The 115,343-nt window shown below is 38.7% G+C and carries 121 protein-coding genes, 7 pseudogenes and 1 other annotated feature (1 of these 129 running past the window's edge); of the genes and pseudogenes, 95 read left to right on the top strand and 33 right to left on the bottom strand.

The genetic code is table 11. The features are described 5' to 3' along the window. Positions 1–568: 568 nt before the first annotated feature. The 4 genes from ytxJ to J2Y03_RS08975 all read left to right on the top strand — a co-directional run bounded on the left by ytxJ (position 569) and on the right by J2Y03_RS08975 (position 5,239). A complete protein-coding gene (ytxJ, locus tag J2Y03_RS08960; protein ID WP_132097468.1) occupies positions 569–898 on the top strand; it encodes a bacillithiol system redox-active protein YtxJ in 330 nt (109 codons plus the stop codon). Continuing rightward, a complete protein-coding gene (locus J2Y03_RS08965; protein ID WP_090760910.1) occupies positions 895–1,134 on the top strand; it encodes a glutaredoxin family protein in 240 nt (79 codons plus the stop codon). Before ytxJ ends, J2Y03_RS08965 begins: the two co-directional genes overlap by 4 nt. Positions 1,135–2,066: 932 nt before the next feature. Then, a complete protein-coding gene (gene ltrA, locus J2Y03_RS08970) occupies positions 2,067–3,866 on the top strand; it encodes a group II intron reverse transcriptase/maturase (RefSeq protein WP_310193053.1) in 1,800 nt (599 codons plus the stop codon). A 983-nt stretch (positions 3,867–4,849) separates the two neighbouring features. Then, the gene (locus tag J2Y03_RS08975) at positions 4,850–5,239 is read left to right on the top strand and encodes a hypothetical protein (RefSeq protein WP_310193056.1); all 390 of its coding nucleotides are present in this window, start codon (positions 4,850–4,852) and stop codon (positions 5,237–5,239) included. Between the two features lie 370 nt (positions 5,240–5,609). On the opposite strand, the gene J2Y03_RS08980 is transcribed toward J2Y03_RS08975, so the two are convergent. From J2Y03_RS08980 to J2Y03_RS08995, 4 genes are all read right to left on the bottom strand, one after another. Then, positions 5,610–5,972, bottom strand: a complete 363-nt coding sequence (locus J2Y03_RS08980) for a hypothetical protein (RefSeq protein WP_310193058.1) — start codon at positions 5,970–5,972, stop codon at positions 5,610–5,612. A 57-nt stretch (positions 5,973–6,029) separates the two neighbouring features. Then, positions 6,030–6,314, bottom strand: coding sequence for a hypothetical protein (locus J2Y03_RS08985; RefSeq protein ID WP_310193061.1), 285 nt, complete (start codon positions 6,312–6,314; stop codon positions 6,030–6,032). A 64-nt stretch (positions 6,315–6,378) separates the two neighbouring features. Further along, positions 6,379–6,681 carry a hypothetical protein gene (locus J2Y03_RS08990; RefSeq protein ID WP_310193063.1) on the bottom strand — a complete coding sequence of 101 codons (303 nt, stop codon included), beginning with the start codon at positions 6,679–6,681 and terminating at the stop codon, positions 6,379–6,381. 72 nt (positions 6,682–6,753) lie between these two features. After that, entirely contained in the window at positions 6,754–7,092 is a 339-nt protein-coding gene (locus J2Y03_RS08995) for a hypothetical protein (protein ID WP_310193066.1), read from the bottom strand. Between the two features lie 725 nt (positions 7,093–7,817). On the opposite strand from J2Y03_RS08995, the gene J2Y03_RS09000 reads away from it, so the two are divergent. From J2Y03_RS09000 to J2Y03_RS09055, 12 genes and pseudogenes are all read left to right on the top strand, one after another. Next, positions 7,818–7,952, top strand: coding sequence for a BA3454 family stress response protein (locus tag J2Y03_RS09000; RefSeq protein WP_310193068.1), 135 nt, complete (start codon positions 7,818–7,820; stop codon positions 7,950–7,952). Between the two features lie 41 nt (positions 7,953–7,993). After that, positions 7,994–8,662, top strand: a complete 669-nt coding sequence (rpiA, locus tag J2Y03_RS09005) for a ribose-5-phosphate isomerase RpiA (protein WP_310193071.1) — start codon at positions 7,994–7,996, stop codon at positions 8,660–8,662. Positions 8,663–8,702: 40 nt separating this feature from the next. Beyond that, a complete protein-coding gene (gene zwf / locus J2Y03_RS09010; protein ID WP_310193073.1) occupies positions 8,703–10,205 on the top strand; it encodes a glucose-6-phosphate dehydrogenase in 1,503 nt (500 codons plus the stop codon). Between the two features lie 22 nt (positions 10,206–10,227). After that, positions 10,228–12,228 carry a transketolase gene (gene tkt, locus J2Y03_RS09015; RefSeq protein WP_310193075.1) on the top strand — a complete coding sequence of 667 codons (2,001 nt, stop codon included), beginning with the start codon at positions 10,228–10,230 and terminating at the stop codon, positions 12,226–12,228. Positions 12,229–12,271: 43 nt separating this feature from the next. Next, a complete protein-coding gene (gene gnd, locus J2Y03_RS09020; RefSeq protein WP_132096162.1) occupies positions 12,272–13,165 on the top strand; it encodes a phosphogluconate dehydrogenase (NAD(+)-dependent, decarboxylating) in 894 nt (297 codons plus the stop codon). Positions 13,166–13,188: 23 nt separating this feature from the next. Continuing rightward, positions 13,189–13,848, top strand: coding sequence for a fructose-6-phosphate aldolase (fsa, locus tag J2Y03_RS09025; protein ID WP_132096164.1), 660 nt, complete (start codon positions 13,189–13,191; stop codon positions 13,846–13,848). An 80-nt stretch (positions 13,849–13,928) separates the two neighbouring features. After that, entirely contained in the window at positions 13,929–15,269 is a 1,341-nt protein-coding gene (locus J2Y03_RS09030; protein ID WP_310193081.1) for a glucose-6-phosphate isomerase, read from the top strand. 369 nt (positions 15,270–15,638) lie between these two features. Then, the gene (locus J2Y03_RS09035) at positions 15,639–16,319 is read left to right on the top strand and encodes a class I SAM-dependent methyltransferase (RefSeq protein WP_310193083.1); all 681 of its coding nucleotides are present in this window, start codon (positions 15,639–15,641) and stop codon (positions 16,317–16,319) included. A 414-nt stretch (positions 16,320–16,733) separates the two neighbouring features. Further along, complete coding sequence (locus J2Y03_RS09040) at positions 16,734–17,033, top strand: hypothetical protein (RefSeq protein WP_310193086.1); 300 nt, start codon at positions 16,734–16,736, stop codon at positions 17,031–17,033. A gap of 262 nt (positions 17,034–17,295) precedes the next feature. Then, positions 17,296–17,742: pseudogene (locus tag J2Y03_RS09045) on the top strand (alpha/beta fold hydrolase); the annotation flags it as partial. A 33-nt stretch (positions 17,743–17,775) separates the two neighbouring features. After that, complete coding sequence (locus J2Y03_RS09050; RefSeq protein WP_310193088.1) at positions 17,776–17,946, top strand: aspartyl-phosphate phosphatase Spo0E family protein; 171 nt, start codon at positions 17,776–17,778, stop codon at positions 17,944–17,946. Between the two features lie 232 nt (positions 17,947–18,178). Next, positions 18,179–18,508, top strand: a pseudogene (locus tag J2Y03_RS09055) (DDE-type integrase/transposase/recombinase); the annotation flags it as partial. On the opposite strand, the gene J2Y03_RS28915 reads toward J2Y03_RS09055, so the two are convergent. Continuing rightward, entirely contained in the window at positions 18,479–18,574 is a 96-nt protein-coding gene (locus J2Y03_RS28915) for a Spo0E family sporulation regulatory protein-aspartic acid phosphatase (protein ID WP_396954193.1), read from the bottom strand. The pseudogene J2Y03_RS09055 and the gene J2Y03_RS28915 sit on opposite strands and share 30 nt — an antisense overlap. Before the next feature lie 176 nt (positions 18,575–18,750). Between J2Y03_RS28915 and J2Y03_RS09060 the strand changes: the two are divergent. Then, positions 18,751–18,945: pseudogene (locus J2Y03_RS09060) on the top strand (IS4 family transposase); the annotation flags it as partial. A gap of 34 nt (positions 18,946–18,979) precedes the next feature. Here the strand turns inward: J2Y03_RS09060 and J2Y03_RS09065 are convergent. The 4 genes from J2Y03_RS09065 to J2Y03_RS09080 form a co-directional block, all read right to left on the bottom strand. Beyond that, positions 18,980–19,117, bottom strand: a complete 138-nt coding sequence (locus J2Y03_RS09065) for a LysR family transcriptional regulator (RefSeq protein WP_310193090.1) — start codon at positions 19,115–19,117, stop codon at positions 18,980–18,982. 171 nt (positions 19,118–19,288) lie between these two features. Further along, a complete protein-coding gene (locus tag J2Y03_RS09070; protein ID WP_310193093.1) occupies positions 19,289–20,191 on the bottom strand; it encodes a selenium metabolism-associated LysR family transcriptional regulator in 903 nt (300 codons plus the stop codon). 83 nt (positions 20,192–20,274) lie between these two features. Next, on the bottom strand, positions 20,275–21,318 hold the full coding sequence (locus tag J2Y03_RS09075; protein WP_310193096.1) for a YeiH family protein: 1,044 nt from the start codon (positions 21,316–21,318) through the stop codon (positions 20,275–20,277). Positions 21,319–22,260: 942 nt separating this feature from the next. After that, entirely contained in the window at positions 22,261–22,944 is a 684-nt protein-coding gene (locus J2Y03_RS09080; RefSeq protein ID WP_310193099.1) for a LuxR C-terminal-related transcriptional regulator, read from the bottom strand. Between the two features lie 450 nt (positions 22,945–23,394). Here J2Y03_RS09080 and J2Y03_RS09085 point away from each other — a divergent pair, with 450 nt between their 5' ends. The 13 genes from J2Y03_RS09085 (at position 23,395) to pyc (ending at position 36,664) form a co-directional block, all read left to right on the top strand. Then, a complete protein-coding gene (locus J2Y03_RS09085; RefSeq protein WP_310193102.1) occupies positions 23,395–24,246 on the top strand; it encodes a 3-hydroxyacyl-CoA dehydrogenase family protein in 852 nt (283 codons plus the stop codon). Between the two features lie 20 nt (positions 24,247–24,266). Beyond that, positions 24,267–25,415 carry an acyl-CoA dehydrogenase family protein gene (locus J2Y03_RS09090; RefSeq protein ID WP_310193982.1) on the top strand — a complete coding sequence of 383 codons (1,149 nt, stop codon included), beginning with the start codon at positions 24,267–24,269 and terminating at the stop codon, positions 25,413–25,415. Positions 25,416–25,598: 183 nt separating this feature from the next. Further along, entirely contained in the window at positions 25,599–26,354 is a 756-nt protein-coding gene (locus J2Y03_RS09095) for an SDR family NAD(P)-dependent oxidoreductase (protein WP_310193106.1), read from the top strand. A gap of 19 nt (positions 26,355–26,373) precedes the next feature. Beyond that, entirely contained in the window at positions 26,374–27,609 is a 1,236-nt protein-coding gene (locus tag J2Y03_RS09100; protein WP_310193108.1) for an acyl-CoA dehydrogenase family protein, read from the top strand. After that, entirely contained in the window at positions 27,610–28,701 is a 1,092-nt protein-coding gene (locus J2Y03_RS09105; protein WP_310193112.1) for a phosphotransferase family protein, read from the top strand. A gap of 24 nt (positions 28,702–28,725) precedes the next feature. Further along, the gene (locus J2Y03_RS09110; RefSeq protein ID WP_310193115.1) at positions 28,726–29,451 is read left to right on the top strand and encodes a 2-phosphosulfolactate phosphatase; all 726 of its coding nucleotides are present in this window, start codon (positions 28,726–28,728) and stop codon (positions 29,449–29,451) included. 260 nt (positions 29,452–29,711) lie between these two features. Next, positions 29,712–30,893 carry a thiolase family protein gene (locus J2Y03_RS09115; RefSeq protein ID WP_310193118.1) on the top strand — a complete coding sequence of 394 codons (1,182 nt, stop codon included), beginning with the start codon at positions 29,712–29,714 and terminating at the stop codon, positions 30,891–30,893. Further along, complete coding sequence (locus J2Y03_RS28920) at positions 30,890–30,982, top strand: acyl-CoA dehydrogenase family protein (protein ID WP_396954194.1); 93 nt, start codon at positions 30,890–30,892, stop codon at positions 30,980–30,982. Before J2Y03_RS09115 ends, J2Y03_RS28920 begins: the two co-directional genes overlap by 4 nt. 90 nt (positions 30,983–31,072) lie before the next feature. Next, on the top strand, positions 31,073–31,939 hold the full coding sequence (locus tag J2Y03_RS09120) for a 3-hydroxyacyl-CoA dehydrogenase family protein (RefSeq protein WP_310193121.1): 867 nt from the start codon (positions 31,073–31,075) through the stop codon (positions 31,937–31,939). A 66-nt stretch (positions 31,940–32,005) separates the two neighbouring features. Next, positions 32,006–32,782, top strand: a complete 777-nt coding sequence (locus J2Y03_RS09125; RefSeq protein WP_310193124.1) for an enoyl-CoA hydratase/isomerase family protein — start codon at positions 32,006–32,008, stop codon at positions 32,780–32,782. 14 nt (positions 32,783–32,796) lie between these two features. After that, complete coding sequence (locus J2Y03_RS09130; RefSeq protein ID WP_310194029.1) at positions 32,797–32,982, top strand: hypothetical protein; 186 nt, start codon at positions 32,797–32,799, stop codon at positions 32,980–32,982. A gap of 45 nt (positions 32,983–33,027) precedes the next feature. Beyond that, positions 33,028–33,207, top strand: a complete 180-nt coding sequence (locus J2Y03_RS09135) for a hypothetical protein (RefSeq protein ID WP_310193127.1) — start codon at positions 33,028–33,030, stop codon at positions 33,205–33,207. Position 33,208: 1 nt separating this feature from the next. Beyond that, complete coding sequence (gene pyc / locus J2Y03_RS09140) at positions 33,209–36,664, top strand: pyruvate carboxylase (protein ID WP_310193130.1); 3,456 nt, start codon at positions 33,209–33,211, stop codon at positions 36,662–36,664. A 284-nt stretch (positions 36,665–36,948) separates the two neighbouring features. Here the strand turns inward: pyc and J2Y03_RS09145 are convergent. After that, positions 36,949–37,477 (bottom strand): annotated as a pseudogene (locus J2Y03_RS09145) (IS110 family transposase); the annotation flags it as partial. Positions 37,478–37,631: 154 nt separating this feature from the next. On the opposite strand from J2Y03_RS09145, the gene J2Y03_RS09150 reads away from it, so the two are divergent. The 11 genes from J2Y03_RS09150 (at position 37,632) to J2Y03_RS09200 (ending at position 50,951) form a co-directional block, all read left to right on the top strand. Continuing rightward, entirely contained in the window at positions 37,632–37,853 is a 222-nt protein-coding gene (locus J2Y03_RS09150) for a biotin/lipoyl-binding carrier protein (RefSeq protein WP_310193132.1), read from the top strand. A 28-nt stretch (positions 37,854–37,881) separates the two neighbouring features. Further along, a complete protein-coding gene (locus J2Y03_RS09155) occupies positions 37,882–39,171 on the top strand; it encodes a CaiB/BaiF CoA transferase family protein (RefSeq protein ID WP_310193135.1) in 1,290 nt (429 codons plus the stop codon). 72 nt (positions 39,172–39,243) lie between these two features. Next, positions 39,244–40,845: an acyl-CoA carboxylase subunit beta gene (locus J2Y03_RS09160; protein WP_310193136.1), complete on the top strand. Its 1,602-nt coding sequence runs from the start codon at positions 39,244–39,246 to the stop codon at positions 40,843–40,845. A gap of 695 nt (positions 40,846–41,540) precedes the next feature. After that, entirely contained in the window at positions 41,541–42,797 is a 1,257-nt protein-coding gene (locus J2Y03_RS09165; RefSeq protein WP_310193139.1) for an LLM class flavin-dependent oxidoreductase, read from the top strand. Positions 42,798–42,829: 32 nt separating this feature from the next. After that, on the top strand, positions 42,830–43,639 hold the full coding sequence (locus tag J2Y03_RS09170; RefSeq protein WP_310193141.1) for an alpha/beta fold hydrolase: 810 nt from the start codon (positions 42,830–42,832) through the stop codon (positions 43,637–43,639). 889 nt (positions 43,640–44,528) lie between these two features. Further along, positions 44,529–45,791 carry an MFS transporter gene (locus tag J2Y03_RS09175; RefSeq protein WP_310193143.1) on the top strand — a complete coding sequence of 421 codons (1,263 nt, stop codon included), beginning with the start codon at positions 44,529–44,531 and terminating at the stop codon, positions 45,789–45,791. A 402-nt stretch (positions 45,792–46,193) separates the two neighbouring features. Beyond that, positions 46,194–47,462 carry a cytochrome P450 gene (locus J2Y03_RS09180; RefSeq protein ID WP_310193145.1) on the top strand — a complete coding sequence of 423 codons (1,269 nt, stop codon included), beginning with the start codon at positions 46,194–46,196 and terminating at the stop codon, positions 47,460–47,462. 136 nt (positions 47,463–47,598) lie between these two features. Next, positions 47,599–48,336: an SDR family NAD(P)-dependent oxidoreductase gene (locus tag J2Y03_RS09185; protein WP_310193147.1), complete on the top strand. Its 738-nt coding sequence runs from the start codon at positions 47,599–47,601 to the stop codon at positions 48,334–48,336. 12 nt (positions 48,337–48,348) lie between these two features. Then, positions 48,349–49,110 carry an SDR family NAD(P)-dependent oxidoreductase gene (locus J2Y03_RS09190; protein WP_310193149.1) on the top strand — a complete coding sequence of 254 codons (762 nt, stop codon included), beginning with the start codon at positions 48,349–48,351 and terminating at the stop codon, positions 49,108–49,110. A gap of 30 nt (positions 49,111–49,140) precedes the next feature. Beyond that, positions 49,141–49,917, top strand: coding sequence for a 3-oxoadipate enol-lactonase (pcaD, locus tag J2Y03_RS09195; RefSeq protein ID WP_310193152.1), 777 nt, complete (start codon positions 49,141–49,143; stop codon positions 49,915–49,917). Positions 49,918–50,144: 227 nt separating this feature from the next. Beyond that, on the top strand, positions 50,145–50,951 hold the full coding sequence (locus tag J2Y03_RS09200) for an alpha/beta fold hydrolase (RefSeq protein WP_310193155.1): 807 nt from the start codon (positions 50,145–50,147) through the stop codon (positions 50,949–50,951). 97 nt (positions 50,952–51,048) lie between these two features. Here J2Y03_RS09200 and J2Y03_RS09205 read toward each other — a convergent pair whose 3' ends face one another. Beyond that, the gene (locus J2Y03_RS09205; protein WP_310193157.1) at positions 51,049–51,969 is read right to left on the bottom strand and encodes a LysR family transcriptional regulator; all 921 of its coding nucleotides are present in this window, start codon (positions 51,967–51,969) and stop codon (positions 51,049–51,051) included. A gap of 150 nt (positions 51,970–52,119) precedes the next feature. Between J2Y03_RS09205 and J2Y03_RS09210 the strand changes: the two genes are divergently transcribed. Both J2Y03_RS09210 and J2Y03_RS09215 read left to right on the top strand, forming a co-directional pair. After that, positions 52,120–53,520, top strand: a complete 1,401-nt coding sequence (locus J2Y03_RS09210; RefSeq protein WP_310193159.1) for an acetyl-CoA carboxylase biotin carboxylase subunit — start codon at positions 52,120–52,122, stop codon at positions 53,518–53,520. Between the two features lie 116 nt (positions 53,521–53,636). Then, positions 53,637–54,617: an NADPH:quinone oxidoreductase family protein gene (locus J2Y03_RS09215; protein WP_310193161.1), complete on the top strand. Its 981-nt coding sequence runs from the start codon at positions 53,637–53,639 to the stop codon at positions 54,615–54,617. Between the two features lie 177 nt (positions 54,618–54,794). Here J2Y03_RS09215 and J2Y03_RS09220 read toward each other — a convergent pair whose 3' ends face one another. Continuing rightward, positions 54,795–54,920 carry a hypothetical protein gene (locus tag J2Y03_RS09220; RefSeq protein ID WP_310193164.1) on the bottom strand — a complete coding sequence of 42 codons (126 nt, stop codon included), beginning with the start codon at positions 54,918–54,920 and terminating at the stop codon, positions 54,795–54,797. A 680-nt stretch (positions 54,921–55,600) separates the two neighbouring features. Between J2Y03_RS09220 and J2Y03_RS09225 the strand changes: the two genes are divergently transcribed. The 3 genes from J2Y03_RS09225 to J2Y03_RS09235 all read left to right on the top strand — a co-directional run bounded on the left by J2Y03_RS09225 (position 55,601) and on the right by J2Y03_RS09235 (position 58,524). Then, positions 55,601–56,308 (top strand): riboflavin kinase, encoded by a 708-nt coding sequence (locus J2Y03_RS09225; protein ID WP_310193167.1) that lies wholly within the window; start codon positions 55,601–55,603, stop codon positions 56,306–56,308. A 347-nt stretch (positions 56,309–56,655) separates the two neighbouring features. After that, positions 56,656–57,189, top strand: coding sequence for an NADPH-dependent FMN reductase (locus J2Y03_RS09230; RefSeq protein WP_310193170.1), 534 nt, complete (start codon positions 56,656–56,658; stop codon positions 57,187–57,189). Between the two features lie 216 nt (positions 57,190–57,405). Beyond that, positions 57,406–58,524: an NADH:flavin oxidoreductase gene (locus J2Y03_RS09235; RefSeq protein ID WP_310193172.1), complete on the top strand. Its 1,119-nt coding sequence runs from the start codon at positions 57,406–57,408 to the stop codon at positions 58,522–58,524. Positions 58,525–58,880: 356 nt separating this feature from the next. Here the strand turns inward: J2Y03_RS09235 and J2Y03_RS09240 are convergent. After that, positions 58,881–59,087, bottom strand: a pseudogene (locus tag J2Y03_RS09240) (IS66 family transposase); the annotation flags it as partial. Between the two features lie 149 nt (positions 59,088–59,236). On the opposite strand from J2Y03_RS09240, the gene J2Y03_RS09245 reads away from it, so the two are divergent. Further along, the gene (locus tag J2Y03_RS09245) at positions 59,237–59,728 is read left to right on the top strand and encodes a flavin reductase family protein (protein ID WP_310193174.1); all 492 of its coding nucleotides are present in this window, start codon (positions 59,237–59,239) and stop codon (positions 59,726–59,728) included. Positions 59,729–59,864: 136 nt separating this feature from the next. Here J2Y03_RS09245 and J2Y03_RS09250 read toward each other — a convergent pair. Both J2Y03_RS09250 and J2Y03_RS29130 read right to left on the bottom strand, forming a co-directional pair. Then, positions 59,865–60,311 (bottom strand): annotated as a pseudogene (locus tag J2Y03_RS09250) (IS3 family transposase); the annotation flags it as partial. Between the two features lie 133 nt (positions 60,312–60,444). Beyond that, on the bottom strand, positions 60,445–60,606 hold the full coding sequence (locus tag J2Y03_RS29130; RefSeq protein WP_463675877.1) for an HNH endonuclease: 162 nt from the start codon (positions 60,604–60,606) through the stop codon (positions 60,445–60,447). A gap of 79 nt (positions 60,607–60,685) precedes the next feature. On the opposite strand from J2Y03_RS29130, the gene J2Y03_RS28925 reads away from it, so the two are divergent. From J2Y03_RS28925 to J2Y03_RS09270, 4 genes are all read left to right on the top strand, one after another. Beyond that, entirely contained in the window at positions 60,686–60,838 is a 153-nt protein-coding gene (locus J2Y03_RS28925; RefSeq protein ID WP_396954188.1) for a hypothetical protein, read from the top strand. Positions 60,839–60,910: 72 nt separating this feature from the next. After that, on the top strand, positions 60,911–61,141 hold the full coding sequence (locus J2Y03_RS09260; protein WP_310193181.1) for a DUF3951 domain-containing protein: 231 nt from the start codon (positions 60,911–60,913) through the stop codon (positions 61,139–61,141). Between the two features lie 507 nt (positions 61,142–61,648). Beyond that, positions 61,649–62,215, top strand: a complete 567-nt coding sequence (locus J2Y03_RS09265; protein WP_310193183.1) for an RNA polymerase sigma factor — start codon at positions 61,649–61,651, stop codon at positions 62,213–62,215. After that, complete coding sequence (locus J2Y03_RS09270; RefSeq protein WP_310193184.1) at positions 62,193–63,803, top strand: DUF4179 domain-containing protein; 1,611 nt, start codon at positions 62,193–62,195, stop codon at positions 63,801–63,803. Before J2Y03_RS09265 ends, J2Y03_RS09270 begins: the two co-directional genes overlap by 23 nt. Positions 63,804–64,091: 288 nt before the next feature. Here the strand turns inward: J2Y03_RS09270 and J2Y03_RS09275 are convergent, their stop codons facing one another. Beyond that, entirely contained in the window at positions 64,092–64,262 is a 171-nt protein-coding gene (locus J2Y03_RS09275; protein WP_310193186.1) for an EAL domain-containing protein, read from the bottom strand. Positions 64,263–64,364: 102 nt separating this feature from the next. On the opposite strand from J2Y03_RS09275, the gene J2Y03_RS09280 reads away from it, so the two are divergent. From J2Y03_RS09280 to J2Y03_RS09295, 4 genes are all read left to right on the top strand, one after another. Then, the gene (locus J2Y03_RS09280) at positions 64,365–64,508 is read left to right on the top strand and encodes a hypothetical protein (RefSeq protein ID WP_310193984.1); all 144 of its coding nucleotides are present in this window, start codon (positions 64,365–64,367) and stop codon (positions 64,506–64,508) included. Between the two features lie 531 nt (positions 64,509–65,039). Continuing rightward, positions 65,040–66,008 (top strand): ring-cleaving dioxygenase, encoded by a 969-nt coding sequence (locus J2Y03_RS09285; protein WP_310193189.1) that lies wholly within the window; start codon positions 65,040–65,042, stop codon positions 66,006–66,008. A gap of 19 nt (positions 66,009–66,027) precedes the next feature. Then, positions 66,028–67,005: a ring-cleaving dioxygenase gene (locus J2Y03_RS09290; RefSeq protein WP_310193191.1), complete on the top strand. Its 978-nt coding sequence runs from the start codon at positions 66,028–66,030 to the stop codon at positions 67,003–67,005. Positions 67,006–67,031: 26 nt separating this feature from the next. Further along, complete coding sequence (locus J2Y03_RS09295) at positions 67,032–68,045, top strand: pirin family protein (RefSeq protein WP_310193193.1); 1,014 nt, start codon at positions 67,032–67,034, stop codon at positions 68,043–68,045. Between the two features lie 157 nt (positions 68,046–68,202). Here the strand turns inward: J2Y03_RS09295 and J2Y03_RS09300 are convergent, their stop codons facing one another. Next, positions 68,203–68,697 (bottom strand): hypothetical protein, encoded by a 495-nt coding sequence (locus tag J2Y03_RS09300; RefSeq protein ID WP_310193195.1) that lies wholly within the window; start codon positions 68,695–68,697, stop codon positions 68,203–68,205. Positions 68,698–68,933: 236 nt separating this feature from the next. Between J2Y03_RS09300 and cdaS the strand changes: the two genes are divergently transcribed. The 9 genes from cdaS to J2Y03_RS09345 all read left to right on the top strand — a co-directional run bounded on the left by cdaS (position 68,934) and on the right by J2Y03_RS09345 (position 75,372). Further along, a complete protein-coding gene (cdaS, locus tag J2Y03_RS09305; RefSeq protein WP_132096181.1) occupies positions 68,934–69,563 on the top strand; it encodes a sporulation-specific diadenylate cyclase CdaS in 630 nt (209 codons plus the stop codon). 165 nt (positions 69,564–69,728) lie between these two features. Beyond that, the gene (locus J2Y03_RS09310) at positions 69,729–70,922 is read left to right on the top strand and encodes a glycoside hydrolase family 18 protein (protein WP_310193197.1); all 1,194 of its coding nucleotides are present in this window, start codon (positions 69,729–69,731) and stop codon (positions 70,920–70,922) included. Between the two features lie 180 nt (positions 70,923–71,102). Further along, complete coding sequence (gene spxA / locus J2Y03_RS09315; protein WP_310193199.1) at positions 71,103–71,507, top strand: transcriptional regulator SpxA; 405 nt, start codon at positions 71,103–71,105, stop codon at positions 71,505–71,507. A 190-nt stretch (positions 71,508–71,697) separates the two neighbouring features. Beyond that, positions 71,698–72,096, top strand: coding sequence for a DoxX family protein (locus tag J2Y03_RS09320; RefSeq protein WP_310193201.1), 399 nt, complete (start codon positions 71,698–71,700; stop codon positions 72,094–72,096). 91 nt (positions 72,097–72,187) lie between these two features. Further along, positions 72,188–73,126: a ring-cleaving dioxygenase gene (locus J2Y03_RS09325; RefSeq protein WP_310193202.1), complete on the top strand. Its 939-nt coding sequence runs from the start codon at positions 72,188–72,190 to the stop codon at positions 73,124–73,126. Between the two features lie 23 nt (positions 73,127–73,149). Then, positions 73,150–73,758 (top strand): flavin reductase family protein, encoded by a 609-nt coding sequence (locus tag J2Y03_RS09330; protein ID WP_310193203.1) that lies wholly within the window; start codon positions 73,150–73,152, stop codon positions 73,756–73,758. A gap of 54 nt (positions 73,759–73,812) precedes the next feature. After that, entirely contained in the window at positions 73,813–74,427 is a 615-nt protein-coding gene (locus tag J2Y03_RS09335; RefSeq protein ID WP_310193206.1) for an alpha/beta hydrolase, read from the top strand. Positions 74,428–74,453: 26 nt separating this feature from the next. Next, the gene (locus J2Y03_RS09340; protein ID WP_310193207.1) at positions 74,454–74,876 is read left to right on the top strand and encodes a DoxX family protein; all 423 of its coding nucleotides are present in this window, start codon (positions 74,454–74,456) and stop codon (positions 74,874–74,876) included. Positions 74,877–75,102: 226 nt separating this feature from the next. Next, a complete protein-coding gene (locus J2Y03_RS09345) occupies positions 75,103–75,372 on the top strand; it encodes an NADPH-dependent FMN reductase (protein WP_310193209.1) in 270 nt (89 codons plus the stop codon). Between the two features lie 390 nt (positions 75,373–75,762). Here the strand turns inward: J2Y03_RS09345 and J2Y03_RS09350 are convergent, their stop codons facing one another. After that, a complete protein-coding gene (locus J2Y03_RS09350) occupies positions 75,763–77,955 on the bottom strand; it encodes a glycoside hydrolase family 3 protein (protein WP_310193212.1) in 2,193 nt (730 codons plus the stop codon). Positions 77,956–78,607: 652 nt separating this feature from the next. Here J2Y03_RS09350 and J2Y03_RS09355 point away from each other — a divergent pair. The 4 genes from J2Y03_RS09355 to J2Y03_RS09370 all read left to right on the top strand — a co-directional run bounded on the left by J2Y03_RS09355 (position 78,608) and on the right by J2Y03_RS09370 (position 81,712). After that, complete coding sequence (locus tag J2Y03_RS09355) at positions 78,608–79,243, top strand: FMN-dependent NADH-azoreductase (RefSeq protein WP_310193215.1); 636 nt, start codon at positions 78,608–78,610, stop codon at positions 79,241–79,243. 185 nt (positions 79,244–79,428) lie between these two features. Then, entirely contained in the window at positions 79,429–80,493 is a 1,065-nt protein-coding gene (locus J2Y03_RS09360; RefSeq protein ID WP_310193218.1) for a Gfo/Idh/MocA family protein, read from the top strand. Positions 80,494–80,687: 194 nt separating this feature from the next. Then, positions 80,688–81,011, top strand: coding sequence for a 2Fe-2S iron-sulfur cluster-binding protein (locus tag J2Y03_RS09365; protein ID WP_310193220.1), 324 nt, complete (start codon positions 80,688–80,690; stop codon positions 81,009–81,011). Positions 81,012–81,058: 47 nt separating this feature from the next. After that, the gene (locus J2Y03_RS09370; protein ID WP_310193223.1) at positions 81,059–81,712 is read left to right on the top strand and encodes a carboxymuconolactone decarboxylase family protein; all 654 of its coding nucleotides are present in this window, start codon (positions 81,059–81,061) and stop codon (positions 81,710–81,712) included. A 58-nt stretch (positions 81,713–81,770) separates the two neighbouring features. Here the strand turns inward: J2Y03_RS09370 and J2Y03_RS09375 are convergent, their stop codons facing one another. After that, positions 81,771–82,082 carry a winged helix-turn-helix transcriptional regulator gene (locus J2Y03_RS09375; protein WP_310193226.1) on the bottom strand — a complete coding sequence of 104 codons (312 nt, stop codon included), beginning with the start codon at positions 82,080–82,082 and terminating at the stop codon, positions 81,771–81,773. 397 nt (positions 82,083–82,479) lie between these two features. On the opposite strand from J2Y03_RS09375, the pseudogene glpX reads away from it, so the two are divergent. From glpX to J2Y03_RS09400, 5 genes and pseudogenes are all read left to right on the top strand, one after another. Continuing rightward, a pseudogene (gene glpX, locus J2Y03_RS09380) lies at positions 82,480–83,427 on the top strand (class II fructose-bisphosphatase). A 36-nt stretch (positions 83,428–83,463) separates the two neighbouring features. Then, complete coding sequence (locus tag J2Y03_RS09385) at positions 83,464–84,879, top strand: MFS transporter (RefSeq protein ID WP_310193229.1); 1,416 nt, start codon at positions 83,464–83,466, stop codon at positions 84,877–84,879. Between the two features lie 136 nt (positions 84,880–85,015). Next, positions 85,016–85,516 carry a YbaK/EbsC family protein gene (locus tag J2Y03_RS09390; RefSeq protein ID WP_132096212.1) on the top strand — a complete coding sequence of 167 codons (501 nt, stop codon included), beginning with the start codon at positions 85,016–85,018 and terminating at the stop codon, positions 85,514–85,516. Next, positions 85,516–85,638, top strand: a complete 123-nt coding sequence (locus J2Y03_RS09395; RefSeq protein ID WP_310193232.1) for a hypothetical protein — start codon at positions 85,516–85,518, stop codon at positions 85,636–85,638. Before J2Y03_RS09390 ends, J2Y03_RS09395 begins: the two co-directional genes overlap by 1 nt. A 15-nt stretch (positions 85,639–85,653) precedes the next feature. Next, positions 85,654–86,463, top strand: coding sequence for an inositol monophosphatase family protein (locus tag J2Y03_RS09400; RefSeq protein WP_310193235.1), 810 nt, complete (start codon positions 85,654–85,656; stop codon positions 86,461–86,463). A 225-nt stretch (positions 86,464–86,688) separates the two neighbouring features. On the opposite strand, the gene J2Y03_RS09405 is transcribed toward J2Y03_RS09400, so the two are convergent. Then, the gene (locus tag J2Y03_RS09405) at positions 86,689–88,134 is read right to left on the bottom strand and encodes a GMC family oxidoreductase (protein WP_310193238.1); all 1,446 of its coding nucleotides are present in this window, start codon (positions 88,132–88,134) and stop codon (positions 86,689–86,691) included. A 414-nt stretch (positions 88,135–88,548) separates the two neighbouring features. Here J2Y03_RS09405 and J2Y03_RS09410 point away from each other — a divergent pair, with 414 nt between their 5' ends. After that, a complete protein-coding gene (locus tag J2Y03_RS09410) occupies positions 88,549–89,964 on the top strand; it encodes a tetratricopeptide repeat protein (RefSeq protein ID WP_310193241.1) in 1,416 nt (471 codons plus the stop codon). A 43-nt stretch (positions 89,965–90,007) separates the two neighbouring features. Here J2Y03_RS09410 and J2Y03_RS09415 read toward each other — a convergent pair whose 3' ends face one another. Further along, positions 90,008–90,487: a GyrI-like domain-containing protein gene (locus tag J2Y03_RS09415; protein ID WP_132096218.1), complete on the bottom strand. Its 480-nt coding sequence runs from the start codon at positions 90,485–90,487 to the stop codon at positions 90,008–90,010. Positions 90,488–90,615: 128 nt separating this feature from the next. Then, positions 90,616–91,599: a GMP reductase gene (gene guaC / locus J2Y03_RS09420; RefSeq protein ID WP_310193244.1), complete on the bottom strand. Its 984-nt coding sequence runs from the start codon at positions 91,597–91,599 to the stop codon at positions 90,616–90,618. Between the two features lie 443 nt (positions 91,600–92,042). Between guaC and J2Y03_RS09425 the strand changes: the two genes are divergently transcribed. From J2Y03_RS09425 to J2Y03_RS09455, 7 genes are all read left to right on the top strand, one after another. Then, positions 92,043–92,768, top strand: coding sequence for a CAP domain-containing protein (locus J2Y03_RS09425; protein ID WP_396954195.1), 726 nt, complete (start codon positions 92,043–92,045; stop codon positions 92,766–92,768). A 127-nt stretch (positions 92,769–92,895) separates the two neighbouring features. Beyond that, the gene (locus J2Y03_RS09430; RefSeq protein WP_310193249.1) at positions 92,896–93,510 is read left to right on the top strand and encodes an FMN-binding negative transcriptional regulator; all 615 of its coding nucleotides are present in this window, start codon (positions 92,896–92,898) and stop codon (positions 93,508–93,510) included. Between the two features lie 212 nt (positions 93,511–93,722). Beyond that, the gene (locus J2Y03_RS09435; protein WP_132096224.1) at positions 93,723–93,926 is read left to right on the top strand and encodes a hypothetical protein; all 204 of its coding nucleotides are present in this window, start codon (positions 93,723–93,725) and stop codon (positions 93,924–93,926) included. Positions 93,927–94,216: 290 nt separating this feature from the next. Beyond that, positions 94,217–95,284 carry a dual-specificity RNA methyltransferase RlmN gene (gene rlmN, locus J2Y03_RS09440; RefSeq protein WP_310193252.1) on the top strand — a complete coding sequence of 356 codons (1,068 nt, stop codon included), beginning with the start codon at positions 94,217–94,219 and terminating at the stop codon, positions 95,282–95,284. Between the two features lie 328 nt (positions 95,285–95,612). Continuing rightward, positions 95,613–96,140, top strand: coding sequence for a DUF3231 family protein (locus J2Y03_RS09445; RefSeq protein WP_310193255.1), 528 nt, complete (start codon positions 95,613–95,615; stop codon positions 96,138–96,140). 163 nt (positions 96,141–96,303) lie between these two features. After that, complete coding sequence (locus J2Y03_RS09450; RefSeq protein WP_310193257.1) at positions 96,304–96,819, top strand: TetR/AcrR family transcriptional regulator; 516 nt, start codon at positions 96,304–96,306, stop codon at positions 96,817–96,819. A gap of 122 nt (positions 96,820–96,941) precedes the next feature. Next, positions 96,942–97,832: a hypothetical protein gene (locus tag J2Y03_RS09455; RefSeq protein ID WP_310193260.1), complete on the top strand. Its 891-nt coding sequence runs from the start codon at positions 96,942–96,944 to the stop codon at positions 97,830–97,832. A gap of 13 nt (positions 97,833–97,845) precedes the next feature. Here J2Y03_RS09455 and J2Y03_RS09460 read toward each other — a convergent pair whose 3' ends face one another. From J2Y03_RS09460 to J2Y03_RS09470, 3 genes are all read right to left on the bottom strand, one after another. After that, positions 97,846–98,388, bottom strand: a complete 543-nt coding sequence (locus J2Y03_RS09460; RefSeq protein WP_310193261.1) for a chromate transporter — start codon at positions 98,386–98,388, stop codon at positions 97,846–97,848. Between the two features lie 21 nt (positions 98,389–98,409). After that, on the bottom strand, positions 98,410–99,033 hold the full coding sequence (locus J2Y03_RS09465) for a chromate transporter (RefSeq protein ID WP_132096234.1): 624 nt from the start codon (positions 99,031–99,033) through the stop codon (positions 98,410–98,412). 239 nt (positions 99,034–99,272) lie between these two features. Beyond that, complete coding sequence (locus J2Y03_RS09470; protein ID WP_310193264.1) at positions 99,273–99,896, bottom strand: chromate transporter; 624 nt, start codon at positions 99,894–99,896, stop codon at positions 99,273–99,275. 203 nt (positions 99,897–100,099) lie between these two features. Between J2Y03_RS09470 and J2Y03_RS09475 the strand changes: the two genes are divergently transcribed. Then, a complete protein-coding gene (locus J2Y03_RS09475) occupies positions 100,100–100,978 on the top strand; it encodes a LysR family transcriptional regulator (protein ID WP_310193266.1) in 879 nt (292 codons plus the stop codon). 204 nt (positions 100,979–101,182) lie between these two features. Here the strand turns inward: J2Y03_RS09475 and J2Y03_RS09480 are convergent, their stop codons facing one another. Then, positions 101,183–101,332: a hypothetical protein gene (locus J2Y03_RS09480; RefSeq protein WP_310193267.1), complete on the bottom strand. Its 150-nt coding sequence runs from the start codon at positions 101,330–101,332 to the stop codon at positions 101,183–101,185. A 100-nt stretch (positions 101,333–101,432) separates the two neighbouring features. Here J2Y03_RS09480 and J2Y03_RS09485 point away from each other — a divergent pair, with 100 nt between their 5' ends. After that, a complete protein-coding gene (locus J2Y03_RS09485; protein WP_310193270.1) occupies positions 101,433–101,840 on the top strand; it encodes an NUDIX hydrolase in 408 nt (135 codons plus the stop codon). 63 nt (positions 101,841–101,903) lie between these two features. On the opposite strand, the gene J2Y03_RS09490 is transcribed toward J2Y03_RS09485, so the two are convergent. Beyond that, entirely contained in the window at positions 101,904–102,173 is a 270-nt protein-coding gene (locus J2Y03_RS09490) for a DUF3949 domain-containing protein (protein WP_132096242.1), read from the bottom strand. Between the two features lie 33 nt (positions 102,174–102,206). Next, on the bottom strand, positions 102,207–102,413 hold the full coding sequence (locus J2Y03_RS09495) for a zinc ribbon domain-containing protein (protein WP_132096244.1): 207 nt from the start codon (positions 102,411–102,413) through the stop codon (positions 102,207–102,209). A gap of 138 nt (positions 102,414–102,551) precedes the next feature. On the opposite strand from J2Y03_RS09495, the gene J2Y03_RS09500 reads away from it, so the two are divergent. Together J2Y03_RS09500 and J2Y03_RS09505 are read left to right on the top strand one after the other, a co-directional pair. Then, positions 102,552–102,740 carry a hypothetical protein gene (locus J2Y03_RS09500; protein WP_310193276.1) on the top strand — a complete coding sequence of 63 codons (189 nt, stop codon included), beginning with the start codon at positions 102,552–102,554 and terminating at the stop codon, positions 102,738–102,740. 149 nt (positions 102,741–102,889) lie between these two features. Continuing rightward, complete coding sequence (locus J2Y03_RS09505) at positions 102,890–103,705, top strand: HAD family hydrolase (RefSeq protein ID WP_310193278.1); 816 nt, start codon at positions 102,890–102,892, stop codon at positions 103,703–103,705. A gap of 45 nt (positions 103,706–103,750) precedes the next feature. Here the strand turns inward: J2Y03_RS09505 and J2Y03_RS09510 are convergent, their stop codons facing one another. From J2Y03_RS09510 to J2Y03_RS09520, 3 genes are read right to left on the bottom strand one after another with little or no spacing between them, the layout of a single operon-like run. Beyond that, positions 103,751–105,622 (bottom strand): PTS fructose transporter subunit IIABC, encoded by a 1,872-nt coding sequence (locus J2Y03_RS09510; protein ID WP_310193281.1) that lies wholly within the window; start codon positions 105,620–105,622, stop codon positions 103,751–103,753. 2 nt (positions 105,623–105,624) lie between these two features. Continuing rightward, positions 105,625–106,551 (bottom strand): 1-phosphofructokinase, encoded by a 927-nt coding sequence (gene pfkB / locus J2Y03_RS09515; protein ID WP_310193283.1) that lies wholly within the window; start codon positions 106,549–106,551, stop codon positions 105,625–105,627. After that, positions 106,548–107,297, bottom strand: coding sequence for a DeoR/GlpR family DNA-binding transcription regulator (locus J2Y03_RS09520; protein WP_310193286.1), 750 nt, complete (start codon positions 107,295–107,297; stop codon positions 106,548–106,550). The genes pfkB and J2Y03_RS09520 overlap by 4 nt, the downstream gene beginning before the upstream one ends. 370 nt (positions 107,298–107,667) lie before the next feature. On the opposite strand from J2Y03_RS09520, the gene J2Y03_RS09525 reads away from it, so the two are divergent. The 9 genes from J2Y03_RS09525 to J2Y03_RS09565 all read left to right on the top strand — a co-directional run bounded on the left by J2Y03_RS09525 (position 107,668) and on the right by J2Y03_RS09565 (position 114,028). After that, complete coding sequence (locus J2Y03_RS09525; RefSeq protein WP_310193289.1) at positions 107,668–107,952, top strand: YggT family protein; 285 nt, start codon at positions 107,668–107,670, stop codon at positions 107,950–107,952. A 153-nt stretch (positions 107,953–108,105) separates the two neighbouring features. After that, positions 108,106–108,543: a GNAT family N-acetyltransferase gene (locus J2Y03_RS09530; RefSeq protein ID WP_310193291.1), complete on the top strand. Its 438-nt coding sequence runs from the start codon at positions 108,106–108,108 to the stop codon at positions 108,541–108,543. A 49-nt stretch (positions 108,544–108,592) separates the two neighbouring features. Beyond that, positions 108,593–108,733 carry a hypothetical protein gene (locus J2Y03_RS09535; RefSeq protein WP_165903243.1) on the top strand — a complete coding sequence of 47 codons (141 nt, stop codon included), beginning with the start codon at positions 108,593–108,595 and terminating at the stop codon, positions 108,731–108,733. 83 nt (positions 108,734–108,816) lie between these two features. Then, positions 108,817–109,088 (top strand) — a binding site (T-box leader). Positions 109,089–109,147: 59 nt separating this feature from the next. Beyond that, positions 109,148–110,782 (top strand): methionine--tRNA ligase, encoded by a 1,635-nt coding sequence (metG, locus tag J2Y03_RS09540; RefSeq protein ID WP_310193293.1) that lies wholly within the window; start codon positions 109,148–109,150, stop codon positions 110,780–110,782. Positions 110,783–111,020: 238 nt separating this feature from the next. Continuing rightward, a complete protein-coding gene (locus J2Y03_RS09545) occupies positions 111,021–111,527 on the top strand; it encodes a GNAT family N-acetyltransferase (protein ID WP_132096260.1) in 507 nt (168 codons plus the stop codon). Next, positions 111,524–111,973, top strand: a complete 450-nt coding sequence (locus tag J2Y03_RS09550; protein WP_310193294.1) for a GNAT family N-acetyltransferase — start codon at positions 111,524–111,526, stop codon at positions 111,971–111,973. Before J2Y03_RS09545 ends, J2Y03_RS09550 begins: the two co-directional genes overlap by 4 nt. Positions 111,974–111,991: 18 nt before the next feature. Further along, on the top strand, positions 111,992–113,005 hold the full coding sequence (locus J2Y03_RS09555) for a glutathione S-transferase family protein (protein ID WP_310193297.1): 1,014 nt from the start codon (positions 111,992–111,994) through the stop codon (positions 113,003–113,005). Beyond that, positions 113,002–113,508 (top strand): GNAT family N-acetyltransferase, encoded by a 507-nt coding sequence (locus J2Y03_RS09560; RefSeq protein ID WP_310193299.1) that lies wholly within the window; start codon positions 113,002–113,004, stop codon positions 113,506–113,508. The genes J2Y03_RS09555 and J2Y03_RS09560 overlap by 4 nt, the downstream gene beginning before the upstream one ends. Positions 113,509–113,518: 10 nt before the next feature. After that, complete coding sequence (locus J2Y03_RS09565) at positions 113,519–114,028, top strand: GNAT family N-acetyltransferase (protein WP_310193301.1); 510 nt, start codon at positions 113,519–113,521, stop codon at positions 114,026–114,028. Between the two features lie 43 nt (positions 114,029–114,071). Here J2Y03_RS09565 and J2Y03_RS09570 read toward each other — a convergent pair whose 3' ends face one another. Further along, positions 114,072–114,464 (bottom strand): YbaN family protein, encoded by a 393-nt coding sequence (locus J2Y03_RS09570; protein ID WP_132096268.1) that lies wholly within the window; start codon positions 114,462–114,464, stop codon positions 114,072–114,074. 143 nt (positions 114,465–114,607) lie between these two features. Between J2Y03_RS09570 and J2Y03_RS09575 the strand changes: the two genes are divergently transcribed. Then, entirely contained in the window at positions 114,608–115,063 is a 456-nt protein-coding gene (locus tag J2Y03_RS09575; RefSeq protein WP_132096308.1) for a DUF2269 family protein, read from the top strand. 108 nt (positions 115,064–115,171) lie between these two features. Here the strand turns inward: J2Y03_RS09575 and J2Y03_RS09580 are convergent, their stop codons facing one another. Next, positions 115,172–115,343, bottom strand: partial view of a hypothetical protein gene (locus J2Y03_RS09580; RefSeq protein WP_165903244.1) — the 3' portion only. It continues 2 nt past the right edge of the window; only the last 172 of its 174 coding nucleotides appear in the window; its start codon straddles the right edge of the window (only 1 of its three bases is visible, at position 115,343); the stop codon is at positions 115,172–115,174.

Genomic DNA, 115,343 nt, shown 5'->3' on the forward strand with positions numbered 1-115,343 from the left:
TTAGTTGGAACGCCGTATGCGGTGAAAGTCGCACGTACGGTGTGAACAGGGGGAAAAGGAGGCGATAACTTCAAACCCTTACCTATCTGTATTAATAAAGCTAATCACTTTACTAAAAAGAATCGAGTGCATTCTTTAATAAAATTTAACAAAGTCTATATAAAAACAACACTATTTTTTCCCTTAGTTAGTTAAACCAAATTTTTATCTAGAGAAAGCAAAGGGATGACGTTGCAAGTGTGTAGCCTAATGATGATAAAGTCTCACCTGTCCCGCTGCTCTAAGCAGGGGTCTCGCAATCCGTTCCAATCAACCTTCAACAGTTTTCGTTTTCAAATCAACAATCTCTTAGAAAAACCATAAAGAAAGAATTTAAATGGAAGTTTTTCGTAATTGTAATTTTGTCATCAACTCATAATCCTTTTAATAGCAGTGTTTTACAATAGACATACGTTTTTGTTAATAGGGTTGTTCCTATGTGGACGAGTCACATCATTAGTAAAGTGTCTTCCATTATGATAAATTTATGAACGAAAATATTATATTGAAAAGCAGGATGGTGTGGATGATGTCAATAAAACAACTTAAAAGTATTGAAGAATTAAATGAATTTGTTCAGCAACCTGGGAAACATTTGCTATTAAAACATAGTACAACTTGCCCAATCAGTGCCAAAGCGAATGAAGAATTTCAATCATTTGTTAATGAAAATGAACCGACTTCTGCTGCAATGGTCTTGGTAATAGAAGATCGACCTGTATCAAATCATATTGCTGAAGAATTTGAAATTAAACATGAATCTCCACAAATATTGCTATTTGATGATGGAAACGTTTCTTGGAATACTTCTCATTGGAAAATTACAAGAGATTCAATCAAGGAGGCTCTGAACGCATGAGCAAACAAGTCATCGTTTATTCCACGCCTGGTTGTGTAGAATGCAACTATGTTAAACAAATGCTAGAAGAGGAAAAAATTCCATTTGAAGTCAGAGATGTAATGTCAAGTGTGGAATATCAACAGGAAGTCGAAAAATTTGGCTTTATGGGTGTACCTGTTACCGTAGTTGGAGATAAAGCAATTAAAGGCTTTAATCCCGAATTAAAAGAACTTCTAGAAACAATTGAAAAGTAAAGTTAGCTAAAGTCATGATGTAAAATCATGGCTTTTTTAGTGTGCCAAAAGTATCCTATCCCTTCTGGATTGACCAGGAGACGGGAGATGGTATATAAAAAAAGTTAAGTTTGTGGCTAAAATCGGGCTCTCCATCCCTGCTTGTTCAGCAATCGGGCCGGATTGTTGAATAACACCATTAATGAAAACTAGGTTTAAGTTTATATATAGATGAGATTGTGAAGGATTGTACTGTGCGAAACGTTTCCTTATAAGTGAAAAACACGAAATAGGAGGATTGCCAAGAGGCAATTACAACTGATTAATTGAAACTCGGAATGAAAGCCGTCATGTTGAGCTGAAACGAGTTATCTGATACTCCTACATGCACGGAATGGTAGTAGCCCGAACGTGTATGAAGCTAGGTGAAGTCGGCTGAAATGTACCTAAGTTCTAAACTGAATATGGTTCGTGATAGGTCGGGATGCTACAAAATATCTAAGGTGAGAATGTCCAGACGGACTGACGAACTTGCGAATGTACGGGTCTAGAAATTAATACGCTCGAAAGACGTATGCTGTAAATGCAGTGTCAAACACCGAAAAGTACGATTAGTACATAGGAACCTCGGAATATCTAACTAATGAGGATATAGAATTGACGGGCTTAAAGTAAGCACCTACGGATATATGTAAAGCTAGGTTAATCGGAACGTTGTAAGTAAGAAACATCCACTATAAAAACGACTACTATTGGGATGGTGTCTATAAGATAAATAAACATCGAAGTGACTTTATTCTTGCGAAAGAAGGGATATAGTACCAATGAAACGTGTAACGAGCGTGGAGGGATGGTCCCAAGTCTTATTCTTTGAAGGCAAATCAATTTAATGAAACTCACAGGGTCGAGTAAGATGATGGGATTTTCCGCAAGGAAGGAGAAACAATCCATCGGTGAGTACAGCTTTGCGACATGCAGAATATTACGGTATGCAGGACATATTTGATGACCTATACGAGCGAAGTAAAAACAACGCCACAAAGGGTTTAAGGCTATATGAACATATCATATCGAAAGACAATATCTTATTAGCCTTTCGGAACATCAAAGCGAATACAGGTTCAAAGACAGCTGGAACTGATGGTATCACAATTGACCAATACAAGATTGAAAACGTTGACGAATTTATCGAAGGAATTCGAACATCATTAACAAATTATAAACCCCAAACAGTACGAAGGGTTGAAATACCCAAGCCTAATGGGAAGAAAAGACCGTTAGGTATTCCAACTATGAGAGATAGATTAATACAACAGATGTTCAAACAAGTATTAGAGCCAATTTGTGAAGCTAAATTTTATCACCATTCATACGGATTTAGACCAAACAGGTCAACTCATCATGTAATGGCTAGATGTCAGTTCTTAGTCAATAATGTGAAGTTGTATCATGTAGTAGACATAGATATACAAGGTTTCTTTGACAATGTAAGTCATTCAATATTAATAAAACAAATGTACAGTATAGGTATACAGGACAAAAGAGTATTAACTATTGTCTCGAAAATGCTAAAGGCACCAATAAAGGGCATAGGTGTTCCAACCAAAGGGACTCCGCAAGGAGGAATCCTATCCCCTCTTTTATCAAACATTGTTTTAAATGATTTAGATTGGTGGATAGCTAACCAATGGGAATGCTTAAAAACAAAACATAAATTTACATTTAATAATAAGATAAGAGCCATAAAGAATACGAATCTTAAACAAATGTATATCGTCAGATATGCAGACGACTTTAAGGTTTTCACAAATTCTCATCAATCAGCTATTAGAATATTTCACGCCACCAAAGGATACTTGAAAAATCAATTAAACCTTGATATATCTACCGAGAAATCAGCGATTACTAATCTAAGAAAGAGAAAATCCGATTTTCTGGGTTTTTCCCTCAAAGCAGTAACCAAGCGTAATAAATACGTAGCCAATATTCACATTATGGATAAAAAAATGAAAAATATATCCGAAAAACTCAGATATTTTATTCGTGAAATCCAAAATAAGCCAACACCAAAAACTGTTTTGAATTATAACGCTTATATTCTAGGAATTAAAAATTACTTTATGGTTGCGACACATATTAATAAAGACTTTGGGAAAATAGCCTATCATCTAATGAAAACCATGTATAATCGTCTAAAACCAATTGGAAAATATGGAAGACCTATTAAGCCATCGGAAACATACAAGAGACTTCATAAGAATAATTTCAAAACATATAAAATTGCTGGTTTGTATTTATTTCCCTTAGGAGATATTCAAACAAGGAATGCTATGAACTTCAGTCAGGATATATGTAATTATACAAAAGAAGGAAGGCTTAAACTTTATCAAAACCTCAGAGCCGACATTGCCATAGAAATAAACAAGATGTTACAAATACCTTACGGTAAAAACAGATTGGAATTTGCAGATAACAGAATTTCAAGGTACTCTATGCAACTAGGAAAATGTGCAGTAACAGGGGAATTTTTGACATCCGATAAGCTGCATTGTCACCATAAGCTACCCCGACATATAGGTGGTACAGATGAATTTAGCAATCTTGTAATCGTGCATGAAGATGTACATAAATTAATCCATGCTACCAGTGAAAAGACGATAGAACGATATAGGAACATTCTTCAATTAGATAGAAAGCAATTGAGGAAGCTAAACCAATTTCGTAAAGTTTGTAATTTAATTGCTTTAGTCTAAAAGAATAAGATGGAACGCCTAATGCGGTGAAAATCGCACGTTGGGTGTGGAGCAGGGGAAAAGATGGAGATTACATCAAAGTCTTACCTATTGCTATTAAACTAAAGGAGCAGTTTAGGTCAACAAAGAGAATGAAATAAATGATTAAATTTTCGTATTAAAAAATTGATGGGTATTGTACAATACTCTTGTTTATAACAAAGAAAAAGTTAGCTTTGATAAATATTCAAAACAAAACTGGAGTAACTTTATGACCACAAAAAAAGTCGCAATTTCTTTATTTATTTCTGTAATTCTTACTGTTGTTATTCGTACTATACTTCGTGCCAATGGCATTCACAATTTTTTTAGCGACAATTCAACAGGTGGATACTTATTATTTTTGGTCTTTTTTTCTTTGTGTTACTTATTCTTTAAAAGGCAGTCTGATAAATAAGTTATATTTGATAAAATCAATTAACTGGTAGCTTTACCTTGACAACAAATGGACTGTTTCGGCAGTCCTTTATTATTACCGTTTTTCAACTAAAGGGCAGGACTGTGGACCGTTTCACTTAAACTAATAGGTAGCAATACTAAAAAAGTATTCTTAAAAACGGAAAAGGCGATGTGGTTTGAAATGGGGATTAAAGGTACGGTGTTTCTTTCTATTATATTAGTATCAGTGATGTTCATTATTATTGATTCAACTGTACCAGAAGGTAATCTTCATTCTATTTTAAGTGGATTATCAGTAGGTATTACAGTATTAGTTGTAAATCGTATTGCTAAAAAGAGACGGTAACATTAGATTTTGTTGTGCTAACGGGTGCATTCCTAAAAAATCACATCAGACCGTGTGCTAACGAGCAGCTTAGTTTAAGGCTGTTTCGAGGGTGAATCGGAAGTGATTGTTTCAACGGTTACAGTCGCTTTTTTACTAAAGCAGCAGGTTAACGTAAGAATATATGTCTAATCAAAATTATTTATATGGGAGTCAATATTTGGAAAAATTATTTGTACTAATCATATTTTTTGTATCCCTATTATCTGCGTGCCAAACGAATAAGAATGACTTAGCGTTTGTTGGCGAAAGTGAAAATTGGTTAGCTGAAGTAACCGTTCATCAAACTAATGGAGAAGAAACCTATCAAATTCAGCTTAATAACAAAGGAAATAACATAGAGGAAATTGACACTTTTCGTTTTTATGTGGAATCAAAAAATATCGGAGTAGTAGATTTTGGTGCGAATGACGCTACATTAAATCGAGAAGGCGTATATCACAATAAATCATTAAGTGTTAATAGCCCATCTACGAATGCAGAAGATGAGTTAGTGATAAAAGTAGAATGGGATGATACTAGTGAAAGCTTTGATTTAAGATACAAGTGATGTTGTGTGAATAGTTATACTTAAAGTAAAGGGTGCGTTGAACCAGGGAGGATTAACGCTTTTTTTGTGGCAGTTATTAAGCTAACGGACAGGTTAATGGAATAAGGAATATTCTGGTGTAAAGAGCATAACTCTTAGTATATGGCTGTTTTCCGAAATGTCGCTGCTATTTAAAAAATCATCATATTGATTTTTCGTCAGTTAAGGGGTTTTCGTTCGGCGGACATAGAAAAACCCGATTAAGGGGCACTTTTTATTTAGTGTCCATTAATCGGGTTATAGTTCATCTATATGGGATTGGCTTTTTTTAAATCGACTACACAAACGGTATCATAACTAAAAAAAAGTGGAACAAATTATCCACTCTTTTCTAATTTCTTCTGAATAATTTTACATCTGAAACATTATTTGGTATAAGAGAAGTCACATTAAATTCCCTATCTTGGGTAAAATTTTCAAGCCGCCTTATTGCTTCATTATACTGTTCAACCGTCAATTGGTTAGTTGCAAGCAGGGAAGTAAGGATGGCAAATGCAATTGGAGTCGTATCAACAAATACGTCTACTTTCACATCTACATCAGAATTGCCACTTTGTCCTATCGTGTTAATGTTTTCACTTTTAATCCTTACATCATTATTTTCGGAAGCCAGAGATTCAGAGGTGTTAGTATTCATCCTTGAGTTTTGCCAACCAGGAGGGATTTGCCTTTTCCTACCTCTGTATTTTTCCATTATATCCACCTATCCTCATTAAGGGTGGAATATTCTTATCCCACCCTCAATTGTTAATTAAAAATCAACATCCACATTTGTATTTTGGTCTTGATCGTTGTCTTGGTCTTGATCAGATCTTACTCGTGCATTACTTCTGCTATTAAGTGCAATATCTACGCGTGAATTTCCTGAGTTATTGATTGTCGCTCTCGCAACATTTGTATTTTTGTCAGTATTCCGTACTTCCGCATCTGCATCTGATTTTGATTGGTTGCGAACATCGTTTTCAAAATCAGTATTTACATCAACATTAACGTTTGTGTCATTACGACGGTTTCTTCCTGAATTTCTTCTTGTCATTTTTGTTATCCCCCAATAATTTTATAATTTATTAATAGAGTTTAAGGAATAGATATAAAATATCTTAAAAATCAACATCCACATTGGTATTCTGTTCTTGTTCATTGTCCTGCTCTTGATCAGACCTTACTCGTGCATTACTTCTGCTATTTAGTCTAATATCTACGTTAGAATTTCCTGAGTCATTGATAGTTGCTCTTGCAACATTGGTATTTTTGTCAGTATTCCGTACTTCCGCATCTGCATCTGATTCTGAACGGTTTCGAATATCGTTTTCAAAATCATTATCAATATCAACATTAACATTTGTGTTTGTGTTATTGCGGCGGTTTCTTCCTGAACCAGCTATATTTTCTCTTCTTGCCATTTTGTAATCCCCCAAAATTTAAAGATTTTTATAGAGAGTTTAAGAAATATCTAAATGAATATCTTTTAAAAATCAATCAACATCCACATCAGTATTTTGGTCTTGATCATTGTCCTGCTCTTGATCGGTTCTAACACGAGCATTGCTGCGGCTGTTTAATACAACATTGACACGAGCATTACCTGAGTCATTAACAGTTGCTCTAGCAACATTCGTATTTTTGTCAGTATTACGAACTACTGCATCTGCATCTGATTCTGAAACATTCCGAATATCGTTTTCAAAATCACTATCTACATCAATATCTATGTTATTGTTATTGTTATTATTGTTATTATTGTTATTGTTATTGCGATTGGAATTTCTAAACCCACATTGATTTCCTTGATTATTAAATTGTCTTTGAATCAATTTTATCCACCCCGCTTCCATTTACTTCTTAAACAGTTTATTCTTAAATTGCTTTGAGGCATGGACAAATTACCAAGGGGCAAACACCTTTTTTATTGGATGAATCAAATTATTACATCATTTTTTACCGCTAACGAAAGCTTACGGGTATAGTCCTATAACAAAACAACTTGTAATTAAAAGGTAAAGGTTCTTCAACAAAGGGTGCATTACTGGAACAGCGGTAATGCTTTTTTCTTCAAGTAAAGAAGCAGGATACTCTATTGGGTATCTTGGGTTTTTGTGGTAAATCATTAAATGATGGGGTAGTAAATCCTATCCATTATTTAATTTTTCATAAAATAATGGTAAAGTACATAATCAACTTAGAAATTAATTTTTATCCATATAGGAATCAATGGTATTTTTAAGATAAAATTCCTTAAGGTTAAAAATTTAACCTGGCTATCATTAATGGTCATTGGTGACCAAGACCGGCATTACCTGGATGATTGTATACAAGATATAAAGAATTCACGCCATCCAATTTGGATGGCGTGAATTCTTTATATACTAAGGAAATATAAGCTGCTGATAAATAAATGTCCTTAATTCGAGATATTTTACTTGACGATATTCGGCATTAAGATATATTATGGTTACATAAAGTAACTGAGGTTAACAAAAATAACCGAAGTAAAAGTATTTCATAGATGAATTTTAAAAAAGAAAAGGGAGTGAACACTATGATCGAAGTAACTGTAAAACTTAATTTTAAGGGGAAAAATTACCAAACCAATGTCATTGCAAGAAAGGACACTCCTGAAACACAAATCTTGCAGATGGCATGGGAACAAGTTGCGAAACAATGGACAAATTAATAATGGAGAAATCCCAGCTTTAATTGAAGGGAGACAAAGCCTTGAATGAAAAGAAAGAAGTTGGAGAAAAAGCTGTTGAATATGTGAAAGACGGCATGGTGGTTGGACTCGGTACAGGTTCCACTGTATTTTATACCATCACGAAGCTCGGTCAGTTAGTCCAGCAGGGACTTACCATTAAAGGGGTTCCTACTTCAGAACAAACGAAACAATTAGCGATAGAACTTGGCATTCCACTTGTGGCTTTTGATGAGATTGAGCAAATTGATGTCGCAATTGATGGAGCAGATGAGGTAGGTCCTGAGTTAAATCTTATTAAAGGCGGTGGCGGTGCCCTCTTAAGAGAGAAAATCATCGCTGCAGCAGCTAAAACATTTATTGTCGTTGCCGACTCTCAAAAAAATGTCGATACATTAGGAACTTTTCCACTGCCGATTGAAGTGGTCCCATTTGGATACGAAATGACAGTTAAACATATTAGAAAACTTGGAGGCAGTCCGAAGCTGCGGCAAAAGGATGGGATCCCTTATCTAACAGATAACGGTAACTATATTATCGATAGCAGTTTTCAAGAAATTACGCACCCAAGAGAGTTAGAGAAAAACCTAAACCTCATACCGGGTGTAGTGGATAACGGATTATTTGTAGGAATGGCAGACATTGTTATTACCATGAAAGATAAAAAGCTTGCAACAATAGTCCGAAGATAGAAAATGGGAGAAATCAGAATACGAACATGGGGGAAGTAAGATGGAATCAATGACCTTTGTCTTATTTGGAGCAACAGGGGATTTAGCAAAGAGAAAGATTTTCCCAGCTCTTTACAACTTGTATGTTGATCAAAAATTACCGCAGTCTATATCTATTATTGGACTCGGAAGAGGGGAACTTTCTCATTCAGAATTTCAAGAAAAAGTGAAAGACTCAATTTTAGACTTTTCACGCCGTCTTGAACATGATGCAGCAAATATGGGAGAGTTCTTAGACTATTTTCGCTACAGTAGTTTGGATGTCAACAGTGAGGAAGATTTTCAACAACTTCTTCAACTAGTAAAGAAGAGGGAAGATGAACTTGATTTAACACAAAATCGTATGTTTTACCTTTCAGTGGCACCTGAATTTTTTGATACAATTGCCTTAAACATAAAAAATAGCGGTCTTGGTCAGACCAACGGCTGGAAACGATTAATCATAGAAAAGCCTTTTGGTCATGACCTCAAATCTGCACGGGAACTAAATAAAAAACTAAGCCGTGCCTTTCTTGAAGAGGAAATTTATCGAATCGACCATTACTTAGGCAAACCAATGGTTCAGAACCTGGAAGCCTTGGCCTTTGCCAACCCGATTCTACAGTCGGTTTGGAATAAAGACCATATTGCAAATGTCCAAATAACTGCAGGTGAAACAGTTGGGGTTGAGAAGAGAGCGGGTTATTACGACCAAGCGGGAGCAATCCGTGATATGGTTCAAAACCATATGCTGCAAATTTTGATGATGACAGCCATGGATAAGCCTGAAAAAATTAACGCAGCGGGAATTAGACATGAGAAGCGGAAGGTAATAGAGTCTCTTCGTCCTTTAAAAGAAGAAGATGTCCCGTACAATATTGTACGCGGCCAATACATTTCAGGAGAGTTAAATGGACAAAAAGTTCCTGGCTATTTAAAAGAGCCTGGAGTAAATCCTTCTTCCACGACTGATACATTTGTGGCTGCCCGTTTGTGGATTGATCATCCATCATGGACTGGGGTTCCCTTTTACATTCGTACTGGAAAAAGAATGAAGGAAAAATCAACTAGGATTGTGATCGAATTTAAAAATAAGGAAAACGAGCAATATAAAAATAATCAAATCGATCCTAACTTATTAATTATTGAAATCAATCCGAATGAAAATATTTCCTTACAATTAAACAGCAAAAACCCATTGAATAATGGAAAGGTTACTCCAATCAGAATTAATTTTTCTAATGAACAAATAGGATTAGGAGTACCTGAAGCGTATGAAAGACTAATCTATGATGCTGTTAACGGGGATTCTACCTTCTTTGCTCATTGGAAAGAAGTTGAATTGTCATGGGAATGGGTACAGCCAATTCTTAATGCATTTGAGGGAAATTTTGTACCGCTCCATGAATATCAGTCAGGTTCATATGGTCCCGCAGCTTCTGATTCCTTGCTATTGGAAAATGGATTTAAATGGTGGCTTGATGAAAAGCTTCAAGAAAGCAAGGATACTGTACTACACATCTAAGATAAACTGGAGGAAATAAACCATGTCACAAAACATTGATAATTTATCAGTAACTACGATTCGAACACTATCTATTGATGCGATTAATGCAGCAAATTCTGGTCATCCAGGTCTCCCGATGGGGGCAGCACCAATGACATATGCATTATGGGCAAAACATCTTAATCACAACCCGGAAAACCCGAAATGGTTTAACCGCGACCGATTTGTTTTATCTGCAGGACATGGATCCAGTTTGCTGTATAGCATGCTTCATTTAGCTGGCTATGGTGTCACGATTGATGATTTGAAAAACTTTCGAAAGTTAAATAGCAGAACGCCGGGGCATCCTGAATTCGGTCACACAGCTGGCGTAGAGGCAACCACAGGTCCATTAGGGCAAGGAATTGGGAATGCGGTTGGGATGGCGATGGCAGAAGCACATTTAGCAGCGAAGTTTAATAAAGAAGGGCATCCTGTAATTGACCATTACACCTATGCATTAGTTGGTGATGGCGACTTAATGGAAGGTATTTCCTATGAAGCCATGTCAATGGCAGGCCATATGAAACTTGGGAAGCTAGTTGTTCTATATGATTCAAATGATATCTCACTGGATGGGGAATTAAATGCTTCATTCTCAGAAAATATTGAGAAAAGAGCAGAATCAGCGAACTGGCACTATTTGAGAGTGGAGGATGGAAATGACCTTGAAGCCATTTCTAATGCCATCGAAGCAGCCAAACAAAAAACAGACCAGCCAAGTTTGATTGAAATCAGAACCATTATTGGATATGGCAGTCCGAAGGTTGCGGGAACCAATAAAGCACATGGTGCACCACTTGGAGCCGAAGAAGGTAAAGCAACAAAACAAGCTTATAACTGGCTTTATGAAGAGGATTTCTTTGTACCAGAAGAAGTAAAAGAAAATTTTGCGCAAATAAAGCGTAAGGGAAACGATACGGAACAAAAATGGAATAGCTTATTCCAATCTTATAAGCAAGCATATCCAGAGTTAGCTGATCAGTTAACAGATGCCATAAATGGAAAAGTTCTTATCGATACAAAAGATTTATTAACGTTTGAAACTGGGAAAAGTATATCAACACGAGTTGCAAGCGGAGATGCAATCAACCATTATGTGAAATCTGTGCCAGCAATCTTTGGCGGAAGCGCAGATCTTTCCCATTCTAACATGACAGAAATTAAAGGTGAACAAATCTACGCGGTTGAATCATACAGTGCACGTAATGTTTACTTTGGTGTCCGTGAACACGCTATGGGAGCAGCTGCTAATGGTATGGCCTATCACGGAGGTGTGAAACCTTTTGTAAGTACATTCTTTGTTTTTAATGATTATCTGCGTCCATCAATACGTTTAGCGGCACTATCGAAGCTTCCAGTCACTTACGTATTTACACATGATTCGATTGCCGTAGGTGAGGATGGTCCTACCCATGAACCGGTGGAGCATCTGGCAGCACTTCGTTCCATACCTGGTCTAACAGTGATAAGACCAACAGATGCAAATGAAACTTCTAATGCTTGGGCTTTTGCTCTTCAGCAGACAGAAGGTCCTGTTGCATTGATCCTTAGCCGCCAGAACTTACCTGTTTTTAATGCTACAAAGGCTAATGTAGACAACCTTTCAAGGGGAGCATATATATTAGAAGAAACAAATTCAACACCAGATGTAATCTTAATTGCTACAGGTTCCGAAGTATCACTGGCAGTAAATGCAAAGACCGAGCTTGAAAAAGAAAATATATCGGTCCGTATCGTTTCGATGCCAAGCTGGGAATTGTATAGCAAACAATCAAATGAATATAAAGAAGCTGTACTCCCTTCTTCAAATTCAAAAAGAGTTGCTATAGAAATGGGAATTTCGCTTGGATGGGAGCGCTATGTTGGATTTGAAGGAAAAATCCTATCCATTGAAACATTTGGTGCTTCAGGTGATGGAGCTGCAGTCATGAGGGAGTTTGGTTTTACAACTGATAATGTAGTAAGTATGGCGAAAAGTGTCTTAAATATTTCTAAATAGAAAAAAATAAAACAAATTAATAACACATTCGGAGGAGAACATAATGAAGGTAGGACTTATTGGTTTAGGAAAAATGGGATTAAACTTAGGGCAAAATTTAATGGATCACCAGCACGAAGTGGTAGCATTTGATGTTAATCCAAGTGCAGTAGAAAATATGAAGCAATATGGAGCAACTGGTGTATCAAGTTATAAAGAACTCATTCAGTCGTTAGAACATCCAAGAATTATTTGGATCATGGTCCCTCATGCAGTGGTTGATTCTGTAATCGGTGAGATTTTACCGTTTTTGGAAAAAGGTGATATTGTCGTTGAAGCAGGTAATTCTCACTATAAGGAATCAATTCAACGCTACAATGAATTAAAGGAAATAGGCGTAAGATTTATGGATGCGGGTACTTCAGGCGGTATGGAAGGTGCTCGAAATGGAGCTTGTTATATGATCGGCGGTGATCCTGAAGCATGGGAAGTTGTACAACCTCTTTTCAAAGATACAGCTGTTGAAAATGGCTTCTTATACGCTGGTAAAGCAGGCAGCGGGCATTTCTTAAAGATGGTTCATAACGGAATCGAATATGCGATGATGGCTGCTATTGGTGAAGGTTTTGAAGTTCTTGAGAAAAGCGAATTTGATTTTGATTACGAAAAGGTCGCACGTGTTTGGAATAATGGATCCGTTATTCGTTCATGGCTGATGGAATTAACAGAAAATGCATTCTCAAAATATCCAAATTTGGATGAAATTAAGGGGATTATGCATTCCTCAGGTGAGGGAAAATGGACTGTAGAAGCTGCTTTAGACCTTAAAACAGCAACACCAGTAATTGCCATGTCATTATTAATGCGTTATCGCTCCCTAGAAGATGATACCTTCACAGGTAAGGTTGTGGCAGCACTCAGAAATGAATTTGGCGGACACACTGTCGAAAAAAACTAATATAAAAATTGGAGGAATACATCATGAAATTCTTTATCGATACTGCAAACCTAGAGGAAATCAAAAAGGCTTATAAAATTGGTGTCTTATCAGGTGTTACAACCAACCCTTCCTTAGTGGCTAAAGAAGGCGTAAAATTCGAAGATCGTATTGCAGAAATCTTAAATGCAGTTCCAGAAGTGGAGTCCGTTTCAGCCGAGGTAACACCAAACGCTTTAACAGCTGAGCAAATGATTGCGGAAGCAGACGAGCTCATTAAAATCAACGGCGGCGATAAGAATATTACCATCAAAGTCCCAATGACACTTGATGGACTAGAGACTTGCCGATATTTAACTAAAAAAGGTGTTAAAACCAATGTTACCTTAATTTTTAGTGTGAACCAGGCATTGTTGGCGGCACGAGCAGGAGCTACGTATGTTTCACCATTCTTAGGACGTTTAGATGATATTAACGAAGATGGTGTAGAACTTGTCGCAAAAATTGCTGAGATGTTCCGTGTTCAAAAGCTAGATTCACAAATCATTGCAGCATCTGTTCGTCATCCTGATCATGTTACCCGTGTGGCGTTGGCAGGAGCACATATAGCTACCATTCCATTTAAGGTCATTGAGCAATTATCTAAACATCCGTTAACAGACCAAGGACTTGAAAAATTTGCGGCTGACTGGAAAACTGTCTAAAGATTACTGAAAACTAAAGGGCGTTATCTCAAATAACGCCCTTACATATTACTTATATGAAAGAAAGAGGAGAAACAATAATGGCTATTACATTTGATTATTCTAATGCATTATCTTTCATGCAACAGCATGAAGTAGATTATTTAAGTGAATTTGTGAAAACAGCACATGATATGCTTCACGAGAAAAGGGGACCAGGATCTGATTATCTTGGATGGGTCGATTTACCGCATAACTACGATAAAGAAGAATTTGCGAGAATCAAAGCTGCTTCTGAAAGAATCCGCAGTAATTCGGATGCATTAATCGTAATTGGTATCGGGGGCTCTTATCTTGGTGCAAGAGCTGCCATTGAAGCACTTTCCCATACGTTTCATAACCAAATGGACGGCAAAACCGAGATTTATTTTGCTGGACAAAATATCAGTGCTACCTATCTAACCCATTTATTTGATGTGATTAAGGACAAAGATATATCGGTCAATGTCATCTCAAAATCAGGTACAACAACAGAGCCTGCGATTGCGTTCAGAATTTTCCGGGATTATTTGGAGAAAAAGTATGGTAAAGAAGAAGCGAAAAAACGTATTTATGCAACAACTGATCGTGCTAAAGGGGCTTTAAAAACACTTGCAGATGAGGAAGGTTATGAAACCTTTGTTATTCCGGATGATGTCGGCGGCAGATACTCTGTGTTAACCGCAGTAGGGTTATTACCAATCGCAACTGCAGGACTAGATATTGATAAAATGATGGCAGGTGCAGCAGCAGCTGCGGATAAGTATAATAATCCCAACTTGGCAGAAAATCAAAGTTATCAGTACGCTGCAGTCAGAAATGCCCTTTACAGAAAAGGAAAATCAATTGAACTTTTGGTGAACTTCGAACCTGCCCTTCATTATGTATCTGAATGGTGGAAACAGCTATTCGGTGAGAGTGAAGGAAAGGACCAAAAAGGACTTTATCCTGCTTCTGTTGATTTCTCCACTGATCTTCACTCCATGGGACAATATGTACAAGAAGGACGCCGGGACCTTATTGAAACCGTGGTATCTGTAAAAGAGCCTAAAGTAGACATTACTCTAGGGCTGGAAGAGGCAGATCTTGATGGATTAAATTATTTAGCTGGCAAGACAATGGACTTTGTGAATAAGAATGCTGCACAGGGTACGGTTCTAGCTCATGTTGATGGAGAAGTTCCTAACTTATCTGTCGAGCTGGATCAATTAAATGAATATACCTTCGGTGAAATGGTTTATTTCTTCGAAAAAGCATGCGGAATCAGCGGCTTGCTAATGGGAGTTAATCCTTTTGATCAACCAGGTGTAGAAGCTTATAAGAAAAACATGTTTGCACTCCTTGGTAAGCCAGGATATGAAGCACAAAGAGAAGAATTACAAAAACGTATTTCTAAAAAATAGTAAATGAAAGCACCTTGTCTTAGATTAACGGGTTCTGTTATCTAGTACAAAACATTAAAAAACACAAAAAAAGCAGTCCGATTCGCATACGAATTGGACTGCTTTTCATTTTTTATAGTAGGCATAGCTCAAATTGCTAACTTTCAATCCTAACTCCGGATAAATATACATAACAATCTGATATTTTTATTAGATTTTAGTTCCTTTTAGACACATTGTGTTCTGAAACTTCATATACAGTTGTAAAAAGTTCAACTATTGGAGGAGTAAAATGCAACGTTATATGTGTAAAGGGAAAATCCATAGAGCTACTGTAACAGAGACAGATAGTAGGTGGTTAGCATTGAGACCTCAATCTATTTAGATTTCTTGTCTAAGTTTGGTGTTGGTGGTGCACATCCAGGTGGTATCCAACTGACAAAGGAAATATTCAAATCTGAAAGAATCACCCCTACTACTCACATTTTAGATGTTGGTTGTGGTACTGGCCAAACAGCAGCCTATTTGGCTACCCAATACGGAGCAATCGTAACTGGAATAGACATCAATCCTGTCATGGTCGAAAAAGCTAAAACTAGAATGGCAACATATCAGTTACCAGTCAAAATTATCCAAGGATCTATCGAGAATTTCCCATTAAAGGACGAAACCTTTGATTTTATTATTTCCGAATCTGTTCTTTCTTTTGTAAAAAAACCAAGATCACTAACAGAAATTTTTCGGTTATTAAAAGGTGGTGGCCGTTTTATCGCAAATGAACTTACCATTAATCAACGCATTGATCCAAGTAATAAGAAGGAAATTACTCAATTTTATGGATTAGATTCCCTGTTAATGGAAAGAGATTGGATTACATTATTACAACGGACTGGATTTAAAGAGATAAACATTCATAAGCAGGAACCCATCACCCAACAGAATCTAACACCGGAATTCTATTATTCAGATTATATTGAGCCTGAACTGTACACCATCATGAATCAGCATGTTTATATAATGGCAAAATATCAAGGAATTTTGGACTATCGGGTATTATTATGTACGAAATAGTTCCTTAGAAACCTTTTTATATGGCTTTTGATTTTTTTATAACCAGTTAAAGGGCTTCAAAAATTGAAGCTCTTGATTCTTCTATCGGTCATGTCAATCCCCTCCCGGTTACTATTTAGAGAGAGAACTAACCGAAGAAGACGGAATTCCAATGCCTTATAATCGGAAAAGTGATTTTTTTTGAACATGTAACGGGCGGGGTAAAGCACTCGAGGAAGTAAGCGTGTCGAAAAATATTTTTTTGGCACCCACCAACGGGTCAAACTGTTGATAAATCAACATTTATAGAGTTAGGAGAGATAACTTTTCATGGAGAGTACCCCTTAATTTTAGGGAATGTATTAATCAGAAAAGTTGAACTATTATTAGTATTGCAAGCGATTACATTTAGAGAAATAGCCACGAAGTGTAGGAATGATAGAAGTCATTTCTATTCGAATGAACCTTAATTTCAGAAAGCAGGTGATGGAAATGAATAATTCTTTTTCTGAATTTCATTTAAGAACATCCATATCTATCGGAGCGGGGGCAAGAAGTTTACTCCCGCAAATGATTCAGGGATTAGGCGGAAAGCGGGTCATCCTGTTTACGGATAAGGGATTAGTCCAGGCAGGCATTGCTGCCCAAATCATTAGCAGTTTCCCCAGCTCGTATGCCGGTGGCTACATAAGGGAGAACAAGGCTAAATTTCGTTGTCGTATGGGATCAAACTGACGCCTACTTAAACTGGAATCAATTTGTCTTCTTAACTCTTTAATGCAATCTTGAATTTCCTCTAAAGTAGCTATTTCAGGTAGTTCCTGACGGGCATCTAGATTAGTATAAGACAAATGTGAGCTAGGATTGTCCATTCGGTACTCCTGTTGTTAGTAGTAGGTAAAAAAGTACGAATCTGACTACAAGCGCTTCTATAATCATCCTTTGAGCAAGACTTCATAGCGGCGAATATGGAGCCAGCGCTTAGAATAGCTGGGAATATAACATCGAAGCGTTGAGCAAACACTTTCACGTGTATGCTATTGATATGGTAGGATTCGGTTTTACTGATAAACTATTTAGTTTTGACAATCCACAGCTTCTAAGGGTAAACCATATATGGGATTTTATGCAGCTTATGTGTATAGATGAGGCATCTTTTATAGGAAATTCTTTTGGTGGCGGCTTTATTCTATCAATTGCATCAGAGAATAACCCTGTTTTGAAAATAAAGAAAATTATTACAGTTAGTGGGGGAGGTCCACTTGATCCTTCTGCCTTCGAGATTCTGAATAATTATGACTGTACAGAGGAATACATGAAGAAAATTCTTGATCTCCTCTATATGCATCATTCCAAGGAGATTAAACCGAATGGCCGAATGAAAATCGGAAAGAATGGATTGTCCGCTATGTTTGATGAATTCTTGAATTATATACGTATATAAAAAATATTGAGAGTAGTGTTGTAAATCATGATGTTGGCAAAATTACTACAATTAACAAGTAAAATAGATAAATTAAAAGCAGAAATGATTAATATTGCTTCGAGTAAAGGTCTAGAGGATAAGCAAGTATTAAAAATTAGCCAAAATTTGGATAGAGAAATACTTGTTTTACAAAGAATATTGCTAAATAAAGAAAAAGGTTGATATGAAGCATTTGTCTCACTTTAAGTTGGTAGGGGTGAGAACGATGAATAAGAGGAGAAATTTATAATAAGAGAAGCTATTATGATTATCATATACAAAAAAAGTAAATATTTCATTTGGTAAAGCGGATGAATTGATAAAAGTAAACGGAGAGATTGATACTACATCAAGAAAATAGACACAGATTTTCTACCGCGCTTTCGCTTGGTGGCCTTGCATAAAAAAGGACATGATTAGTATGGAAAAGCAAATGCCTGAAGGCATCCAACTAAGGCAAGTTAAATATCTAAATAATATCGTGGAGCAGGATTAGCGCTTTATTAAAAAACGAATTCGCCCAATGCTTGGATTAAAATCCTTACGGACTGCCAAACGAATTATTGCGGGGATAGAGGCTATGTACATGATCAAAAAAGGGCAGACTCTCCAAAGGGAGAAGTCTGTCCAAAATCAAAAAGAATTCATCCATCAACTGTTTGGACTAGTTGCTAGCCAGGGGTCACTAGAAATCTTCCGCTTTTTTATATTTTCTTCAAGTATTTGCACCAGAACCCATTTTTAGTTTTTGATAGGTCGAAATGAGCTCGTCTAATCTCTGGCTGTACCTAAGAGTTTCTTCGTTATTAATCCAGTTTCACCGACAATTTTGATTAAACTCGTTCTCATCTGATTAATCGTGTCCTCTAATTCTTGGACCTCACTCAATATTAACTTTTAGTATCCCCGTCTCTTTTATCGTTTAATATATTTATTTGCACACCAGATATATTATGCAAAAAGTTTTTTATGATTGGAACAAAAATGCTCGGCGATTGTCTTTTCGATGATCAACTACAAAAAGGCGTTGATCTTGATTCTATCAGTATTTCTTAGCTCCCACGCCGTTTAAATGGCATGAATCCAGATATATTCCAAAGACTTTTCCTTGATCTAGCCTCACAAATTCATGCTAAAACACACTATACAAAACTTATCATGCCATTAAAAATCATTGATTCAAGAATTCAACAGATTTTGAAGTTCGATGGATTATCTATTCAGAAAATGTACCTTCTAAATTTCGAATTTGTGAACTTACAATTGGTGGATAAAAATTTAATTGTTCCCCAGCATGTGAAAAACTTCGTAATTTCGCAACCGTAGTAAAAACTCTTAATGCTTCGATATTCATTAACATTCTCCTCAATTTCTTTATGAGCTTAAGAATTTTTATATGATGCAGTAAAATACCTGACTTTTCTCCGAAAAGCAGATTGTTTGGAACACCTTTATGTTATTAGAAAATTCAGAATTTATCATGCTAAATTACTATATCTTTAAAAAAGCGACATTAATTTAATTCTTAAGTTTTTTTATCCGTAAAAATGTTATTTACCAGTTCAATCAGTTTTTTACTGGGTAGCTGCAATGCTTCCTCATTATAAACCATGTAAAAGCTCCGGAGAAAACGGAATTCTTTTATTACTATGTGTTTTAAGGTCTGTAACTCAAGCTCTTTCTTTACTGCGTGCCTCGATAGGATTGAAACTCCCAAACCTGCTTCCACTACTGATTTGATGGCTTCTGTTTGCTCTAGCTCAATCACGATGTTGAGTTTCGTAGGATCCACATGATTTCTACGAAGGGTATCTTCGGTAACTTGTCTCGTACCTGACCCTTTTTCACGCATAATAAGCGGAAGGGTTAATAACTCTTCAATGGATATACATTCTTTCTCAGATAACCAATGGTTCGGTGGAGCGATGATAATCAGTTCGTCCTCTGCAAAAGGGACTTGTTTTAACGTTGGATATGATAGCATTGATTCAATAAAGCCTAGGTTAATTTCACGATTATTTAACTTTTCAATAATGTATCTTGAGTTGAATACTTTAAAGCGAATATCTACCTTAGGATACAATTTATTAAACTCAGCTAAAACGAAGGGAAGGATGTGCTCCCCAATCGTAAGGCTGGCACCGACTTGTAAATCACCGTGAACGACACCTTTTAGTTCCTGTAATTCATTTGTGGTTTCATTCATAATCGAAAATAGTTTTTGAACCTGTTTAAATACGATCTCCCCAGCTGGGGTTAATGACATCTTTTTTGTTGTCCGTTCAAATAATTGGCAATCCCATTGCTCCTCTAACTGTTTGATTTGTATGCTTACAGAGGATTGGGAGAGATGAAGATCTTTGGCTGTTTGTGAGAAGCTCTTGTTATGTGCTGCCACATAAAATACTTTTAAATAATCAAGATTCATTACTTTCCTCCTGCAGTTGCAACATCCATCTAACACTATATTAATAGATATGATGAAAAATCACCTCATTAATCGAGCTATTATTAAAAAAGACGATAGATAAATATTAGAAGTGGAGAAATCGAGAGAAGTGCCAAGAATCCTAGTACGGCCACTCCAACTGGTTTCATTCCGACTTTTTTAAAATCTGCCCATCTAATATTTAATCCTAGGCCCGCCATTCCCATTGCTAATAAATAGGTACTTAATAAAAGAAAAAATTGGGAGCCACCCTCTGGAATCCACTGTAAAGTATTGATCAAACTCATTAAGAGGAATCCAAAGATAAACCACGGAATCGGCAAGTCCTTAATATTTTCGGCCTGTTTTGTGTTCTTTCTATTAATAAAATAACTAATTAACAGAGCAACTGGGATTAGAAGTAATACTCTTCCTAATTTGACAAGGATCGCGGAATCACTTCCTATAACGCCACTCGGTACCCCAGCAGCAACTACATGTGCTAGTTCATGTAAGGTAGCTCCTACCAGCACTCCATATTCGGTGTCAGTGATAGGTAAGTAGGGAAAAAGAAAGATGTATAGTAGGGCACCGACCGTTCCAAGGACCGCAATACATGAGACGGCAATGGCCGTTTGCTCTTGTTTACCTTTAACGATAGGAGATATCGCTACGATTGCGGCTGCTCCACAAATTGCTGTGCCTGCAGCCACTAAAGTGGTTAATTGTTTGTCCGTTTTAAAAAGTTTGCCAAGGAAGAGAATAAATAACATGGTAAATGTAATTACAATTACGTCAATTAGTAGAATAGGCAAGCCTGCATTTAGGATGTCAGTCAAATTAAGTCTAAATCCGAGAAGAATGATTCCAACGCGCAATAATCTTTTACTACTGAAAGTGATTCCTAGATTGGTATTTACAGTAGGGTGATGGGAAACTGTATTGCCCCAGATGGCACCAAGTATAATAGAAATAATCATTATTCCCATAATCGAAAAAAACGGTAACTTCGCTACTTGCCCTGCAATGAAAGCTAATCCAAATGTAAGTAAGAGACCCAACCCGTACCCTTCATAATCAAATTTATTTTGCTCCGTGACCTCCACTAGAACTTTCTGCGCTTGCATTATAACTCCTCCAGTTCCCGTTAAATATTATAGTAATCTTTAGTTAACGCGTTTAATCAACTAGTAACTTTAATTTAGCATAGATTTCCATAAACACTTTTCTGATTATGGAATAGTATCTATTGAATAATTAAATAAGTGGGGGAGTATGGATTAAAGTAGTGTCTTTAGAGGGAGATTTCCGTAAGAATACTATTACTTCGAAGAACTCTATGGTCGGCTTAAAAAATTAGAACTGTTAGAAGAGAAGCAAAAATCTTGGGAATATGCCCTAGATTTAAACCAAATTGACGGAGCCTATAAACCAAGTCCTTTATTATCCGATATGATGGAAAAAGAAATTCGTGGTGATCTTTCTTCTGACGACATCGTTGAAAAATTAAAACAAGAATATAAGCAGACTGATTAACATGAAAGATCCCTATGTGAGACTAATGTTTTAGTCAACACCTTAAATATTAAAGATTATGATCGCTTAGAATTTGTCGAGAAAGAAATCACTACTGTACGGTTAAAAGATATCGCAAGTGGGGTCCTAACGAAGGGCTCTACGATGTAGAGCATTACAAGCAATTTCATCGCTATATTTTTTGGGGATATTTATCCTATCGGGTAGATGGTCCTAAATTAAAGAAGTACTTCATTTTACCAGCTAGATTCCTTTGCTCCAGATAATCTAGCTGGTATTTATGTCTTATAATCATTCCGAGTTTCTTCTATTAGGAATACCTTGGACCTTAATTATCACAGTTGTTGTAAACGGTTTCAACACAAAATAAATGGAAAATAAGAGACTAAATGGAGACCAACCAAACCCTCGAATAAAGTTGATATATTAAAAAAAAGGGGATTAAATAGAAATGTTGCCTGTACCCCTTATACAGAGTGAATACAGCCAGTTGCTAGTAAAATAAGGGCAACTGATTGCAAGATAAGGTGTTTTTATTGGATGATTCCTCTGCGCAAGGCTTCGGCTACTCCTTGCACTCGATTGAACACTTCGAGTTTTCGAATTGCGGATCGTACATAATCTTGAACGGTAAATTCGCTAATACCAAGGGATACAGCCATTACCTTAGTGCTTTCACCCCAAGACATTTTCTGCAATACTTCAATTTCCCTCCTGCTAAGTCTTTTGGAGTTTTCAGGGTAGTCGTCTTCCCCAAATATTTGCCCTAATTGTTGCCCATATACACCTAAAGAGTGAAGAAGGCTATCTCTAACGGTAAAGGAATCTGTACTCCCCATACAGGCATAGCCAACTACATGTGAGCTATAGCTAATGGGAACTACTAGAATTTCAGTAGTCATGCCATTGGTATATTTTATAGGTAGTTGGTGAATCGATTGCGAATCGACATGTTTGGGCTTCCTTTCTTGAATGGCCGAATAGATGGGTGGCATGTTTCGAACATCTTCTCTCCACTCCTGCAAGGAGGATACTCCTTGTTTATCGATTCGTAATATGCCTTCACCGATTTTGCTTAACGTCGAATAGAAATAGAGACCTACACGGGAAAATTGAAAAAGATCCATAAATCCACGAACGGCAAGGATTTGCTTTTCGTGATGAGAAGAAACTGATGAAATGGATTGAATTTGCTTCTTTATGGCTGTATCTAGCATGAATGTCCCCTCCATATGCTAAGTTTAGATATTCCTAATTATACAAAAAAGTATTCTGATTACAAATGTCGTGAACGATCGAATAAAACTCTAGGGCTGATTGATGTTGCTTTTGTTTTAACCACTGGTGTTTTGATTAAGATCAATCATAACTCATGCTTATATTGATATTGTAAATTTGTATTTTACATCAAAATTACTTATATGTTTATATAATATACAATAAGAAAAATTTTAACTGTTTTAAATATTAAGTCAATGGGAAAGGTGATGATCACAAGGAAAAACTCTATTTTCCTCTCTTCCCCTATACCCCTATGAACCTATATTTATACAGATTTTGAAAGTTCATGTGATTTACTCAATATGTCGTAAATGAAATACTGAGAAAACGGGAGTAAACAAGAGGAAACAAGAGAGAACATTAATTTATAGTGGGAGGTTTTTGAGATGGTTAATCATATTGCTGTGATCGGCAGCGGCACGATGGGACGAGGGGTTGCCTATACCGCGGCACTAGCAGGATTTTCGGTAACGTTGCAGGATATCCGTCTAGAAGCTATCGAACAGGCGAAAAGCTATATTGATCGCCAATTAGATAAAAGTGTAAAAAAGGGTTATATTCGGGCTGAACAACGGGACGCTGCAAGGAATCATCTTTCTTATACTACGCAGATGCACGAAGCTGTGGCAAAGACGGACTTGGTTATAGAAGCGGTTTTGGAAATGATGGAACTCAAAATCAACATTTTTCAGCAGTTGGATGAATGGGCTCCTTCCCATGCGATCCTTGCCACAAATACCTCCACCATGAGCCCTACAGAAATTGCGGCATCGACGAAAAGGCCTGGTCAATGTGTAGCGATGCACTTCTTTAATCCCGCCCACCGGATGAAATTGATCGAGATCATCCGAGGCTTAGATACATCCGATGAGACGGTCGAGGTTGTCAAACAAGTAGCGGAAAAGATGGGGAAAGAAACCGTCGAAGTGAATGAGTTTCCTGGTTTTGTAACGAGTCGCATGAATTGTCTGATTGGAAACGAGGCCATGAATATGCTGATGGAAGGGGTGGCTTCAGCCGAGGACATCGACAAAGCCCTCAAACTTGGATTAAACCATCCGATGGGCCCGCTGGAACTAGCTGATCTGGTCGGATTAGACAGCCGATTACGCAATATGGAGTATTTATATCACCATTTAGGAGAAAAATATCGCCCCTCCCCCCTGCTGGTGAAATATGTGAAAGCCCGGCGTTTAGGAAAGAAATCAGGTCAAGGATTTTACAGTTATACAATTTAATGGAAAGGATTGTGAACATCATGGATTTCCGTTTATCTGAGGATATTACATTTTTAAAACAGAGTATTAGAGAGTTTATTGATAGCGAGGTAGACCCACTTGCGATGGAAATCGAAGAAAAGGATGAGATTCCAGAGCGAATCATGCGGATGTCTAAGGAAATGGGACTATTCGGTTTAAGTATCCCCGAGGAATACGAGGGGATAGGGATCGGGATGGTCGGAAAATGCGCCATCTATGAGGAAATAGGAAGAACGCATAATGGCTATACCTCCGTCATTGGAGCCCATACCGGAATCGGTTCTGTTGGGATTGTGGAGATGGGGAACAAAGAACAAAAGCGAAAGTACTTGCCAGCGATGGCAAGGGGCGAGATGATTGGCGCCTTTGCATTGACCGAACCGAGTGCAGGATCCCACGCGACGAATTTGAAAACCACAGCGGTTCGAAAAGGGGACAAATTTATATTAAATGGAACTAAACACTATATTACCAATGCCCCGATTGCTGATGTCTTTACGGTCATGGCCGTCACCGATCCTTCTAAAGGAGCCAAGGGGATTACTTCTTTTATTGTAGAAAAAGACTTTCCAGGGTTCCATTTAGGGAAAAACGAAAAGAAAATGGGGCTTCGTGGGTCACATTCCGCTGAAATATTCTTTGAAGACTGCGAAGTGCCGGTAGAAAATGTGCTCGGTCAAGAGGGACAAGGGTATGTGAATGCACTGAAAATTCTCGCCAATGGAAGGGCAGGGCTCGCTGCACGAAATCTTGGTTCTTGTGTGAAATTGCTAGAGATGTCCGTTGATTTTGCACATACGAGGATACAGTTTGGAAAACCCATTTTTGAACAGCAAATTATCCAGCATTACTTAGCTGAGATCGCCTTAGATGTAGAAACCCTTCGTTCCATGACGTATCGCGTGGCGTGGATGGTAGATCAACAAATGAAAGTGATTAAGGAAGCCGCGATGGTAAAATTACTAGGCTCTGAGATTTATAACCGTGTAGCGGATAAGGCCGTACAGATTCATGGAGGGATTGGCTATATTGCAGAATTCCCGATTGAACGTTTTTATCGAGATGCGAGAATCACCAAGATTTACGAAGGTACGTCAGAAATTCAAAAGAATATAATCGCTGCTCAATTACATCAAGAGTACAAGTAAACCTTTGTGATTTGTGGTAAACACTAGATTATTAATTCAGTATTGAATTGCATCATTTTATGAACTGCTATACATCCGTTTTTTGAATTGGCACTGAAATTGCGTTTATTAACATTCGAAGGCTAAAAGATGAAATTGCCACCCTTTTGGTCTATGAAAGAATGAAATAGGGAGGAGATGTTTATGAGCAGATTCGATTTAAGTGGACGAGTGGCCATTGTCACTGGAGGAAGCAAAGGGTTGGGATCAGGAATGGCCTATGCCTTGGCAGAACAAGGAGCGGATATTGTCATTGTAAGCCGAAATCAAGCAGAGGGGGAACTGGTTGCTGCGAAGATCCGTGGCATGGGGCGCAAGTCTTTGGCACTTTCAGTAGATGTGCAAGACATTTCCTCTATTAGCCAAATGGTAGAAACCGTAACAAAAGAGTTCGGAAGAATAGATATTCTCATCAATAATGCTGGAGTCGGGATAACCAAGTTTGCCCTAGAAGTGACCGAAGAGGAGTGGGACAAGGTTGTCGACACGAACTTAAAAGGGGTATTTTTCTGTGCCCAAGCTGTAGCTAGAGTCATGAAGGAACAGAAATATGGCAAGATTATCAACATTTCGTCTTTAGCAGGATTGAAGGGCAGTAATGCCATGGCTCCATATTGTGCAAGCAAAGCTGGAATCATTAACCTTACACGAGCATTGGCTAAAGAATGGGCTAGGTATCACATCAATGTCAACGCCATTGCCCCAGGGTATATTAAAACGGCCTTAAACGAAGAAGAACTTTCCAATGAATCGTTTCGGAATAAACTTTTTTCTGCACTGCCTATCCAACGGTTAGGTGAACTGGATGACTTAGCAGGGACAGTGGTTTTACTTGCTTCCGAAGCGTCGGCCTATATAACGGGTCAAACGATTATTATTGATGGAGGAAGGCTTATCTAGATTCTGGGGAGGGAAAAACATGAATTTTGAGTACAGTGATCGAGTGAAAGAATTGCAGGAAAAGTTAACATTATTTATGGATGAAGTCGTTTATCCAAATGAAGCTGTTTATGAACGTCAATTGAACGAAGGCGTGAGTCGGTGGGATGAGCCTCCGATTATGAAAGAAATGCAAGCAAAGGCGAAGGCTGCTGGATTATGGAATTTATTTTTGCCAGAGAGCGAATATGGGGCAGGTTTAACAAATCTTGAATATGCTCCACTTTGTGAAATTATGGGGCGTTCCATGATTGGTCCGGCTGTTTTCAATTGCAGTGCACCTGACACGGGGAATATGGAAGTGTTGGTTCGTTATGGTACGGAGGAACAAAAAGAGAAATGGCTACTTCCGTTATTAAATGGGGAAATTCGTTCTTGTTTTTCAATGACAGAGCCTGGTGTAGCATCCTCTGATGCAACAAATATGGAAGCAACGATTGAAAGGGACGGGGATGAATATGTGATCAACGGCCGGAAATGGTGGTCTTCCGGTGCAGGAGATTCCAGATGTAAGATCGCTATTGTAATGGGGATAACGAATCCGGAAGGTCCTAAGCATGAAAGACATGGCCAGATATTGGTGCCGCTAGATACTCCGGGAGTAAATAATGTCAGACAATTACCTGTATTTGGCTATGATCATGCACCGCACGGTCACTCTGAAATTGAATTCAACCAAGTTCGGGTTCCGGCTTCTAACATTATCTGGGGTGAAGGCAAAGGCTTTGCAATAGCACAAGGAAGACTTGGCCCTGGCCGGATTCATCATTGCATGCGTTTAATCGGGGCGGCCGAGCGAGCACTTGAAATCATGTGCAGCCGGGTACAAGAACGAGTTGCCTTTGGTAAACCGCTTGCAGAACAAGGGGTCATCCAGGAGTGGATTGCTGAGTCGCGAATGGACATTGAACAGGCACGCCTTCTGACTTTAAAAGTGGCCTATATGATGGATACTGTTGGGAATAAGGTGGCTAGAAAGGAAATATCTATGATTAAAGTTGTCGCTCCGAATATGGCCCTAAGGGTACTAGACCGAGCGATACAGTCTCTTGGTGGAGCAGGAGTGAGCGATGATTTCCCGCTTGCCGCAGCTTGGGCAAAATCAAGAACACTTCGATTCGCAGATGGCCCTGATGAAGTCCATCGATCCGCTATTGCCAAAATGGAGCTAAAATCGCAAGTGAAAATGCAAGAAAAAAAGCAGGTGATGAGATAGATGAGTAAGAATCAGACCACTTGGAATCCAGCGGATGATGATACGATCGTTGTTCGCGAGGGAGAGGAACTACACCTAGAGAGATTGGATGCCTATCTCCGAGGTAGTTTTGAACATTTGGATGATTCGCCATTGGTCGTCAGGCAATTCGGAAAAGGTGCTTCCAATTTAACCTATCAATTGAGCAAAGGGGATTGGGAGGCTGTACTTCGCAGACCTCCCCATGGACCGGTGGCACCTAAGGCACATGACATGGCACGCGAATACAAGCTGCTAAAAAAGATTCATGCAGTCTATCCTCTTGCGCCGGAGCCATATTTATTCTGCGATGACAAGGGAATCATTGGAAGTCCCTTTTTACTGATGGAAAGACGGAAAGGACTTGTTTTGGATACGGAGTTTCCTGCGTCCCATAACCCAACACATGAGATCTGCGGAAAAATCTCGGAAACCATGGTCGACCGTCTGGTAGAACTACATCAAATTGATTATGAGACAGAAGGCCTTCAGGAATTGGGCTATCCCGCAGGGTTTATGGAAAGACAGGTGCATGGTTGGATTGATAGGTACAATCGGGCAAAAACGGCCGAAATCGAAGGGGTAGAAGAACTGACAAAATGGCTGGTGAATCATGTGCCGGTTTCGCCGAAGGCTACCCTCATCCATTATGATTACAAATTAAATAATGTGATGTTTGATTATCATGATTTAGGTAAAATGATCGCGATATTTGACTGGGAAATGACAACCATTGGAGATCCCCTGGCAGATTTGGGTAGTGCCATGAGTTATTGGGTTCAGGAAGATGATCCGGATTTCCTGAAAAACATGAGTAAAAAACCTCCGGTCACGATCTTACCTGGCTTTATGACCCGAGATCAATTTATTGAAGCGTACGCGAAGAAAAGCGGACGGGACATATCCCAAATCGATTTTTATTTAGCGTTCGCCTACTTTAAACGGGCAGTGATTGTCCAACAAATTTTTTTCCGGTGGAAGAAAGGGCAAACGTTGGATGAACGTTTTTCTACTTATGAAGATGCTGCTCGTGGATTAATCCGGATAGCACTGGGGTTATTAACCGTAAAATAAGGTCAAATTGCAGAGGTGTATACAATGGGGAGAATTCATCTCCTTTTTAAAAAAGAAGAGATAGATGAAGAAAAAATGAAAAATCATGTGGCCGTTGTCTTTGACGTACTTCTAGCTACGTCAACGATAACAGCGGGACTGCATTTCGGGGCTAAAGAAGTGATACCAGTCCATCAAGGGGAAGAAGCGTTGAAAGTGGCTAAGGGAAGAAAACAAGACAGTTTTTTGTTGGTGGGGGAATATAAGGGAAAAACGATCGATGGATTTCACGCTCCGCAACCCTTGTCGTTAAAAGACGTAGTCAGGGGGAAAAGCATCATCCTTTCCACAACAAATGGTACAGTCGCTGTCCGCAAGGCATCTACTGCTAATCAAGTCTATATATGTTCCCTATTAAATGGACGAGCGGTTGCAGAGCGAATTCTTGAAAAGCATCGTGAAGAGACGATCATTCTTATCTGTTCGGGTATGGATGGGTCTTTTAGCATAGAGGATTTTTATGGAGCGGGTTACTTATTGGATTGCTTTTCAGAGGGTGGACAGCAGGTTTGGGAATTGACGGATGCTGCTCAGGCTGCTTTGCTCTTCTATCAAGGCAATCGGCATCGAAGTGAAGAGATTCTACAGAAATCCACAGTAGGACAAAGGATTCTGGGACGTGGGTCGGAAACCGAATTGAGTTTTGTGGCTCAATGCGGGGTGTTATCGATTATCCCCTATTTTGATGGAAGAAGCATTCAGGTTTCATAATGTAGATAAGAAGTAGTTTGCCTCCCTTAAAGTAGACATTGGATAAAAACCACTAGGGATTTGTCTGAAACACTTTGGGGGGTATTTTTGTGATGGCAAACAAAGAGCAGAAATTTAGAGATAAAAATGCGGTGAACGAACGGACTTGGTACTGAGTTGTTCCTGTCCGAAATGTTGCTGCGAAATCGAAGGTCGATAACTTGTTAAGGTGTTAACTCACTAAAGAGTATAAAAACAACTATTCTAATGAGGTGAAGTAAATGAAGGATGATATTGTGATTGTGTCAGCGGCTAGAACGGCCATTGGGAAATTTGGAGGAACGCTGAAAGACATTGATTCAGGAAAGTTAGGGGAAGTGGTTATTCGCGAAACGATTCAGCGCGCGGGCATTTCACCTGAGTACGTTAATGAGGTCATCATGGGCGAGGTACGGCCATCGACCCAATCCTCCAATATGGCTAGAGTGGCTTCATTACGCGCGGGAGTACCTGAGACCGCTTCGGCGTTTACGGTAAATCGGCTATGTGCATCCAGCATGCAGTCCATCGGTTCAGCTGTTCAGCAGATTGCATTCGGACAGGCGGATGTAGTGGTAGCGGGGGGGGCTGAAAGCCTTAGCTTATCTCCCATTTATCTCAGGAATTCCCGATTTGGCGAGGGGAATCCCATTTTGGTCGATTCTAACTTGGAGAACGGGCAGCAGCCAATGGATATCTATGGCCAACACCTTAGTATGGGTATGACGGCGGAAAACGTTGCGGAACGGTTTGGTATTTCCCGTGAAGATCAGGATGCCTTTGCCATGCAGAGCCAGCAGAGGGCTGCTGAAGCCATAAAGAATGGAAAGTTTAAAGATGAAATCGTGCCCGTGGAGGTTAGACAGAAGAAAAACACTATCCTATTTGAGACGGATGAATTTCCTCGCCATACTTCGTTGGAACAGTTGGCCGCTCTGAAACCGGCTTTTAAGAAAGACGGATCTGTAACCGCCGGAAATGCGTGCGGAAGAAACGACGGTGCGGCGGCACTGGTACTCATGTCTAGAGCAAAGGCAGAAGAGTTGGGCGTGAAGCCAATGGCCAAAATTGTGGATTGGGCTACATCTGGTGTATCTCCCGAGGTGATGGGAATCGGGCCGATTTCAGCTGTGAAGAAACTGCTGACCAGAACAGGAACCAGATTGTCCGATTACGGCCTAATGGAGCTGAATGAAGCCTTCGCTGCTCAAGCTCTTGCTGTCATTCGGAAATTGGACTTAGATACCGATAAGTTGAATGTCAACGGGGGAGCCATAGCTCTTGGCCATCCGCTCGGGGCCACTGGAGCAAGAATTGTTACTACACTGCTTTATGAAATGAAGCGTCGTAATGAACAACTGGGTTTAGCTACTCTATGTGTAGGTGGCGGCCAAGGTATGGCGATTGCCATTGAGTTAATATAAATAGGAAAGAGTTAGGATTGTTTGGAATCATCATCCCAGAAGAATACGGCGGAATTGGTCTCTCTATAATGGAAAAAGGGAACCAATGAAATCCAAAAAATAATCATCTCACAACGTGTATTAGAAGAATGCTAGGAAGATGTAAATAAATCTTGAAGGATGGGAAAGGTGAAATAGATATGGACATCAATCAAATCAAACATATCGCTGTGATTGGTTCCGGAGCAATGGGATCGCAAATTGCCATGGTTTGCGCCCTGGCCGGATATCACGTGACCCTGCAGGACATCAATGAAGAAAGTCTGGTAAAAGCGAAGCAATCTTTGGAAGGGAATATGAAGCGTAGAGTAGAAAAAGGCAGATTGTCACAGGACCAAGTGAAAAGAGCTTTTGATCGGATTCGTTTCGAGAGTTTGTTGGAGGAAGCAGTAAAGAATGCTGATTTCTTGATTGAGGCGATTGTGGAAAAATTGGAAGCCAAGCGTGCCCTTTATGCTGAAGTGGACCGTCTAGCCCCTGCCCATACCATCATCGCCAGCAACAGTTCCACCATCGTCAGTTCGCAAATGGCCGATGCAACCTGCCGTCCGGACAAGATATGCAATATGCACTTTTTTAACCCTGCTTTGGTCATGGAATTGGTTGAAATAGTGCAAGGACCGTATACATCCGAAGAAACGGCACAAATCACATTTGAATTAGCAAAGCGAATCAACAAGGTTCCCATTTTATTAAAAAAAGAGATTTCCGGCTTTGTTGCCAACCGAATTTTAGGAAAGCTGATGGATGAGGCGATTTATCTGTTGGAAAATGGTGTCGCCACAGCGGAGGAAATCGATCTAGCTTGCACCAAAGCGCTAAATCATCCAATCGGTCCGTTCGCTCTGATTGATCTGACTGGAATCGATGTACACTATTATATTCGGATGCAGCGTTATCAGGAATCGGGTGATGAAAAAATGAAGCCTTCCCAAATAGTAACAGAATTATTTGCAAAGGGCGATTTTGGACGTAAAACTGGAAAAGGATTTTATACGTATTCTTAGTCAGGGAGTTGCATTGAAGAAATGCCTGCCGCTGTCGACGTACTTATGTTAGGGAGGAGAGATAACATGGGATTTGAAAATATTTTAGTGGAGAAAGAAGGGCGTATTGGCGTAATAAAAATCAACCGGCCTGAGGTTAGAAACGCTTTAGATGGTAATACATTAAAGGAAATAGAACAGGCTCTAGAAAGATTGGAACGTGATGAAGAAGTTGGGGTTATTGTTTTTACAGGTGATGGGGAGAAGTCGTTTGCCGCGGGGGCAGATATTCGCCAATTGAGAGAAAAAACAGCAATGGATGCCCTTCTTCCAGGCATGTCAGGTACTTACCGATTCATTGAAAACTCCAGTAAGGCAACGATTGCTGCGATTAATGGATTTGCGCTCGGAGGCGGGTGTGAGCTTGCGATGGCCTGCGATATTCGAATCGCTGCTGAACATGCCAAAATGGGGTTGCCTGAATTAAACCTTTCGATTATCCCGAGTGCTGGTGGTACACAACGTCTAGCGCGAATTGTAGGAAAAGGGAGAGCGCTAGATATGATCCTTACTGGAGATATTATCACGGCAAAGCATGCGGAAGCGATCGGGCTCGTATCCTGTGCGGTTCCAATAGGAGAACTGTGGAGGACCGTGAAGGAAAAAGCGGATAAGATTCTTGCCAAAGGTCCGCTCGCCATTAGACTAGCTAAACTAACGGTAAATCGTGGTTTTGATCTAGATATGGATACGGCTTTGATGATGGAGAAATTGTCTCAGGCCATCCTATTTGATTGCGATGATAAGAACGAAGGAACTCAGGCATTTTTGGACAAACGATCAGCAGTATTCACGGGAAGATAGCAATTCAAAAATGCATGATTCAAAAAAAACATCGACAAACACGGGCAAATCTTTTAGTACTAGATATAGAGTTTGAAAGCTATTGGACAACCTTAACCCTAGAGCCAGAAGAAGTGATTGAACTCTATCATGAGCATGGATTCTATCGGGAGAGGCTCCTATCGAGGTTGTTCATAGCTTTCGAGCGTATGCAGATTTAAGCTGACAAAAAACCGATAGTTGAACCATCTGAGGGACAATTTGGGATGCTAACAGCGGTAAAAAGTATTTTATGTGCTGCCAATAATAAAAAACTATATTTAGAGATTTTAGTAAAAGATAAAGTAAATGATAAAGAAAAAAATATGAAAACAAAAAGAATTATAGAAGGAAAGATGGTTCTTTTTATATATCTAGACTATAAGGTATTTGAGGGAGAAGTATAGAATGTTTCTTAAAACAAAGAAGATTAAAAAAGTACTTGCGGCAAATCGTGGAGAAATAGCGATTCGGATTTTTCGGGCGTGTACGGAATTAGATATTAGTACAGTTGCAATCTATTCAAAAGAAGATTATGGATCCTACCATCGATATAAGGCGGATGAAGCATACCTAGTTGGGGAAGGCAAAAAGCCGATTGATGCATACCTAGATATTGAAGGTATTATTGCAATTGCTAAGATGAGCGGAGTCGATGCGATTCATCCTGGTTATGGTTTCCTTTCAGAAAACATTGATTTTGCTAAACGTTGTGAAGAAGAAGGCATTATCTTCATCGGACCAGAATCAAGACACCTAGATATGTTTGGTGACAAAGTAAAAGCAAGAACCCAAGCAGAACTAGCTGATATTCCGGTCATCCCGGGTAGCGAAGGTCCTGTAACCAGTGTTGTAGAAGTGAGAGAATTTGGTGAACAATATGGTTTTCCAATTATTGTAAAAGCGTCACTAGGCGGCGGTGGGCGCGGAATGCGAATCGTTGAGAAAATTGAAGATGTTGAACAGGCTTATGATCGCGCAAAATCTGAAGCCAAAGCAGCCTTCGGTAATGATGAGGTCTATGTAGAGAGATTTATTCAAAATCCAAAACATATTGAAGTTCAAATTTTGGCTGATACTCACGGAAATATCGTGCATTTATACGAACGTGACTGTTCTGTTCAGAGACGTCATCAAAAAGTTGTAGAAGTGGCACCTTCTGTTTCGCTTTCTGAGGACTTACGTGAAAGAATTTGTGAGGCAGCAGTCAAATTGGCGAAAAATATTGACTATGTCAACGCGGGTACTGTCGAGTTCCTTGTTGCAAATGGTGAATTTTACTTTATTGAAGTCAATCCAAGGGTACAGGTTGAGCATACCATTACTGAAATGATTACAGGTATCGATATTGTTCAATCACAAATCATGATTGCTGAAGGACATGAACTTCATGGCAAAAAGATTGGGATTCCTGAACAAGCTGGTATTAAAACACATGGTTTTGCTATTCAGTCACGGGTAACAACTGAGGATCCATTGAATAATTTCATGCCGGATACTGGAAAAATGATGGTGTATCGTTCAGGTGGAGGTTTTGGAGTACGTTTGGACGCTGGTAATGGGTTCCAAGGGGCTGTTATCACACCATATTATGATTCACTTCTCGTTAAACTTTCAACACATGCGCTTTCATTTGAACAGGCTGCATCAAAAATGGTGCGTAACCTTAAGGAATTCAGGATTCGTGGAATTAAAACGAATATTCCATTCCTTGAAAATGTTGTAAAACATGAGAATTTCATTAATGGTGAATACGATACTTCCTTTATTGATTCAACACCGGAACTATTTACGTTCCCAGTCCAAAAAGACCGTGGGACAAAAATGCTTTCATATATCGGTAATGTAACGGTAAATGGTTTCCCGGGAGTGGAAAAAAAGAAAAAACCTGTTTTCGATTCAGCGCCAATTCCGAATGTTGGCGGACTGCCACTTATCTCGGGTACGAAGAATATTCTGGAACAACAAGGTGCAGAGGGACTGGTTAATTGGATTAAAGATCAGAAAGAGGTACTGATTACTGATACGACTTTCCGTGATGCACATCAATCTTTATTGGCGACGAGAATTAGGTCGAAAGATATTCTTGATATCGCTGAGCCTACAGCAAAACTCCTTCCTGATTTATTTTCAATGGAAATGTGGGGCGGGGCAACTTTCGATGTAGCTTATCGCTTCTTGAAAGAAGATCCATGGGACAGGCTGTTAAGCTTTAGGAAAAAAGCACCGAATGTGCTTTTACAAATGCTTTTAAGGGCTTCAAATGCGGTGGGTTATAAGAATTACCCAGACAATGTCATTCGTGAATTTGTAGAGAAATCAGCGGATGCGGGCATAGATGTTTTCCGTATCTTCGATAGTTTAAACTGGGTTAAAGGGATGGAAGTGGCTATTGATGCAGTCCGTCAATCAGGCAAAATTGCGGAAGCTGCCATTTGTTATACCGGGGATTTGAATGATCCGTCACGTAGCAAATATAATATCGAGTACTATAAAAATATGGCGATGGAGTTGGAACATGCCGGTGCTCATATTTTAGCTATCAAGGATATGGCAGGACTTCTGAAACCGGAAGCTGCTTATCGCCTTGTATCGGAACTGAAAGAAACGACATCTCTTCCCATCCACCTGCATACTCATGATACAAGCGGAAATGGAATATCCATGTATACGAAAGCGATTGAAGCTGGTGTGGATATCGTTGATACGGCGATTGGCTCTTTAGCTGGACTGACTTCACAGCCAAGTATACAAACACTTCATTATGCACTAGAGGGGTCAAGTAGACAGCCTAAATTGGAAATAGATTCACTAGAGAGTTTAGGAGAATACTGGGTAGAAGTCAGGAAAATCTATCATGACTTCGAAAGCGGAATGAATGCCCCTCATACTGAAGTTTACAAACACGAGATGCCGGGCGGTCAATATAGTAATCTGCAGCAGCAGGCTAAAGCGGTTGGGCTAGGAGAACGCTGGTATGAAGTCAAAGAAATGTATCAGCGCGTTAATACAATGTTCGGAGATATCGTTAAAGTAACGCCGTCTTCTAAAGTTGTAGGAGACATGGCCTTATTTATGGTGCAAAATAACTTATCTGAAGAAGATGTCCTTACAAAAGGTCAAACTATTGATTTCCCTGATTCCGTAATAGAGTTATTCGAAGGCTATTTGGGACAACCGGTTGGAGGATTCCCAAAAGAGCTTCAGGAGGTAATCCTGAAAGGCAAAAAACCTATTACCGTAAGACCGGGTGAATTGTTGGAAGACGTAGATTTTGGCGCTTTAAAAGAAGAATTGTTCAAGCAGTTGGGACGTGCTGTTACAGATTTCGATGTACTTGCATATGCCCTATATCCAAAAGTATTCTTGGATTACAATAAAACGATTGAATTGTTCGGCAATGTTTCAAACCTTGATACGGCCACTTTCTTATATGGTATGAGATTAGGGGAAGAAATCGAAGTTGAAATTGAAAAGGGTAAAACGCTTATCGTTAAATTAGTATCAATCGGTCAACCATTGACTGATGGAACACGGGTTGTGTATTTTGAGTTGAATGGTCAATCACGTGAAGTGATCATCAAGGATGAAAACATTAAATCTTCCGTTATATCAAAAATGAAAGCTGACCCAAAAAATAAAGAACAACTCGGTGCGACAATGCCTGGTACGGTAATTCGTGTTTTGGTCGAAAAAGGGGATCAAGTTAAGCAGGGCGATCACCTAATAATTACGGAAGCCATGAAAATGGAGACAACCGTTCAAGCACCATTCTCAGGTGTTGTGAATGACTTATATGTAAAAAATGATGATGCGATTCAAACCGGAGATTTGTTAATTGAGTTAAAAAAATCAAAACCATAGTAATTGTCTTTTAAGTCGGCTATATTGTCATATGCCTAAAGAGCAATTTTGATTCATTTACTGAACTATGGTGGGGATTAGCAAAGGATGCTAATAGGGCAATAGAAGATGTATCAATATGATAATAAAACAGCGGATGTTTCCTAATCTTGAGGAAATATCCGCTTTTACATGGCTTTTATATAAGGAAATTATTACATATTTTAGTTATGCACTTTTCTAACAGCTAACTAATTGCCAGAGTTTTTTCTAAATCACAAACAATGGTGAAGAGACAAAATTGTTTTTAACATTAGACGTTGATGGGAATGGATATAACCCATAAGTGAGAGTTCCAGTTCATCTTTCTTCTTTTTCGTCGTGCAAAGTTTGCTAGTTTTGTAGGATCTTCCTCACATTCGGCAATAGCGTCAAGCATTTCTCGAGCCAAAACACCCAAAACATCTGAAACAACTGAACCTAATTTAATGTTCGCTCCCTCTAATACCTTTTGGATGCGATTGATTTGTCTTGAACGTTCCTCAATGATACTCCGACGATAGCGAACAAGTTCCCGTCATTCCCTTTGTTTTCGGTCAGGAAAATAACTAGCTTTAAGCAGTCCATGACGATGAAGCTTTGCCATCCACTCTGCATCCTTTACATCGGTTTTACATATGTTGTGCATTCACAACTAAAAACACGATATCCTCAGCTTCAAGTAAGTTCACAATAGGTTTCCAATAAACACTCGTGCTCTCCATGGCGACATGAGCTACAGTTATGTTGTTTAATCCAATCAACTAACTGTAATAGAAACACAGTTTTGGTTGCACCACTGGTGTCTTGATTAAGATCAATCATAATCCATGCTTATATTGATATTGTAAATTTGTATTTCACATCGAGATTCCTTATATGTTTAAATAATAAACATATAAGGAATATTTTAAATCTTTTAAATATTAATTGGAAGGGTGACGCTCACATGGCACTTATACAAGTAAGAGCTGAAATATCGGGATCTGTATGGAAAATTGAAACAAAGGCAGGCCAGCAGGTGATGGAAGAGGATGTTTTACTAATAATGGAATCAATGAAGATGGAGATTCCGATTATGGCGCCCGCTGCGGGTGTTGTCAAGGAAATCAAGGTAAACGAAGGAGATTCCATAGCAGAGGGTGATCTGACAGTCGTTCTGGAGGATTAAAGCACTTTAAAAGAGGGGGTAGATGGAAATGTCTCAGGAACATCAAAAAGCGGGTAACGACAGACAATCAGTTCTACAACTAAATAAGCCGCAAGGGCCTTTGACCGGGTATCGTGTGCTGGAGCTGGGCTCGACTATTGCTGGCCCGTTCTGCGCACGCCTGATGGCCGACTTTGGCGCAGAGGTCATCAAAGTTGAACCGCGAACCGGTGACCCGGTCCGAAATATGGGGCGGCACGCCGACGACGTTTCCCTCTATGCGGCTTCGATTCTGCGCAACAAGCGACTTATTTCCGTTGATATGAAGACCATCGAAGGACAGAATCTTGTACGCGAACTGATGAACAAAGTCGATATCGTGATCGAAAACTTTCGCCCCGGTACGCTGGACCGGCTGGTGGGACTGGATTATGAGGACATCAAAAAAGATAACCCGGGGCTTATCATGGTGCGTATCAGCGGATACGGCCAGTCTGGCCCCTACAGTCCTCGTCCGGGATACGGTGTCACCTGCGAGGCAGTGGCTGGCGTAAGACACATGGTAGGGGAACCGAATCTGCCTCCGGCTCGGGTGGCACTTGCCGTCACTGACCATCTGACCGCCGTTTACGCTGCTTTTGGTGCGATGATGGCACTTGTTGACCGGGAAAAGACAGGAATAGGACAAGTAATCGACGCATCTTTGTACGAAGCCGCATTCAGCTTGATGGAGCCACACGTTCCAGCTTTTGAACAGCTTGGTATCGTACCCAAAAGAGTGGGTGCAAAGCTGCCGAATACCGCTCCCAATAGTCTTTATCCCACCAAGGATGGCGAGTATGTGTTGATCGCCGCCAACAACGATGCTATCTTCCGGCGGCTTACAGAGGCCATGGGACAACCAGAGCTTGCTGACGACCCGCGTTACAGCACACAAAAGTCACGCTCGGTGCGGGTCGATGAAATGGATGAGATCGTTTCAGCATGGTCAAGAGAGCGCACGGGCAAAGAAATTGAAGCTGTTTTACTGGAAGCGTCGGTACCAACCTCGCGTGTGTACACCATTGAGGATATTTTTACTGACCCACATTTCAGGGAGCGTGAACAGCTCGTTGAAATGCCCCACGAAACATTTGGCAAACTGACCGTCATCGGGGTAGCACCGAAGCTTTCTTCCACACCCGGCGCCATTTATCAGCTTGGCGGTGAAGTGGGACGAGATACACGCAGTGTGCTGGCCGATTTACTGGACTTGGACGAGTTGCGCATTGCGGAGTTGGAATCCCGGAATGTGGTTTATTCAGTGGAAATGGAAAAAAATGTTTATGTTGGAAAGTGACGAGGGAATCGCCTGATGGGACGACAAAATGCTGGAAAGAGAAAAAATTCCAAAGTTAAAGGAGAAATATAGATGGAAACGACAGAAAAAAAGAAACCGGAAGTAGCAGCATTGGATTGGACTCCAGAACTGGAGGAGCTTCGGTTCCGACGCAAGGTAGCCGAAGGACTGGGCGGGCCTGAATCGATTGCCTATCAGCATAGCAAAGGTAAGTTGACAGCTCGTGAACGTCTTGATCTTTTACTTGATGAGGACAGCTTTCGCGAAATAGGGAAGATTGCGGGAAAAGGTAAATACAACAAGGATGGAGATCTGGAATCGTTCACGCCGTCTAACTCCATTGCTGGTACAGGACGAATTGAAGGGCGCAAACTTATTGTCACGAGTGATGATTTCACGATACGTGCAGGTTCATCTGAGTCTGCCGTTCCTGAAAAGTGGGTCTATGCTGAGCGTATGGCACATGAGATGGAGATGCCGCTCATTCGGTTAGTAGACACGGCCGGTGGGAGTGTCAAAGATCTTGAAAAAAACCAAGGTACCAAGATTCCAGGGTATCCAATGTGGTCAAATGTCTCTCTTTTAGGTCGTGTCCCTGTTGTTGGCGTTGCGTTAGGGGCTTGTGCGGGACTTGGTGCCCTCAGAGTGGGACTTGCGCACTTTTCCGTGATGGTGAAGGATATGAGCCAGGTTTTTGCTGCTGGTCCGCCTGTGGTGAAGCAAGGTCTGAACCAGGATGTGACAAAGGATGAACTAGGAGGCTGGCAGGTTCATACACGAATGAGCGGTGTGGTCAATAATGAAGCTGTCGATGAAGCGGATGCATTCCGTCAAGTACGCCAATTTCTCTCTTATATGCCGCGAAATGTTTGGGAAGTCCCTGAACGCAAATTTACGGATGATGATCCGTGGCGTGTCAATGAAGAGTTAAACTCGATCATTCCGAAAGACCGACGCAAGATCTACAAGCCTCGCAAAATATTGGAAACCGTGTTCGATAAAGGATCCATATTTGAAATAGCCCGAACCTTCGGGGGTTCCACCATTACGTGTCTGGCGAGGTTGAATGGTTATACAGTAGGTGTGATGGCGAGCGACCCAATTGTTATGGGAGGGGCATTAACCCTGCAGTCGGCGCGAAAAATGGAGCGCTTTGTTGACTTGTGTGATACCTTCCATATCCCGATTATTAATTTCGTCGATCAGCCAGGAGTGATGACGGGATTGGAAGCCGAACGCAACGGTACGATGGGTGCGGCAATGCGTGCGATCGCAGCGATTGAACAGGCACAAACTCCGTGGTGCTCAATCATTGTTCGCCGTGCTTTCGGGGTCGGTGGTGGTGCGCACGGACCGAAACAAGGTCCGGAAGGCCGCTCGCTCAACCATCGCTTTGCTTGGCCGTCGGCGCGCTGGGGGTCGGTTCCGATTGAAGGCGGCGTGGCCGCATCCTATAAAAAGGAAATTGCTGCGGCAGAAGATCCGATTGCCCGCCGAGAAGAGCTGGAGAGCTATTACCACAAGCTTGCCTCTCCGTTCCGCACCGCTGAAAAGTTCGGAGTTGTGGATATTATTGAGCCGAGCGAAACACGCGCCGTACTGTCCGACTGGGTGGAAGACGCTTACGAGCTAACTAAACGACATGTTGGATTACGCTGCCGAACCATGCGTTAATCTGGAGGAACACGGTGCCTTGATACTGACAACAAGCCTCATAGAGGCAAGATTCCTGTAACACAAGATTTAGGGAGAGGACAATACTTGAGAGAAGTCCATTTCCGCTTTGTAAAGACGAGGTCATTTCATTTTGCTCTAACCGCAGGGGTCAAATAACATAACAATTTGAATGATTTAGATATCGATTTATCCGGTAAAGTGAAAGTGTTGAAGATACCACTACCAAACGGAAGTTGTGTCCTTTAAATGATGGATCAAAAAACAGCTAATTTTTAACCACTCAATTTAAAACGCTTTCAAAAAGGGACATGCCTTATAGACCGACCTTCTAAATTATAATAAAATAGGTTGTTGTCCATCTAACGCCGTGATTGCCGAAGAATCTATTATCAATTCTGGAGAAGTGATTTGTCCCTGCGAACTTTGCAGATAAGTTGGTTGTGGGATATGCAGCTGTTCCGATTATGAAAGTGTTTAATCATAACACGCTCAATGGGGATTGGTAGGGAGCAGCTTTTTCTGCAAACCGGATCATCATGTAAGATACACTGTACATCTCAGGGAAAATATATCGTTGAGTTAAACTGAATGGACAATCACCCAACTTTTAGGGAATAGACAGCTTCATAGATGAGTTGTCAAATAGAGGGGATAGCCGATTGTAAAACTAGTAAATTCAGGAGGAAACCATTATGAAGTTTATTGCCTTTCATTTCATGCCGTATCGCGAATTACCTTCAGATTTTGAAGAAAAGTACCCGAGCGTATGGGTAACACCCCCCAAGACACTCTTTAATCCGGAGTTGGGACACCGCATGTATCATGACTATCTGGATGAATTGGAGTATGCGATTGATTTGGGCTTTGATGGAGTCGGTGTCAATGAACACCACAGCAATGCCTATGGCATGATGCCATCCCCGAATCTGATGGCGTCCATTTTATCTCGAAAAATAAGAAATAGCGACAAAACTAGCCTACTCATACTCGGTAACAGCTTGGCTGCATATAATCCTCCAATACGGGTAGCTGAAGAAATGGCGATGCTCGATGTCTTGTCAGGTGGAAAGCTGATCGCTGGATTTCCGGTAGGTACCTCCATGGATGGAAACTACGCGTATGGAATAAACCCGGCAGAACTGCGGGAACGATATTACGAAGCGCATGACCTGATTATGAAGGCGTGGAAGAGTGATGAAGTCTTCATGTGGAATGGCAAGTACAATCAATTGCGCTACGTCAATCCATGGCCGCGCACGGCTCAACGACCGCATCCGCCGGTCTGGATTCCCGGCGGCGGCAGTGTGGAAACCTATGATTTCTGCATTGAAAATCAATATTCTTTCTCTTTTCTCAGTTACTTCGGCCATAAGTATGCCAATAAGGTGTTGGGACCATTCTGGGAGCGTAACGATGAGTTAGGTGGGGATAGGAATCCGTATAAAACAGGAATCTGCCAGTTTATTTTTGTATCCGAGACAGATGAGCGAGCTCAAATAGAATATGAGGAACATATCCGCTACTTCTTCAGTAAGTGCATGCACACCGATCGCCGATTTGCCGAAGCTCCAGGTTATCGAACGGTCAAAAGTCTGCGGGCAGGACTTCGTTCCCAGTTTGACGGAACTAAAAAAAGACCGGGAGACATGCTCAAAGACGGTACGATGACCTGGCAGGATTTGATTGATGAAGGTTTTATCATCGCAGGTTCACCGACTACGGTTCGCGATCGGTTGAGGGATGTCCTGGGGAGTATTCGGGCCGGAAACGTTGTGGCTTTATTGCACGCTGGTTCCATGCCGCATTGGCTTACACGGAAAAATATGCAGATGTTTGCCGAAGAAGTAATGCCGTATGTAAAAGATATTCACAGTGAATGGGATGACTCACAATATTGGCCTAAAGGGATTTCGGAAGAAAAAGTACAAGAAACGCTAACACAGCCGTAGTGGCAATTTAAATGGATGAGGAGGGCGAAAACATGGCACAGCCGATCAGCAAAATTATTAAGATAAATGAAAACGTTTCTTTTGAAGTGAAAATTGCGGGGCAGGGAGAGCCCGTTGTGTTTTTGCATAATTTAGGAGGGTTGAAGTGGAATCGGTTTCTCGATCAACTTTCCGATCATTACCAGGTGTATGCCCCTCACTTACCTGGAACAGGGGCTTCGACAGGGCTTGAGACAATCAATAATTTATGGGATTTGATTCTCTGCTATTATGATTTGTTCGATGAACTCGGACTTGAATCGGCCCATGTCATCGGCCATTCGCTTGGTGGCATGATCGCGGCGGAACTGGCGGCAACAGATCAAAGTCGTGTGAAGCAATTAGTGGCTATCGCCCCGGTAGGATTGTTTCTAGAAGATCATCCGATTCCGGATATGTTTGCTATGCTGCCGGAGGAACTTAATAGACTACTCATACTGGATCAAGATTCGCCTGAAGCGCAAATGATGCGCTATGTTCCGGATGATCTCGATGATCGCACGGAGTTAATGATTGAGCGGATCCAAAACCAGGTAGCGGCAGCCAAGTTTTTATGGCCTATCCCTGATAAAGGGTTAAAGTCGCGAATACACCGGATTAAAGCACAAACGCTGTTGATCTGGGGCAAACAAGACGGGTTAATCCCAGTCGTGTATGGGGAAGAATTTCAACGCCGTATTGCCCACTCGGAGTTGAAAATCATTGAAAACGCTTCACATCTAGTCGATGTTGAACAGACTGAGGAAGTGATCTCGTTCATTCGAGACTTTATGAAAACCAGCGATGTTGCTTTAGCTCGGTAAGCCTTAACTCTCGCAATCTATTAAAAATATGAACGGGAAAACAACAACCATAAACAAGAAAAAACGTGTTTGGGAAGCCGATCATTATCGACTTCAGTGGAGGAACTGGTTCATACAATCATGGGGGGTAACAGTTAGTTAGAATTACTAATTGCCTGGTTTTCTGGTCGTTTATTTTTAAGAAAAATAACAGCCTCTTCAAATCACGTGTATTGGTTAGCGGAGAAGTCGCCATTCTTTCGGGCAACCAATGGCGACCTCCATGTTCGTACTCTTGGTGCCGATTGCTGCAAGTTTGCTGCCCGAAAGGGAAGGTTTAGTACTGGGTGTTGATTGACAGGGATTATCGGCTCCGTTGTGACTGGAACGGTTGTGCAATCTTGCAGGTACTAATGAAACGCTCGGATTTGATTATTCAATTTTATTTATTAGTATTCTATTATTTACATTTCAGTAAAAATAATTCGTTGAGTTAAAGCTATATGGACGAAACAAGCCCTGAACGATCTGGAAAATCAGGTTTTCACATTTAGGAGTTTGCTTGGCATCATATGCCAAATAAAGCTTGGGCAATATGTTCTGAAAAAAGGAACGTTTGCCAATGATTTTGTTCTACCCAACCTTTCGTTTGATTCCTATGAAAGATTATTTCGATTAGGTGTTTAAGGCAGGTGAAAGTCTTCTGCGGGATTTCGACCAAGAAGCTGCGGTCATTGTTCCAGAGCGTGCTGGATGATCATTCGTTCAGATATGGAAGGTGGAATCTATCTGGACAATAGATCGTAACAAACGAATAGGGAAACTGCAACCAAAAAAGATGAAAGCGCAACCGTTGAGCAGCAACAGCTATTAAAGGGATAGATTCTAATGTTTAAGGAGTGAATTGTTCATGCGCTGGAGGATAGTTGTATTTTTGTTTATAGGTATGGTTATAAACTTTGCTGACAAAATGGTTGCGGGATATGCAGCGGTCCCAATTATGGAAGAGTTTAATCTAAGCTACACGCAATGGGGTTTGATAAGCAGCAGCTTTTTCTGGCTCTTTATGATTTCGGGAATTTTCGGATCGCCATTAGCTGACCGGTTTGGAACCAGAAATATGTTGACTATCATGCTGCTTGCCTGGTCGGTCATTCAGTCCGGCGCATTTCTCGTTACGGGGATAATCGGTCTGATGATCATGAGAATGGCGTTAGGTGCTTTCGAAGGACCGTATTCACCCACCTCGAACAATCATGTAAGCAAGTTTTTTAGGCCGGAACGCCTCAGTTTGGCTATTTCCCTCGTCAATGCCGGCAGTGCGGTAGGCGGTTTGATTTGTGCTCCTTTGCTCGTTCTCGGTATTCAGGAATTGGGTTGGCGGCAGACGTTTGGCGTTTTAGGTGCTATTAGTATAGCTTGGGTTGTCTTTTGGTTATGGTTAGGGAAGGAGAAGCCGGTTTCGGAGAACGCCGGGACGACAGAAGTAAAAACGATGCCGAAATTGAAATGGTCGGAAACCTACCCTGTATTACTGTCTCGTCCTTTTGTAATGGTTTGTCTTATGCTCTTTTCGACCTATTGGGTTTTGGTGTGGACGCAGTCCTTTTTACCTGCCTATTTGGTGAAAGTGGTCCATTTGACACCGGCTGAGATGGGGTATTTTTCATCCATCTTGGGGGCTTCGTATGTTGTGTTAACAATATTAATTGCCTGGTTTTCCGATCGTTTATTCCAGAAACATAACAGTCTGCGCAAAGCGCGTGTTATGGTTGCCGGTATCTGTACCGTTCTGCCAGGTGTCCTGTACTTCTCGATGACCATTTTTACCCATCCCATCTATATACTTATCGCCATGATTTTAGCTAAAGCCATGGTACATGCCGTGTTTATCCTGTGGGTGCCGATTGCGCTGAGCTTGATGCCTGAAAGGAAAGGGTTAATCCTTGGTGTGGGAACGGGTTTCGCCCAATTCGCAGGGGTCGTTGGACCCGTTGTGACCGGATTCATTGTGCAATTTGCCGGTGCGAATGAAGCGCTTGGATTTGACTATTCGATCATATTTATGAGCTCGCTATTATTGCTTTCCGGTTTAGTTTTCACCTTATTCTGTAAGCCAGATGTGAATGAAAGAAAGACTGTAAATCACAGTGAAGAAGTGTCGGTGGGTTAAAATAGGGGCGGGTTATCTTTTTTCTACGTTAATTCATTAGTGTTGCATAAATATCAACAGAGTTTTCAGTCTTATATTCTTTTCTTTTTAGGATACTGTTTTATCCATTTTTCTATGCACAAAATAATATAATTGAACATTTTGAGTATTTCATATAGTAAATTTGAATTAATGCAACACTAGTGACGTTAATTATATACCCTAATTTAAGGGGAAAGACAGCTCGAAATAGTGTATGATACCATTTTGAAAAAAGCGGAGTAGGAAGAGAAAGCCACAAAAGTTGAGGTGAGACCCGAATGCGGCCATTAGATTTGGGCACCTAGGGTTTCCCCCTCTTCTTTACTGCCAGTAGCTCGATTTCAAAGTAGCAAACATGATTTTATTAAGGGAGGTAAATGTATGATTCTTGAGAATAATGCTGCATCCACTGGCAAATGTCCGTTTCATGGCGCCGGAAGCGAATTTAAACCCTTCGACCAAACCTATTGGGAAGATCCCTATCCTTTTTGGGAAAATGCTCGACAGAACGAACCCGTGTTTTATCACCCTGAGTTGAACTACTGGGTTGTAACTCGCTATGCGGACATAAAGAAAATTCTTGCCGAACCGGCTTCGTTTTCATCGAAGATTCTCAAGGAAGCCATGCGGCCGTTATCCCAACAGGCCATCCAAATCCTTAGGGAGGGTGAGGTTAACCCGAATAATACTGTCACCAATGATGATCCTGAACATAAAAAAATTCGCAGACCTATTAACTATGCTTTTGTCCCGAAGCGGGTGAATGAAATGGAATCGAAGGTTCGGGCTCTCGTTTCTGAATACATTGATCGTTTTATTTACAAGGAAAAAGTCGATTTAGTCTCGGAAATGTTCTTTGAATTTCCAGCAGAGGTTCTCTTCGAATTCCTAGGTTTTCCGAAAAAGTATTTGTCTGAGATTAAGCAATTCTCCGAGCAGCGTCTGTTGTTGAGATTTGGTAACCTCCCGGCAGAAGAGCAGGTGAAGGAAGCCCATGGGGTAGTGGATTTTTGGAGATTATCTAAAAAAATGGTAAAAGAGGTCGCAGATGCCGAGGTTACGCCGGATAACTTCCTGGGAGACTTGCTCCGTTATCGGAATGGGGATGATACCATATTATCCTTGGAAGACATCTCGGGAATCCTGTACGGCCTCCTGTTTGCCGGCCATGAAACGACGACTAACCTAGCGGGCAACGCCATCCGTACCTTGCTCACCGAACGGCATGAATGGGATGAGATTTGTGCTAATACGAACCTCATCCCGAATGCTATAGAGGAAGTTATGCGCTACAATCCTCCCGTATTCTACTGGCGGCGACGTGCACTGAAATCGGTAAATATCGGTGGTGTAGAGATTCCAGAAGGTGGAAACCTACTACTGGTGATGGCTTCCTCCGGCCATGATGAAGCCAAGTTTGAAGAACCAGAAAAGTTTGATATTCACCGTAAAAATACGAAGGACCACTTGGGCTTTGGCTTTGGAAAACATTTCTGTATCGGTGCTCCGCTTGCCCGCCTTGAGGTGCGAGTGATTCTCGAAGAGTTTGCCAAACGGCTGCCAAACCTCCAGCTTGTTGAGGATGAAATAAAACCTATCGTTTCTAATCTGTTTGCACGTGGACCGAAAGAGCTTTGGGTTAAATGGTAGGGCGTAAGGTCATAGGGAATTCCCCTTATTGACAAAATATATATAGAATCTTCGGATGAATAGAAATAGTATAATTTCTCCTGTCAATCCAAAATAGTTAGACTGGATATGAGTTTATGAGAGGAGGTTAACAAGTATGAATGCAAAAGAAAAGGTAATTGTCATTACAGGGGCAGCCAGTGGGATTGGTCGAGCGACAGCACGTAAATTTGCTCGCGAAGGGGCGCGAGTAGTCGTTTCGGATCTTAACGAAGCCGGTGGAATGGAAACAGTAGACCTGATAAAAAAAGATGGCGGGGAAGCAGTGTATATTAAAACAGATGTGGCAAACTTACATGATGTAGAAAACGCAGTTAATTTCGCTGTGGATACATATGGAAGAATTGATGTTATGTTTAATAACGCTGGTACAAGTGGAAAAGCACCGCTCCTTGAGCTCAATCCGGAGATTTACGATCGGGTTATAAAAGTAAACCAGTACGGTGTCTACTATGGCATTGTAGCAGCAGCACGCAAAATGAAGGATCTTGGTATTAACGGCATAATTGTCAATAACGGTTCCGTCTATGGTTTCCTTGCATCCGAAGAAGGAAGTTTTAGCTACCACACATCCAAAGCTGCTGTGAAAATGATGACCCAATGTGCTGCGCTTCAGTTGGCCCAATATAGTATTCGGGTTATCGGGATAGCACCTGGATTCGTGGATACACCTATCAGTAAAAGTAAAGATAGAGCTAGTAGCAAGCACATGAGAAAAGAGCTTATAAAACCTGAAGCCATTGCTGATGCTGTTTATCTGCTTTGTCTGAAAGAAGCAAATGTTATTAATGGAAGTACCGTTATGTTGGATGACGGTTACTCCGTATTTAAGTAAGGAGGGAACTTAGTGGAATTTGCAGATAAGGTAGTAATCATTACGGGTGCTGCTGGAGGAATCGGTAAAGAGACGGCACGCCTGTTTGCCAAACAAGGGGCAAAACTAGCATTGGTAGATTTAGATCAATCCGCCCTGGAATCCGTTGCGTCGGAACTAGAACTAGAAGATTACTTGGCGATAGGAGCCGATGTTTCAAACGAAAATCAAGTGATGAACTTCGTTCAGGCGACAAAAGAGAAGTACGGCAGGATTGACATATTCTTTAACAATGCCGGCATTATAGGCAAATTGGCAAGAATGACGGAAATCACCGCTGAAAATTTTGATAAGGTTATAAATGTAAATCTAAAGGGTGTTTTTTATGGTTTAAAGCACGTGTTGAAAGTCATGCAAGAACAAAAATCAGGAAGCATCGTGAATACGTCGTCTGGCCTAGGATTGCATGGCGGTGTCGGACAAGCCGCTTACTCGGCTACTAAGCATGGAATCATCGGGCTAACCAAAACAGCCGCCCTGGAGTCGGCAGGTTTGGGGGTCCGGGTTAACGCCATCTGTCCATCTGCTGTATATACACCTATGATAAATATAATTGAAGAGTTTCGTTCACCGGAAAGAACAGAGAAACATAGGGAGCAAGCCGAGCAGCGTATTCCCTTGAAACGTTATGCCAAGCCACAAGAAGTTGCAGAGCTCGTTTTATTCTTGTCATCTGATAAAGCCTCTTTTATAACAGGATCCGAATATAAGATCGATGGTGGGTCGCGGGCGTAAATAACACTATACAATTTAAGGAGATAAGGTATGAGTTTTATTAATGTAAACGGAACCAAATTGCATTATCGTTTTGACGGTGCGGCGGATCTGCCTGTCTTGGTTCTCTCCCATTCGCTTGGAACCGATCTTTCCATGTGGGATTTGCAGATACCAGAATTCACACAGCATTTTCGGGTGTTGCGCTACGACATGCGTGGGCACGGAGCGTCGGATACGACCCCTGGACCTTATACGATAGAGCAGTTGGCATTAGATGTAGTGGGCTTGTTAGATGGTTTGGAAATTGAGCGGGCAAATTTTTGCGGCATTTCGATAGGTGGCATGATCGGAATATGGCTGGCCGGGCATGTTCCTGACCGCCTGATGAAAATCGCCCTTTGTAATACTGCGTCATATAAAGGGGCTGCTGAAGTCTTTGATTCGCGCATTGAATCCGTTCTCAAGGGCGGGATGGATGCTGTTGTCAGCGGAAGTTTAAAGACCTGCTTGAGTGCGTCCTTTCACGATAAGGCACCAAACGAGGTAGAAAAGTTAAGAAGAATGGTATTGGCAACGTCACCAGAGGGTTACGCAGCTTGCTGTGCAGCAATCCGGGACATGGATCAAAGGGATACCGTTTGCCGTATATCTGTTCCGTCATTGGTGATTGCGGGCAGTGAAGATTTGTCCATGCCTCCGAACGTCGTGCAATTGCTTGCAGAACAGATTCCTGATGCCAGATATCTTGAATTGGCGGCCGCTCATTTGTCGAACATTGAGGCTGCCGGACCATTCACGGCCGAAATCGTGAAATTCATGCGATGATTTGATTTCTTGGTCCCTTTGAAGTAACAGTGAGTCCTTTGCTCTTCATTGTTGCTTAAAGGGAGTTATCTCTACAAATCTACGAAAATGGTGGATTTCTGCACTACAGAGGGGATGTGGACCAACACTCAGGTCTTGTCTCAACCATTTTGACTAAAAGTTAAATAGGCAAATAAAATGGATGAACCCTATTTTTTTCGCAAAATTAACGAATCAGGAGGGATACTATGTTTCAAAGCAAGTATGTAATGGTAGGGAATATTCGTACACACTATTTAGAGGCCGGTGAAGGAGAACCGTTAATTCTAATACATAGCGGTGAATATGGAGGAAGTGCCGAAAATAGTTGGGAGTACAATATCGAAGCGCTGAGCAAACACTTTCATGTGTATGCACTTGACATGGTCGGATTTGGTCACACCGATAAATTGTTTAATTTTGATGATCCACAGGCTTTTCGATTGAATCATATTCAGGAATTCATGCAGGTGATGTGCATAAATGAAGCTTCCTTCATGGGAAGTTCAGTAGGAGGCGGCATGCTTTTAGCAGTAGCAGCACAAGAACAGCCGATCTTGCCAATTAAAAAGCTTATCGTGATTAGCGGAGGAGGACCGATTGATCTTGAAGCATTCGGAATTCTAACTAAATATGATTGCACTAAGGAGTATATGGAAAAAGTCTTGGATCTTATTTTTTATGAAGATAAATGGAAATCTGGAGAGTATTTGGAAAAAAGGTATGAATCAAGTCTAATTCCAGGTGCTTGGGAAGCCGCCTCTGCCGCTCGCTTAAAATCTCCTGTAGCTAAGGAAAAGGAGCGCCATATCCCTGATTATGGAAAGATTAAGGTTCCTGTCTTAATTTGCGGTGGGGAAAACGACAAATTGAAATACCCTGATTATGCGGAAAAATTACAAAGCAGTATTCCAAACTCTCAAGCTAAAATGTTTGAAAAATGCCGTCACAATGCACATATCGAACATGCAGAAGAATTTAATGAGCTTGCTCTTGAGTTTCTATTAAACAATTAAAAAGAGAGTACATTTCCTTAATTGTTGTAGGCAGCCAAAAGATGACTTCAGAACTCATCCGAAGTCATCTTTTTCCTAGTCGCGTGCCCAGCTTTCCCTAGAAATCTACTAAAATGGTTGATTTCAGAACTTTGATGAATTCTCTACTAGTCTTTGAGAGATACTGGTCTTTCAACTTGATCCAGCCAAATACAGAGCTCTTTTCCTCTCCGGAGATTTGCAAGGGAATAATTTTACCCGTAAGTACATAGGGGTCGTTTTTTAGTTCCAAATCCGTATAAAATCCAATTCCTAATCCTTCGGCTATAATTCGTTTGGAGGCTTCCGTGTTACCCGTTGTTAAAAGAATGTTGGGTTCACTGTACTTTCTAAGCAATGCTGTTATTTTATGATGCATTTTAAAATCGGAGCTGGAAATAACGATCGGATAGTTAAGTATTTCTTCAGGGGAAACGGAATCGTTTCGCGATAAAGGTGATTGTTGGCCTACACATGCGAAAGTCTTAAAGTCGTGCAATTTTTCAAAGGATAATTTCGCCGAATGTTCCCAATTATTTTGCTCATAGTTTCCATTGGAAATGATTCCAATATCGATTTTTCCATTTAGTACATCTCTCTCAATCTGTAATGAACCTTTTACAGAAAGTTCAATCTTTACCAAGGGAAACCTATTTTTAAACACGGCCAATGTTTTAGGTAAGACACTCATACAAACGCTTGGAATAACGGAAAAAGAAAGTGTTCCGTTTAATTGATCGGATTCAACATTGGAAACTTCTTTCAATTCATCTAATTTGCCTAAAATCTCTTTTGCAATTTTGATAGCTTTTTTTCCATCTTCTGTCGGTTGCGTACCAATTTTTTTGGAACGATGGAATAATTTCGTGTCCATCTCTTCTTCCAGACTATTAATAGCTTGACTGATGCCCGGCTGTGAAATGTGAAGCTGCTCTGCTGCTGATGAAATAGATCCACATTTCGATATTTCGATTAAGTAGATTAGCTGTTCAATGCGCATGTAATCACACCTTATAAGTAATATTTATGTTAATGTTCAATATTATTATTTTACATTATTTATCTTTATAAGTATAACTAAAGTTATAATATTAAAAATTTTCACGTAATTGTCTTCGTTCAACCAAACTTAAAAAAGAGGTGTTGCCAAATGAATCTAGAAACACAACGGATCGATAAAGGAGAGCGCAAAACGAGGGGGATTCATCAATTTCATAAGGTAGTAGTGGCGAATAGAGGGGATGTGGCCAGGCGTGTGATCCGTGCCCTCCGCACGCTCGGCATCCGTTCTGTTGCCGTTTACTCTGAGGCCGATGCAGGGGCGCCGTATCTTGCAGAAGCAGATGAGGCGTATCTGATTGGAGAAGCACAGGCTCAAGCTAGTTATCTGAACCAGGATGCTCTATTAAAAGTGATTAAAGATACGGGAGCAGATGGTGTTCACCCCGGTTATGGGTTTCTGTCTGAGAACACGGAATTTGCTGCACGTGTAGAAAGTGCCGGCGTCCGTTTCATAGGACCGTCACCCCAATGGATTGACGCGATGTCCCACAAGAGTCAGGCGCGGGAGTTGATGGCCAAATACGGTATGCCTATTGGGCGTGGATCGGGCATTCTTAGTGATGATCAAGAGGAAATCATCGCGCAAGGCCGTCATATTGGCTTCCCAGTGTTGGTCAAACCCGCTGGTGGAGGCGGCGGAATAGGCATGCTTCCGGCTCATGACGAGGAAGAATTGCTTAAAGTGGTGGAAAGAGCCCGTTCCTTGGCGTTTCGATCGTTTTCAAACAATCAAGTTTACCTAGAAAAGTACATGGTTCAGCCGCGCCATATCGAATTCCAGATTCTTGGCGACCAACACGGAGGGGTACAGCACCTGTTTGAAAGAGATTGCTCCGTGCAGCGACGTCACCAGAAAATCATCGAGGAAGCACCGGCACCTGCTGTAGATTTAAAAGAAATGGATGGGTTGGCGCAACAAATCATCAAAGTGCTGCAAGACATTGGATACGACAATATCGGAACAGTTGAGATGCTGCGGGGAAGTGACGGATCCTATAGTTTTCTAGAAATGAATACCCGTCTTCAGGTGGAGCATGCTGTCACGGAAGAGATTACGGGAGTGGATCTCGTTGTAGCACAGATCCGTTCCGCTGCGGGTGAACGATTAAGCCATATTTTACCTGCAACCATCGAGCGCAGTGGACATGCCATCGAGGTAAGAGTGTATGCGGAAGATCCGAAGAAATTCTTTCCATCTCCAGGTAAACTCAAAACATTTCGTACGCCTAGCGGAAACGGCATTCGTGTGGAAACGGGATACGCAGAAGGGTTGACAGTAACTCCCTTTTACGATCCAATGATCGCTAAAGTGATTGCCCATGCGGAAAACCGCGAAAAAACGATCGGAATCCTAATAGATGCACTAAGGGAATTTGATGTCTCTGGAATAAAGACGAATATTCCTTTTCTGCTCGATGCACTTGCCTCAGAACAGTTTAGGGCTGGCCAGGTGCACACGGGTCTTGCCTCAACTATATTGTCTAGTTAAGGAAACAAAAGAAGACCAATGTCGTCATAACTGATACTTATATTGATATTCTGTATTAGTATTGTACATTTATACTTCATATATGTTTTGATAGATTAAAAGGGAGGTAATTATTAATGCGTAGTTGGGTAGTTACTGAAAATGGGAATCCAAGTGATGTATTGCAAATTAGAGAGGTACCTAAACCTAGTTTGGGAACGGGACAGGTATTGATAGAGGTTAAGGCAATGGCATTAAACTTTTTTGATATCCTGCTGTGTCAAGGAAAGTATCAATCAAAGCCACCGTTGCCGTTTACACCGGGTGCTGAAACTTCCGGAATTGTCCGGGCGGTTGGTGAGGGGAGTTCATTTGTTGTTGGGCAACGGGTATTTGCCAGGCCTCAGTTGCCTGCTGGAGGACTTTCCGAATGGGTAGCTGTTTCAGAAGGATCCGTTTTTCCGATACCTGATTCCATGTCTTTTGAAGAGGCAGCAGCTATGTTTATCACTTATCAGACATCTTATTATGCACTCCACAAACGAGGAAATCTCAAAGCTGGTGAAGTACTGTTGGTACATGCGGGATCTGGCGGCGTCGGCTCCGCAGCGATTCAATTGGGAAAGGCAGCGGGAGCACGTGTGATTGCAACCGCGGGTGGACCGGAGAAGACACAGATTTGCAAGGATCTGGGCGCTGACGTGGTCATCGATTATCTTACGGAAGATTTCGTCAAAATCGTCAAAGAAGAAACAGGAGGACGCGGGGCAGATGTGATTTGCGATCCGGTTGGTGGTGATACCTTTGATCGCTCCAGAAAGTGCATTGCATTTGACGGTCGACTGCTAGTTATTGGTTTTGCCGGGGGACGCATTGCAGATGCACCGACTAACCATGTACTCGTTAAGAACTATTCTGTAGTTGGGGTACATTGGGGATTATTCCGGGACAACTTCCCTGAACAGGTTAGAGAGATTCATCAGGACCTTCTGGCCCTATATGAACGTGGCGATGTACGCCCGCTCATTTACAATCCTCTGCCATTCGAAGAAGTACCGCAAGCTTTAGATCTTTTAGGAAGCCGTAAAACCTGGGGCAAGCTCGTGGTTAAGCCGTAAGTAAAGTGAGTAAATCAACAAGATAGTGAAATCATAACAAAAGGAGCTTTGTGCAGAAAGAAGCACACGGCTCCTTTTTTTCATAAAATGTTAAGTCTTTCACACCGTTGCGGACTTGTTCATTTTTTAAAATGGGAGAGCACCTAATTCCCTGGTTTTGGAATCGAGTTGAATAGATTAAGATGCTTCTGGTTCTTGTAACGTAACTGTGTATCCTAAACTTTCAAGTCTTCGTAGTGAATGTCGAACAATGGATTGCTGTCTCTGTTTATCAAAGTAGTCTTCACCTAAGTCTATATACATTTATTTTCGTGTTAAGAGATAATAAGAGATACGTAACATGGCACGAGCAACGACAATTCCTGCTCGTTTCTTTCCTTTTCGTGATGCTGTACGCCTATACAGTGACTGTAATAGAAACACAGTGTTTTGATTAAGTTCAATCATAACTCATGCTTATATTGATATTATAAATTTGTATTTTACATCGAAATCACTTATATGTTTATATAATATACAAATAAGAAAAATTTTAACTGTTTTAAATATTAAGTTAATGGGAAAGGTGATGCTCACATGGCACTTATTCAAGTAAGAGCTGAAATATCGGGATCTGTATGGAAAATTGAAACAAAGGTAGGCCAGCGGGTGTTGTCAAGGAAATCAAGGTAAAGGAAGGACATTCCATAGCAGAGTGTGATCTGGCAGTCGTTCTGGAGGATTAAATCAAGGAGAGGTAGATGGTTTAACCACTGAATTTAAAGCGCTTCCAAAGGGAACATACCCTATAAACCAACCTTCTAAATTGTAATAAAATAGATTTCAGCCAAGAAATTTAAACATAGAATTTCCAATTCTATGTTTATAATGAAAAATCCCCTACCCAAAGTAGGAAGAATTATATATAAGTGGTTCAATAAAACCCTTGAACCATCTGACTCGGTAAATGCCGAGAGTCTATCTAATATACGAGGAGGATACATATGGCTTCGGTCCTTTGTACGGTTGAAGGAGTAGTGATAAAAGGCAAGCAGCTGGGGAGAACGATTGGATTCCCGACCGCCAATCTAACTTTGGCCTCTCCGACGCCCCGACTTAAACATGGGGTTTATGGGGTATCGGTTACTCTTTCGGCTAAGCAATTTTACGGCATCATGAATATTGGCATAAGGCCGACTTTTCATGATCATGGCCAGATCAGTTATGAAGTCCACTTGTTTGATTTTAATCAAGACATTTATCATGAACGATTGACAGTCGATCTTCACTTTTTTGTAAGGAAAGAGATTTCTTTTCCGGATAAGGATGAATTGGTTCAGCAAATCTGTCGGGATGTTGAACTTGTCCGAAACAGATTCGCTTTGCCGGGAACGAAGAAATCCCCTCAAACTAATCTCTACCGGGAACGGAGGGGGATTCCTAATCAAGATGAAATCCCTCATTTGCCTGATTTGTCTTTCGTGCAGTTCTGTGAAGAGGAATTTGGCGTCAATCGCGGGGTATATAATGTCATTGACTCCTGGTTTTATCATAAGGGAAGTGTAGATATCCTGGAGCGGCGGAACAAAATCATTCATTTCCTCCTCTATATGCATCATTCCAAGGAGATTAAATCGAATGGCCGAATGAAAATCGGCAAGAATGGATTGTCCGTTATGTTTGATGAATACTTGAATTATATAAGTATATAAAAAATATTGAGAGTAGTGTTGTAAATCATGATGTTAATTTAAAGCACAAGGATGCTTTGTCTTAGTTGTATAGTTAATTAAACTAATTTTTTTTAAAAAAAGGGTTCACGAGATTGTATGTACCCTATTTCTTTTACTACTCAATCCCATTTGTAGCGTTCGTATCTACTACATAAATCCCATCATCATTTCACAAAGATCATTACCATTATTAGTATTAACGCTATTTTTGTCCCAAGATAGATTTATAGAATTTTCTAAAAAGAGGAATGGATTCTATTAAATTTGTTTAACAAGATAAGTCGACAAATGGAATAACAACTAATACATAAAAAGGATGTGTTTATATGAAAATTTTGGGTATCAGTGGAACAATCGTGGGATCAAAAACAAAAATTACTGTTGAAAAGGTATTAGAAGATGTTAAAGAAATTGATTCAAATATAGAAGTTGAATTATTAGATCTTAAGAAATATGATTTACAATTTTGTGATGGTCGTGACCCAAAAACTTATATGGGTGATACCAAGAAAGTCATTGATATTGTATCAAGTGCCGATTCTTATATTATTGGTACACCGATTTTTCATGGCACAATGCCAGGGACACTAAAAAATCTTTTCGATTTGATTCCAGTTGAAGTGATGAATAATAAGGTAATCGGTTTTGTAGCAGTTGGAGGAAACTACCAACATTATCTTATGATTGAAAATCAACTTAAACCAATTGCAGGTTATTTTAAATCCTTTGTAGCCCCGAATTATGTATTTGTTCATAATGATAACTTTCAAGATAATAAAATTGTAAGCAACGATATATTGGAGGAAATAGCTCGTTTATCTAAGGAAGTTGTTATGATGCAAAAGGTGATCACAAAATAGATTTATTATAGAAAACTAATATTCTATTGAATCAATTTCATAATTGCTTATTTTAAAGAAACACAGACCTACAGAATTTAGGTTCTGTGACGCTGTTCAATGGATTGACTAATCGTTTATACGATGTTTAGAACGTTTGTTTGTTAATGATTTTAGTGTGTTAACCTTTTAATTACAAATTAGATAGGAGAGCGCTATCAAAGGGGGGTTTCGATCATGTTAAATACAAGACGATTATTTGAGCCCGTTACATTAGGTAATACAACTTTAGATAATCGAGTTGGAGTGGCACCTATGACTCGCACGAGTGCTACCGCAGAGGGCTTAGTGACCGATCAAATGATTTCATACTACACCTCTTTTGCCAAGGGAGGATTCGGACTGATTATTACAGAAGGGATATATACAGATAATCAATATAGTCAATGTTACTTCAATCAACCTGGAATTATAGATGAGGAACAAGCTCAGATATGGAAAAAACTTGTCGATTCTGTTCATCAAGCAGGTGCAAAAATCTTTATGCAGTTACAGCATACAGGCCCTCTATCTCAAGGAAATCGTTTTATGGAAGGCACGATTGCTCCATCTGTTGTTTACCCTAAAGGAGAGCAACTGAAATTCTTTGGAGGGAAAGGACCATTTCCTCTTCCAAAAGAAGCAACAAAAAAAGATATTGAAGACGTTATCAAAGGATTTGTAGATTCAGCGAAACGTGCTCAATCGGTTGGATTTGATGGAGTAGAAATCCATGGTGCTAACGGTTATTTGTTAGATGCTTTCCTGACTGATTATACAAATCAGCGTTCAGATCAGTACGGAGGTACTACAGAAAAGCGAGTTCGCTTATTGGTGGAAGTTTCTGAAGCCGTGCGTGAAGCTGTGGGTCCTAATTTCACGGTTGGAATCCGAATTTCACAAAGAAAAGTTAACGACTCCGAACATAAATGGTCAGGAAAAGAGAAAGATGCTGAAATTATCTTTGGTCAATTAGGTAAAGCTGGTCTTGATTATATTCATGTGACAGAGCATAAAGCATGTAAGCCAGCTTTTGATACAAGTCATGTATCTCTTGCAGCTTTTGCGAAGAAATACGGCAAAATTCCAGTCATCGCAAATGGAAATCTAGAAGATCCTTCCAAATCCAGTGAAATGGTAGAGCAAGGAGCAGCTGATGTAGTGACTTTAGGTAAAGGGGCGTTAGCTAACCATGATTGGGTGAACAAAGTTAAAAATGGAGAGCCATTATCTGAATTCAACCCAGCTGAAGTATTAAGACCAACTGCAATAATTAAGGAATTTGAAGTGGAAGGCAGAAGTATTATAGGAAGGTAGCCAAGTCTATCTCTTAGCTAAGTAAATATCATCCAAAAGGTATGGATAGTACTTGTGAATAAATACACTTAAAGTAAAGGGTAGCTTTAGAGAAAGAAAAATTATTTTATTTTAAGATAGAGATCATTGTTTTAGCTATTCCATTATAGGGGCGCGATTCCAGCTGACGAAAGCCTACGCGATAGGGTGGTTAAATCATGGTGCTTGGGCTGAACAGATATGGTGAGAATGTAATGAAATAGAACAATAAACTATATTGCTGACGAACTTCTGAAAGTACGGGGTATGTGACTTTTTCAGCTATAACGTAAGCGTTAAATAGCCCCACCTGTATTTTCTCAGAGGGACCTAAATTATTATTTAGTTATCTTGTTAAAGGCATTGCATGAAACTGATAGAGTTGTTAACCATGGAAGTAATGGATTAATGGCATCTACTTCTGTTAAATTCATATTGGGAAGCTGCTCAAATAGATAGCGGAAATAGTAATATGGATTTAATTCTAACGCTGTCTCCACAATACTGTAAATAATGGCACTGGCTCTTGCACCTTTGGGTGTATTGACATGTTGTTTTTGTTTTAACCACTGGTGTTTTGATTAAGATCGATCATAACACATGCTTATATTGATATTGAAAATTTGTATTTTACATCGAAATTACTTATGTGTTTATATTATAATAAGAACGATTTTAAAAGGAGAGATGTGTGATGGATCAAAGGGAATTTCGAAATACAGTGGGGACATTTGCCACAGGTGTTACTATTATTACAGCAAAAGGTGAAGATGGAAAAAATATTGGCTTAACCGCAAATGCATTTTCGTCTTTATCATTAGATCCACCTTTAATATTAGTTTGCATTGATAAGAAAAGTAGTAGTGTACCAGCTTTCCAAAAAGGTCGTCCGTTTGTAGTGAATATATTATCAGAAGAACAAGAAAACGATTGTTGGTCATTTGCAAAGGGAGGAGTAGATAAATTTGTAAATGCACAATATGAACTTTCCCCAAATGGTGTTCCCATATTAAAAGAAAATCTATCAACAATTATTTGTGATGTTTTTGAAGTTCTTGAAGGTGGTGACCATGTTATTGTTACCGGTTTCGTTAAAGAGATTTCAAGAAACGAGGAGAAAAAGCCACTAATTTTTTATGGTGGAAATATTTGTAAACTTACCGTTCCTGCTTATTCCAATAAATAAGGAATGTCAAATACATTTCGAGGTTTTTCTAATAATTCTTAAAAATGAAAACGCTATATATAATTGCGAAAAACCGCTTGTAGGCAAAGTTTGGTACTCTGTCAAGAAAATGGACACTACAAACAGAGAAAATTGTTCAATTTGTTTTTCTTTGTTTGTAGTATCGCTTTTCATAAGCAATAGGAGACATATAGTTATTTGTTGAATGAATCCTTTTATAATTATAGAAACTTACAATTGTTTTCCAGAATTCTGTTTTTTGCTTGTTTACGAGTTTGATAGTTTTCATGAAAAATTAACTCTTTTTTAATAACGCTATGAAAAGATTCAATACATGCGTTATCGTAACAGTTACCTTTTCTACTCATACTAGTTGTAATTCTATGATCTCTAAGGATCTGCTGATATTCTTTTGACGCATATTGACTACCTCGATCTGAATGGTGAATTATCCCTTCTTTCGGAGGTTGTCGCCCAATTGCTCGCTTTAAAGCTGTAATCACTAACTCTTTTGTCATTCTCTTATCTATCTGCCAACAATAATTCTTCTTAAAAATAAATCCATAACAGTCGCTAAATTGAGCTATCCTTCTTTTGTTCAGAGTAGGATAAGAATACGGTGCACATACAAAATGATTGTATGATTTCCAAACCCTTTCCTGCAAACCTTCACACCTCTCAGCGTATACGGCTCTCACTTGGTTAAATGTCTAATATCAAACTATTTGAATATGAGAATAACAATGTTCGCAAGTTGCGAGTGTTTTACGATTATTTGCAATCATAACGGTATTCCATGGAGTATTTGATTTCAGTTCTGATAGTTTTCTTACGTGATGACCCGTTGTGCAATCTGCTAGTACTAATGAAACGCTCAATTGATTGGTGCTTAGTAGCGAATACACCAACCGTTCCAATTTTCTTGCGGTTAAGACGAGTGCCCGTTTGCTATATTGTTTGGCTGTACCTATTAAGGATTTTTTTTGTAATACAGTAGCTGCCATTAGTATTTCAGGCCCCGAATTTCGTATTCATGGTAAGGACAAAAAGTTTTACCTTCCTAATCTCCTATCTACCGGAAATGAAATTTCCGAATATTGTGATTTATAGCAAAAATCTAAATCTAATATCTTGTAAATAAAAAGAATAAGCTGTAGAGATTGAAAGAAAGAGGCGATATAGATGGAAATAGTAATAGGATATCTAAACGTAATACTTATATTAATCATAAATTTTTATTATACTGTGTTTGCAAAGAAAGAGAGTGTAACTTCTTTTCACATCCCATTCGTTCCATTTGATGTAATTTCAGGACAAGATGAAGTTGAGTTTCATGAAGAACAAAAGGTTTTGACAGGGTCTAGAATTCAAGGAACTGATGAGTTAAATAATTTGAACCGAGTTCCAAAATAAGAAATATCTTTTATATTATTTATCACTAGCGTTGCATTAATTTAGTTTCATTATTAAAAATAAAATATTGTAATTAACATAAACTGACCCTTATATACAGTATCAGCTACAGAACGTTTATGTAATGCACCTTTTATCATTGTTTATGTGTATCCGTCGATAAGTGTTTAAGGACTTGACTTGGAGCCTCTGTGGGTACGATTTGACTGTGGAGAAACATACTGTAGATAAGGGTGCGTTAGTTGAACAAGCTAATAGAAATCAATAAAAGAAATGGCTCAGTATAGTGAACTGAGCCATTTCTTTTATTTCAAAAACAGATACAAAACACGGTACAAATTGGGTTGCATTTTCGGCAGCATTTTCAGGTTTTGCGATACGAAACGGAACCCGTTAGTAATTTTGCTCTCCTTTTTTTTATATGAAATTATTTATCGAGTTAACTCGTTATAATAGATGATAGAAAAAACGAGACATGCGCATGATCGTTTTACCAGGAGGGTTATTATGGAGGAAGATTGGCAATGGATTCAAGAAGTGTTATCTGGCAATAAGCAAGCCTATGCACACATTATTAATAAATACAAAAACCAGTTATATGCCACTATTTTACGAATGACAAGAAATCCGCATAATGCACAGGACTTAGTACAGGAGGCCTTTATTAAGGTATATCAACAGCTGGGGAAATACGATAATAAGGGGTCATTTTCCAAATGGATGTACCGTGTGGCAATTAACCATTGTATGGATGAGTTCCGCAAGAAGAGCTATAAAATGAAACAAGTAGAAATAAATGAAGAAAAAGTAGTAAATCCCAATCATCCAGAAGTCATTTTTTTGAAAAAGGAGAAAAATCGCCAGCTTGAGCGGCTAATTGCAGCCCTGCCTGAAGATGAGCGGATGATTATTCTTTTGCGCTATGTTAATGAATTAAGCTATAGCGAAATTAGCGAGTTGAGTGAACTCCCTGTTTCAAGCGTTCGGAATAAACTTCATCGCGCTAAGCAAAAAATGAGAGCTTCTGTCAAACTAGAAGGAGGGTATTTTCATGAATTGTCCAACGATCGATAAACTGTCACAATATGTTGATAACCTGCTGACGGAACAGGAGCTGGTTGAGCTCAGCACCCATTTAAAAGGCTGCAATGATTGCAAACACATGGTTGAGGAGCTTTACAAAGAACAGAAATTTTTAATAGAAACCTTACAAACACCGGCGCTGCCAGATGATTTTGCTTCGACCATTCTTGCTCAGCTTGAGCCTTATGAAAAACAAACAAAAAAGCCTGCATGGAAAAGAAGAATGCTTTTTGCTGCAGGGGTGGTGTTAGCAGTTGGATTAAGTACCACACTGAATCCAAGTTTTGCAAAGTGGGTTGGCGGCTTGTTTGCAACCGATCAAGTAGACGAAGGATTAAAAATGGCATCGAATGCAGGTATGGCAGAGCGGGTCAATCGTGAAGTGACGGATCAAGGGCTTACATTGAAAGTAGAAGATGTGGTAGCAGATTCTTCTCGGGTGGCTTTATCCTATCAAATCGTAAATAAAAAAGGAAAAATACAGGATTCCTATATCGAATTGGCGGATTCCAATAACGAAATCTTCGCCAGCGATCAAAATGGAAAAAGGCTTGAAGGGGTAGGTATAGGCTGGCAGGATGGAAGTGAGTACGGCTTAATCGAATTTTCGTTGCGGGATCAAGAGGATTTAGAGGAAGTCAACGTCAAATTTGATTTAGTCGAGTTGAACGGTGTGCAGGGTCATTGGGAATTGGAGGTTCCGGTTGATTTAAAAGAAAGAAATAAATTTACCACCACTCTCTCATTAAATGGTGCGGCAACAAGCATGAATGGCGTCAACATTAACATGAAGGAAGTTCGATTTGCTCCTTCCTCGAGTGAATTATTATATGAAACGTCTTTTGCCAAAGAAGAACAGGCAAAGATAGAAGAGGAGATTAGAGATTTAAAAGTGAGATTTGGTGAAGAAAACGTCAACTATTTCACGAACTTTGGAACGGCCATTCAATATCATATTGAGAACGAGGAAAAGAAAGCTGTTTACCATCATAATAGTTTTTTTGAAGGGAAAGGGCACCCGAGTGATTCAGGAATAATACAAGGTTCCGGAGCCGATATGGGGCAAATCGGGCAGGTGGCCTGGAATGAATCCTTTATCCCGCAAAAAGAGGACGGCAAACTAACATTTGTTTTGGACGGTGTTGTTAAAACAGTACCTTCCGATTTTTCGATAAAGTTTAAACCGAAAGAATTGAAGAGGAACCCGGTCTCGTTTGAATATGAAGGAAATTTCATCACGATAAAAGGGGCGGAAAAGAAGCTTAAGTTATCTCTCCGCAAGTCACTTAATCCAGTTGATATCGAAAATATTTTTACCATTGAAATGGAAGGCGGAAAAGAAGCTGGGAGTTCTGATTTTGGAGATTGGGTTATTGTGGATAACCATGGTAAAGCATTCCTTGCGTATCATAGCGGGTCGATTCTAGATGAAAAGGATAAAAACGGACGCTACAAGACAACCCTTGACCTCAGAGCTTATGATGTCGATGAAGTTCCTGAGGAATTAACTTTACATCTTCTTTCCGTAACACGTTATGAAAAAGCAGGCGAGAAATGGGAGGTTCCATTGTACAAGTAAGCAGTGAATAAATTGGTAAAAAAAGACTTCTTTATTTCATAATGAGATAAAGGAGTTTTTCTTATTACTAGGCAATTCAGTTTGATGAACATATGGCATTTGCTATGAAGATCATTTTCATTGGCTTTCCAAAGGGGTGTGGTGGTCATCTCCTCTATGAAGACCACTTTGTATGGGTTTCCAAAGGGATTAGGTCGTCATTGCCTTTATGAAGACCACTTTCTCCGTTTTCTAAAGGGATTTTGGTCTTCATACGCCTTATAAAGATTGACGAATACCTTACTTTCTTTATTCGTATGAATCTTTTACAAACGATTGGTCGACTTTTAATGTATCAATTGGAAGGTCTTTAATATAACTTAGTGAACTATACCCTGTTCCAAAATCATCGACAGAAATATGGATGCCTAGATTTCGAATTTCCTTTAAAATGGATACCGTGCTTTTGACACTTGCCAAGACACTTTCAGTTATCTCAAATTCAAGCCATTTTGGATCTAATCCTGTTTCAAAATTGCAAAGGCTATCATAAACTTAGCAAAATACATCGGATTAAATGTCATTGCAGAAGGAATCGAACTAAAGGAACATGTTGATGAACTTAGCAAAGATGGTTATATACTTGGACAAGGTTACTTCTTCAGCAGACCATTGAAAGTGGGAGCATTTGAGGATTTTATGACAACGAATCATGCAGCGTCATAAAGCTTGAAATGGAATTGGTTCATGAAGAGACTAGCAAAATAAGATAATCTCAACAAGGGCGTAATATTTAATGTCATTAATGTTAAATATTATGCCCTTGTACTACATATAAGGGCATTTTAGTTCAATAAAATAATAAGTTATTGACAAAAAAATATAAAAGTATTATTATTATCTCATATTCAAGATAATTAAATTCAAGATAATTTAATTCAAAATTTTTTTGGAGGTGGATTTAATGGAGAGCAAATGCAATAATTTGCCCTTTCTGATAGTAATCCAATCATCTAGTAAGGAATAAAGTGTAAGCCTGTATTTTTTTAAACTAATATCTCGAATTCAAGATAAAAAGAAGAATTTAAAATAATAAACCATTGGTTTATTACTAATTCTTTGGTAATTGGTTTACTAGCTTTAGGACTATGAACACCACTTGGAGGAATAATATTTGCAGGAATTAATTTAATGGCTATCGTAAAAGTGCATGCTCCAAATGGATTAAATTAATAGTATGACAGGAGTGATTAGAAGATGGAACTCTTAGGACTACATCATGTATCAATATTAACAGGAAAAGCGGAAAAAAATTATGAATTTTATACAAAAACTTTAGGAATGAGATTGGTGAAGAAAACTGTAAACCAGGATAATACAGAATCCTATCATCTTTTCTATGCTGACGGTGAAGGAACCCCAGGAACGGAAGTGACGTTCTTTGACATTCCTCATCTTGGGCAAACATACAGGGGAACTTCAGATATTTCTACTGTATCACTAAGGGTTAGAAACTCGGATTCATTGTTATTTTGGAAAGAACGGTTTAACCAATTTGGGGTTGAACATGATGAGATTCAAAAAAGAGCAAATCGTGATACCTTGGCTTTCAGAGATTTCGAGGGGACAAGCATAATACTGGTAGCTGATAACGGTGAAAAGGGTGTAAGAGCAGGAGTTCCTTGGCAAAGGGATGACATTCCATTTGAACATGCCATTATTGGTTTAGGACCTGTAACATTAACAGTGGCAATTGCAGGACCAACTATCGGTGTTTTAACAGAAGTTATGGGTTTTCGCTTTGTCGGGTCCTATCCGTCACTTGAAGGGGATCATCCTGATATATCGGTTTATGCGACTGGCGAAGGCGGCAGTGGTGCGGAGGTTCATATTGAAACAAGACCCGATTTGCCAAGAGCCCGCTTAGGTCGTGGTGGTGTTCACCATGTTGCCTTCCGTGTTCCAAATGAGGAAGAATATAATCAATGGGCAGAGCGTTTGCAAGAACACAGGTTACCGAATTCAGGGAAAGTGGAACGGTATTACTTCAAGGCATTATATTTCAGGGAACCCAATGGCATCTTATTTGAATTATCTACGGATACCCCGGGATTTGCGACAGATGAACCAATGGAAACAATGGGAGAAAAACTATCACTTCCATCATTTTTGGAACCAAATCGAAAAGCAATCGAAGAAAAATTACGTCCATTAATCTTAAATTAGACACTTGGAGGAATATATAATGAACCATTTAAAAGGAATACATCATGTAACAGCAATTACAAGCAGTGCAGAAAAGAACTATGAATTTTTCACATATGTGTTAGGTATGCGATTAGTTAAAAAAACAGTCAATCAAGATGATATTCAAACCTATCATTTATTCTTTGCCGATGATAAAGGCAGTGCAGGCACAGACATGACGTTCTTTGACTTCCCAGGCATTCCGAAAGGTGTACATGGTACAAACGAAATTTCTAAGACATCGTTCCGTGTGCCAAGTGATGCTGCGTTAGACTATTGGGTAAAACGTTTTAATCGTTTAGAAGTCAAACACACTGGAATCAAAGAACAATTTCGCAAGAAAACTCTCTCTTTCGTTGATTTTGATGATCAACAATATCAATTGATTTCAGATGAATTCAACAAAGGGGTGGAATCCGGTACACCTTGGCAGAAAGGTCCAATTCCATTAGAATATGCCATTACTGGTTTAGGACCTGTTTTTGTTCGAATAGCAAATTTTGATTACTTTAAAGAAATGATGGAAAAAGTATTACTATTTAAAGAGACAGATAAAGAAGGTTCATTCCACTTATTTGAAGTAGGGGAAGGCGGAAATGGTGCCTCGGTCATTGTAGAATATAATGCGGTTCTTCCTGAAGCTCGACAAGGATTTGGTACGGTTCACCATGCAGCATTACGTGTAGAGGATCGCACTGTTTTAGAAGAATGGATTGAGCGAATGAATGGTTTTGGATTCCATACATCCGGTTATGTAAATCGTCACTTTTTTGAGTCCTTATATGTAAGAGTTGCACCACAAATTCTATTTGAGTTCGCTACAGATGGTCCTGGCTTTATGGGAGATGAATCCTATGAAACGCTTGGGGAAAAATTATCGTTACCTCCATTCTTAGAGCCTAAACGGGCAGAAATAGAAAAATTAGTTCGCCCAATTGAAACAGTGAGAAGTACAAAGGAATTTATCAAGGAATAAAAGGCTCTTAAAGGAGGGAAATAGAAGTGAATATCAAAATTATGAAAATACAAAAATTAGGATTTCCATGGGAGACCGAAGATCCGTTTCTTATGACCGTACATCATAAAGATGCATATCCTCCAGGAAATGACCAGCAGGGTCCTAACGTTTCATTAGAAGGCAGAAATCTTGGCGAGGATTTTACCTTGCGTGATGGTTTTAGAATGTATCATGGCAAAACGGTTCCGGGATTTCCTGTACATCCCCACAGAGGTTTTGAAACGGTAACCGTCGTTCTTGAAGGTCTTATCGATCATTTTGATTCATATGGGTCCGTAGGACGATTTGGGAATGGAGATGTTCAGTGGATGACAGCAGGAAAGGGCGCACAGCATACTGAAATGTTTCCTCTCGTCCATCAGGACAAAGCTAACCCGCTTGAATTCTTTCAGATATGGCTGAATCTACCTGCAAAAGAAAAATTCGCTGATCCTGAATATAAAATGTTATGGGCTGAGGATATCCCCGATGTACAATTGGCTGCTGCTAATGGACAGAAAACGACCGTAAGACTGGTTGCCGGAAGTGTGAAGGGCAAGTCTAGTTTAGAACCAAACTCTGCTTCTTGGGCAAACGATAAAAATCATCATGTGGGGATTTACGTTATTCATATGGAGCCGGATGCAGTCTTCACCCTGCCGTCAGTTTCAGCGACAATGACGAGAAATATTTACTATTATCAAGGAGATAAACTAAATATAGACGAAACAGCGATTGAAACGTACCACCGTGTAAAGCTTGCTGGTGATCAGGAAATCACAATTACAAATGGTTCATCTGAGAGTTATATGCTGCTCCTAGAGGGTGAGCCAATACAAGAACCTGTCGTATCCTATGGGCCGTTTGTAATGAATACTGAGCAGGAAATTCGCGATGCATTCAAGGATTATCAAACTACACAATTTGGTGGCTGGCCGTGGGACCGTCCAGATCCTGTAAATAAGCGTGAATCAGGAAGATTCGCACGCCATGCGGATGGAAGAGTTGAAAAAAGGTAACCACTATTCATTGTAATTCGAATATCAGATACTATGTAAAAATAGTGTTTGATATTCGTTTTTTATACCCATTTTTTGAATTCGATATTCAGTAAGAACTATCCCAATAAAAAAAGGAGAAAAGCCCGATAACCGGGCTTTTCTCCTTTTTATAAAACTAAGCTATTTTTTCCATTCTAATCAAGAAATTTATGTCTTCATTTTTAACGTTTAATAATCTTTCTAGGACAGCCAGCTTAGCGTTTGCTTCCTTGACTTCAAATACATTAACAACATTTTCTCTCTTTAAGTTATTTATCATTTCTGATACCACTTGTTTAAAAGTTTGTGAATCAACTAATAAATATTGAATTAATTCGATTGCTGCTTCTTTTTCTTGTTTGTTTTTGACGGCAAAAATGCTTTGAACATCAGGCTCTATTACAAAAAGAGATTGTAAATCTTCTGAAATTCTTATAGTAACGTAACTTTCTCTATTTCCATAATATTCATTATCCCTAATTCGAATTAGATCAAGTCCTACCATAAATTCATAAAAAGGAGTGCCCTTATCAAGCGTACGAAACTCGTTAATTTCAATGTTTGATTTTTCTTCTATAAAGATTTCTTTTTCATATTTAGTTTGAATTACTTTTGATTCTAACATATTCATTTTCCTTACCTCACTTCATAAAATAGAATTATATAAAAAGTAACATGTGTACTTTTAGTAACCTATGTACATTATAGTAAACATGAGAAAATAAATCAATTAAAGTTGCACGAGATTATGCCGGAATGCTCATAAATAATTTTTAATCGCCAAACTAATACTATTTCTAACAAGTATCGTAAACAAATGAAAAGTGGAATGAAAGGCTTTTAGCATATAGTTGGAGGAATATCTTTATGGAGAGTAATTGTGATTTTTCACCATTAATGCAAAATTTGGAGGGTGGTATTAAAAATATAATTGAGTTACTTGAAACCAATTTAAGTATTCTAGGTAACGAAAACTACTGTGTATTAGGGAGTCTAGAGGATGTAAAAGAACAGCTAATAAAAATTGAATCGATGGCGGCTTCTTTTTATTTAAATTGTTATTTATCGTCCTTTACAGATACATATGATGAGTTATCAATTGCTGCTCAAATCCTATCGAAGAACCGACATGGTGCACTTATTGTCGTTGAACGTAGAGATTCTGTTGACACCATTATCCAAAAGGGAACAGCAATAGGAGCTCTCGTAACAGCAAAATTATTAGGATCGATATTTTACCCAGGTAACCCATTACATGATGGAGCGGTTTTAATAAAAGGAAATCAAGTTGTCTCAGCAGCAAATGTACTTCCGCTGACAACCGCAGTAACTGGAGATAAGAAAGTTGGAACACGCCACCGTGCAGCCCTAGGAATATCCGAAAAAAGCGATGCACTTGCACTTGTTGTTTCTGAAGAAACGGGTAAAATTTCTTTTGCATTACATGGGAGACTATATCCAATAAACACTAGAAACCCTATCTTGTTTCATTCATGAGAATAATTTTTAAAAAATCAGGAGATAAATTTATGGTGCAAAAACTTAAATGGTTATTCTTTTCCGTTTGTATCGTTCTGTTGACCCCAAATTTGGTAAATGCACAAGTCATTCATGAAGTGAAATATGGAGATAGCTTAGCTAAAATATCAAAACAATATAAATATGAACAAAGACGAACTTGCAAAGCTTAATGGTTTAGCTAAAAATATGGGACTAGTTCCTGGGCAGGCAATGTTAATCCCGGGTTCTACCTACATCGTGCAGACAGGAGACAGCGTTTGGGAGATTGCAAAACGAAATGCTATCAGTGAAGAAACGCTAATGAACCAAAATGGGTTGAAAAATAGAGTCATTGTTCCTGGACAAAAATTGAATATCCCCCATCCACCCAAAGTGGATGTTTGGACTGGAACCTACTTTGTTCCAAAAGATAAGAACGCGAATACCTGGATGATTAATAATTATAAAAGTACCCTTTCTGGTATTTTTGTGTTTGAGTATAAACCTGATGTACAAGGCAATCTGATTGAAGTGCAGGAGAATGAGGCACATAAAATCGCATGGAAAAAGAATCTGACTCCCTATGCTACTTTATCCAATTTAAGTGAAAAGGGATTCGATCCTGATCTAATTCATACATTAATGAGTACTGATTGGTTGAGACAAAAATTTGTTAACAATATCTATTCCCTTTTGGATAGCCACGACTATAAAGGTGTTGTAATCGGCTTTGAACAAGTTAGACCTAAAGATCGGAGCCTCCTTAACCAATTTATTAAAGAACTGGCCCAAAAACTACATCCAGCAGGAATGGAGGTCATGATGGCCGTCCCGCCTAAAAAAGGAGACCAGGATCCATCCTATTCAGCAGGGTATGATTATCAAACGCTTGGAAAGTATCTGGATAGGTTATTTTTAATGACTTATGACTGGCATTGGCCTGGAGGCCCATCAGGTCCAATCGCCCCCATTGCAGAAGTAAAAGCAACACTTGACTATGCTGTATCCGTTGTGGATAGAAAAAAGTTGATGCTTGGAATTCCTCAGTATGCTTATGATTGGACGATAAAAGAGAAGAAGCAGTCTGGAAAAGCTTATTCAACCCAACATGCAATAGATTTATATACAGGCTATCAAAGTGCTGTACATTATGACGAGAAGGCTGCTGCACCGTGGTTTCGTTATGTAGACAATAAGGGAATATTACACGAAGTGTGGTTTGAAGACCCACGAAGCCTGCTTGTTAAGTTCCGGTTAGTTGGGCAATATGGACTAGGTGGAATGGGATGCTGGCACTTAGGTTTAACGATGCCTCAAACTGAGGAAATCCTGCAAGAGGAATTTAATGTACAGTAAACCTGATCCCCTTTATGAAAAATTTCATAAAGGGGTTTTTCTTATTTTTTCTTATTTGCTGTTGACAAATGTAGTAGATAATATATAATAAAAATATCTTCAATTCGAGATAAATGAATTTGAGATAATTAAAGAACGAATAAATTTCAACTGACTATAGCATTAAGAGGGAGTGGCGAAATGGTTACATTATTTGTATCACCTAGTTGTACTTCATGCCGAAGGGCAAAATCTTGGTTTCAGGAACATCAGATACCATACAAAGAAAGAAATATCCTTTCTGAAAAGCTTACAATAGATGAAATCAAGAATATTCTACACTATACAGAAGATGGAACAGATGAGATTATCTCTACTAAGTCAAAAACTTTTCAAAAGTTGAATGTAAATATAGATTCACTTTCACTTCGTGAACTGTATATGATCATAAAAGAAAACCCAGGGATATTAAAAAGACCCTTAATGTTGGATGAAAAAAGATTACAAGTAGGGTTTAATGAGGAAGAAATACGAAGCTTCCTACCACGTAAAATGCGTGTATTCCAACTCGATGAAGGCCATAGCTTTATGGAAGAAGCTCAATAATGACCATGATATTGCTGGATTGTTTAGAACTAAAAAGGTATTGACAAAATGGTTAATATGTATTATTATCTCGAATTAGAGATGTTTCAATTAAGTATATTTTAATTGGGGATATTCGCAGAGTGTAATGTTAAATTTTTTTGAATCAATATCTCGAAATCAAGATATACAAAAATAGGGGGAAAATAAAATGATGAGTATTGGATTAATGATTATTAGGTTAGTGATTGGGCTGTCATTTATGGCTCACGGCGCACAGAAATTATTTGGCTGGTTTGGCGGTTACGGTTTAAAGGGTACAGGAGGCTGGATGGAATCACTCGGATTAAAACCAGGTGTGACAATGGCTCTCATGGCAGGTCTGGCAGAATTAATTGGAGGTTTATTATTTACCTTAGGACTCCTTACTCCTCTTGCTGGAATCATGATTGCAGCTACAATGGTTATGGCAATTGTTAAGGTTCATGCTCCTAATGGTTATTGGTCAACACAAAATGGATATGAATATAATTTGACAATCATTGCCGTTGTAATTGGCGTAGCATTAATTGGGCCAGGGCAATATGCATTGGATGCAATTTTATTCTAAAATATCTCGAATCAGAGAATCTCTATTTATAATAATTATCAATAATTTAATTTGAAAATAGACATCATAATTTATAAAGGAGTGTTTCAGAATGAGTAAGAAAACAATGGGGATTCATCATATCACTGCGATTGTAGGTCATCCACAGGAGAATGTTGATTTTTATGCAGGTGTTTTAGGGTTGCGCTTAGTAAAACAAACGGTAAACTTTGATGATCCTGGTACGTATCACCTTTATTTCGGAGATGAAGGAGGAAAACCTGGAACCATCATCACATTCTTCCCTTGGGCTGGAGCTCGTCAAGGAAAAATCGGTGGTGGTCAGGTAGGAGTAACTTCCTATGTTGTTCCTAAAGGTGCACTGGAATTTTGGGAAAATAGATTAGAAAAGCTCAAAGTCCCTTTTACTAAGACGGAACGATTCGGCGAACAATATTTGCAATTCGATGATCCACATGGCCTTCAACTTGAAATTGTGGAGAGAGAAGAAGGATCAGTGAATCATTGGAATTTTGGCGGAGTAACTCCAGAAGTTGCCATCAAGGGGTTTGGCGGAGCCACTCTATTATCCACTCAGCCTAATAAAACGGCTGATTTGTTAGAAAATGTTATGGGCCTTGAACTCGTGGGAAAAGAAGGAGAATTTGCACGTTATCGTTCTTCAGCTGATATTGGTAATGTCATTGACCTAAAATTAACGTCAATTGGACGCGGACGAATGGGTGTGGGTACCGTACATCATATCGCTTGGCGTGCTAGTGATGACCAGGACCAATTGGAATGGCAAAAGTATGTTGCAGCCAATGGTTACGGTGTCACTCCGGTACAGGACCGGAACTATTTCAATGCGATTTATTTTAGAGAACACGGAGAAATCTTATTTGAAATTGCAACAGATCCTCCAGGCTTTGCCCATGATGAATCACAAGGAACCATGGGAGAAAAGCTAATGCTGCCTGCGCAGTATGAACCACATAGAGGACAAATTGAACGCGGGTTGTTACAATTTAAAGTAAGGGAATTAGAATAATTTTACGAAAAGGGATGATTTCTTTGCTTTCATTTGATCCAGCCTCATTATCAGAAAAAGAAAATTATAAATTACTAATTGGCAGTATTATTCCAAGGCCGGTAGCATTTGTTACCACAGTTTCGGAAGACGGAATTTTAAATGGTGCACCTTTCAGTTATTTTAATATTGTTTCGTCAAATCCCCCGATGATTTCGTTATCGATTCAACGTAACAAGGGAAAGCAAAAAGATACAGCAAGAAATATCATCGAGGCAAAAGAATTTGTGATTCACATAGTAGATGAACAGAATGTTGAAAAAATCAATCAGACAGCAGCAAGTCTTCCTCCTAATGAGAGTGAGATAGAGTTAGCTAAATTAACACCAGTAGAAAGTGTGAAAATTTCTGTACCAGGTGTAAAAGAAGCCAAAATTCGAATGGAATGTTCTTTGGAGCATTCCCTTGAATTAGGCGGTTTGGATTCACCGGGATGTGATCTTATTATAGGGAGAATTGTTCAGTTTCATATTGAAAGTGACCTCTATGAAAAGGGAAGAATTGATCCTAGGGGGTTAGCCGCTGTAAGCCGATTGGCTGGGCATAGTTATGCTAAAATCGGGGAGATTTTTGAAATTGAAAGGCCAAAATAAATTAGAAGAGCCTTACCGCCTGCAGCGGTTAGTGTTCTGGAAGGAGTTAATATTATGAAACACATATTCAATAAGGGACAAAATTCGACAAAACCAACGTTGCTACTGCTTCATGGCACTGGAGGCAATGAATTAGACCTACTGCCACTTGCAGGAATGATTGATGACGAGGCAAATGTATTAAGTGTTCGCGGGAATGTATTAGAAAATGGAATGCCGCGATTTTTCCGCAGATTAGCAGAAGGTATCTTTGATGAGGAAGATCTAATTTTTCGAACAAAAGAATTAAACGAGTTTTTAGATGAAGCCGCTGAAAAGTATGATTTTGACCGCGATAATATTCTTGCAATAGGTTACTCAAATGGAGCAAATATTGCTGCTAGTTTATTATTTCACTATCAACATGCATTAAAGGGTGCAATTCTTCATCATCCAATGGTGCCGCGAAAAGGAATTGACCTTCCTGATTTAACAGGGAAATCAGTATTTATTGCAGCTGGGACAAATGATCCCATTTGTTCTCCTATGGAATCTACAGAGCTTCAGTCTTTATTAGAAAAGGCAAATGCGAAGGTAGAACTCCATTGGGAAAATAGAGGGCATCAATTAACCAGTCAAGAAGTAGAAGCAGCAGCAAATTGGTATCGACAGTATTTAATAACGAAATAATATAATTTAACGGGGGAAATACGAAAATGTTAAAAAATGAAATTGGAGCACTTATTTTACGAATTACATTAGGAGCAATATTTTTTATTCATGGAGTTGTAAAGTTTCAAGGTGGAATAGAGAACACAGCAGGCTGGTTTGAAAGTCTTGGTTTACCAGGAGTTACGGCATATGGAGTTGCTTTACTCGAAATTATTGGGGGAATCCTATTAATCATTGGATTGGCAACAAGACTAGTTGCAGCTTTGTTTGCATTATTAATGATCGGAGCAACCGTAAAAGTAAAATTAGCCATTGGTTTTTTAGGCAATGGTCAAATGGCAGGGTATGAGTTAGATTTAGCATTTCTAGCAATAGCAGTTTATCTTGCAATCAATGGAAGCAAGCTATTATCAGTTGGTCAATTGATTTTCCAAAAGGACTCTAATGAGTTAAAAAGAGCTGCTTAATAATTGAATGAGAATTTTAATACAATATAAAAAGCTAATCGGAGCCTTTCGATTAGTTTTTTATTACATAGAAAACACTTTATAACTCTAAGGAATATTAATGACAACCCAAAGAAATAATAGGTAGGAAATTTGTTTGAAAGTTCACTTTTTATAAATTTTTTTATAATAAAGGAGAATAACGGGACTAAACAGGAACCCTTATTTACTTCCTCTGCAACAGCTGTTGCCATATGGAGCCAGTGTATGGAACAATAAACCGGCAGCCATTATCAGCCAATCTCCTGGTAATTTGAGTGGATTTGATGCAAACCACCATTTACGACAATCTCTTGTTTTCTTAAATATGCCAATCCTTCAACAGCCGGAAGCATATATTGGCAATGTTTCAGCTATATTTGATGAAAACGGTAAAATTAAAGATGAAGGAACGGTCCAATTCTTCCAATCATTCGTCAATGCGTTTGTTGATTTGATTAAAAAATATCAAGCATAAGGTAATTCTAAGTAAGAAGGAGTTGGAGTATATAGCAGAAGTAATCTGTTATATACTCCAACTTTTTGTTTTGGAAGAATGAAAAAAATTTTAAATAGGGAGTGTTAGAATTTGATTCAACTTTATCCTGCAGGTACGCGATACACAGTAAATAAGGAATGGCTGGAGAGTAATTTAATTTTTTATTATGACACTTCCAATATTTTCGACCCGAGGAAAAAAAATTGGTGATACTTGCTGATCATAAAACGGTTTATCCGATATAGTAATTAACTCTATTAAGTTGAATGAAAATAAAAAAGTCTGATGAGATAATCATTCCACCAGACTTTTTTATTTGGGTCAAACTATTTAGCATTTGCAAATAATTTAAATATATTTTTATCTAATTTATTTTTTTGAGGATTTTTCGGCATGAGCAGGTTTTCCAGTTTCGCCAGCATGATCAGGTTTTCCTATCGCTTTCCCTTGATTGTAGGAAAGACCAAATCCAAACCAATACTCCTGTCCAGCTTTGTTTTTGTACACATAAGATGGATCTTCTTCATATCCAGGAATGTCCCCATTTTCATTCGCTACTGCCTCTTCGTCAGCAGGGATTGTGAAAGGAAGTTTTCCAGTTGGATTAAATTTACCACGGATCACATCAACTAATGCTTCAGCTTTTACTCCAAATGTACTGATTACTGCTGCTGCATTTGGTTCAATTTCATCAATTAACCATGGGTTTGTCATGTTAATCGCAGTAATTGTAGGAACTGTTTTTTGAATTTCTACAATGCGGTCTACATTTGCAATTCCTGTTTTAGGTCCTAATTTAATAGAAGGATCTGCTGTTGTATTGTTTGGATGTACCCAAACTAATGCATGTGTTGCTTCCTCCAAATTATCGACAACCTGAATCGACTTGTCATAGTTTGCAATCGTTTTTCTTAAAGCATCAGAGCTGCCTGCTGCATTATTTCTTGTGAATACTTCCACATAAAGTTTAACCTTTTTGATTTGGCCATTATTTATTGGGAGTAGTTTTTCGTCATTACGTAAAAGAACGACTGATTTACGGTGTGCTTCATCTGCAAGTTTTTGAGATTCAGGATTAGACGCAACCTTAACTGCATTTTCAGGATCCACATAAGGATCTTCAAACAATCCTAATTTCATCATTTCTGTTAGTAAGAATCTAACTGAATCATCCACATAGTCGATTAATTCTGGTTCAGCCGCGATTGCCTGAATAATATATTGAGGATCTGCTTCACCAGAGAAAATATTCACTCCAGCTTTTAATGCATATGCAACCCTTTCGGCACGTGTTAAATCTTCAACACCCCAAGGCATTGCAGTTGTAATACCTGTATCCGTGTTCACATAGCCTTTGAAACCGAGCTGGTCACGTAATAGAGTGCCAATAATCGCTTTATTATAAGAAAAACCAACTTCTTCGAACGGTTCATCAGTGCCTAATTGTCCTGGTGCACTATGTTCATTGTTTGGGTACGCATAGTAAGGCATAATGGATGTCGTGCCTGCTTCAATAGCAGCTTTAAACGGAGGGATATGGTACTTAAGTAAGCTTCCCTCTGTTGGATATGGATTAAAGTTCCCATCTAAGTAATGTGGGTCCTTCCCATCATCACGTGCTCCGCCGCCTGGGAAATGCTTCGTTGTTAAAGAAACACTGCTTGAAGTTAATTGATCCCCTTGGAATCCTTTCACAATCGCATAAATCATATCTGCTGCAAGTTCAGGGGACTCACCAAATGTTCCGTTTGTTCTACCCCAGATAGGGTCTGTAATGATATCAGCCATATACATATAACCCTTTTGGATTCCAGAAGCTCTCCATTCTTTTGCAGCAATTTGACCGAATTGCTTAACCAACTCAGCATCTCTTGTTGCTGCTAAACCAAGTTCACCAGGCCATACTGAAAATACTCCACTTGCTTCCGCAAACCCAAATGCCAAGTTATTATTGATATGGTTTCGTGGATTAGACGTCATTACGACCGGAATTCCTAATCTTGAGCTTTCTGCTTTCTCCTGCAGTTCGTTTGTCCATTGTGCTAATACATCAGCCTTTGGATTATCGCGAATGATGAAATAGCGCAAGTTTCGATCAAGAATCCCTGTTGTCGCTGCAGATGCATCTAACACTGGCTCATCAAATAAATAATTCGGGTCACCAGGCTCTGCCCACATATTTGTTTCGCTCCATGTATCTGTTTCACAAAGGAGTGTACCTTCTTCTGGAGGGCATTTAGTTGTGCCAAAGCCACCACCCTGCATAAACTGTGAGGAAATGAGCATTAAACCAGCTTTTTCTTCAGTGCTCATTTGCCCTAGTAAATCTTGTACCCTTGCTTCTACTGGTAATCTCCAGTCTTCATATTTATCTAGTTTTCCATCCGAATTTAAATCTTTAAATTCTTTGCCATCTACCGTTAAAATTGCCTTTGCTCTCGCCTCTACATTCTTTACGATTACATCCTCGTTTGCACTCGCTTGAGGAATGACGAGTGGTACGAATAATAACGCTGATAATAACATAATCGTAATCTTTTTCCATTTGGACGATTTCGACATCATACTAGCCCCTTTTCCTTCTATAAATGATCATTTAAAAAGCAAAATAATTGTTTTCGCCACCTATCCTCCTTTTCAATTGAGGTGCTGCAAAAGAACTATGGAGATAACGCTTTCATATAATAATTGTACAATTCTTAATGTTCTGCCTGATGGGGGGAATTTTTAGGTTTTTTTGTGTTTTTTTTACTTTTCATAAAAATTAGGTAAAAAGGTCTATAGTCTATTCAATTTATAATAGTGCGAAGGTTCTATCCTCTCACAGATTAACTCTCCTTGTTAAACTATTTAATAAATATTGATTGCTTTTTTATTCATTTGACCTTTTGCACTCATGCAGAACCTGCTTAAATTTATACAAAGAAATCTGTTTCAAAAATAAATTTTCAACCTTATGAAAATCAATTGGTCATCCTTGTAGATTATAAAACAGTATATCCAGTATAGTAATTTACTCAATGGAGTTGAATGACTACATAAGTCTCTATGGGATGATTATTCCATCAGACTTTTTCATTAGCTATTTAATATATAAAACAGGAAATATCTACTATGTGAGTTTCATTGACAATAATACTAGATTAATATATTATTAATTCGAGATAGTTGATTTCGAAATAATAAATTTAAAGATAAAAAGGAGATTTATATAATGAATATATTAGTAGTTAAAGCAAATAATCGTCCAGCTTCTGAGGCTGTATCAAGTAAAATGTATGAAACTTTTATGGAGAACTTAGAAGGTGCAAATGTTACAACTTTCGATGTTTTCGCTGAAGATATGCCTTATTTTGGTCAAGATTTATTTAACGCTTTTGGTAAATTAGAATCTGGCGAGGAAATGACTGACTTAGAAAAACGTCTTCTAGCTGCAAAACAAAAAGCGATGGATGCTCTTACAGCAGCAGACTTAGTTGTATTCGCATTCCCATTATGGAACTTAACAATCCCAGCACCATTACAAACGTTCATTGATTATGTTTACCAAGCTGGTTTCACTTTCAAATATGACGAAAATGGTCAAGCAGTACAATTAATGACACACAAAAAAGCGATTATCCTAAGTGCACGCGGCGGCGTTTACTCAACACCGGAAGCAGCACCAATGGAAATGTCAGCAACTTATATTAAAAACGTGGTTGGCACTGTATTCGGTATGGAAATCATAGACGAAGTTATCATTGAAGGACATGCTATGATGCCGGCTCAAGCTGAAACGATTATTGCTGAAGGATTAGAAAAAGTAAAAGAAGTTGCTAAGAAATTATCACCAGTAGCTGTACAATAATGAAGTAGACAAAAGAAAGGCGCTTGGATATCCGAGCGCCTTTCTTTTTGTCTTTTACATACATATATTTATAATACCAAAATTATGGAAAGAATAATTGATAGGTTATTTTGTTCAATATAAATGTTTATAAATAATAATACTGAAATTAATTAGGAAGTTAGTCTGAAGGAGAGCGGTTTGAAATGAAAAAGGTATTCGGGTTCGCTATTGTCGGAAATGGGCTAATTAGTACTACGCATTATGAGCAAATTTCAGCAATTGAAGGAGCAAAAGTGGTTGCTGTATACTCCCGAAAGGAAGAAAAGGCAAAATCACTTGCAGAAAAAGCAGGTGCAGATTGGTATACAAATTATCAAGAAATGCTAAAGAGAAAAGAGATTGATATCGTATCGATTATTACACCCAGCGGCACTCATGCTGATATGGCAATAGAGGCTGCTCGGGCAGGAAAGCATGTAATCGTTGAAAAACCAATGGATATTTCCCTTGAGAAAGCACAGCAAATGATTGATGTATGCCGTGAACATCATGTTAAATTAAGTGTTATTTCTCAACATCGCTTTGATGCATCAACTGTGAAGATTAAAGAGGATATCGATTCAGCGCGTTTCGGAAAAATGGTCCTTGGTCAAGCCGCGGTGAATTGGTATCGTCCTCAAAGCTACTATGATACTAGTAAATGGCGGGGAACAATGGAAATGAATGGAGGCGGCGTATTAATCAATCAGGCCATTCATACGATAGATTTATTTCAGTACTTCATGGGAGAGGTGGAAAGTGTTTACGCACATACAGCCATATTAGCTCATGAAGGAATTGAAGTGGAGGATGTAGCTGTTGCCACGGTGAAATTCAAAAATGGCGGGTTAGGAACCATTGTTGGAACTACAGCTGCTTATCCAGGTTTGTCAGCCCGGTTGGAGATTTTCGGAACAAATGGTACAGCTGTGATTGAGAATAATCAATTAATAAAGCATTATCTACGAAATCCAAATAATGAAACGGAAGCTATCAACTTAGCTGGTATTGAAAATCATAATGGGGGAGATATTGATCATGCGTCTGTTGACCCTGCAGCACTTGATGGTGCCTCCCATCGTTTACAGTTTATCGATATGATCAATGCCATTCAAGAGGATAGAGAACCGCTTGTGAATGGTGAAGAAGGATTAAAACCACTAAAAATCATTTTCGCTATATATCAATCCGCACGGACAGGTCAACCTATACAAATAAATAATTATTAACACCCTCGACACCATCCTCAAGCAATGATGGTGATGAACAAGAAGGGATTTAGAATAGCATACTTAAAATACAAAAAAACATGAGGTAATCAAGTCTAGTGAATTTAATGTTGAATCGGACATAACTTAAAGAATCTCATCGGATTATCAATCTTTAAAATAAATTCAATCTATATTTTTTGGGGGGAATAGAAATGCCGAGAATCACAGTTCCTGGATATGGAACTTTTGAAGTTGAAAAAGGTAGAAAGCTGGTACTAGCATTAGAAGACAACGGTGTAAATATCCTCCACCAATGTGGAGGAAAAGCAAAATGTACAACCTGTAGAGTAGAAATAATGAGCGGTGAATTTTGCGTCGAAACAACTACTGAAAAAAATGCCTTTAGTAAGAAGGGAATTATTGATGATAATTTACGACTATCTTGTCAAGTTCGAGTAGATAGTGATGTAGAAATTATCCCAATTATGACATCGGAAAACTCCGGACTGGAACCAGGGCCAAGACCAGATGAATGAAATGATTAATGTGTAGTTATGTTTAAATAAAGAAAGGGTGCCTATCAATGACTAACCATTTATATGATAAAGAAAATCTAAAAAACCTAAGTAAACTTAAAGAATTAGCACCAGAACAGCTGCAAGCTTTCTCAGAATTTAATGCGGCAGTTATGACAGAAGGGGCACTTACTAAAAAAGAAAAAGAAATTATAGCGGTTGCAATTGCCCATGTAACGGAATGCCCTTATTGTATTGATTCCCATACACGCCGTGCAAAAGCAGAAGGAGCTTCTCTAGAAGAATTAGTGGAAGCAGTCTTTGTTGTAGCTGGTGTAGAAGCTGGTGGAGTTGTAACACATAGTACACATATAGATAATGCGATGGACCCAGAAGCAGATGATACCCTTTATCGACGGTCTAATCTTAAAAAACTTATAAAATTAAATAAATTTGCTCCTGAAGGCTTTAGAAGTTACTCCGCGTTTAGTAGAACAGCGTTGAAGGACGGAAAATTGAGCGGAAAGTTTAAAGAGATGATTGCAGTGGCAGTTGCTCATGCTACTCAATGTCCATATTGTATTGATGTCCATACGAAAAATGCAGTAAAGCTTGGATGTTCAAATGAAGAGCTTGCAGAAACAGTATTGGTTACATCCGCTTTACTTGCTAGAGGAGCTTATGCTCATATCGCAAATTTAATTCAAAGCTATGGTGAGTAATGAAAAGGTATTAAATATAGTAAAGACCTCTCCATATAAAATGAAGAGGTCTATTTATTTACAACCATCTATCTGCCCACTCCTCTAAAGCTTTGAGCGATCGTCCGAGTTCTGTCCCTTTTCTGGTTAATGAATATTCGGTCCGTACCGGGCGGTCTGCAATAACATTTCTTAACACAATCCCATTATCCTCAAGCTCTTTCATCCGTTCATTTAACACTCTTTTGCTTAAATCAGGTATAAAGGAATGGATTTCACTAAATCGTTTTGGTTCCTCCATTAATGTGTGGATAATTAAACCAATCCATTTCTTGCCCATAATATGATAGCACTCTTCAACCTTACTACATAATTTAATTTCTGTATCCATCCGTAAACACCCCCTAATAATATCTTGGTTACTTTTAATAACTATATGTTTATAATAGCAAAACCAGTTAATAAAATAAAGTATTTACTGGAACAAAATTACCAAATAAATAGAATCTGTTCATATTTGTTCACGAATTTGACACATATAAATTGACAGCGAAATTTAAAAAAGATATTATGGTTACATAAAGTTACCTAGTTATAAAACATATAAACAAATTTTTATTGCGTGAGCAGATAAAAGTAGGTTGTGGGGGGGACAAATCAGAAGATGATAGACATTATTTTTTTGTATTTTATCTCGAATTCAAGATTATTGAATTCGAGAATAATAACAATGGAATAAATTTATTAAAAGAGAAAATCATTTTTAACAATAAATGGAGGTTTTAAGAATGGATAGAAATTTATCAATGGAACTTGTTCGAGTAACGGAGGCTGCAGCACTGGCTGCTGGACGGTGGTTGGGCAGAGGTAAGAAAGAAGAAGCGGATGCTGCAGCTACACAAGCTATGAGGGAAATGTTTAATTCAATTCAGATAAAAGGGACGGTTGTTATAGGGGAAGGTGAAATGGATGAAGCGCCCATGTTGTATATTGGAGAACAATTAGGAACATGTGATGGGACAGAAGTTGATATTGCTGTAGACCCTTTGGAGGGAACGAATATTGTTGCTGCAGGTACTTGGAATGCTCTTGCTGTCATTGCGGTTGCAGAGCGAGGAAATTTATTACATGCTCCGGATATGTATATGGAAAAGATTGCTGTAGGTCCTGAATCAGCAGGGAAAATTGATATTAATGCACCTGTCATTGACAATTTAAAGGCCGTTGCAGCAGCAAAAAATAAAAACATCGAAGATCTAGTTGTGGCTATATTGGATCGAGAAAGACATTAAAAAATGATTGAAGAAATCCGTAATTCGGGAGCAAGAATTAAGCTGATGCAAGATGGTGATATTGCTGCTGCAATTAATACAGCATTTGATAATACAGGTGTTGATATCATGCTTGGCTCTGGAGGTGCTCCTGAAGGTGTAATAGCAGCAGCTGCACTCAAGAGCTTGGGTGGAGACTTTCAAGGCAAGCTGATTCAACAAACAGAAGAAGAAAAAATTCGTTTAAATAAAATGGGCATTACCGATTTTAATAAAGTTTTACTAATGGATGATATTGTAAAAGGCGATGATGCCTATTTTGCTGCAACAGGTGTTACCAATGGGGAGCTTTTAAGAGGTGTGCAATATAAAGGGAAAATTGGAACAACACACTCCGTTGTTATGCGTGCAAAAACAGGGACAGTTCGTTTTATCGAAGGACAACATAGTTTGGAGCAAAAATGATAATCTTTTTTTAAATGAAAGAAATGAGGGATTGAAATGAGTCAAAGTGCTAGTCAAAAAAGGATAGACCCTGAAACGATCTCTTCAAATGACAAGGTTAGACCATTTGGATTTAGAGATAAAATTGGCTATATGTTTGGGGATTTCGGGAATGATTTCTTCTTTATTTTAGTAAGCTCATTCTTAATGGTTTATTATACAGATATTTATGGGATTAGTGCAGCTTTTGTTGGAGTTCTCTTTCTAGTAGCAAGATTATGGGATGCCATTGCTGATGTCACCTGGGGACGGTTTATTGATACTAGAAAACCTAGTAAACATGGTAAATTTAAACCTTGGATTTTTAGAATGTCATTTCCTCTCGTCATTTCTGGAGTATTAATGTTCGTTCATATCCCTGGAATGTCAAACGGGTTTTATGAAGCGTATGCTTTTGTCACTTACATCCTATGGGGAACGTTATATAGTACGGTTAATATTCCATACGGTTCAATGGCCTCAGTCATAACCAATGATCCAATTGAGCGTACATCTTTATCAACGTACAGAACGATGGGTGCGATGTTGGCAAGTTTAATAATTAATGCAGTTGGACCTGTATTAATATTTGCAGACAATAAGGCAAGTGCAGATGGATTTCTAATGGCAGCCGTAATTTTTGGCATTTTATCTTACGCGTGTTACCTTGCTTGTTATAAATTTACGACTGAACGGATTGTGCTAGAGGAAAATGAGTCAAAAGCAAAGCTAGGTCAAACAATTAAAGGACTATTAAAAAACAAACCATTAATTTCAATCCTAGGAGCATCACTAATATTCATGATGAGTACAATGCTGATTGGTTCAGTAAACGTCTATTTGTTTAAGGATTACTTCAGCAATACAGCAGCATTAAGTATTGTAGGAATCATTCAATCTTTAGCCGTATTTATTGCCATTCCCTTAGTAAAACCGTTAGTGAACAAATTCGGTAAAAAGGAAACAACTTCAATAGGTATGTTACTTGCAGCAGTAGTATATATTTTCTTATTCTTCCTGCCGAATTTATCTACAACTCAATACATTGCGTTAGCAGCTATTGGAATGTTTGGATATGCCTTCTTTAATACGATGATATGGGCATTTGTTACAGACGTCATCGATTACCATGAATTATTAACTGGATTAAGAGAAGATGGGACGGTTTATTCATTCTATTCCTTTGCCCGCAAAGTTGGCCAAGCCATTGCTGGTGGAATTGGCGGGATTGCGATTACAGCCATAGGCTATGAAGCAGGTCGTGAAGTACAAACAGAGGGTACCCTGGAAGGAATCTATGCATTGGCGACCATCGTACCTGGTGTTATCTATCTATTGATTTTCTTACTATTAGTCTTTCTATATCCATTAACGAAGCAAAGGATGAAACAGCTAAGCATTGATTTAACAGAACAAAGAAAGAATAGAAGATAAGGATTGGCAAATCAGGTATTAATATTGTATATGTGCAGGAATATTAGGAATGATTGGGTAGGGAGCATCTTTTCGCTTTTCCTAACTAAAGTGTGTTATTATTTTCCATAATAACAATTAGGAAAGGATGGACAGGATGTCAATCGAAAGTGTAAAAGCCCATTTCAGGCAATGGGACAAAGAACAAGATGTGATGGAATTTGACACATCAAGTGCAACAGTGGATTTAGCAGCCGAAACAATTGGAGTTATTCCAGCCCGCATTGCAAAAACATTATCTTTTAGAGGTGAAGGGGAAAAAGCCCTTTTGATTGTCGCTGCCGGAGATGCGAAAATTGATAACAAGAAATTTCGTCATACCTTTGGGTTCAAGGCCAGAATGCTGACTCCGGAAGAAGTGCTGGAGCAAACAGGCCATGCAATCGGTGGAGTTTGCCCATTCGGATTAAAAAATGAACTAGATGTTTACCTTGATGTTTCCATGAAAAGGTTTGATACTCTTTTCCCAGCATGCGGCAGCACCAATTCAGCGATTGAACTAACAAATGAGGAGATTTATCGCTATTCATATGCAAAAGAATGGGTGGATGTTTGTAAAGGTTGGGAAGAGTCTGAGCAAGAAGAGAAGGTTAGTTAATGAGAGTATTATTTTCGCAACAAGCCGTTGAAAGAGATGGCTTGTTTTTTAGTCGTAAGGTTCATTCTACTATTGCTTTACCATCGTTTTGGGTCGAAGTGGTGAATCGGAAATTGTTTTAAGGAGGTATAACAAACATGAAAGAAGAAAGACGCGAAGTTATCTATCGTCATGCTAAAAAATGGATTTTAGAGGCAGGAGAATTAATCCGCAAGAAAATAAATGATCCATTGATTGTTGAGACAAAATCAAATCCGAAGGACCTCGTTACAGCAATTGATAGAGAAACAGAATATTTTCTAGCAAAAAATATAAAAAGTACGTTCCCAGATCATTTTTTATTTAGTGAAGAAGGCTATGGCGAGGATTTAGAAACATTAGACGGTGTCGTCTGGATTGTGGATCCTATTGATGGAACGATGAATTTTGTAAAGCAAAAAAGAAATTTCGCAATCTCGATTGGGATTTTTTATAACGGGATTGGTGAAATTGGTTTGGTCTATGATTGTATGGGTGGTAATCTTTACACAGCTTTGAGGGGGAAGGGAGCCTTTAAAAATAGTGAGAGATTACCTGATTTAGCTCCAAATCTTACGCTTGAAGAATCGATTCTCGATTTTAATCATTATTTGTTATGTCAAAATGATGTAATCGATGAGCGTGTCATGCAGCGGTTAGTGGAAAAAATCCGCGGAGCAAGATCGTATTGCTGTGCTGCTTTAGCACTTGCCTACGTTGCAGAAGGGATTGTCGATGGTTATTTGACTAAGAAACTTGCCCCATGGGATATAGCAGGAGGAATGATTATCGCCAATGAAGTGGGTGCTGTTACAACTAAATTGGATGGGAATCCCGTCAACATGTTGATGAATGGATCTACTTTAACATGCCATCCTGCTATCCAGAAAGAAATCATTCATGATTATTTAAAAAAAGGGAAGAAGTAACTAGTAGATTTGCGGTGGGATAATTCTTCCTGCCATCATGACACGATAAAATTAATTAAAAAAACTCGGATCTGGGGCTGTTGACAAACAGCCCCAAATGCCGAGTTTTTTTGTCTAATAGTAAAGTATGAAATTTTCTAACTTCATACTTTACTAACGAAAAGAAAAACTAAATGGATAATCATTTATCTGTCCATTCTTCTAAAGTATTGAGGTAGCAAAGGATTATCCCGACTGCCGAACAATGTGATCTGCCAGCCTAATTGCCAAAGCAGTATTTGAAAGTACTGGGCCAGCTGCTGTCAGGCTAGGAAGGACACTATTATCTGCTACAAATAACCCTTGAACACCATGTATTTGACCATGACTGTTTGTTGCAGATGTAGCAGGATCATCACCCATTCTGCACGTACAAGATTCATGCATATCAGCACCAGGCGGCCTGACTGCCATAGTTTCCTCCATAAGCGTCACTCCCATTGCATCTGCAGATTCTCGAATTCCTTTTGCTACCAGGTCAGCAGTTTGCCGGTCCTTGTTACTTAAAGAATATTGAACTTGCTGCATTGGAACACCGAATTCATCTTTTACTGCTGGATCAATATATACTCTATTCTCAGCACGGGACTCAACTCTTCCAAAGGAAGCATAGGCAATGATAAGCTCATCTCTTAATACCTTATCTTCGAATTGCTGATATGAAAAATAATTATCAGGTCCAAGAATTTGAATTTGGTATGGCGACTCGTCGGTCTCAAATTTCAAAATCGATAAATTGCCAAGTTTATCCGAAAATCGTCTTCTGCTAATTGTACCTACTGCAATAATCGAGACATGTCCGGTTAAATAACGGCCTATGGCAGGTCCCTGAATACCAGAATTTAGCAGTAAACGGGGAGTTTCTAAAGTACTCGCTGATACAATCACATTTTTAGCCCGTATCGTGTGGGATTTCTTATCTGCTGTAAATACCTCGACGCCAGATACTTTCCCATTTGCTGTATGCACCCGGGAAGCATAAGCGTTAACAGCCAGATCATATGGTCGGTCAAAATTGGCAGCCGCTAGTGCATTGATTGAACTATACCAAGGATTTGAATGGACTTCTCCTTGTCGTGACGGTGTCATATCAAAAGCGAGCGGCATATCATCTGCTTCTAAAATACCTTCACCATGAAGCCGTTTCATCATGACATTTTGCATGGATGAACCTTTTGCAAAATCCCTGGTTGTATGCAATAGTTTCTCTGCCATGCCATAATAGACATTTAATGTCCTTCTATGGATCGGCCATTTATTCAGTTCAGATTGAATGGGCCTAGGAGTCGCCGCATTCCAAAACAAGGATCTCCCGCCTAGGGCATATACCATGGTCGCCCCGGAAAATTGAGGCAGCAGTTTGCCTAGTGGAGTTGAATTGTCAGGGAGCAGCTGGTCTCGAGCGGTACCGACATTCTGGGTAGGAATATTGAGCGAGTGAGAATGGAAAAGTTTATCTCCTTTCTCAATAATCCCGATTTTTTTAGCTCCTTGATTTTTCCAAAGTTCACATAAGCGATATAGTACTGCTCCTCCTCCTGGCCCTGATCCTACGATAAGGACATCGTAATCAGTCTTTGCCATTTCTTCCACCGTTTTTGTTGGGATCCAATTATTCTTATACTTCACCACCAAAATAACCACATCCTTACCTCATTTTCATATCATTAATAGATATGCTGTACTGCTAATCCTATATGTTGGGGATAAATAAGAATTTATAAAACCAGTGGTAACTGGATAATAAAAAATAGACATTCAGGGGAAGTCCAATGTCCCATTGGACCAATTACAAATGAAAGTCTTATGGCCTTGCCGTCATTATAGGTGTTGTGTTAAGCGTTTATCGTCGTAAAGATTTGGTATGTGTACGGTAGCTGAACAATAGAAGGAATTCTGATCACAGTTAAACCTGTTATCCAGAATTCCTTTCCTTTTTGACCTAGCACGCTTTCTCGAAGTATATGATATAATTAACTTGTAAAATCGTTTGATTAGTCACACAGCTAATTATTGGTTATATATATGACAGGGGGTAAAGATGTGATGGACACTGAAATTTTTATGCCAACAGAAATTACAATAAAAGAAAAAAATAAATTCATAAAAGCTAAGGTAGTTCGGACCGCCATATTGGCAAGAAGTAAAGTAGTAGAAGTTCTATCAGAGGATAATGAAAGGTTTTATTTTATCTACTACAAAAATTCGCTTATTTATGGAAATAAGCTTGATCATGTCAAAGAAGATACATTTATCCATAATGCATTTACCGAAGGTTTGATTATTAACGCTCCACATCCATTATTAACCGCATTAATCCCCAATCTTTCAATTTTGATTCCAAATAAAAATAAACTTTTCTCCCAGCTCGAAACTCATTATTCTCTAGAGGAAATCGCTTATATTGCCACCACACTTGACTCATTTTTAAAAAAAGATCAGCTTATCAATTTCATTGACAATATCTATTTTCACTTTAGAAGAAACGGCAGTTTTATGAATTCTTTTCAGGTGGTTCAAATTTTACATGATTTTTCCCCAGCCTTGAAATCAGCACAGGAACGATTAAACTTACATGATTTCAATAAGTACCGCGATTTTTATCAAACCTCAAATTTACCTTCCATCCTAATTAAGGATCCGCTTTTTGTTGAAATACATTGCTTCAAGGATCGATTTAATCCAGAAAAAAGAATCTTATTAAAAGAAATCCTAAGTGCCCAACAAGATGGTTTGGGTGAGTTATTACTATGGTTAGAAGAGGCAGAGAAGTTCCATGAGATTGATTCCATCAAAAAGTATAGTGCTATGGCATTACGTTTTGTCACGATGGAGGAATGGGTGCAGATTTTAGCACTGGTTAAAATCAATCCTTTTCGGGAGTTCCCTGATTCAAAACGAATCGTCGAAAATATGATACAAAAAGGTAATTATGAGAAATCAGCCTTAATCTTGTTGAACTTTATCGGTGATTTGCCAGCTTCTTATGATGACATTCTAAGTAAAATATGGAGAAATTCCGATTCAAGATTTGTAATCGCACACGTAGAAGAATTCATTTCATTGCTGAAACAGTTGCCGGAGGGTGAAACGCCAAAGGAGTTAGAACAAAAGATTTTTCAAATTGTGGTAGTTCTGTTAGAAAGAGATGGCTTAAAATCGGTTTATGAAAAACTTTTACCTATTCATAATTTTAAGTTAGAAGTCATTAAAAAAATCGGTAAAATGGTAGAGTTGATGGAGGACCCTGATCGGATGATGGAGTTGGGCGATTATTATGCTGAATTTAAACAATTTGATCAAGCCATCGATTGCTTCTTCTGGGAAATGGAGCTTCAGCCCCAGAATCCTTCGCCTGTTTGGAAAATCTGTAAAATGTATCAATCTAAAGGAATGATAAAGGAAGCAGCTACCTATCAAAAAATTTATGAGCAATTGAAAGACCATCAAGAAATTAGTTAACAACTTTAGGGAGAAATTAACTTAATTTCTCCCTCTCATTTTCTTATTTTAAAGGGATCCAAATTTCGGAATAGTATTCTGGGCTTGATGGATCTCCGTTTGTATAGACTTCTAAGTTAGGGATACCAGCATGTTCATAATGACTGGATGGAAACCATTCTGAAAATATATGTTTCCAGGCGTGATGCATAGCAACGGGCATGGCTCCATGAACTTCGAAAACGCCCCACTTAGAAGCAGGGATATCCAGCTCCAAAAGACCTTCAGGTGTGTCACCAGTATAATCTGTTGCAATCCAGTAATCCATTAATTGGGATTGTGAATCTGGGTTATCCACACATACGCCAAGTACACCTTTAATTTCGCCATTATTCAATTGGAATAATAAATCGTTGGTTCCATCAACATGAACATCTTCCCACATCTTTGGTATCATAACTTGATTTTGTCCATTTACGCATGAAAACTCACGCTTTACACCAACAACTTTAAAGCTTTCTTTTTCGATAATTTTGTAATTCACTGGTTCTGCTCCTTTCTATTGGGTAATCCTTAATTCCATTTTTCAACTTCTGTTTCCAAATGTCCAGTATATCGATTGAAAAATAAAAAGAGAGCAAGAATATGAAATCTCGCTCATCCCACTGTGTCTTAATATATTTTATCACCGTTAAAGATTGAACTTTTTACAATGACATAGTCAACATAGCGGATTGCATCTAACTTATTTCCACCCGCATACGAAATCGAGGATTGGAGATCTTGCTCCATTTCTGTCAGAGTATCTTGTAAAGAACCTTTGTACGCAACAAACATTTTCTTGCCTTCAACATTTCTCTTTTCGCCCTTTTGGAATTCTGAGGCCGAGCCAAAGTATTCTTTAAAGCGCTTCCCGTCTTGCTCATATGTTTCTCCTGGAGATTCTTCATGACCAGCAAATAAGGAACCAATCATCACCATCTTTGCCCCAAATCGGACGGATTTGGCAATATCGCCATGGGTACGGATACCCCCGTCTGCAATCACCGGTTTACTAGCTGCCTTTGCGCACCATCTTAGAGCAGCTAATTGCCAGCCTCCCGTTCCAAATCCAGTCTTAATCTTTGTGATACAGACCTTCCCAGGTCCGATTCCTACTTTGGTTGCGTCTGCCCCTGCATTCTCTAATTCTCTGACCGCTTCCGGGGTTCCGACGTTTCCGGCGATTACAAAACTATTGGGAAGGTATTGCTTTATATGTTTGATCATCTTTACCACTGCGTCAGAATGACCATGTGCGATATCAATCGTTATGTATTCTGGTGAAAGTTGTTCGTCTGCAACTTGTTGAATAAATTGATACTCTCCCTCTTTAACCCCAACACTAATAGAAGCGTATAATCCTCTTGAATTCATATCTTTTATAAAAGAGATTCTCTTCTCTGGTTCGAAACGGTGCATAATATAAAAATAATTATTCTCAGCTAAGTAAATGGCGATCTTTTCATCAATAATTGTCTGCATGTTTGCAGGCACCACAGGGAGCCTAAATTTACGACCGCCAAAGGAAACTGATGTATCACATTCAGAACGGCTAGTTACAATACTTTTGGCTGGAACTAATTGAATATCTTCATAATCAAACACATTATCCATAATACCCCTCCTCAGAACACGACAAGTAGACATAAATTGAATACAAAACACAGTCTTTGCAAAGATAGGTTTTGTGGTTTCAAGGATTCTTATACATCAAAATGAAGTGAACGATGTAGGACATCGAACAGTTAATCTTTCTGTTAGTAATGATACTTATCTGAAATATTTGTTAAAAACGACCATTTTTTAGAATGTTGTCAAGTCCACTTTTTATAATATTTATTGGAATTTTTTCTATAAATTGGTAAATAACAGAATAGTAGAGTTCTGATAAAAAATATCTGAAATGGCTTATTTATGAAGACTCAATAGGATTTAGGATAAATAAAAAGAAATTTTAGTGCTTATACCTGTAAATTCCTCCCATAAATATGACAAAAATCGTATGTTACGATGAATTTGTTAAAAACGGCACTTATTTTTAGGAGGATGTTAAAATGATTAAGAAAAAAGCACTTCTAACCGTAGCAGCTGCTGCAGCTGTACTAATGGCAAATCCTACATTAAATAAAGCAGAGGCTGCTTCTTATACCCCTGAAGTCCAGCAAAAGGTTTATGTCTATCAAGGATCTAATATGAATGAGATTAATAGTATAATTGAAAAATATCTTGCAAGCTTTGGCATCACAATGCCACAAACTACCGGGAAGCAGCCAGTTCCGACGCAACCAACTCAACCAACTCAACCAGCACCAACACAGCAACCTGCACAGCCAACTACTCCACAACCGGAGCAGCAACAACCTGTGAAAGCACCCCAGCCAACTACGCCGCAAGCTGAAAGTACTTTAAGTGCTTATGAGCAAAAAGTGGTCGACCTAACTAATCAAGAACGTGCGAAAAATGGTTTACCAGCACTTAAAGTAGATTTGACACTTAGCAAAATGGCACATGAAAAATCTCGTGATATGTCCGCGAATGGATACTTTAGCCATACAAGCCCGACATACGGTTCACCATTTGATATGATGAAAAAATACGGGATTTCGTATCGTTCTGCTGGTGAAAATATTGCCATGGGACAGCGAACACCTGAGGAAGTGGTCAAAGCTTGGATGAATAGTGAAGGTCACCGCAAGAACATCCTTAGCTCCAACTTCAACTATATTGGTGTTGGTTATGTCTCACAAGGCAACTATTGGACACAGGAGTTTATCGGTAAATAAGATCAAAAAAGCTTGGGGAATGAACTTTCCTCAAGTTTTTTTGACTATTAAATATTAATAGAACAGGTTTTTTCAATTAGACGGAGAATATGACAATAAATAACATAATGGAACGGAGAGTTGGAAAATGTATATCCCTAAACATTTTAATATCGAGGACGAATCAGTTATCTATGATTTGATTGAAAAAAATAGCTTTGCTACCTTGTTTTCTCAACACAATGGTGAACCATATGCCACACATCTCCCGCTGCTAGTAAATAAAGATGAGGGTTTTTTGTATGGACATTTTGCCGGTCCAAACGAGCAGTGGAAGGATATTGAAAATCAAAATGTTCTTGTTATCTTTCAAGGTCCTCATTGCTATATCTCACCATCATGGTATGAGACCAATCAAGCCGTACCAACCTGGAATTATGTTACTATTCACGTCTATGGACAGTTGGAGATTGTCGAAGAAGAGCAGGAAGTTTATGAATCGTTGTTAGATATGGTAAATAAATATGAAAAACCAGACAGTACCTATCATTTAGAGGATGTTGATGACAAATACATAATGGGAATGAGTAAAGGCATTGTAGGTTTTAAAATCCAAATAAATAAAATTGAGGGAAAAGCGAAACTAAGTCAAAATCATACAACTAATCGACAAGAATTAGTCATTAAACAACTAGAAAAATCTTTAGATCAAAATAATATACAAATAGCCGAGCTTATGAAGAAAAATCCCCTTAATGATTAATAATGGGATATAGCGAACAGTGCCTGGCACTGTTCGCTAGGTCATTATTATAAGGTATTGCCTGATTTGGTTTGGTGAGCTCTGGTCCGGAACAGGATGAATTTGAAAATGATATATTTGATGTCTTTGATGAACATAATTAGTAATGGAATAGCCAAAGCTTAATGACCTGTGAAATTAGAGTACCAATTGAATCCTAAGGAGATGCTTTTATGAAATTCGGAATCAGGAAGCCGAGCTTGAAGAAAAGAATTTCAGCGAGAACGAGCATTAAAAGACAGATTGTCCACCGTGCAGGATTGAAAATGCCTAGGGGATATGGATGGCTAAGAAACCCAAAAAAGTATGCCTATAACAAGGTCTATAATCGTACAACGTTTGATATTTTTAAATTAATCAAAAAGCTCTTTAAATAAGAGCTTTGCTACCTCAATAATCTATAGATTTATATTTCATGAATGAATTAACGGTATCTTTTTAAAGAGGTACCGTTTTCAACGTTTTGGACTATGTCTATTAAAATGCATGATAATGGGAACGTAAAATTTAGCATAATAGACAGGAACTTCTTGCCAAGCGACGCTATAGGTTATGAGGAAGCTATGTTTCGTGGTAAAATGATAAAATGACTACCAAGTAGAATTATATAAATAAAGCAACTTGGTTTTGAAAAATTAATTTTATATTATGAAGAGAGTGGAAACTTATGAATAAAGAATCCATATATGGATTAACTATAGAGCAATTGTCTGCATGGCTCATCGATCATGGGCATAAAAAATCTAGGGCATTACAAGTCTGGGATTGGCTTTATCGGAAGCGTGTCACAGAATTCGCAGATATGACAGATGTGAATCAAGACTGTGTGCAATTACTAGAAGACAACTTTGTCATCCAAACCTTATCCCAGCATATAAAGCAGGAATCAGCAGATGGAACCATTAAGTTTTTATTTAAATTGCAGGATGGTAACTTGATTGAAACGGTTATGATGAGACATAAATACGGTCTATCGGTTTGTGTAACCACGCAAGTAGGCTGTAACATTGGCTGCAGTTTTTGTGCCAGTGGATTATTAGCGAAAAGCCGGGATTTATCGAGTGGGGAAATTGTCGAGCAGATTATGAATGTTCAACTTCATCTTGATCAAATGGGTAAAGGCGAAACCGTGAGTCATGTCGTCGTGATGGGAATTGGTGAACCATTTGATAATTTTGAAAATCTGTTAAACTTTTTAAAGGTAATCATCGATCATAAAGGACTTGCGATTGCTGCTAGACGCATTACCGTATCAACCAGCGGCCTCGCCAACAAAATTTATGAATTTACTGATACCCAGATGCAGGTAAACTTGGCCATTTCTTTACATGCGCCAAATAATGAGCTTCGGACGCGGATTATGAAAATAAACCGCGCGATTCCGATTGAAAAACTAATGGAATCGATGAAGTACTATGTAGAAAAAACCAACCGTAGAATTACAATTGAATACATTCTCTTGAAGGATGTCAATGACCATAAGGATGAAGCCGAACAACTTGCGGACCTTCTTAGTGCACTAAAACAACAGGTATATGTAAACTTAATTCCCTATAATCCTGTGGATGAACATAGTCAATATCAAAGAAGTGAACTTGAATCAGTCCTGGCTTTTTATGATACGTTGAAAAAGCGGGGGATTAATTGCAAAATCCGCCAGGAGCATGGAACAGATATTGATGCGGCTTGCGGTCAATTAAGAAGCAAACAAATCAAAAAGGCTGAAGCCCAATAATGATTTTAGATGGGTAGATTAAATACCTAAAGTGATCAATGCAAACCAAAGTAGAAAAAATAAGGTGCCTAATCTCCAATGCGGAATGCATGGGGGGATTTGGTGCTTTTTTTGGATTTTACCCGTATGCTACTATTGATGGTTTAAAGTTTAAGGCTATTGTGTAGGCATTTAGGTTCTTTAAAGCTTAATTACGTGTCAAACTATTTAGATACAAGTAAAATCAAATTAGGCGAACTGTGGATGTCACTGTTCTTCATTTGTATGCTGTAGAGCTTAAATGGAAATAATACCATCAACAAATCCAAGTTTGGTGGGAGTATCCAACATGAAATTATTTGATCTAATTCAAGATGTATTTGAACCATTTATGGACGATAAGAAAAGACCATTAAATGTTATGGAGGTTTCCAACCTCTGGTTTTTTCTTTTAGGTACTGAAACGACAATGCGAAACCAAGAAATCGGTTGCAATCTGGCCCAAGATCTTGAATTGAAACAAATTTTAAAGGATATAAAGGATACCGTCCATATTCCAATTAGAGATGAGCTGAAAGAGTTCCTACAAAAAGAAGGTATTCCACTTCCTCAAAGCACACCTGAAAAACCTGCTGGTGATTTTCGAAACATACCAGAAGGTGCTAAATTAAATGATGAAGAATTGGCTAATTTAATGTCCTATAATCTTGTGCTGGGAGTGACTTATGCTTCTAAAGGACTCACGGAATCTATTCGGGCGGATGTTGGTTTAATTTTTTCAAAGATTATCTTAAGGATGACAGCGGCCGGTTTAACGATGAAACAATATTTGGATCGCCATGATTGGCTTCGTGTTCCTCCATTTTATAAGGCGTAAGTTTAAGATATTTATGAAAGAGAATGTCCTTCATGGTCTAAATGAGGGGCATTTTATTTTAGCTGCCTAATTGGTATCCATCTATTGACAAAAATGAGTGTATTCATTATGATTTATTTATTAATCAATAAATAAATAAATCGTGATAAGGATGGTAGCAAACGTGGCAGTCCGAGAAGATAAAAAAGAAATCATTATAGAAAATGCTGTAGGAGTCTTTGCAGAGAGGGGGTATTACAAAGCGACGACGGCAATGGTTGCAAAGGCTGCTGGAGTGACACAGCCCTATGTGTTTCATTTTTTTGAAAACAAGGAAGAATTATTCAAGGCTGTAATTGATCGAGCATTTGGCCGCATCTATTATACTTTTTCTGAGGTTAATGCACCTGCGGATCAATTAATCGAAACGATGGGGCATGCATTTGAACAAATTATTCAAACACATCGTGATGAGGTATTAATGGTGATGCAGGCACATGCCATTTCTGATACTGGTATACGCGACCATGTCAGCAAACTATTTCTCAAGATGTTTGAATCCTTATCAATGAAATTTGAAAATGCAGGTATTTCAAATGCAAAGGAGACAGCTGCCCATTTTATTGGCACAGGACTTTTAATAACTTTAGCAGAAGTATTGAATCTACCGCAATTAACCCACGGGAAAGATAATTGTTAAAAAAGGAGTATCAGTGCTCTTTTTTTTGAAGTAGCATTTATTGATTAATAAATAAATTTTTTACCCTATTATTTATTGATTAATAAATAAATAAAAAAATCTAACGAAAGAAGGGATTTTTCATGTTGAAGTATATAAAAGCTAATCGAAATGAAGCAGAACTCTCAGTTAAGCTATTTGAAGGAGAAAGAAGCCTTGTAATCACTGGAACCATTGGATTTATTCTCTCGGTAGGAATTGCAATTTATATATTTTTTCAGGGTCCTATTATTTCTCCTGAGGGTAATGTAAGGGATGCATTTTCCTTTAATGCCGCAATCGGCATTTTTATAATTTCAATTGCTGCAGTATTACCCCTAACTAAACTTGGAACAGGTAAAAGGAAAGTAGTGCGGTGGTTTTTTATCCTATCAAGTTTATATTCATATACGATTGAAACAGTTCAAAATTTTAGAGGGATTAGTCCAAGATTTACTCGTGAAGGAACTGCTGTTGATATAATTGCTGGAATGATATTTGGGGTAGTTTCGTTAGTGCTTGTAACTCTAGCCATCATTCTTGCTCTCCATTTTTTTCGAATGAAAAAACCTTATGAACGTCCTTTACTAATAATAGGGATTCGTTATGCATTTCTCTCTGTCCTTGCAGCGAATGTTGCTGGTATATGGATGATACTGCTTCAAGACCGTCTTACAGGGGATGGGGGTAATGTAATAGTCCTGCATGGACTTGGGTTTCATGCACTACAAACATTAATAGTGCCAGCTTGGCTTTTAGAAAAAGCAAATGTAAAGGAGAGCTTAAAAAAGCGGCTAATCCATTTTAGCAGTATCGCTTGGATGCTTTCCATACTATTCATAGGAATCCAAACAGCCATGGGCCGTACAGTCTTTGAGTTAACTACATTTCCAATCCTTGCATGCCTCTTTACCCTTGTTTGTCTAGGGATAACAATAGCTGCATGTGTATTACTTATTAAACAAAGGGAGCCCATATATCAGCGATTTTTTTAAGCGTATTGGCTTATTAAGAATAGAGGGCTACACCCAGCAAGCCAGAAAGTATAATGACATAGACTGGATTCCAACGGAGTTTTAATAAGGCAAATAAGGATAGTCCAAAGATGAGACAATAGCTTATAGAACGGAAAGAGATACCCAAGTTTATCATGTTATTGGCTAATGCAAATTTTATTGCAGCAAAAATGATTAAACTAGTAACTAGGGGCTTTAATCCATAAAACATTCTTTCGACCAAAGGATTATGATGTAGTTTAACAAAAAACGCTGCTACCGTAATAACTAAGATTAAGGAGGGCAGCAAAATACCTATGGCTGAAACAATAGCCCCGCTAATGCCTGCCGCTGAATAGCCTATTAGGATTGCACTATTGGCGGCGATGGGTCCTGGAGACATTCCCGCAATCGCAATCATATTCGTCAACCGTTCTGCAGATATCCATCCATATTCCGTTACAGCCTTTTCAATAATAGGAATCATCGCATAGCCTCCTCCAAAGGAGACAAAGCCTGTTATAAAAAATGTTTTAAAAAGTTCCCACAATACCATGACACTGCACCCTCCTTTTTCTTAAATACCAGCACCCATGAAATAATCAGGATTAATGGTTGGATCTTCGTCTTTACTCTTTTGCAAGTCAATGTTGTAGCCCAATTTTCTTTTAAGGGGGACAACAATTAATCCTGTTATGGCTCCAAAAAGAATGGCGATAACCGGATGGATGAAAAACAATACAGGCACCCCGGCAGCCATAATGAAGTAGGTAGTCTTGTCGGAAATAGCGGTTTTTGCTATTTTAATTGCGGCATAAACAATGATTGCAACAATCGTCACTCGTATCGATACGAATGCAGCTTCTAACTTTGGATTATCGTGTATGTAATAATAGGAAACTCCTAAAGTTAGAACAATCAGAAAGGTAGGCAGCGAGACACCAATCATAGCGGCTAGTGCCCCTCTTATTCCAGCTATTCTGTACCCGATAAATGTTGCTGTATTTACCGCAACCGCTCCAGGTACAGTTTGAGATAAGGCAATTACATCGTTAATATCATCATTTGTTAACCATTTTCGCTTTTCTACTATTTCTTTTATGATAAACGGAATCATGGCATAGCCCCCGCCAAACGTCACAGGACTAATCTTGAAAAAAGTCCAAAAAATATGAAACACCAACTTCCATTGCACTTGCATCAATACCCTTCTTTCAATGTGGACCAAAGAATTAACTTTCAATCAACCTATAAATATAGTACTAGCATCCTATATAAAGGTACCAAAAGAGAGAAGAAGGGTAAATGGCAACAAATGTAAATGATTGTTATTGTTATGTGGTGACAGGCACCGCAAAAGTACAACTGTCCACCTCAGGTGTACAAAAAGGGGGAGGAGAAAATTAAGTTCCCACATTCAAATCTCTTATCTCCCTGTTTTTAAATTCCAGCACCCATAAAATAATCGGGGTAGTTAGAATGATCATCTTTCTTATTATGTTTGATTTCCTTACTTTCACGGCCTATTTTTTTCTTAATAAACGTCGCTGCTAAGCCAATTAAGGACCCAAGAAAAATCGCAACAATCGGATGTATGAAAAACAGTGCCAGAACTCCTGCAATCATAATACAGAAGGTGGTCTTATCAACAATGGCTGTTTTTGCTATTTTAATAGCTGCATAGGCAATTATCGCTACAATGGTAATTCTAATGGAGGTAAAGGCAGCTTCTAGCTTTGAATTATCATGAATGTATAAATAGGAAATCCCTAATGTTAGAACAATTAAAAAAGTCGGCAGGGAAACACCAAGCATGGCTGCAAGCGCCCCTTTTATGCCACCGAGTTTGTGGCCAATAAATGTCGCAGAGTTAACCGCAACCGCTCCAGGGACTGTTTGAGATAAAGCAATCACCTCAGTAACTTCTTCAGTCGTTAGCCACTTATTCCTTTCAACGATTACTTTTATGATTAAGGGGACCATGGCATAGCCCCCACCAAACGTAGCAGGACTGATTTTGAAAAAGGTCCAAAAAATGTAAAACAGTTTTTTCCATTCCCCCATCATTAACACCCTCCCATTCCCCCGTTCAGATATGTTTCCAACTTTTGAATCGTGGTTTCTTTCTACCTATTACGTTACCAGATATTCGTTAGATGATAAATTGCAACTAATTAATAGGGTATAACAAAAACGTATAGCTAACTGATTCTTATCAAATTGATTATGGTACTATAAAAGCATAGTTGGCTTTGGAGGGGAATCTATTGAACATAGAAAGCTTGCAAATGTTTTGTTTAGTTGTGGATGAAGGCAGTATCAGTCAAGCAGCTCGATTAAGCTTTGTATCTCAGCCTGCTGTTACGAGGCAGATTCATCAATTGGAAGACTCATATGGAACATTGTTATTTGACCGTACGGATGGAAAACTCAGGGTAACAGAAGCAGGAAAAATGTTGTACCCTTTTGCGAAAGCAATTGTTGGTGATTATAGCCGTTCTAAAGAAGTCATTAAACAAGCAATGGGACAAAATAATATTAATCTTAATGTTGGCGCAACCTTTACTATTGGAGAATATTTATTACCCAGTTTGTTAGGTAAGTTTAAAAAACAACAGCCTGAAATAAGAGTAACTTTGACCATAAAAAATACTCCCGGCGTGTTGGAGGATTTAGCCAATGATGTCATCGATATGGCTTTAGTAGAAGGGATTGTCGAGAGGAACGACTTTATTGTTGAGGAGTATGCGGATGATGAGCTCATCCTTGTATGTTCGCCTGACCACACTTGGGACATGCAGATTCAGATCGAAGAGTTGTTAAATGAACGAATCATTTTGCGTGAATCGGGTTCGGGAACACGGGTGATTGTTGAAAACATGTTAAGAGAAAACGGGATTTTAGATAAAATTGATAGCTATATGGAATTAGGCAGCACCCAGGCAATCAAAAGTGCTGTAGAAGCAGGGCTCGGAATCAGTATTCTTCCCAGATTAACGGTAGAAAGGGAGCTTGGGCTTAATCTCCTCCGTGAAATAGACATAAATGGTGTTACAATCATGAGGAAATTATGGCTTGTAAAAAAACCCCAACGCTTTAACAAACCCGGCGTCTCACAATTCTTAGAGTTCATCCATAATAAATGATGTAGTTTCAGGTATTCCTTTGATTAATTGTTAAAATCTTAAAGCCGATTTTAACGTGGAAATAGTTAATTAAATTTTGTTCCAAAAGCAAAAAGTTTAAGAAAAGAGCCTTGATAAAAAAACTAAACGACCGTTTGATTAAATCGCTACAAGTGATGGTACATAAGGTTTTGCAGAACTAATCAAACGTTCGTTTAACTTGAATTAATGTTGCCCTTTACTATTTGGGTCCTCAATCGGAACATTCTTCGGTCGTTCTGGATAGTTTGCCTTACCTTCATCATCCGGACCAGTTAGCTGGTTTCTTTGATTCAAGACTTTCCCTGTATATTCGATAGGATTATTTTTTGACATGATTAACACCTCCATGTCATAGTATGCTTGAAAAGCAGATGACAAATTCAAAGAGAAGAGATTAGATTATTTCTAGGGACCCAGAGTGGAGGCGAGAAAAATGGCAGTACCAAAACATATCCTTTCAGCGGCAGCAATTGTAATAAATGAAAAGAATGAAATTTTATTAATCAAGGGACCAAAAAGAGGCTGGGAAATGCCTGGGGGACAGGTGGAAGAAGGGGAATCCCTAACTAACGCCGTCATTAGAGAAACAAAGGAAGAATCAGGGATAGACATTGAGGTTGTGAAATTTTGTGGGATTTTTCAAAATGTAGAGGATTCCATTTGTAACACATTATTCTTAGGGAAGCCGATAGGCGGTGAATTAACGACCAGTCCAGAAAGTCTAGAAGTTGGTTTCTTTCCACTAGAAGAAGCTTTAGAAATGGTCACTTGGAATAACTTTAGACAAAGAATTGAATATTGTTTAGATGAGAAACATCAACCCTTTTATATTGGATTTTAGTAGCATGAAAATTATATTACAAAAGCGGCACCTAATAAGGCACCGCTTATTTTTATGAGTTTGTTATCTCGCCACTTTTCCTCGATTTTTCACTTTATAGACAATCGTTGCGAAGATATTCGCAAGGAAGAAAATAAAACTCCCCTGTACATTAGCATGTAATACTTGCTCTTCAAATTTCATATTTTCCATCATTTCACCTTGACTTATACCGTTCTTCTCATTCGCTCTCCGCATCTTTTCCATTTGCTCTACATAACGATATTGAAAAGGTATCAAAATCAAAGATAGTAAAATGTAACCTCCAACAAAAATGATTACTGCTTCACTCATCTGGAAATTCCCCTTTATTATATTAGTTTATAATTAACCGCCAAAAAATAAATCAAGGATATTAGAAGTCTTGGAAGTTTTCTTATTATAAAATTCAGAGTACCCGCAGTTTTTACAAAAGACGACGATAAACGTGTTATGCTGGAGATCAAACATTTTAGATAAACCTGTTCCGGTCATCGCCACTTCTTTTTGCCCAGTGTCCCTAGACCCGCATTTCAAACATCCTTTTTCGCTCATTGAAATCCCTCCCTGTAAAATCCTTTCCATAAATTTACGTAAGTGTAATCAAAAGGTTTCATAATAATCAAAAGCTTCCGCTTGTAGCCTAGTAAGAAAAAGGGTAAAATTCAATAAAACTAGAAAAGAGGGATGAAAGTGCCATTTGATATTACAATGCTAGGCATGGGTTATTTTAGCCTTGATGCGGCAGCGGTCGATAAGAGTCCAAGCGAAATGGTTATCGCTGACGATAAAGAGGAAACCTTTTACATCGTATCAAGGGAAATTTACGAAGCTGGACCAAAGCAAGAAGGATTTAAAATCATGGTAAACGAAGGAGAGTAAAGGTACTCTCGACAAACAGAGAAGCGTGATGATATACGCTTCTTTTTGGTTATGGTGATAAGCTGGACTTCCAAATTTAAACTTTTTTTATTCGCAGAATATCTGATATAGTAGTCTTTGAGAAAGATAGGGAAGGACTGAATACTTACATGAAATGTTTCTCAATCGATTTAGATGGTACTTTATTAAATTCTGACCATGATATATCTGAAGCAAACCTACAAACCATCAATGAATTGCATGAACAAGGTCATTCTGTTATTTTGAACACAGGCAGGGCTTATGCCGATGTTGTAAAAATAAAAGCATTACAAAATTTAGAGATTCCTATTTTTTGTGTGAATGGATCTGTTTTATTCTCGGCATCCAAAGAACTGCTTTTTGAGGCAACCATACCGAATGAAATCTATAAAGAACTTTTTCCGATATTAAAGGGCTTAGGTGTTGGGATTTTAGTCTATACCAATTATGGAGGTTTTCCGTCGACTTTACCGCCATTGCATAACAAAAGTAAAGAAGAACTCAATGCTCTTTTTGAAGAATTCAATTACGATGAAATTCTTGAAAAAGTTCAATTGAAAATCTATAAATTAATTGCTTTAACACACCATGATCAATTGGAAAAAGTGGAAGAGGTTAAGAAGGCACTAGAAGGTAAGTTTGAGATTTCAATGGCATCCTCATTCCCAAATAATGTTGAAATTACCTCTAATGAAGCTCATAAAGGTAAAGCATTATTACGCTACCAGAAAATGATGAATCTGGACTTTGAGGAGATTATTGCCTTTGGTGACGGTGGTAATGATCTTGCTATGTTCGAGGTAGCAACCACTTCTGTTGCAATGGGGAATGCCCCGCTTCATGTACAGCAAAAAGCGGACATCGTTACAAAATCTAACGATGAAGATGGATTTGCCTACGCTGTTCGTCATTTACTTAATTTGAATACAGTTACTAGTAATTAATAAGGAAAAGCCCAATTTCCCGTAGTGGAAAATTGGGCTTATTTTTTAATCGGTCACTGGCTTTTTCAGCATTCCCATAAGTAAAGCTGAAATAATTGCTCCTACCACTACCGCTAGTAAATACATTAACCAATTACCATCCACGAGTGGAATAACGAATACTCCACCGTGCGGAGCGCGAAGTCCAATACTGAACATCATCGATAAAGCACCAGCAACAGCTGAACCTGCCATCACAGATGGAATGACACGAAGTGGATCGGCTGCTGCAAATGGAATCGCTCCTTCGGTAATAAAGGATAGCCCCATAATATAGTTTACTTTACCTGCTTCTCGATCTTGCTTGCTGAACTTCTTCTTAAACAGAGTAGTTGCAATCGCGATCCCTAATGGAGGTACCATTCCTGCAGCCATGATCGCGGCCATTGGTTCATAAACTCCATTTGCTAACAAACCTGTACCAAAAACATAGGCTGCCTTGTTAACGGGACCACCCATATCAAACGACATCATTAAGCCTAAAATAATTCCAAGTAAAATCGCATTTCCAGTACCTAGACCTGATAACCATTCAGAGATGGCTGTATTTAAAGCGCCAACAGGCTTATTGATAACAAACAACATAATAAATCCGGTTAAAGCGATCCCTAGTAATGGGTATAAAAGAATGGTTTTAATCCCTTCTAAAGATGAGGGCATTCCAGCTAATAGCTTTTTCAAGCCTACTACTAAATAACCTGCTAAGAAACCTGCAACAAGTCCACCTAAGAAGCCTGCTCCACCGCTAGTAGCCAACATCCCGCCAACCATACCTGCAGCAAAGCCAGGACGGTCCGCAATACTCATGGCAATAAATCCTGCTAAAATTGGAACCATTAAGGCGAATGCATTTCCGCCGCCAATGGTCATTAGTGCTTCAGCTATTGGATGATAGGTTGGATCATTAGGATTTGCTGAATTAATTCCGAACATAAAGCTGATTGCGATTAAGATACCACCACCGACCACGAACGGAAGCATATTAGAAACACCATTCATTAGGTGTTTATAAATAGTCGATCCGATTCCTCTTCCTGTTTGTTCGCTTTCCTGACTTGATTTTCCGCTGCCGCTGTATATTGGAGCATCTTGCTTTAATGCCCTTTCGATAAGTTCTTTTGGCTTCCGAATCCCATCAGCAACGGGTGTTTCTAATACATGCTTGCCATTGAAACGATTCATTTCTACTTTTGTGTCAGCTGCAACAATAACAGCAACGGCATTTTCAATTTCTTCTGCTGTTAGAACATTTTTAGCACCGCCGGAACCGTTTGTCTCAACCTTAATATCAACACCCATTTCTGCTGCTTTAGATTTTAAAGAATCAGCAGACATATATGTGTGGGCAATACCTGTTGGGCAAGCTGTTACAGCAACGATAAATTGTTTCTTACCGGCCATGGATTGTTCTTCTTCTTTTTCCTCTTGGTCATGAGAATTAACAATATTTAATACTTCATCCGCCGTACTAGCTTCTAAAAGCTGTTTACGTACTTCATCTTTTAATAGAATCGTCGAAAGTCGAGAAAGAGCTTCTAAATGTGTATTGTTAGCGCCTTCGGTAGCTGCAATCATAAAGAAAAGGTGAGAAGGCTGACCATCAAGAGATTCATAGTTTACACCAGCTTTTGATCTTCCGAACGCAATTGCAGCATGTTTAACAGCGTTTGTTTTGGCATGGGGGATTGCAATACCTTCACCAATCCCTGTTGTGCTTTGTTCTTCTCTATTAATAATTGCCTTTTTATATTCTGCGCGATCATTTAACTTGCCTGCATTGTCAAGAACCGATACTAACTCTTCAATTGCACCGGTCTTTGTTGAACTTGTTAATGAAAGGTTGATGGTTTCTTTTGTTAATAACTCTGTAATCCTCATCATCATTCTCCTCTTAGTTTTGTCTTTTCTACTTTTACTTGAGGGAGCAAGCCTTCCATTTTTTCGCGTGTGCATAATCCAATCGAAAAGGCAGTTGCACTTCCGGCCGCCACGCTAAAACGAAAAGCTTCTTCTATTGATTTTGTTTTTGCATAGGTTGCGAGAAATCCAGCAACCATTGAATCTCCTGCACCCACTGAGCTTTTTACTTCTCCTTTAGGGACAGTTGCTGTGAAGTTTTGGTCCTTGTTGATAAGGACAGCTCCTTTTTCAGCAAGTGATACAATTACATTTTGAGCACCTTGGTTAATAAGCTCTCGTCCATAGGAAATCGCCTCTTGTTTTGAGGTAATCACCGTATTGAATAAATCACCAAGCTCATGATGATTTGGTTTTATCAGAAAAGGTTTTAATGGAAGAACTTTTTTCAGTAATTCTCCTTCCGCATCGACCACAAATTTTGTACCATTTTCATTACATAGTTTCACAAGCTCTTCATACGTATTTTCAGGCATAGTAGAAGGTATGCTTCCGGCAAGAACGAGGATATCTTCGCTTGTTAGTTCACGAATTTTTCTTTTCAAGGATTCAAAGTTTTCAACTGTAATGTTAGGTCCTTTAGCATTAATTTCTGTTTCTTTTTCGGACTTAAGCTTTACATTGATTCTGGTATCTTCAGTGACTTTCACAAAGTCTGTTTCTATTTCTAGAGATTTTAGGAATTCTTCGATATATTCACCAGTAAAACCGCCTAGGAATCCAAGGGCACGGCTGTCAACATCTAACCGTTTTAATACTTGAGAAACATTGATTCCTTTTCCACCGGGAAACTTAGTTTCATTTTTCGTACGGTTTAACTCACCAAGAGTTACTTGGTCAACTTCTACGATGTAATCAAGTGATGGGTTTAAAGTAACGGTATAAATCATGAGGTAACCACCTTTATTTTTGTCTTACTTTGATATTGCTCTTGCGTATCAGGGTCTAATTCATTTGTAATAATGGTTGCTAGGTGAAGGTCTGCTATTTTTGCAAAAGCGATTTCTGAAAACTTAGATTCATCTGCTGCTACATATGCTTCTCGTGATAATGCAATCGCGTGCTGCTTTATCATCGCTTCTTCAGGATCTGGCGTGGTATAGCCAAATTGAGAATGAATCCCGTTCACTCCCAAAAAGCACTTATCAAAACGGTAATGTTCCAGACTGTCAAAAGCACCGCGGCCAATTAGCGCTTTTGTCGTTGGCTTTGCAAAGCCTCCTATTAAAAAGGTTTTTATATTTTTTTCAATTAATTCATTTACGTGTGTTAATCCATTTGTTACAACTACAATGTTTTCTGGAAGAAAAGGAATCATTTCAAAAATAGTAGATCCAGCGTCCAGATAAATACAATCACCCTCATCGACTAAACTGCTCGCATACTGTGCTATGTGACGTTTGGTTTGAAGGTTTTTGGAGGATTTCTCAGTCATGCTCGGTTCTTGAAGTTTTCCCTGCAGCCTAGCTGCACCCCCATGAACTCTTTTGAGAAGATTTTCTTGTTCCAATTGTATAAGGTCTCTGCGAATAGTTGAGTCAGAAGAATTCGTTAATTCTACGAGTTCTTGAAGCTTAATAGTGTTTTTTACTTTCAATGCTTCTAATATGATTCGATGGCGTTCTGGCTCTAACATCAATACCGCCTCCTAAGTTTTTTGCATAGCAAAATAACTAAAAACGCTTTCATTTTTTCTAACCTCATTTTACACCCAGAAATAATAAAAATCAATCATAAAAGTTCAAAAACATTCACGTTCATTTAAAAAACTCCAAACTAAAAGGATGCTTAATTGCATCCTTCTAATAAGTAGTGTTACATAGTATAATAATTTTAACCTGAAACATAGGTGTCGATGATATTTTGAGCCTTTTAGACTTTTCACGCTTTTTAGAAATAAGTCAGTTTTAGTAAAAAATATAGATATATTTGAAACCTTATTGAGTATAATACGTATATGTAACTGTTAAAGATGAGAAAATTATTTATAGATAGGAAGAATAAATTTGGGCGAAATTATTTTAGTAATAGGAAAGTATATCTATGATATTTATTATTGGTTAATCTTGATTAGTATTTTTGGTTCCTGGTTTCCTCAATTTCAGTCATCCAAGATTGGAATGCTGGTGGGTAGACTCGTCAACCCTTATTTATCTATCTTTAGGAAATTTATCCCGCCTTTAGGTATGATTGATTTCTCACCAATTGTTGCGATCATCGCCTACAGCTACATAGGGAGATTTGCTCTTATGGGTCTAAGCGAATTATTACTCATGCTAGGTGCATTGTAACAAATTCATAACGTGTTCTATAGGGCCTTACTTACATTTCACTGTAAGTGAGGCCTTATTTCTGTTTGTTCTAACGAGCAGGTAATGTTCTGAGTAACACTAAACTGGTAAATTGGGTTATTCTGAAAATAGGATGAAAAAAAGGGGGATATCATGAGTATTCAGAGAGCTACCATAAATGAACTTAATTTCTTAACAGAACTATTTGATTCCTATCGAGTGTTTTATCAGCAGGAATCGAATCTTGAAGGTGCAAGAAACTTTTTAAAAGAAAGATTAGAAAACGAGGATTCAATCGTTTTTATTGCCTATGATGAGGGTAATCCGATTGGCTTTGTTCAGTTATATCCGACCTTTTCGTCTGTAAGTATGAAACGGTCATGGGTATTAAACGATTTATTTGTAAATGAGACTGCCCGCAAAAAAGGTTTTGGAGAGAAATTAATAAAAACGGCAATTGATTTTGCAGGGGATACAGGTTCAAAAGGAGTATCCTTAGAGACAGGTAATGATAATGTGACCGCACAAAGACTTTATGAAAAAATAGGTTTTAAGAAGGAATCAAATTATTTTTACTATTTTTCGTTCTAATTGCACAAACTACCTCTTGAGGGAAAATTAATCTGGAGGTAGGCAAAACTTGAACAATAATAATGAAACTTCAACTATTTTTTCAAATGAAGCACTGCGCGGTAAACCCTATCTTGATATTGACCGTGTTATTACAGAAGTGAAAATTAACAATGATCACGAGAGAAATGACGATCAATTAGATACGTAGAAGGATTTGAATAAAGAGGCGGAAGCCTCTTTTTTTATTGACTTTTGGGAATTTATTGAATAATATATGGTTACATTTATCAAATAAAGGCATTGAAGAGAAAAAGTAAAATGAACTTGTTTATTCACAGAGAGCTTCGGCAGCTGAAAAGAAGCAAAAACACTCATTTGAACAATGGTCTCTGAGCTTCGTACTGAACATACCATTGGTATTAGTAGGCTGCGACGAGTTTTGGCGCTCGTTATCAATGTCACAGTATAAGAGTAGAAACATACTCCGTACTTGCTGAGGCAAATGGTGTGAGCTATTTGCGAAATAAGGTGGTATCACGTGGAATTCAAACCTCGTCCTTAACTTTTATAGTTAGGGACGGGGTTTTTTTATTTTTATTATGAAAAATGGAGGTCTTACAAGATGAGTATTTTTATTGGCGGTGCATGGGCTTATGCGAACGGTTCACTGCATCTTGGTCATATTTCTAGTCTGCTTCCTGGGGATATTTTGGCAAGATATTACCGGTTAAAAGGGGAACAAGTACTATATGTTTCCGGAAGTGATTGTAATGGAACGCCGATTACCATACGTGCAAAACAAGAGGGAGTATTACCAAAAGTTATTACGGATCGATATCATCAAGAATTTGTAGATTGTTTTTCAAGATTAGGATTTACCTATGATACCTATACGCGAACTGATACAGATCATCATCATAAAATTGTTCAAGAAATTTTTTTACAGCTTTTAGATAAAGGTCTTATCTATAAAAAAGAAATTGAACAAAACTATTGTGAAAATTGTTCCCAGTTCTTACCTGAACGATATGTTGAAGGAATCTGTCCAGTATGCAAAGAACCATCTCGCGGGGATCAGTGTGATCATTGCTCCACTATACTTGAACCACTTGAATTACTGAATAGCAGGTGTAAAATCTGCGGACATCCACCTACTACAAGATTCACGGAGCATTTCTACTTTTCGCTAAGCTCCCTTCAAGATCAACTAGAAAACTATGTTCAACATGCAGAAAATAATAAGCTATGGAGAGACAATGCGATTTCTCTTAGCAAGCGTTATTTAAAGGAAGGGTTACAGGATCGAGCAGTATCTCGTGATTTGCCTATAGGAGTAAGTGTTCCTGTTGCTGGATTTGAAGAAAAGAAGATCTATGTATGGATTGAAGCTGTTTCAGGATATTATACTGCCAGTAAGCTGTGGGCAAAGGAAACGGGAAAGGATGACACACAATTTTGGAATTCAAAGACTGAATCCTATTACATTCACGGGAAAGATAATATTCCGTTCCACTCGATCATATGGCCAGGAATTTTGGCTGGTCTAGGGAAAGAACCATTGCCAACTCATATTGTATCCAATGAATATTTGACATTGGAGAAGAAAAAATTATCCACCAGTAGAAATTGGGCCGTGTGGGTTCCTGATATTTTAGAAAGGTATGATCCTGATTCCATTCGATATTTTTTAACGATCAACGCTCCGGAAAGTCGAGACGCTGATTTTTCATGGAAAGAATTTATTTATAGTCATAATAGTGAATTGTTAGGGGCATATGGTAACTTAGTTAATCGGACATTGAAATTTATTACTAAATCATTTGATGGGATTATTCCGGAAAAGGCTATTTCTCCTATCATTCAAGATAAAGTCGAATCTTTATATGAGGAAACTGGCCGCTTAATTGAGACTGCCTCCTTTAAACAAGCCTTGGAAAAAGTATTCGGGCTGGTTCGATTTTCAAATAAATATTTTGATGAGCAGCAGCCTTGGAAGCAGGTCAAGGAAGACTCAGAATCATGTGAACAAACTCTTGCAAATTGCGTATATTTAATTGCTAACGTAGCACATATCTTAACGCCGTTTCTTCCGTTTTCGAGCGAAAAGGTTAAAAAGATATTAAATACTTCAGAGACGAATTGGAAACCCGTTTTGGTTAAACCAATAGTATTATTAAATGTTGAGCCGTTATTCGAACGAATCGATCCAACAAGAATAGCAGAAGAGCTTGAAAGGTTACAAAAGCAAACTGTATAGGAAATACGAGTTTAGAAGATTTTTTGATGACCAAAAATCATATAAAAAAAGAAAAGTGGTAACCATGAAGGGCCTATGGTGACCGAAAATCACATAAAAAGAGAAAAGTGGTAACCATGAACGGGCTTCTTATTGAATGACCTCAGCCAAGGACGGACATTGAATTATATTATCTATCTTTTTCGAATTTTAGTAATATAGTAGGTATATCGTTTATTTTGTAAAGGGAGGGTGTCCCATGGAAATTAGACAACTAACTTCATCGGATGCAGAAAAATACTGGGATCTAAGGTTAGAGGCCTTAAAGCAAGCCCCGGAGGCATTTTTAACTAGTTATGATGATGCGATAAAAAGAGAAAATCCAGTCGCTCAGGTTGCACGGAACTTCACAGATGAAGAGAATTATACCTATGGGGCGTTTGAAGGTGACGAGCTTATCGGAGTTGTAACACTGCTTCAAGAGAAGGCTGAAAAAATCCAACATCGAGCGAACATTTATGCCATGTATGTCACACCAAGGAAACAAGGTTTAGGTGTGGGCAAAGCATTGGTAACAGAAGCGATTAATAAAGCAAAATCAATAGAAGCCATTGAAAAAATAAATTTATCAGTTGTTGCAAGCAATGAAGCAGCGAAAAGGTTATATACGAGTCTAGGCTTTAAGGTATATGGACTAGAAGAAAAAGCCATGAAAGTAAATGGTGCCTATTTGGATGATGAACATAGGGTGCTGCATTTAAAATGAACACATTGACCATTAGACAAGCAAACATACAAGATCTACCTAAAATAGTACCCATATTTGATTCCTACCGTGAGTATTTTAAACAGGTAAAAGATCCAGTAATGGTGGAACGTTTTTTGTTTGAGAAATTTGAACACTTGGATTCCGTTATATTTATTGCTGAGCAACAAAATGAAGTCATTGGATTTGCACAACTTTATCCGATTTTTTCCTCTTTAACATTACAACGTGTTTGGTTGCTGAACGATTTTTTCATAGCTGAGGAATTCAGGAATTGTGGTGTTGGGACACAGCTCTTTGCGAGAGTAAAGGAATTTGCATTAATAACTAAGTCAAAAGGTATAGAACTTTCAGTGGAGCATACCAATATCAAAGCATGGGAGTTTTGGGGAAAACAAGGATTTAAACAAGATGAAGAATTTCGGTATTACTTTTATAAACTTTAATAAAGAGGAGAATAAATAATGGCACATAATGAGCAAGGAAGCGTTGCGGCTGAAATCAAAGCCGATGGTTCGTTTAATCGCCAGAAAAATAGATTTGACACTCCGTTTGGATTTGGTGAAGGTGAACTTCCAGTGGAAGCAGGAAGATATCGTCTTCTATGGTCTGCTGTATGCCCATGGGCACATCGCTCAGTAATTGTTAGAAAAGTACTAGGCTTAGAAGAAGTAATCAGTTTAGGTACGGCTAGTCCCATGCGTCCTAAGCTCCCACATGTAGATTGGGAATTTTCATTAGATGAAAATGGTGTAGACCCGGTATTGGGTATTCGCTATATGAGTGAAATATATAAGAATACCGATCCTGATTATTCAGGAAGACCGACTGTTCCGGTTATGGTGGATGTGAAGGAAAATAAGGTTGTGAATAATGATTATTTCAAACTAACAAACTATCTAGAAACAGTTTGGGCACCATTCCACAAGGAAAATGCGCCAGATTTGTATCCTGAATCCATACGCGGGGAAATAGATGCGCTGAATGATGTCATCTTCCATGATGTGAACAATGGGGTCTATAAATGCGGCTTTGCCCAAACCCAGGAAGCCTATGAGCTGGCATACGATACCTTGTTTGCTAGATTAGATGAATTAGAGGAACGCCTATCGAAACAACGTTTCTTATTTGGAGATTATATTACAGACTCCGATGTTCGGCTTTACGCTACCTTAGTCCGTTTCGATGCTGCCTATTATTCTGCCTTTAAAACAAATCGAAATCGGATTGTTGATTTTCCAAATCTTTGGGGTTATTTACGAGATCTATATCAAACACCTGGTTTTGGTGATACGACGGATTTTGATGCTATTAAAAGGCATTATCATCTATCAAACCATATCGCAAGTAATGATCAAAAAGGACACAATAGCATTCTGCCAAAGGGACCGGACCTATCAGGACTTCTCACTGGGCATAACCGCCAGGAATTAAGTAATAAGAATGTAAAGTTTCTGATCAAAGGAGGAAGTCAATGAATATTCGTGAAGCTGTGGAAAGTGAATTAGCTTACATTCGAGAACAAAGAGTAAACTCTTATGAAGAACATGCAGCAAAAATCCCTGAGGGTCATTGGCAGGCTCTGAAGCAGGGAATCTCTTCAAATGCAGATACACAGCCAGGTGTTGAGTTGCTTGTAGCGGAGGTAGATGGTGACATTTTAGGAAGTGTCGCTTTGTTTCCAGCAAAAACGGATGCCTATGAGGGATATATTGAGGAGTTGGACTATCCTGAAATTCGAATGCTCGCGGTTTCTCCTTCAGCGCGAGGCAAAGGGGTAGCCGCTGCCTTGATTTCAGAATGTATCAACCGTGCTAAGAAGAAAGGGCATAACGAAATTGGCCTTCATACAGCGGATTTTATGAAGAGTGCGATGAGTTTATATGAACGGTTAGGTTTTGAGCGATTACCACAATACGACTTTGAACCAGCTAATGATGGAATTATTGTTAAAGCCTATCGGCTCACTTTCAATAAGTAGGGAAATCGTTATGATTATAATTTGTAAAGCAAATCTAGAACATGTGCAAGGAATAGCCAAGGTTTGTTCTGATGGTTATCGGGCTACATATGGTGAAACACATTCTCGAGAATATATTGAAAGAATCATGAAAGAGTTTTACAACACAGAAAGAATACTAAATGAAGTATCAAATACAAGCAGGCAGTGGGGAGGTTACTTTGTAGCGGTCGAAAATGGCGAAGTAATCGCTGCAGGCGGGGGCGGGATGATTAACGATTCCGCTGGTGAAGTTTTTGTGTTGTATCTGAATCCTAACCGGCGTAATGAAGGAATTGGAACCAAGCTATTAGCTGCTATTACGCAACAACAGAAAGATGAATTTCATGCAAGAGAGCAGTGGGTTTCCGTTCAAAAAGGCAATAACAAAGGTATTCCTTTTTATGAAGCAAGAGGATTTATTTTTCAACATGAACAGCATGGGTTCGGTAATGTAGAGGGAGAAAACTACCTATCATTAAGGTATTGTCGTTCAATTTAATTGATATAAAAAACACTTGTCATGATTGTATGACAAGTGTTTTTTAATGGTTATTAACAGTAGCTTCACGAACCGTTTTTATTTTAAAAATGAAATAATAATATTTATAAAATACGATTAATACGAGCAAAACCTTGACCATCAAGCTATCGAGGATGAAGAAGGGAATGGCGATCATCGCATCCGCAAATAACAGAATCGTTAGCTTCTGTTTTAAGGTCATCGCTTTCTCTTTTACGAAGGTTTCCAAATGGCGTTTATAGAGTTTTGTCCCCTTAAACCAGCGTTCAAATCGTTCAGACCCCTTTACAAAGCAGTAGGAAGCTAATAATAATAAGGGTGTTGTCGGTAATACAGGTAAAATCAGGCCCAAAACTCCTAAACCCAGGGACATAAACCCGATGATAATATATATAAATTTAACAATTTTTCTCAAATTCGTTACTCCCTTCAGCCAGGTTCATCTTTATTATATCACTAAAAAAAGGAAGTTTTATGACAGATTACTCACATAAAAACCGTTTCAACCACCATTATGTTAAAATAGTGATGTCTAGAAGATGGGAGTTGATCGTAAAAATGATTACTTTTTATAAAATAATTGTAGTTATACATATTTTCTCTGCGATTTTAGGAATGGGACCAGGTTTTATCTTAACAACTGTTGTAAAATCCGGAAAAACAATGACAGAATTAAGACATTCCTACGCCCTTAGACATAAACTGCATATCTTTGTTATGGTAGGCGGCACACTCCTGCTCGTAACGGGATTACTAATGGGCTTTATGAATCCAAGCCTATTTCGGATGGGGTGGTATGTTACAAGTCTGGTACTTTTTTTAGCAGCACTTGCGAGCGGTCCACTATTATTATCACCAAGGTCCAAACCGGTAAAGGAATTGTTAGCATCCCATAAGGGTGAGGAAATTCCAGACGAGTATTTCCGATTATCAAGAATTCTGTTTCGTTATGAGCACCTAGCAAACGTGATTTTTATCATTATTATTGCCTTGATGATTTTGAAACCATTTTAAAAATGTCAATTTACCATATATTATGTAATAATGGAATGAAAACAGGCTGGTGAGATCGATTAATCTCACCAGCCTGCGGGAATTGTAATTATCCCTTTAAAGAATCAATTAAAACCAGAATCGGTCTCTTCTGTCTCTTCTGTCACTACGTCTGTCGTCTTTTCTGTCTTCATCGCCAATAATTCTTACTCTATCAGCACGGATAATAACTTCTTCTGCATCAATAAAGACTCTTCTGACTTCTCTGCGCTCATCATCACGACGTCTTCCATCATTACTC

The sequence above is a fragment of the Neobacillus niacini genome (assembly GCF_031457145.1).
Classification (GTDB): domain Bacteria; phylum Bacillota; class Bacilli; order Bacillales; family Cytobacillaceae; genus Neobacillus; species Neobacillus niacini_J.

Coding starts and splice junctions, on each gene's coding strand:
- J2Y03_RS09445 (WP_310193255.1), top strand. CDS start 95,613: ATGAAATTATTTGATCTAATTCAAGATGTATTTGAACCATTTATGGAC.
- J2Y03_RS09285 (WP_310193189.1), top strand. CDS start 65,040: ATGGAACTCTTAGGACTACATCATGTATCAATATTAACAGGAAAAGCG.
- J2Y03_RS09290 (WP_310193191.1), top strand. CDS start 66,028: ATGAACCATTTAAAAGGAATACATCATGTAACAGCAATTACAAGCAGT.
- J2Y03_RS09340 (WP_310193207.1), top strand. CDS start 74,454: ATGTTAAAAAATGAAATTGGAGCACTTATTTTACGAATTACATTAGGA.
- tkt (WP_310193075.1), top strand. CDS start 10,228: ATGTCACAAAACATTGATAATTTATCAGTAACTACGATTCGAACACTA.
- J2Y03_RS09400 (WP_310193235.1), top strand. CDS start 85,654: ATGAAAGAAGAAAGACGCGAAGTTATCTATCGTCATGCTAAAAAATGG.
- J2Y03_RS09575 (WP_132096308.1), top strand. CDS start 114,608: ATGATTACTTTTTATAAAATAATTGTAGTTATACATATTTTCTCTGCG.
- J2Y03_RS09360 (WP_310193218.1), top strand. CDS start 79,429: ATGAAAAAGGTATTCGGGTTCGCTATTGTCGGAAATGGGCTAATTAGT.
- J2Y03_RS09075 (WP_310193096.1), bottom strand. CDS start 21,318: ATGCAAGCGCAGAAAGTTCTAGTGGAGGTCACGGAGCAAAATAAATTT.
- gnd (WP_132096162.1), top strand. CDS start 12,272: ATGAAGGTAGGACTTATTGGTTTAGGAAAAATGGGATTAAACTTAGGG.
- J2Y03_RS09300 (WP_310193195.1), bottom strand. CDS start 68,697: ATGAATATGTTAGAATCAAAAGTAATTCAAACTAAATATGAAAAAGAA.
- J2Y03_RS09270 (WP_310193184.1), top strand. CDS start 62,193: ATGAATTGTCCAACGATCGATAAACTGTCACAATATGTTGATAACCTG.
- J2Y03_RS09135 (WP_310193127.1), top strand. CDS start 33,028: ATGCTAACAGCGGTAAAAAGTATTTTATGTGCTGCCAATAATAAAAAA.
- J2Y03_RS09100 (WP_310193108.1), top strand. CDS start 26,374: ATGAATTTTGAGTACAGTGATCGAGTGAAAGAATTGCAGGAAAAGTTA.
- J2Y03_RS09335 (WP_310193206.1), top strand. CDS start 73,813: ATGAAACACATATTCAATAAGGGACAAAATTCGACAAAACCAACGTTG.
- J2Y03_RS09030 (WP_310193081.1), top strand. CDS start 13,929: ATGGCTATTACATTTGATTATTCTAATGCATTATCTTTCATGCAACAG.
- J2Y03_RS09110 (WP_310193115.1), top strand. CDS start 28,726: ATGGGGAGAATTCATCTCCTTTTTAAAAAAGAAGAGATAGATGAAGAA.
- guaC (WP_310193244.1), bottom strand. CDS start 91,599: ATGGATAATGTGTTTGATTATGAAGATATTCAATTAGTTCCAGCCAAA.
- J2Y03_RS09545 (WP_132096260.1), top strand. CDS start 111,021: ATGGAAATTAGACAACTAACTTCATCGGATGCAGAAAAATACTGGGAT.
- J2Y03_RS09385 (WP_310193229.1), top strand. CDS start 83,464: ATGAGTCAAAGTGCTAGTCAAAAAAGGATAGACCCTGAAACGATCTCT.
- J2Y03_RS09125 (WP_310193124.1), top strand. CDS start 32,006: ATGGGATTTGAAAATATTTTAGTGGAGAAAGAAGGGCGTATTGGCGTA.
- J2Y03_RS09470 (WP_310193264.1), bottom strand. CDS start 99,896: ATGGGGGAATGGAAAAAACTGTTTTACATTTTTTGGACCTTTTTCAAA.
- J2Y03_RS09265 (WP_310193183.1), top strand. CDS start 61,649: ATGGAGGAAGATTGGCAATGGATTCAAGAAGTGTTATCTGGCAATAAG.
- J2Y03_RS09550 (WP_310193294.1), top strand. CDS start 111,524: ATGAACACATTGACCATTAGACAAGCAAACATACAAGATCTACCTAAA.
- metG (WP_310193293.1), top strand. CDS start 109,148: ATGAGTATTTTTATTGGCGGTGCATGGGCTTATGCGAACGGTTCACTG.
- J2Y03_RS09320 (WP_310193201.1), top strand. CDS start 71,698: ATGATGAGTATTGGATTAATGATTATTAGGTTAGTGATTGGGCTGTCA.
- J2Y03_RS09560 (WP_310193299.1), top strand. CDS start 113,002: ATGAATATTCGTGAAGCTGTGGAAAGTGAATTAGCTTACATTCGAGAA.
- J2Y03_RS09430 (WP_310193249.1), top strand. CDS start 92,896: ATGTATATCCCTAAACATTTTAATATCGAGGACGAATCAGTTATCTAT.
- J2Y03_RS09375 (WP_310193226.1), bottom strand. CDS start 82,082: ATGGATACAGAAATTAAATTATGTAGTAAGGTTGAAGAGTGCTATCAT.
- J2Y03_RS09220 (WP_310193164.1), bottom strand. CDS start 54,920: ATGTATATAGACTTAGGTGAAGACTACTTTGATAAACAGAGACAGCAA.
- J2Y03_RS09205 (WP_310193157.1), bottom strand. CDS start 51,969: ATGCGCATTGAACAGCTAATCTACTTAATCGAAATATCGAAATGTGGA.
- J2Y03_RS09130 (WP_310194029.1), top strand. CDS start 32,797: ATGATTCAAAAAAAACATCGACAAACACGGGCAAATCTTTTAGTACTA.
- J2Y03_RS09490 (WP_132096242.1), bottom strand. CDS start 102,173: ATGAGTGAAGCAGTAATCATTTTTGTTGGAGGTTACATTTTACTATCT.
- J2Y03_RS09150 (WP_310193132.1), top strand. CDS start 37,632: ATGGCACTTATACAAGTAAGAGCTGAAATATCGGGATCTGTATGGAAA.
- J2Y03_RS09435 (WP_132096224.1), top strand. CDS start 93,723: ATGAAATTCGGAATCAGGAAGCCGAGCTTGAAGAAAAGAATTTCAGCG.
- J2Y03_RS09215 (WP_310193161.1), top strand. CDS start 53,637: ATGCGTAGTTGGGTAGTTACTGAAAATGGGAATCCAAGTGATGTATTG.
- J2Y03_RS09165 (WP_310193139.1), top strand. CDS start 41,541: ATGAAGTTTATTGCCTTTCATTTCATGCCGTATCGCGAATTACCTTCA.
- J2Y03_RS08990 (WP_310193063.1), bottom strand. CDS start 6,681: ATGGCAAGAAGAGAAAATATAGCTGGTTCAGGAAGAAACCGCCGCAAT.
- fsa (WP_132096164.1), top strand. CDS start 13,189: ATGAAATTCTTTATCGATACTGCAAACCTAGAGGAAATCAAAAAGGCT.
- J2Y03_RS09155 (WP_310193135.1), top strand. CDS start 37,882: ATGTCTCAGGAACATCAAAAAGCGGGTAACGACAGACAATCAGTTCTA.
- J2Y03_RS09170 (WP_310193141.1), top strand. CDS start 42,830: ATGGCACAGCCGATCAGCAAAATTATTAAGATAAATGAAAACGTTTCT.
- pyc (WP_310193130.1), top strand. CDS start 33,209: ATGTTTCTTAAAACAAAGAAGATTAAAAAAGTACTTGCGGCAAATCGT.
- J2Y03_RS09230 (WP_310193170.1), top strand. CDS start 56,656: ATGAAAATTTTGGGTATCAGTGGAACAATCGTGGGATCAAAAACAAAA.
- J2Y03_RS09495 (WP_132096244.1), bottom strand. CDS start 102,413: ATGAGCGAAAAAGGATGTTTGAAATGCGGGTCTAGGGACACTGGGCAA.
- J2Y03_RS09460 (WP_310193261.1), bottom strand. CDS start 98,388: ATGGTATTGTGGGAACTTTTTAAAACATTTTTTATAACAGGCTTTGTC.
- J2Y03_RS09555 (WP_310193297.1), top strand. CDS start 111,992: ATGGCACATAATGAGCAAGGAAGCGTTGCGGCTGAAATCAAAGCCGAT.
- J2Y03_RS09225 (WP_310193167.1), top strand. CDS start 55,601: ATGGCTTCGGTCCTTTGTACGGTTGAAGGAGTAGTGATAAAAGGCAAG.
- spxA (WP_310193199.1), top strand. CDS start 71,103: ATGGTTACATTATTTGTATCACCTAGTTGTACTTCATGCCGAAGGGCA.
- J2Y03_RS09115 (WP_310193118.1), top strand. CDS start 29,712: ATGAAGGATGATATTGTGATTGTGTCAGCGGCTAGAACGGCCATTGGG.
- J2Y03_RS09200 (WP_310193155.1), top strand. CDS start 50,145: ATGTTTCAAAGCAAGTATGTAATGGTAGGGAATATTCGTACACACTAT.
- cdaS (WP_132096181.1), top strand. CDS start 68,934: ATGGAGAGTAATTGTGATTTTTCACCATTAATGCAAAATTTGGAGGGT.
- J2Y03_RS09070 (WP_310193093.1), bottom strand. CDS start 20,191: ATGAATCTTGATTATTTAAAAGTATTTTATGTGGCAGCACATAACAAG.
- J2Y03_RS09395 (WP_310193232.1), top strand. CDS start 85,516: ATGAGAGTATTATTTTCGCAACAAGCCGTTGAAAGAGATGGCTTGTTT.
- J2Y03_RS09480 (WP_310193267.1), bottom strand. CDS start 101,332: ATGTCAAAAAATAATCCTATCGAATATACAGGGAAAGTCTTGAATCAA.
- J2Y03_RS09260 (WP_310193181.1), top strand. CDS start 60,911: ATGGAAATAGTAATAGGATATCTAAACGTAATACTTATATTAATCATA.
- J2Y03_RS09455 (WP_310193260.1), top strand. CDS start 96,942: ATGTTGAAGTATATAAAAGCTAATCGAAATGAAGCAGAACTCTCAGTT.
- J2Y03_RS09210 (WP_310193159.1), top strand. CDS start 52,120: ATGAATCTAGAAACACAACGGATCGATAAAGGAGAGCGCAAAACGAGG.
- J2Y03_RS09485 (WP_310193270.1), top strand. CDS start 101,433: ATGGCAGTACCAAAACATATCCTTTCAGCGGCAGCAATTGTAATAAAT.
- J2Y03_RS09365 (WP_310193220.1), top strand. CDS start 80,688: ATGCCGAGAATCACAGTTCCTGGATATGGAACTTTTGAAGTTGAAAAA.
- ytxJ (WP_132097468.1), top strand. CDS start 569: ATGTCAATAAAACAACTTAAAAGTATTGAAGAATTAAATGAATTTGTT.
- J2Y03_RS09390 (WP_132096212.1), top strand. CDS start 85,016: ATGTCAATCGAAAGTGTAAAAGCCCATTTCAGGCAATGGGACAAAGAA.
- pcaD (WP_310193152.1), top strand. CDS start 49,141: ATGAGTTTTATTAATGTAAACGGAACCAAATTGCATTATCGTTTTGAC.
- J2Y03_RS09000 (WP_310193068.1), top strand. CDS start 7,818: ATGATCGAAGTAACTGTAAAACTTAATTTTAAGGGGAAAAATTACCAA.
- J2Y03_RS09565 (WP_310193301.1), top strand. CDS start 113,519: ATGATTATAATTTGTAAAGCAAATCTAGAACATGTGCAAGGAATAGCC.
- J2Y03_RS09120 (WP_310193121.1), top strand. CDS start 31,073: ATGGACATCAATCAAATCAAACATATCGCTGTGATTGGTTCCGGAGCA.
- J2Y03_RS08980 (WP_310193058.1), bottom strand. CDS start 5,972: ATGGAAAAATACAGAGGTAGGAAAAGGCAAATCCCTCCTGGTTGGCAA.
- zwf (WP_310193073.1), top strand. CDS start 8,703: ATGGAATCAATGACCTTTGTCTTATTTGGAGCAACAGGGGATTTAGCA.
- J2Y03_RS09530 (WP_310193291.1), top strand. CDS start 108,106: ATGAGTATTCAGAGAGCTACCATAAATGAACTTAATTTCTTAACAGAA.
- J2Y03_RS09090 (WP_310193982.1), top strand. CDS start 24,267: ATGGATTTCCGTTTATCTGAGGATATTACATTTTTAAAACAGAGTATT.
- J2Y03_RS09160 (WP_310193136.1), top strand. CDS start 39,244: ATGGAAACGACAGAAAAAAAGAAACCGGAAGTAGCAGCATTGGATTGG.
- J2Y03_RS09370 (WP_310193223.1), top strand. CDS start 81,059: ATGACTAACCATTTATATGATAAAGAAAATCTAAAAAACCTAAGTAAA.
- J2Y03_RS09355 (WP_310193215.1), top strand. CDS start 78,608: ATGAATATATTAGTAGTTAAAGCAAATAATCGTCCAGCTTCTGAGGCT.
- J2Y03_RS09095 (WP_310193106.1), top strand. CDS start 25,599: ATGAGCAGATTCGATTTAAGTGGACGAGTGGCCATTGTCACTGGAGGA.
- J2Y03_RS09235 (WP_310193172.1), top strand. CDS start 57,406: ATGTTAAATACAAGACGATTATTTGAGCCCGTTACATTAGGTAATACA.
- J2Y03_RS09185 (WP_310193147.1), top strand. CDS start 47,599: ATGAATGCAAAAGAAAAGGTAATTGTCATTACAGGGGCAGCCAGTGGG.
- J2Y03_RS09350 (WP_310193212.1), bottom strand. CDS start 77,955: ATGTCGAAATCGTCCAAATGGAAAAAGATTACGATTATGTTATTATCA.
- J2Y03_RS09080 (WP_310193099.1), bottom strand. CDS start 22,944: ATGCTAGATACAGCCATAAAGAAGCAAATTCAATCCATTTCATCAGTT.
- J2Y03_RS09325 (WP_310193202.1), top strand. CDS start 72,188: ATGAGTAAGAAAACAATGGGGATTCATCATATCACTGCGATTGTAGGT.
- J2Y03_RS09065 (WP_310193090.1), bottom strand. CDS start 19,117: ATGAATATCGAAGCATTAAGAGTTTTTACTACGGTTGCGAAATTACGA.
- pfkB (WP_310193283.1), bottom strand. CDS start 106,551: ATGATTTATACCGTTACTTTAAACCCATCACTTGATTACATCGTAGAA.
- J2Y03_RS09105 (WP_310193112.1), top strand. CDS start 27,610: ATGAGTAAGAATCAGACCACTTGGAATCCAGCGGATGATGATACGATC.
- rlmN (WP_310193252.1), top strand. CDS start 94,217: ATGAATAAAGAATCCATATATGGATTAACTATAGAGCAATTGTCTGCA.
- J2Y03_RS09520 (WP_310193286.1), bottom strand. CDS start 107,297: ATGTTAGAGCCAGAACGCCATCGAATCATATTAGAAGCATTGAAAGTA.
- J2Y03_RS09180 (WP_310193145.1), top strand. CDS start 46,194: ATGATTCTTGAGAATAATGCTGCATCCACTGGCAAATGTCCGTTTCAT.
- J2Y03_RS09310 (WP_310193197.1), top strand. CDS start 69,729: ATGAACAAAGACGAACTTGCAAAGCTTAATGGTTTAGCTAAAAATATG.
- J2Y03_RS09465 (WP_132096234.1), bottom strand. CDS start 99,033: ATGCAAGTGCAATGGAAGTTGGTGTTTCATATTTTTTGGACTTTTTTC.
- J2Y03_RS09510 (WP_310193281.1), bottom strand. CDS start 105,622: ATGAGGATTACAGAGTTATTAACAAAAGAAACCATCAACCTTTCATTA.
- J2Y03_RS09410 (WP_310193241.1), top strand. CDS start 88,549: ATGGACACTGAAATTTTTATGCCAACAGAAATTACAATAAAAGAAAAA.
- J2Y03_RS09085 (WP_310193102.1), top strand. CDS start 23,395: ATGGTTAATCATATTGCTGTGATCGGCAGCGGCACGATGGGACGAGGG.
- J2Y03_RS08965 (WP_090760910.1), top strand. CDS start 895: ATGAGCAAACAAGTCATCGTTTATTCCACGCCTGGTTGTGTAGAATGC.
- J2Y03_RS09245 (WP_310193174.1), top strand. CDS start 59,237: ATGGATCAAAGGGAATTTCGAAATACAGTGGGGACATTTGCCACAGGT.
- J2Y03_RS09505 (WP_310193278.1), top strand. CDS start 102,890: ATGAAATGTTTCTCAATCGATTTAGATGGTACTTTATTAAATTCTGAC.
- J2Y03_RS09040 (WP_310193086.1), top strand. CDS start 16,734: ATGATAGAAGTCATTTCTATTCGAATGAACCTTAATTTCAGAAAGCAG.
- J2Y03_RS08985 (WP_310193061.1), bottom strand. CDS start 6,314: ATGACAAGAAGAAATTCAGGAAGAAACCGTCGTAATGACACAAACGTT.
- J2Y03_RS09175 (WP_310193143.1), top strand. CDS start 44,529: ATGCGCTGGAGGATAGTTGTATTTTTGTTTATAGGTATGGTTATAAAC.